This is a genomic window from Micromonospora fiedleri, assembly GCF_016774385.1.
In the GTDB taxonomy this organism is placed as follows: Bacteria; Actinomycetota; Actinomycetes; order Mycobacteriales; family Micromonosporaceae; genus Micromonospora; species Micromonospora gifhornensis.
Genome location: NZ_JAETXL010000011.1, coordinates 1 through 115,343, shown reverse-complemented (window position 1 = coordinate 115,343; position 115,343 = coordinate 1). Strand labels below are relative to the sequence as shown.

Sequence of the window (115,343 nt, the reverse complement as noted above, 5' to 3'; positions counted from 1 at the left end):
CGGGTACACCTTCTACGCCAAGGAGCGATAGGTGGACCTCGACGCCTTCCGTACGCTCGAACCGCTGTGCTGGCGGGCCCCGAGCGCCCACAACACCCAGCCGTGGCGGCTGCGGTACGAGCCCGCGGCGATCCGCGTCGGATGGGACGTCGCCCACACGCTGCCGGCGGCCGACCCCACCGGCCGCGACCTGCGCCTGTCCCTCGGCGCGTTCGTCGAGACCTGCCTGATCGTCGCGGCCGACGCCGACCTGCACCTGGAGTACGTCGCCGACCCCGACGACCGGTGGGTGGGTCGGCTGCGGCCCACCGCACACCGCTACTCGACCCCCTTCCGCGCCATCGACGTGTGGGAACGCCGTACCGACCGGGGTCGCTTCGCTGCCGGTCCGGGACCGGACGTGCTCGCGGCGGTGGACCGGGTCGCCCGGCGGGCCGGCGGCAGCGTACGGGTCGTGCCACACGCGGGCCGTCTCGGCGCCCTCCTGCGCACCGCCGACCGGCACCTGTACGCGGACCCGGCGATCACCGCCGAACTGCGCCGCTGGCTACGGCTCGACCCTGCTCACCCGAACTACCACACCGACGGGCTCACCGACCGCTGCCTCGCCCTGTCCCGACCCGCCGCGGTGGGGCTGCGCGCGGCGCTGGCCGCGTACCCGGTGCTGCGCCCGCTCGGCCTGCCCCGGCTGCTCGCCGCCGCAGACGACCCGCTCGCCCGGGGCGGCACCGTGCTGGCCCTGGTCGCCCCCGACCGCCTCGACCCGGCCGGGCAGGTCGAGTTCGGACGGGTGCTGATGCGATGCTGGTTGACGCTGCACGCGGCGGGGCTGGCAGCCCACCCGCTCAGCCAACTGATCGACGTCACCGCCACCCGTACGGCCCTCGGCGCGCTGCTGGACGTGGCACCCGACCGGCTGTTGCACGTCGTACGGGTGGGCCTACCCACCCGGCCGGCACCCCGCTCGGCCCGCCGGGTCGCCGGCGGCCCTTCCTGATCAGCCGGTCCCAGATCAGCTCCACGGCCTCGATCAGCGGGCGGCTTCCTGTCCGCGCAGCATCTCGCGGGCCTGCATGAGTGCGAAGCCGAGCAGGTTCAGTCCGCGCCAGCGTGCCGGGTCGCCGGCGTGCGGATGGTCGGCGGCCAGGCCGATGCCCCAGATTCGGTCGAGCGGGCTGGCCTCCACGAGGACCCGCTCACCGGTGCCGGTCAGGTACGTGCGCAACGCAGGATGCTGATCGAACTTCGCGACGGTGCCGGTCAGCACGATGTCGTAGCGGTGCTGCTCCCACACCTGCTGGTCGAAGCCGGTGACCTGCCGGCCCAGCGTCTTCGCCGCGTGCGGGTGCGCCGCCGTCAGGACCCGGGCGGCGATGGCGTCATCGTCGAAGAGGGTCGCCTTGCGCCACATCATGTAGTGCTCGGCGGTGGCGAAACGCAGCCCGTCGATGGTGAACGGCGCCGACCACCACTGACTCAGGCAGCCGGCCCCGACGCTGCCGTCGCGCTGCGGCTGGTGGCCCCAGAAGAACAGGAACTTCAACCGGGCACCCGAGCGCATCGCCGCGGTCAGGTCGGCGACGCTGCGTACTGACGTGACCATGTGAGCGAGTCTGCGGCAGCAGGCGTTGCGCCGCATCGCCATTATCGCGGCGATCGCTGCGCGCCCGCCCCGAGCTGGTCACCAAGACCTGGTGCCTCCGGGCACTGACACCTCAGCGCCCCTGGCAAGGTCACGCTCGATAGTGGATCGAGTGGTCACCTCGCGGTCCGATGCCACTCGATCCCTGATCGAGCGTGACCTTGCCCGTCGAGGGACGCTGCGCTCCCTACGTGGCGAGGCACGTGCATGCAGGGCGTACGCGGTGATCGAGGTTCGAGCCGTGTTCGCCGACATCACCCGGCGGGTCGCTGCCCTACGCGAACGAGGCGTCACGCCCAGCCTCGCCACGATCCTGGTCGGTGACGACGATGCCAGTGCCGGGTACATCCGGATCAAGCAGCGGCAGGCCCGCCAGCTGGGCTTCGACTCACCCCACCGGCACCTGCCCGCGTACGCCACCCAGCGCGATCTGCTCGACGTGATCGCCGATTTCAACGCCGACCCTGACGTGCACGCGGTCCTGCTTCAGTACTCGATCCCCGACCACCTCGACTACGACGCCGCCCTGCTGACCCTGCACCCGGACAAGGACGTCGACGGTCTGCACCCGCTGAACATGGGACGGCTGGCCCTCGGCCTGCCCGGCCCGCTGCCGTGCACCCCCGCCGGAATCGAGGCGTTGCTGGCCCACCATCAGATCCCCGTCGCCGGCCGCGAGGTGGTGATCCTCGGCCGCGGCGCGACGATCGGACGACCACTGGCGATCCTGCTGGCCCAGAAACGCCCGACCGCCAACGCCGCGGTCACCGTCGTCCACACCGGCGTCCCGGACTGGCCGCGCCACACCCGGCGCGCCGACATCCTCGTCGCCGCGGCCGGCGTCCCCGGCATCATCCAGCCCGAGCACGTCCGCCCGGGCGCGGTGCTGATCGGCGCCGGAGTCCGGTACGCCGGCCGCCGGCTCCTGCCCGACGTCGACGAGGCCTGCGCCACGGTCGCCTCCGCGATCACGCCGCGCGTCGGCGGAGTCGGGCCCACCACCGTCGCCATGCTGTTCCGCAACGCCGTCACCGCTGCCGAACACGCCACCACCTGACGCACACCACCGGCGGACGTTGGGGTGGGACTGACCCGCGTCGCAGACCCGTGAGCAGGTGTCGATCAGGAAGCTGCCCTGTCACGAATTGCGGCGAGCCATCCCGCCGTAGAGGTGCACGCGGTGGTCGACGTCGTGGTCCGGTTGCCGGTGTACGAAGTGTTCGGGAGTCACCTGGCCGTAGCTGACGTGCACCAGCCAATCCTCGTAGTACCAGCTCGGGCTGCAGGCGCAGCCGGTGAACCGGAAGTTCGCCCGGTAACGGCCGATCTGACCCGAGGTCAGCGTGAACAGGCGAGTGGAGGCGTACGGTCGCGGATAGGCCGCCGCGCCGGGCAGTCGGTCGACGGCGAGCGTCTGTCCGGTGCGGTCTAGCCAGAGGCCGATGTCGCGGGCCTGCTTGACGCCACCGTGCAGCACCTTCTCCCGGCGTTCGTAGTCGACCGCCTGGTCAGCCAGGACCTCGTGGACGACCACATCGCCGTCCGGCAGCGACCGGGGCAACGCCACGGCCCGGTCGAGGCCACGGCGCGCGTTCGCAGCCGCCGCGCCACGTGCATCAGCCGTCCACCGCACCCGAACCCGCTGAACAACGATCACACCTGAGCTTCGCCCAGCCCGCGCCCCACCCGCCAGCCGATATCCGGCGACCCGCTCGACCGCAGTGCCGCGACCCGCTCGACCGCAATGCCGCGGCCGGTTCGGGTGGCGAGCCCGAACGTGCGCGGGTCAGGTCAGCGCAGGTCGAGCCGCATGAGCACTCGGGGGAACCCGGCGAGTACGGAGGTGGTGTCGGCGGCCTTCACGAAGCCGGCCTGCTCGAAGACGGCGCGGGTGCCGACGTAGGCCATGGTCAGGTCCACCTTTTCGCCACGGTTGTCGACGGGGTAACCCTCGACCGTCGGCGCGCCGCGCTCGCGGGCGAAGGCGACCGCACCGGCCAGCAGGTGGTGCACGATGCCCTGCTTCCGGTGACCCGGCCGCACCCGGAAGCACCACACGCTCCACACGTCGAGGTCGTCGAGGTGCGGGATCCGTCTGTTGCGGGCGAAGCTCGTGTCGGCGCGCGGGTGCACCGCAGCCCAGCCGACGACCTCGTCGCCGTCGTAGGCGAGCACTCCGGGCGGGGGATCGGTCCCGACGAGTTCGCGTACCCGGTCGCCGCGCATCGTCCCGCGTAACTCCTGGTTCTCCTTCGCGCCGATGCGGTAGCTCAGGCACCAGCACACGTTCGCGTCCGGCCGTTTCGGGCCGACGAGAGTCGCGACATCCTCGAACACCGTCGCGGGGCGTACGTCGATCGCCATGACGTCTACCCTGCCACCGCCCACCGACAACGCACTCCCGATCCCGGCAGGACCATCGACCGCGATCCTGTGCTTCGTGAGGCGGAATCGGGCCCGCGACCGTCGTGGGGCCTTGGCGCAGGAGCGCCAGCAATCGGCCGCTGTCGGCGGAGCCGGAGCCGGGTACGGGTCGACAGGGCATTCGAGGCAGTCGCTAGTCTCCCCCGCGTGAGTGATGATCAATGCGACGTGTGGACGCTGCACCGGCGGGACGACGGTGGCTTGCTTGCTGATCTCGTGGTGACCGGTGGTGACTTCCCGTGGCTCAACGCTCATCTCCGCCCGACGGAAGGCTTCCTGGAGGTGCGGCCGCTCTTCGCCGAGGAGTTGCGGTTGCTCGACTGCATCGACCAGGAGGTTGAGTCATGGGAGCGCGCGTACGACGCGATTCGCAGTGCCGTGACGCTGCGGTACCCGAAGGGTCAGGAGGTGCCCGAGTTCCTGCTGCACATCGACGGCGACGAGGCCTGGTGGCGGTGGAGCGACGAACCGTTCGACAAGGAAGACTCCTAGTAGTGCTTTGTTAGGTTGGGACGAGTTGGCGGCAGAGGGGGCAGAACCCGAGCCAGGTCGCGAGTAGGTACTGCAGTTGCCGCAGGACGGCGTACAGGCTCAGGTCTGCCCCACTGCTTTTGGGCGCGCCAGCCGCAGTTGGGTGAGGAACAGTTGGGCGGCCGCGGCGAGGGTGACGTGGCGGTGCCAGCCGATCCAGGAGCGTCCTTCGAAGTGGTCGAGGCCGAGGGCGGTCTTGAGTTCGCGGTAGTCGTGCTCGACGCGCCAGCGGCTCTTGGCCAGGCGGACCAGTTCGGCAAGTGGTGTGTCGGCGGGCAGGTCGGACAGCCAGTAGTCGCTGGGTTCGTCCTGGCCGGGAGGCCACTGCACGAGCAGCCAGCATTCGGGCAGGACACCGTCGTCACCGCGGTGCGGTCCGCGTCGGACGGCCCGGCCGGCGGGGCGCACCCGCAGGGCGAAGAAGTGTCCGGACAGGTCACCGACGGGCCGGTCGGGGTCGCGGTCGGGTGCGGGTAGCCGGGCACGCCAGCGCACCAGACGCGCCGCGTCGGCGCCGTGGGCGAGGGCCAGGTCCTTCAGGCTGCGAGCAGGGTGGGGGTACTTCGGTGTGGGATGGGGGCCGACTCCGGCGTAAGGGACCTCGACGGGCTGGGCGTCACCGGGTTGAGCCGTGGTGCTCGACGTGGTCGCCACGATGTAGCTGATGCCGCGTTCGGTCAGGCCCTGACGGAACTCCGCGACCTGGCCGTAGCCGGCGTCCGCGGTCAACAGCGGCGGACGCAGCCCCCATACGGCCAACTCGTCGAGCATTTCCAGGGCCATCAGCCACTTCGGCCGGTACCGCTCGGCGTCGGGGACCTTCGATGCCGTGCGCCGCCGGCGGATCTGGTCGATCTGCTCGGCAGGCGGCACCTGCACACGCACATGTGGTTTCTTCGCCCCGGCCTGGTCGCGCGTGACCGGCTGCTGGCGCAGCCTGCGGGCGTGCGCGTTCGCGGGCTTGCCGTCCGGGCCGGGGACGCAGGTGTCGTCCCATGACTCCGGCACGAACAGCCGCCAGTTCAGCACCGCCGAGGCGGCGTCGGTCGCCGCGTGGACGCTGACGGCGATCTGGCAGTTGGCGACCTTGCCGAGCGTGCCGGAATACTGCCGGGCCACACACGCCGATGCCTTGCCGTCCTTGGGAAACCCGGTGTCGTCCACCACCCACACCTGCGGCGCCACCAGGTCGACCGCGGCCGCCGCCAGCCGCCGTCGTACACCGGCGACATCCCAGGTCGAGGAAGTCAGGAACTGCTGCAACTGCTGGTGATCGACCCCGAGTCGTCCGGCCATCGGCTGCATCGACTTACGCCGGCCGTCCAGCATCAGCCCACGCAGATACCGCAGACCGGTTGCTCGCTGGTCCGACCGCCGCAACCCCGCGAACACCCCTGCCGCGAAGTCCTCCAACTGCGCCCGCACCCGAGCGATTTCCCGCTCATCCACGCACGCACCCAAACACCAGCACGACGCTCATACAAGCGACACGCCACAACGACCTAACAAAGCACTACTAGGTCGTTTGACTCAATCCCGCCGGTGTGGCCGCCGACACGGTGCCGTCGAGGGGCGGGCATCCGCTGATCGTGCACGGTGACGACGACCAGATCGTGCCGATCGACATCTCGGCCCGGCAGGCGGCGAAGATCGTCAAGGACGTCACCCTCACGATCTACCCGGGTGGCCCGCACGGCATCACCGACACCCACAGGCAGCAGCTCAACAACGACCTGCTGGCCTTCGTCAACAGCTACCGATGAGCACCCGGAGCGGCTGACCCGCCGGCTGCTACCTGATCGCTGTGGTCACCGCGTCCGCCACTGGACGCGGCGACCACGGATCGCCTGTTCGTGGCGGCATTCGACACAGCACGCGGGGGACTGGTGTCACCGGGGTTGGCTAGCGGGCTCCGGCGCTGCGGCGATCTGCCGGGTCACGTGGCAGGCCACCTCGCGCAGGACGTCGATCTGGCTCGGGGTCAGACCGTCGATGACGTAGTGCCGCACGGCCGCGACGTGCCCCGGGGCCGCCGCGACCACAAGATCCCAGCCGGCATCGGTGAGCGTGGCCACGGTGTAGCGAGGGCTCTCCGGGTCGGGCGCGCGGCGCAGCAGCCCTCGTTGCTCCAGCCGTTTGACGACGTTCGACAGGCGCGACAGCGAGGAGCTGACGAAATTGGCCAGGTCACTGAGGCGCATGGTCCGGCCGGGTGTCATGGACAGGCCGCTGAGCACGAAATAGTCGAACAGCGTGAGGTGGCTGTCGCGCAGCAGTTGGGCGTCGAGGGCACTCGGCAGGTTGAACATCAGCTTGGCCAGCGCAAGCCAGGCGTCGCGCTCGTGGTCGGTCAACCACCGAGGTTCGTCAGACATGTCGCAAGAGTATGCCGCTCGGTTCGGCCATGAGTGAGGCATCTCTCATACTACTTCAAACTTGAAGCAGATGCTCTAGCCTCGGATTCAACCTTGAACCTACATGCCGAGGAGAGTAACCGTGACCCTGTTCAGGCTGGACGCCAGCATCCGTACGCACGGGTCCGCGAGTCGGGAGATCGCGGACATCGTCGAGCAGGAGTGGCTGGCCAACCGTCCCGGTGACACCGTCGAGCGCCGTCATATCGGCGTGGACACCCTGCCGTCGACCGCTTGGGCGGCGGCGCTGTCCGCCTCGATGACGCCGGCCGAGGAGCACACCCCCGAGCAGCAGGAGGCGGTCGCTCTCGCCGCGACGTTGGTGGACGAGTTGCTGGCCGCCGAGGCGTTGCTGTTCGCCGTGCCGCTCTACAACTACGGCGTCTCCCAGCACTTCAAGACGTACATCGACCTGGTGTTGACCGACCCTCGGGCCAATGGGCAGCCGTTCCTGGCGGGCAAGCCCGTCGTGCTCGCCACGGTGCGTGGTGGCGCGTACGGTGCCGGTACTCCCCGGGAGGGCTGGGACCACTCGACGGCGTACCTGCGCCGGATCCTCGCCGACTGCTGGGGTGCCGACCTCACCGTGATCGAACGGGAGTTCACCCTGGTCGGGGTCGCACCCGCGCTGGACGCCTTCGCCGACGTGGCCGCGGAGATGCATGCCGGGGCGTTGGAGTCGGCGCGGGAGGCCGGTCGCGCCCTCGGCGGCGCCCTGAGCGTCACGAACTAAAGGGGCGTCTCGAGAGCGGAACGCGCGAAGCGGCCGGGGCGGTGGAGGGCTGGGGTGCTACCTCAGCCGGGTGACCCAGGAGTGTCGGTGTTGAGCAGGGGAGCGAGCGTCTCCCAGTTGGCGCGGGTGGCGGCCGCCGCCCCCGCGACATCACCTGCTGCGCACAGGGCGATGATCCGATCGTGTTGTGCGACCGAGTCCCGGCCGCTGAGCGAGGAGAAGCGCAGTCGCTCCAGGCGACGCAGCACCGGGGTGAACTGTTCGAGCACGTCGCGCAGGGCCTGGTTGGCGCTGGCCGTCACCAGGACGCCGTGGAAGTCGTCGTCGGCGGCGGTTGCCGCCTCCACGTCGTTGCGTCGCAACGCGTCGGCGAACCGTGCGTTGGCCTCGCGCATGGCCTCGATCTCGGCGGTGGAGAGGTTCGGCAGGGCCTCTCGAACGGCCAGTTCGTGCATGGCCGCCGTGACCGACTGGGCGTTGCGGGCGGCACGGACGTCCAGTGGGCTGACCATCGTGTACCGGCCGGGTTTGGTCTGGACCAGACCTGCTTGCTCCAGGCGGGCCAGCGCCTCGCGGACCGGGGTACGGCTGACACCGAGCCACTCGACCAGGTCGCTGTCGTTCAGGCGTTCGCCGGGGGCCAGCGTGCCGCCGACGATGGCGTCGCGGATCGCCCGGTAGGCGTCATCCCGAAGGAGCGATCGGGGCGCGAGTCCGCGACCCTGTGGAACAGGCATGCAATATGTTGGGCACCGGCTGCTCCCACTGTCAACCGGGCCCACCGTGCCCCGCCTTGACTCGACGCGCAGGACGCCGGTGCTGCTCCGGCCCGGGCCTGCTGCCGGTGGTCACGCGCAACCTGCGGCCCGAGAATGCGGCGGCGGATCCGTCCGGTGCAATTGCCTCTCACGGAGGCCGGAAATCGGATCGGTGTGTGCATTTCGTGGCCGACCGATAATCAGCGTGCCGATGTCGGTCAGTGCGCCACGGAATCGTCGGAGTCGAAGACACTGCTGTAGGCGTTCAATGCGAGTTGGCCCCCCAGATGGGCATACAGAACGTTCGAGTCCGCCGGAATGTCGTGGCGGCGAACGAGGTCGATGAGACCGGCCATCGACTTGCCCTCGTACACCGGGTCGAGGATCACGCCCTCCAAACTCGCGGTCAGCCGGATGGCATCGACAGTGGACCGGACCGGAATGCCGTAACGGTCCCCGGCCCAGTCTTCCATCACGACGATCTCGTCGTCGTGGAGGTCACGCCCCAGCTCGATGAGCGCGGCGGTGTTGCGGGCGATCTTCTCGACCTGGCGACGGGTGTCGTCGATCTTCGCGGAGGCGTCGATGCCGATCACCCGTCGTGGTCGGTCCTGGCCGGCGAACCCGGCGATCATGCCTGCCTGGGTGCTGCCGGTGACGCTGCACACCACGATGGTGTCGAAGAAGACGCCGAGCTCGCGTTCCTGTTGCTCGACCTCGTAGGCCCAGTTGGCGAAGCCCAGCCCGCCCAGCGGGTGGTCGGACGCGCCGGCGGGGATCGCGTAGGGCACGCCACCGGCGGCCCGCACCTCGTCCATCGCCTGCTGCCAGCTCTCCTTGAAGCCGATGCCGAAGCCGTCCTTGGCCAGCCGCACGTCGGCGCCCATGATGCGCGAGAGCAGGATGTTGCCGACCTTGTCGTTGACCGGGTCCGGCCAGTCCACCCAGCTCTCCTGCACCAGTACGGCCCGCAGGCCGGCCCGGGCGGCGGCAGCGGCCACCTGCCGGGTGTGGTTGGACTGCACTCCACCGATGCTGACCAGGGTGTCGGCACCCTTGGCGAGAGCGTCGGCCAGCAGGTACTCCAGCTTGCGGGTCTTGTTGCCACCGAAGGCCAACCCGCTGTTGCAGTCCTCCCGCTTGGCCCAGACCCGGGCACCTGCGAGGTGATCGCTGAGCCGGTCCAGCGGGTGCACCGGGCTGGGGCCGAACAGCAGCGGAAAGCGCGGGAACGCGTCGAGGGTCATGGGGGACTCCTTCAGGGCCGCACGGTGGGGATGCCGGCGAGGAATGCAGAATATTGCACATCGGATTATCGGAGGTTGTCAAGGTGTGCTCGCGACGCGGAGCCGCCGAACGCTGCCCGACGGTGCGGGCCGGCCGTGCCGGCTGGTCACCGACCCGTCGCCGGGGGCGAGAACGGACCGATGACAAAAGTTCGACAACAGGGGTGAGGTGCTTGCCATATTGCCGATGTCCACAATGCGGGTAGCCTGCCGCGGTGCCTGAGATGTCGCCGCCGTTAATTACCGATCGGTATGTTTTCTCGGAGTTGCTCGGTCAGGGTGGGATGGGCCGAGTGTGGAAAGCCCGGGACGTGATGCTCGAACGCGACGTCGCCATCAAGGAAATCGTTTCGCCACCTGGCCTGACAGACCAGGCACGGCAGGAATTGCGGACCCGGTCGCTGCGTGAGGCGCGGGCGATCGCCCGGCTCGACCACGTCAACGCCGTCCGCGTGTTCGACGTGCTGATCGGCGACGGCGGAGACCCCTGGATCGTCATGGAGTACGTCCCGTCGCGGGCGTTCTCCGACCACCTCGCCGCCGACGGCCCGGTGTCACCGGCCCGAGCCGCGCAGATCGGGTTGGCGGTGCTGGGCGCACTGCGGGCCGCGCACCGGGTGGGCGTCGTGCACCGCGACGTCAAACCGGCAAACATCCTGATCGGCGTCGACGGTCGGGTCGTACTCACCGACTTCGGCCTGGCCACCGCGGTGGAGGACACCAGCCTGACCCGCACCGGCATCGTGCTCGGTTCGCCCGCGTACCTCTCACCGGAGCGGGTCAGGAGGGGTGCCGCCGGACCGGAAGGCGACCTGTGGTCGCTCGGCGCGACTCTGTTCGCTGCGGTCGAAGGGGAGGCACCGTACGCCCGGTCGTCCAGCCTGGAGAGCCTCACCGCACTGGCCACCGAACCACCGCCGGTGGCCCGGCGAGCGGGCGCGTTGGCGCCGGTCCTCGAAGGGCTGCTCCGCAAGGACCCGGCGGAACGGATGGACATCGACACGGCGGAGCGACTGCTGACCCAGGTCGCCCACACCGACCTGCCCCACCCGTCCGGCTCGTCTGCCCGGCCCGACCCGTCTGCCCTGGCCGGCCCATCCACCCAGGTCGGACCGTCCGTCGGGGACTCGTCGGCCGACCGTATGGTCCCCACGTTCGTGACCGTCGCACCGGCCGGCCCGGCCGAGCCGCAGGAAACCAGGGACGACCTCCCCACGGGCCAGGTGCTCCGCGCCGGGGTGCCTGACGGCCCGGACCCCAGGCCTGAGAAGGACTTGTCTGCCGCACCGGCCCCGTCGGCCGCACCCACCAGGTCGGTGCGGATGACGCGCGGTCGGTGGCTGGTCGGTGGGCTCGCCCTCCTGCTGGTGTCGCTCGGTGTGGGGGTCGGCGTGCCGCTGCTCGGCGATCGGGCGGGTGAGCGCGGCGACGACCTGCCGGAGGCGGCGGGCGGGCCGGAGCCGCCGCTGGCCGCGACCGGCGTCTCCGCTCCGAGTGCCCCGGCAGCCACGCCACTGGCCTGGTCCACGTATCGCGATGACAGCGGATTCCGGATGGTGGCGCCCAGAGGATGGCGCATCGTCCGCGACGACGGCCAGGTCGAGTTCCGCGAGCCGGACGAGGGCCGGTCGCTGGTCGTGCGTCGGTCGGACCCGCCACCGACCGACCCGGTCGCCGAGTTGACCGCGCAGGAGCGCGCGGCCGAGGGCCGGTACCCCGGCTACCGCCTGCTCAGGATCGGCGCGGTGCACTACCAGCACGGCGCGGCGGACTGGGAATGGCGGCACACCACCGACGGCCGTGCGACACAGGTGCGGCAGCGGCTGTTCGTCACCGGCGCGGGCAAGGCGTACACGTTCATCTGGTCGACGCCCGAGGAACTGTGGGCCGGCAGCGAGGCGGCATTCGCCCGGATCGTCGACGGTTTCCGGCCGACCGGTGACCCGCGGCCGGTCACCTCGTCACCGGCGACCCCGTCGGCGTCACCCTCGCCGACGCCGTCGGCGGCCTCGGCCAGCCCGCCCTCGACCGCGCCGACGGTGACGCCGAGCAGTGCCCGCCCCCGCACCTCCGGCGAGCGGATCGTCAGCGTGGCGAGCGGCCGGTGCCTGGACGTCGGGGATCCGGACTCGGCCGCCACCCTGCACGTGCGAATCATGGATTGCGCCGACTCCCGGGACCGGAGCCAGCGGTGGTCGGTCCGTACGGACGGCAGTATGCGGATGGGCTCCCGATGCCTGGACGTGGCCAACGCGTCGACTGCGGACGGCGCGGTCATCCAGCTCACCGCCTGCAACGGCGGCGCCGCCCAGCGGTTCACCCTCAACGGCGACCGGCAGCTGGTCAACGCGCTCAGTGGGAAATGCCTCGACGTGACCGACTGGGGGACCGAGAACGGCACCCCGGTCCAGCAGTGGACCTGCAACAACACCGCCAGCCACCAGAGGTGGTCGATCCGGTGAGGCTGATCCACTCAGGTGGATCAGTCATCGATGCCGACGGCTTCTCGGCCGGGCCGGCGCACCCGGTTCGCGTTGCGCGCCGGGTGCGCCGGTCGGTGGTCAGCCTGCGGTGGCCCGAGCCGCGATGTCGATGAGTTCCGCGACGGGACCGGGCTGGGAGACCGTCACGGCGTGGGAGGCCTCGACCTCGACGGCGGTGGAGCCGGCCCGCTGGGCCATGAAGCGCATCGACTCCGGCGGGATGGCCAGATCCTGAGTGGTGATCACGGCCCATGACGGGATGGTCTTCCAGGACGTCGCGGTGGCGGTGTCGGTCAGGGCGGTGTCCGCGACCGGCCGCTGGGTGGCGGCCATCTGTTCGGCGACGTCGGCAGCGACGTCGGCGGCGAACACCCCGTGGAACTTGTCCTGCTGGATGTAGAGATCCGTGCCCATGCTCCCGTCGGGCAGGGGGAACGGCACGGGTTGCAGCGCGGAGGAGAGCTCGCTGCCCGGGAACTTGGCGGCCAGATCCCCGCAGCTCTCGCCGACGTCGAGCGTGAAGCTGGCGACGTACACCAGGGCCTTCACGTTGGTGGCACCCTGCGCCGCCTCGGCCATCACCGCGCCGCCGTAGGAGTGCCCCGCGATCACGACCGGCCCGCCGACGCTGTCCACGACAGCGCGTGTGTAGGCGGCGTCCGGTCTGAGACCGCGCAGCGGATTGGCGATGGCGATCACCGGGTAGCCCCGACGCCGGAGGTCGGTGACCACGCCGTTCCAACTGGCGGACTCGGCGAACGCGCCGTGCACCAGAAGGACGGTGGGCAGGCCGCCGGTGGACTGCTGCGGGTTCGAGCTCACAAATACACTCCCCTGTCTGTCGGGCGGTGCAGGCCCGCCTGTCGGGTGCCGCGTCAGCAGGCACCTCTCGGACAACGTCCCAGCTCACGGTAATTTCGACGCGGCGATCTTCGAGCGCTTATCGGACAATTGCGATCTAGGCGGCACCGCATGATCGGCGCGCGTACCCGGGTGCCGGTCGACCGGTGCGGCCCCGGCGTTCGTGAACGCCGACCGGCCTCGTGGCGGCGCTCCGGTTGTTCCCCGGTCGCCCGGCGAAAGCGGGCTGAAACTTCCGACGCCGGCGGCCTGGAAGCCTGCTCACCGGGCGGCGGTCGGGCGAATTCCTGCTGCGCGCGGCGCCGGCCTGCGGCTACTGAACAGCGACAACGGGCGTACGCGACGAGCAGCTGCGGAGTCAAAGGTTTCGGAAGTATTTCCGGAAGTTGTTGACGGGTCGACCATTGCGTGCCAATACTGTGCGCATCGATGCAGTTCGATCGCCGATCATGGCGATTCCCCTGCCGGGTCGGCGCAGAAAGCGATCGGCACCCCACCACCGCGGTACGACGCCGACAGCCCGACGGTGCTCGTCGGACCACCGGGATCCCGCCGGCTCGTAGCGTTGCTGGCCCTCAGCCAGCCGTCATGAGGAGGAAGTATGCAGGAGGGGCTCGTCCCACTGAGACGTCGCGGGCGCGTACGCCTCAGGTCTCTCATCGGTGCTGCCTGTGCGGTGGCGCTGATCACGACCGGCACCACCGCGATCGTGGCCAGCCCTGCCCACGCCCAGACCGTGACCAGCAACCAGGAGGGGAACCACAACGGCTTCTTCTTCTCCTTCTGGAAGGACAGCGGCAACGTCTCCATGACCATGGGGAACGGCGGCCAGTACAGCACCCAGTGGAGCAACGTCAACAACTTCGTCGCCGGTAAGGGCTGGAACCCGGGCACGCGTCGCAGCGTGACCTACTCGGGCTCGTTCAACCCGAACGGCAACTCGTACCTGACGCTCTACGGCTGGACCCGCAACCCGCTGGTCGAGTACTACATCGTGGACAGCTGGGGCAGCTGGCGGCCGCCGGGCGCGAACTCGATGGGCCAGGTCAACACCGACGGTGGCACCTACGACATCTACCGCACGCAGCGGGTCAACCAGCCCTCGATCGACGGCACCGCGACCTTCTACCAGTACTGGAGCGTCCGGACGTCGAAGCGGGTCGGCGGCACGATCACCACGGCCAACCACTTCGACGCGTGGGCCAGCCGTGGCATGAACCTCGGCAACCACTACTACCAGATCATGGCGACCGAGGGTTACCAGAGCAGCGGCAGCTCCAACATCACGGTGCAGGAGGGAGGCGGCAACAACAACCCGCCGCCCACCACCCCGCCGCCCGGCAACAACGGCTGCACGGTCAGCGTGAACCGGGCCGATGAGTGGGGCGACCGCTTCAACACGACCTTCTCGGTCAGCGGCACCAACAACTGGGTGGTCACCATCCGCACCAACGGTGGCCAGAGCCTGCAGAACAGCTGGAACGCCTCGATCAGTGGCAACAGCGGCACGCTCACGGCCCGCCCGAACGGCAACGGCAACAACTTCGGCATCACGCTCTACAAGAACGGCAACAACACGACGCCCACCGCGACGTGCTCGACCGGCTGATCTGAACAGCAACGCTGGGGTGTCGGCAGTCGCCGGCACCCCAGCGCCGTGTCTGCCTCCGTGTCCACACTGCCACCGGATAACCCGTCGTGCCGCCGCCGGCCATCCACATAGGATGACAGGCTGTCAGGGTGATCTTACGGATGGCTACGCTTGTGAGACCGTCGACGCGGATGGCTGACGGCCTGCCTCGCGATCGCCGTCCTGGTCGGTTCGACAGCCTGGGGGCGCAGAGTGTCGACGCAGGTTTCCTTCGGGGTACTGGGCCCGCTCATCGCGAGCGTCAACGATCAGCCAGTCAATCTCGGTGGGCCACGTCAACGTAAGGTCCTCGCCTGTCTGATCGCCGCCCGCGGACGGATCGTCTCGGTGGAGCGACTGATGGCGCAGGTGTGGGACGACACCGAGCCGCCGACCCAGGCGACCCTCTTCGGGTACGTCGCCGGACTGCGCCGGGCCCTGGAACCCCGACGCGCGGCCCGTACCCCGTCTCAGCTGCTGGTGCGGGAGGGACCCGGCTACGCACTGCGAGCCCCCGCGGCCGCGGTGGACGCCGAACGGTTCACCGCCCTGGTGGTGCAGGGCGACCGGGCGGCCTCGGCCGCCGATGTCCGCACCGCCGCGACGGCTCTGGACGAGGCCCTGAGCCTGTGGCGCGGTGCGGCGTACGCGGATTTCGCCGACGCGGACTTCGCCGCTGCCGAGATCGCCCGGTTGGACGCCCTGCACGCCGCCGCCCGGGAACAGCGCCTGGCAGTCGCCCTGGCCAGCGGTGAGCACCAGTGGGTCCTCGGCGACCTGGAGGCCCTCGTGGCGGAACAGCCGCTGCGCGAGCGACGCTGGGAACTGCTCGCCCTCGCCCTCTACCGCAGCGGCCGGCAGGGCGACGCCCTCGCCGTGCTGCGCCGGGCCCGCGAACAGCTCATCGCCGAACTCGGGGTCGACCCCGGTCCGCAGCTGCGTCGGATGGAGGAGGCGGTGCTGCGCCAGGACGTCTCCCTCGAACTGCGCCGACCCCCTGCCGACCGGACGCCGGTTCCCGGATCGCCCGGGCGCAACATCCCGGCGGCACTGTCGTCCTTCGTGGGCCGTACCGGCGAACTCGCGGCACTGCGACACGCACTCACCGAACACCGGCTGGTGACCCTCACCGGCGCGGGCGGGGTCGGCAAGACCCGGCTGGTGCTGGAGCACTGTCGGGTCCGTACCGATGCGGATGGCCCGTGGCTGGTGGAACTGGCCGGCCTGCGCGACCCGACCCAGATCCCCCGAGCGGTGTCGGACGTGCTCGGCCTGCCCGGGGTCGCCACGGCGGGGCAACTCGCCCGACGGCTCGCCGACCGGGAGGCGCTGCTCGTCGTGGACAACGCCGAACACCTGATCCACGGGGTCGCCGAGCTGGCGCGGACCGTCCTCGGCGGCTGTCCGGGACTGCGCATGCTGGTCACCAGCCGGCAGCCACTGGGGGTGCCCGGCGAGGCGGTCCTGGAACTCGCGCCACTGCCTGTGACCGAGGCGGTCGAGCTGCTGTTCGACCGGATGAACACCGCCAACCTGACGATGGGCGTCAACGACCCGGATCCCGTACTGGCGACACAGATCTGCCGGGACCTGGACGGCCTGCCGCTGGCGATCGAACTGGTTGCCGCCCAGTGCCGGATCCTCTCCCTGCGGGAGATCGCCTTCCAGCTCGACGACCGGCTCGGGATGCTCACCACCGGTACCGGTGAGGACAAGGACCGGCACGCCACCGTCCACAACGCGATCGGCTGGAGCTACCAGCTGCTCACCGGCGCTGAACAGACACTGATGCGGCAGCTCTCCGTCTTCGACGGCGGGTTCGACCTGGACGCGGTCCGGCTGGTCGGGGCCGGACCCGACCTGCCGAAGCCGGTGCCGGCCCTGTTGGGTCTGGTCCGCAAGTCGCTGGTGGTCGTCGATCCCACGACCGTGCCGCGCCGCTACCGGATGCTGGAACTGATCCGCGAGTACGCGGCCGACCTGCTGACCGGCACGGAGCGGACGCAGACGCTCGCCCGGCACCGGCGGTGGCTGCTGGGGCTGGTGGAGATCGGGGAGCAGCGGCTGCCGACCGACGACGGGGCGCACTGGCTACGGCGGCTCAGCGCGGAACGCGACAACATCCGGGCTGCCCTGATCTCCGCCCTCGCCGCCGGTGAGAACCTGACCGCGGCACGGATCTGCGGGGCACTCGCCTGGTTCTGGTACCGCACCGGGCAGGCCGCCGAAGGCGAGCGTTGGGGTGGGCGGACCCTGGCCGCCCTCGACGCCCGCGGGCCTACGAGCGCCGGTCCGACCGGCCCGGACGACACCGGCCTGGACGACACCGGGCAGTCGGCCGAGTGGACCCTGGCCCGGGCACGGCTGCTGATGGCCGTCGGGGGCTGCACGTACCTGGACGGGGACCACGCCAGCAGCGTCACCGCGCTGGGGGAGGCCGCGGGGCTCTGTGTGCAGCTCGGCGCCCGGCACCCGCTCACCACCGCGATGATCTACCTGGCCTCGGTGACCGCGATCCGTGGCGACGTCGGCGGGGCGCTGTCGCTGGCCGACGAGGCGGTACGGCTGGCGGACCTGGTGGGGGAGCCGGGGGCACTGGCCGAGACGCTGACCGTACGCAGTCAGCTCAGCCGGGCCTGCGGAGACCTGGCCCGGGCTCGCGACGAACTCGCCCGCGCCAACGCCCTGGCCCGATCCTGCGGTCATCAGTGGGCGATCCTGTCGACCGGGTGGATGGACGGCAAGGTCAGCACCGACCTCGGCGAGCCGGACCGGGCCCTGCGCACGTTCGCCGATCTGGCCCGGGAGACCGACCCCGAGCAGGACCGCTCAAGCTGGCTCACGCTCGTGCATTCGATGGCCGGAGCACTCGGCCGCACCGGCCGGGCCGGCACCGGCGCGATCCTGCTCGGGGCGGTCGAGTCGCTGGGAAGGACCATCGGATACCACCCGGAGCAGTCGGACCCGCAGGACGCACGAGCCAACAGCGAGGCAGTCGCGGCCGCCCTCGAGCCGCACGTGTACCAGACCGGGCTGGCCCTCGGCCGGCAGCTGACCTGGTCCGACCTGGCCGAGCTGCTCGCCGACGAGGGCAGGTGGTCGACCGGCCTGAACTGAGCCGCGCCGTCGGTTCCCTCCAGATGACGGGCCCCGGGTAGCAGGGGAGGGCACATCCGACCACGATGTGCCCTCCCGTCGTACGTGTCGCTACAGGTTGGCGCAGTAACCGACGCTGAAGGTGCTGGCCCCCGGCTTCAGGGTGCGGTTCCAGTCCACACCCCTGATCCGGTAGCTACCGTCGGCCAGGCGCTCCCGCTTGAAGTTCCAGGCGTCGTAGATGTCGCCTTCGAGCTGCACCACGGCGGACCAGTCGACCGGCTTGTCGCTGGTGTTGGTCGCGGTGATGGTCGCGCAGTAGCCGCCACCGCTGTCGGAGTACCAGCGGGTGATCTGCTTCAGCGCCACCGTCACGTTGGACCCGGCCACCAACCGGCCGACCCCCCAGCGCGCGGTGCTCTGGTAGCCCGCGCCCTCCTGCTCGGCCCAGTTGCGGATGCTCGTCCGGGCCCCGTCGGAGGCGTCGTTGACCTGGAAGTCCAGGCCGTGGAAGGTGTCCAGGCCACCGTATTCGAGCAGGCTGATCGCCGCCTCGACGGTGTAGCCCGTCGGGGTGCGGACCGTCGCGCTCTCCAGCCGGCTCGCCTGGAACCCCTCGTCGCCGGTGCCGAACGACACCACGTTGTCGGCGTTGATCCGGATCTGCGTGTCGTCGTACCGGAAGCTGCCGTTCTTGAAGTTGCCGGCGTCGACGTAGATCTCGACCGAGTCCTGGATCCACGGGTCGGAACCGGAGACGTCCACCACCGGGTCGGTGACCTCGGCCAGCACGTAGAGCGTCTGACCCCGCCAGAGGGTACGGACCTGAGCGCTCGCGCCGTCGGTGCCGGAGACCTGCTTGGCCGTGGTCACCGTGGTCGCGTTCGCCCAGGCGGCGTCGACCGAGCCGTCGATCACCAGTGCCTCGGCGGCCTCCCGCACCTCCACGTACGACAGCTCCTCGACCAGGGTCAAGGTGCCCACCGCGCCCGCGGTGTTCCACCCGGAGGTGGTGTCACCGTCGCGCACCTGCACGTCCAGGGTGCGGGTGTCGCCCTCGGCCGCTGCGGTCAGCGGCAGGTGGGCGACCAGGTGGTACCCGCCGTCGCGGGCGGCCGCCACGGCCGGTACGTCACCGCTGCCGTCCCGGCCGACGTGGTAGGTCTCGCCGCCCAGCACGAAGCTGACCCGGTCGCTGCCGGAGACCGTGGTGTCGTCGACCGTGACATACGCGGTCAGGTGGTCCGGCGCCCAGCGCAGCTGGAACCCGGCGACGTCCTCGACGGAGTGCAGCGGCAGCTTGCGCCAGGTCAGGTCCGTGGGTGCGGCGGCGGTCAGCGCCACGTCACCGGCGAAGACGTTGGCGGTCCGCAGCCGGGCGGGCAGCTCACCGTCGACCGCCCCGTGGTAGGCGGGCTTGGCCCGCAGGTTGTCGTCGAACAGCAGCGGCCCGCCGTTGCCGGAACGCCAGGACCGCCCGTCGGTGAGCCCCCAGACCGTGACGGCCAGCAGATCATCGGCGTACGCCCGGAAGATCCGGAAGGCGTCCCGGTAGTAGTAGCCCTGGTCGATGAACTTCGCCTGGGTGGCCGGGGTGCCGGTGGTGACGTCGAGTTCGGTGACGGCCTGGGTGACCGGCAGATCCGCGAACGTCTCCAACGCGGTCTCCAGGGCGCTGACCGGCATGGCCAGCGAGACGTGGAACTGGTGACCCACCCCGTGCACCGGCACACCACGGGCGAGCAGGCGCTGCACCAGGGCCAGGTAACGGGCCTGCTTGCCGCTCTGCTCGGTGTTGTAGTCGTTGATGAACAGGGTGACCGGACGGTCGGCGCCCTCGGCGGCGTACACGTCGTTGAACGCCTCGTCGGCGTATTCGAAGGTCAGGTCGATGAAGCTCTCACCGAGGATCCGGTACCACTCGCTGCGACGCAGACCGTCGCTGTACTCGCCGCTGTCGCTGACCACCTCGTTGACCGCGTCGAAGGCGTACAGCGGGTTGGTGGGGGAGCCGAAGGGGCCGTACCGCTCGCTCATCGACTCGGCGACGTTGAAGATGTGCGTACGCAGCCGATCCCGCAGCACCTGCTGGTCGGCCGCCGAGGTGGTCAACGGCTGGCCGGCAGAGTCGGTGAAGAACCAGGCCGGGGTCTGGCTGTGCCACACCAGCACGTGCCCGTAGACACGCAGGTCGTTGTCGCGGGCGAAGTCCATCATGGTCAGCGCCTGCTCGTGCGGGCGGAAGTTGCCCGCCTCGTCGTACCAGGCCTCCGGCTTCATGTGGTTCTCGGCCGTGATCTGGTTGAAGTGCCGGGTCAGCAGCTGGGCGGGAGCACCGATCGTCTCCCGGCTGTCGATGGCCACGCCGACCGGGAAGTCGGTGGTCTCGTACAGCGGGGTGAGGTCCTCGATGACCGGCGGCTCGGGCACCTGGACGACGATGTCGTCGGCCAGGAAGTCGCTGGTGTTGCCGGTCACGTCCTCGCCCTGCCAGCGGGTCTCGAAGTAGAGGAAGGCGCTGTCCGCCGCCGGCATGGTGAACCGGGCGGTCACCTCCGTCCAGCCGGAGTTGGTGATCGTCTCGAACTGGGCGAGGGTGCTGAACGACTGACTGTCCCCGGTGGTGCTGGCCAGGCTGAGCCAGATCTGGTCGGCCGGCTGACCTGCGGCGAACCGCAGCCACGCGCTGAGCTCGTAGGTGACACCCGCGGTGAACAGGCCGGTCACGTCGCGGCCCAGGCCGGCGCCCTGGTTCACCCGGTCGGTGACCAGTACGGCGGAGGTGCCGCCGTGCGCGACGTCGGTGAGGGTGACCGTCGGGGCACCCGGACCGCCGTCGCGGGGTCCCCAACCGTCGAGGCCGTCCTCGAAGTCGGTGTCGATGACGATCGTGCCCGGCTCCGGCCCGCCCCCGCCGCCGTCCAGCGCGGTGATCAGGACGTCGTCGAGCAGGAACGGGGTGTTGCCTTCCGCCTCCACGTAGAGGGTGGCGGCGTCCAGGCCGGTGGGCAGGGTGTACTCGCCGCCGATGCGTACCCACTCGTCGGCGGTGGTGGTGACGTTGTCGCCGATCCAGGTGTAGGTGTTCTCGCCGCCACCGGCCGGGGTGGACTCGACGGTGAAGTGCACGCCGGCGCTGCCCTCGGTGCCGGTCGGAAGTTTCGCCCAGGCGGTGACCGTGTACCGGTTGCCGGGCCGCATCAGCGCGGTCGCGCTCGTGGCCGGTCCCTGCCAGTTGGCGGTACGGCCGGTGACCGAGAGGCTGCCGTCGCTGTCGTGACCCTCGTCGGCGATGGCGAGGGTCACGTCACCGCGTGGCCCCCAGGGGGCGTACGAGCCGGACTCGAAGTCGTTGCTGAGCACGACCTCGTCGGCCGCGGCCGGGGTGGGGGCGACGGTGATGGCCGCGACGAGCGCGGCCGAACAGAGTACGGCGAAAGCTCGTGATCGGCGTCGTGATCGTTGGGACGGATTCCACAGGCGCATCGACTGGTCCCTTACGCAAATTGGACAGTGGTGGGGGTGCCTGACGTCGGGTTTCCGGACAGATCCAAGCGCGTGCATGCTATGTCGACCCGATTGGCATAGCCAGAACTTCCGGAAGTTTTCGGAAAGATGCGTGGGGTCGGTGGCCTCGGCGGCTGCCGTCGCGCTCGGGCGGATGATTCGATCGACACGCGTGGCGACACAGCATGTGGTGTTGAGGTTCCTGGCCAGTTCCCATATATAGTGGTGCCCGCAGCTGGTTCGGCAGTCACTCCACGACGGCCGAGGCAAGAGGGAACCCGGTGGAATTCCGGGACTGCCCCGCAGCGGTGAGTGGGAACGACCGCCGTCAACGAAGCACTGGGCCCGCCAGGTCTGGGAAGCGACGGCCAGTAGGCACGAACACGCCCACGAGTCCGAAGACCTGCCAGCGCGCCGCACGCGTACGTGTGCGGCGGTCGAAGGCCGCGCGGGACGGCCGACGCCATCAGTTGGTCGTCGACGGCACCCAGTCCGTCCGGTGACCGGCGGCGTCCTCCCGCGTGCCCGTCGACCTTCACCGACCGGTACGAGGAGGGACCATGACGGTGACCCGGGAACAGGCGGGGCCGGAGCAACGCCGGCACGTGATGCAGGTGCGTAAACGCAACGGCGACACCGAGCCGGTGGACGTCAACAAGATCGTCAAGGCGGTGGAGCGCTGGGTCACCGACCTGGACGAGATCGACCCGCTGCGGGTGGCGACGAAGACGATCAGCGGCCTGTACGACGGCGCGACCACCGCGGAGCTGGACAAGCTGTCGATCCAGACGGCCGCCGAGCTGATCGGTGAGGAGCCGCAGTACTCCAGGCTCGCGGCGCGGCTGCTGGCCGCGTTCGTCGACAAGGAGGTACGCGGCCAGCAGGTGGCCAGCTTCAGCCAGTCCATCCGGTACGCCCACGGCCTGGGGCTGATCGGCGACGCCACCGCTGCGTTCGTGGCCCGCAACGCCCGCAAGCTGGACGACGCCGTCGACCCGGCGGGGGATCTGCGGTTCGAGTACTTCGGGCTGCGCACCGTCGCCGACCGATACCTGCTGCGGCATCCGCAGACCCGGCAGGTGGTGGAGACCCCGCAGTACTGGCTGCTGCGGGTCGCCTGCGGGCTGTCCCAGACGCCGGGCGAGGCGATCGGCTTCTACCGGCTGATGTCCAGCCTGGCCTATCTGCCGAGTTCGCCGACGCTGTTCAACTCCGGCACCCGACACACCCAGATGTCGTCGTGTTTCCTCGTCGACTCGCCGCGCGACGAACTCGACTCGATCTACGAGCGCTACCACCAGGTGGCGAAGCTGTCGAAGTTCTCCGGTGGGATCGGCATCTCCTGGACCCGGGTGCGGGGCCGGGGCGCGTTGATCCGGGGCACCAACGGCAGGTCGAACGGCATCGTGCCGTTCCTCAAGACCCTCGACGCCGGGGTGGCGGCGGTCAACCAGGGCGGCCGGCGCAAGGGCGCGGCCTGCGTCTACCTGGAACCCTGGCACCCGGACATCGAGGAGTTCCTGGAGCTGCGGGACAACACCGGGGAGGAGTCGAGGCGTACGCACAACCTGAACCTGGCCAACTGGATCCCGGACGAGTTCATGCGCCGGGTGGAGGCCGACGGCGACTGGTCGCTGATCGACCCCTCCGACGCGCCGGAGTTGCCCGACCTGTACGGCGAGGCGTTCGACGAGGCGTACCGGGCGGCGGAGAAGAAGGCGGTCCGTACCGTCAAGGCCCGCGACCTGTACGGGCGGATGATGCGCACCCTCGCGCAGACCGGCAACGGGTGGATGACGTTCAAGGACGCGGCCAACCGGCTGTCCAACCAGACCGGCGCGCCGGGCAACACCATCCACCTGTCGAACCTGTGCACCGAGATCCTGGAGGTCAACAGCGACACCGAGACGGCGGTGTGCAACCTCGGGTCGATCAACCTGGCCGCGCACGTCAGCGCGGACGGCATCGACTGGGAGAAGCTGCGCGCCACCGTCCGCACGGCGGTGCTCTTCCTCGATCGGGTCATCGACATCAACTACTACCCGGCCGAGCAGGCGGCGGCGTCGAACCCGCGCTGGCGACCGGTCGGGCTCGGGCTGATGGGCCTGCAGGACGCCTTCTTCACCCTGCGCATGCCGTTCGACTCCACCCCGGCCCGGGAGCTGTCCAGCCGGGTGCAGGAGGAGATCCTGCTGACCGCCCTGGAGACCTCAGCACAGCTCGCCCATCAGTTCGGCCCGCACCCGGCGTACGCGCAGACCCGGGCCGCGCGCGGTGAGCTGCACCCGGACCTGTGGGGCGCCGACCTCACCCAGGTCGAGCGGTGGGCGGCGCTGCGCGAGACGATCGCCGCGCACGGCCTGCGGAACTCGCTGCTGGTGGCCATCGCGCCGACGGCCACCATCGCCTCGATCGCCGGCTGCTACGAGTGCATCGAACCGCAGGTGTCCAACCTGTTCAAACGCGAGACGATGTCCGGCGAGTTCCTCCAGATCAACACCTACCTGGTACGCGAACTCAAGGCGCGCGGGCTGTGGACGGCATCGATCCGCGACCAGATCAAACGCGCCGAAGGGTCGGTGCAGGGCATCGCCGAGCTGCCCGACGAGGTACGGCAGCTGTTCCGCACCGCGTGGGAACTGCCGCAACGGGCGCTGATCGACCTGGCCGCCGCCCGGGCCCCGTTCATCGACCAGTCGCAGTCGCTGAACCTGTTCATCAGCGCGCCGACCATCGGCAAACTCTCCTCGATGTACCTCTACGCCTGGAAGTCCGGGCTGAAGACCACCTACTACCTGCGGTCGCGTCCGGCGACCCGGATCCAGCAGGCCACCGTCGCGGTCACCCCGACCGCCCCGGCGATCGTCGCCGTCGGCGACGACGAGGCGTTGGCCTGCTCCCTGGAGAACCCCGAGAGCTGCGAGGCCTGCCAGTGACCACCGTTTCCGAAACCCAGACCCGGCACCTGCTGCTCGACCCGGGCATGGACCTGACCCTGCGGCCAATGCGCTACCCGCAGTTCTTCGACCGCTTCAAGGACGCGATCAAGAACACCTGGACGGTGGAGGAGGTGGACCTGCACGCCGACCTCGCCGACCTGGCCAAGCTCTCCCCGGCCGAACAGCACCTGGTGTCCCGGCTCGTCGCGTTCTTCGCCACCGGCGACACCATCGTCGCCAACAACCTGGTGCTCAACCTCTACCAGCACGTCAACTCCCCGGAGGGCCGGCTGTACCTGTCCCGGCAGCTGTTCGAGGAGGCGGTGCACGTCCAGTTCTACCTGAACCTGCTCGACACCTACGTGCCCGACGAGAAGCAACGGTACGAGGCGTTCGCGGCGGTGGAGAACATCCCGTCGATCGCCCGCAAGGCCGAGTTCTGCTTCAAATGGATCGACTCCATCTTCGAGCTGCGCGAGCTGAAGACCCGCGCCGACCGCCGTGCCTTCCTGCTCAACCTGATCTGCTTCGCCGCCTGCATCGAAGGACTGTTCTTCTACGGCGCCTTCGCCTACGTGTACTTCCTGCGCTCCCGGGGTGTGTTGCACGGGCTGGCCTCCGGCACCAACTGGGTGTTCCGCGACGAGTCGATGCACATGGCCTTCGCCTTCGACGTGGTCGACACCGTACGCGCCGAGGAGCCCGACCTCTTCGACGCCGAAATGGAGCAGCAGGTGCGCGACATGCTCGCCGAAGCGGTCGACTGCGAGGTCCAGTTCGCCGCCGACCTGCTGGAGCAGGGCGTCTCCGGCATGCCGCTGGCCGACATGCGCCAGTACCTGCAACACGTGGCCGACCGCCGGCTGGCGATGCTCGGCATCGCACCGATGTACGGCTCGACGAACCCGTTCGCGTTCATGGAACTGCAGGACGTACAGGAGTTGTCCAACTTCTTCGAACGCCGTGTCTCGGCCTACCAGGTCGGTGTCACCGGCACGGTGGCCTTCGACGACGACTTCTGATCCCGGTCTCACCCGATCCGCCGTTTCGGCGGTATGGCGGTCACCTACCCACCCGGATACCGCCATACCGCCGAAACGGCTTCCACATCCCGCCAAACCGTCCTACCCGCGCCAGCCAGGCCCGCATGTCCGCAGGTTCGCATGTCCGCAGGCCCGCTTATGGGTTGTGGCCCCTTTGCTCTGCTTCAACCCACGCATCGGGTTCGGCAGCAAACCGGTGCGTGGGTTGAAGCAGAGCAAAGGAGGCCGGTGGAAGGGGGTGGAGGTGGAACCCCATTCACTCCGTCGGCGCTGTAGGGCGACTACGCGTCAGGCAATCAGGGCGCAGAATTCGTTGCCGTCGGGGTCGGCCATCGCCACTCGGCCGGCGTCGCCTCGGCCGGTCTCGCCTCGGCGGGTCGCGCGGTCAGCGTCCGAACCTCCCGAGCAACTCCGACCCGATCGGGTGGTGCAGCAGATGCAAGGGCGCGGCGTCGATGCCGGCCTCGGTGAGCGCCCGCGCGTACGCCGCCGCGGTTGCGTCGTCCACCAGGCCGTGCACCAGCGGCAGGTCCGCAGCGGTCGACCACAGGAGCGATTCCAACCGGCAGGAGGCGATCGTCCCGGGCAGCCCGAGCACGTTGCCGTCGACCGGCACCGGCGGCAGGTCGCCGGGTATGTCGCGTTCGGTCTCGCCGACGTGCAGAAGCCCACCGCCGACCACCAGGATGTCGTGGTCGCGGCGCATCCGGGTCAGGGCCTTTGCGGTGTCCAGGGCGGGCGGGAACGAGTCGTCCACCACGATGGTGCCGGGTGCCAGCCGGTCGACCTCGATCGGTGCGGCGGCCGCGCTCGTCGCCGCAATGATCACGTCCGCCGTGTAGCCGGCCGGGGCGATTCCCGGTGCCGACGGGCACACCTCGATGGTGCCGGCGAAGCCTTCCGCCCGCAGTCGCGCGGCGTGCTCGCCCAGTCGGGGCGCGGCGGCAGGAACGTCGCAGAGCACGAGTCGGGCGGGCGGCTGGTCGGCCCGGGAAAGCAACAGCCGCAGCGCGGAGAACCCGATCGAACCGAGACCGACCACGACGAGGTCGCGACCGGCAAGGCTGCGCCCGGTGGCGGCCAGCGCGGCCTGCACCGTGCGGACGACGGAGACGACGGTGACGGCATGGCCGGTGGTCACCGCCACCCCGCTGCGGGTACGGCGCAGCACCCCGAGGCCGTAGCCGGTGCGGGCGGGAATCATCCCGGCCAGCGACACGCAGCGGGCGCCGAGGCGGGCGGCCAGGTCCACCGCCTCGGCGGTCTCGTCGGCGAGGGCGTCCCCGGCGGCGGTCAGCTCGTCGGCGAACCGGGGCAGGCAGACGAAGCCGGAGACGCCCAGCGGCGTGGTCAGCTGCTCCAGCAGACGCGGACGGCCACCAGGAAAGAGCAGCTCGCGTAGCTGGTCCCGGGGCAGGCTGCCGGCGGGCAGCCCGGCGATCGCGGCGAGCTGGGCCGGCGGCGGCAGGTAGCCGACGATGGCCGCGGCCAGCCTGGGCGGTCGGCCGGGAATGGCCGTCGTCGCCGGCACGCTGGCGGCGTCACCAGTGACCACGGCAGGCGTGGCCGTCTGGTCCCGACGGGCCGGGTCGGTGTGCGCGGCGGCGGCGGTCAGGTCGGCGCGGAGCCAGTCGGCGAGCCGGCGCAGCTCGGCCGGGGTGACTGTGGCGGGACAGCCGCGCAGGGTGACCCGGAGCCCGTCCCCCTCGGGGCGCGCGGTCAGGAACAGGTCGGTCCCGAGGGGCGGTGGCGCCAGTTCGCTGTCGGCGTCCCAGTCGAGGCTGAGCCGATCGGCATCGCTCGGCACGGGAGGCGGCGTGTCGAGTACCGTTCGCGACGGCGCATCGACGACGTCGCGCGATGCCGCATCCGCTGCGGCGGCCGGTGGCGCGGTGCGGGCGGAGAAGTCCAGGAAGCTGAAGAAGAACTGCGCTCCGATGGGCGTGCCGCCCGGGCCGGTGGGCACGGCTGCCGCGATCGACGGCGGGTCGTCGTACCGGCGGGCAGTAGCGACCTCGGCCCCGACGTGGGCGAGCTGTTCGGCGAAGCCGGCCGAGCCCTCCAGCCGTAGCGGCAGCATCGCCGCGCACGGGCCGAAGATCCGGTGCAGGTCCGGCAGCGGATGATCCCGACCGGTCAGCGCCAGGCCGAAGACCAGATCGTCCTGTCCGGTGAACCGGGCCACCGCCCGGTGGTACGCGGTCAGCACCGGGGCGTACAGGGTGGTCGCCGCCGAGGCGGCCAGCCGGCGCAGCCCGGCGACCACGGTCCCGTCCAGGGTGAAGCCGCAGACCGGCTCGGACGTACCGCCCGGGTCGGGCGCGCTGCCGAGGGCGGGCAGCACCGGCGGCCGGTACGGGGTGCCGAAGCGTCCGCGCCACCAGCCGTGGGCGTCCGGGTCGGGTGGGCCGGCGGCCCGGTCGGCCAGCAGTTCGACATAGTCGCGGAAGTGGGTGCGCAGCGGAGGCAGTCCGTCGGGCTGGTCGGCCACCAGCCGGTGGTAAACCGTCAGCAGTTCCTGGCCGAGCAGGGCGGCGCTGTAGCCGTCACCGATCAGGTGGTGGCCGTGCACCAGCAGGATGTGGTCGTCGGGGGCGAGCCCCAGCAGTTGCAGTCGCAGCAGCGGCCAGGCCCACGGCTCGAAGCGACGGCGGCGCTCCTCGGCGACCAGGGTGCCAACCTCGGCGGGGCCGGCGACCGCCCGGTAGCCGACCGGCAGCCGTAGCGAGGCGGGAAGTTCCTGCTGTACCGGGGGACGGGCCCCGGTGGGAAAGACGGTACGCAGCATCGGGTGCCGGGCTACCAGCAGGTCGACGGCGCGTTGGAAGACGTCGCGACGTAGCCGGCCGCGCAGTCGTAGCCGGGCCAGCCAGGCGGTGCCGTCGCCCGGTGCGATGGCGTCGGCGAGCAGGAAACCGCGCTGGGTGGCCGTCACCGGGTAGGGCCCGCCCGGACCGGCGTCCACCGGGCCGGTGACCCGGTCCGTGGCTGCGGTGCTGCGGCCCGTGTCGTCGGTGGTCCGGCGCGTGGCGGTGGTGGCGTCGATCTCGGCGGCGAGGTCCCGCAGGGTTCGGTGCTGGTAGATGACGGTGGGGCTCGGCGTGGCCGGGAACTGTTCTTGGACGCGGGCGAAGACCTCCAGCACCAGGATGGAGTCGCCGCCGAGGGCGAAGAAGTCGTCGTCGGGCGCGATCGTCGGCAGGTCGAGCAGTTCACCCCAGATACGGGCCAGCCTCGCCTCGGTTGCGGTGTATCCGCCGGCAGCGGCGTCCGCACCGACGGGTGCCGCAAGCCGCTCCGGAGCGGCGGGTGTCGGGAGGTGCTTGGGGCCGGCGGCGGGTGCGAAGCCGCCGAGTGCACGCAGCCGGTCCCGGTCGACCTTCCCGGTGACGGTCAACGGAAGCGTGTCGAGCAGATGGATGCGCGCCGGAACCAGCGGCTCCGGCAGCCGGGCGGCAAGATGTTCGCGCAACTGGGCCACCGTGGGCCCGGTTCCCGGCGTGGGGGCGACAAAGGCGTGCAGCCGTGGGTGCGGCTCGGCCTGGTGCAGCACCGTCGCGGCGGTCACCGCCGGATGGGTACGCAGCACCGCCTCGATCTCGCCGGGCTCCAGCCGGTGCCCGTGGATCTTCACCTGGTCGTCGAGCCGGCCGAGGAACTCCAGGGTGCCGTCAGCGGTGGCGCGGACCTGGTCGCCGCTGCGGTAGTACCGTTCGCCGTCGAGCCGGGTGAAGGCGGCAACGGTCAACGCGGGCTCGTCGAGGTAGCCGGCGGTGACGCCGACGCCGCCGATCAGCAGCTCACCGGCTGTCCCGGGCGGGCAGGGGTCACCGTGCGGATCGACCACACGGATCCGGGCCCCGCCGACGGGTCGGCCGATCGGCAGCCGGCGTACCGTCTCATCGGGGCGGTCGTCGATCAGATGCCAGGTGGTGTTGATCGTCGCCTCGGTGGGGCCGTACAGGTTGGTGATCCGGCAGCCGTCGCCGAACAGGTCGAACCAGCGGCGTACCGGCACCGGCGACAACTCCTCCCCGCCGACGTGCACCCACCGCAGGGCCTTCAGATCCGGCCGTACGCCCTCACGGGCGGTGCGGTCCTCGGCGGCCCGCAGCAGCCGCTCCCAGAGGGTGGGCACCGAACTCCACACGGTGAGCCGGTCCCGTTCCAACCGGGACAGCAGCACCTGCGGGTCGCGCAGTTCCGCCCGGGCGAAGGTGACCACCGTGGCCCCGACCAGCAGCGGCGCGAGGATCTGCCGGACGGAGGCGTCGAAGCAGATCGACGAGGTCTGGGCCAGCCGGTCACCGGCGTGATAGCCGAACGTGTCGATGGCCCAGTCGAGGTAGTTCGTCATGGACCGGTGGGTGATCGGCACCCCCTTCGGCCGCCCCGTTGAACCCGACGTGAAGATCACGTACGCGGTGTCGTCCGGTCCGACCGTCGGAGCCCCGGCCACGTCCGCGCCTAGCCGGGTGGCCGGGCCGTCGAGCGGGACCGCCGAGCCGTCCAGCCGGGGCATCGGACCGTCGAGCTGGGTCATCGGGCCGTCGAGTTGGACCGCTGTGCCGTCGAGTCGGGCGGCCGGGGCCGCGCAGTCGTCGTCGTGCAGTACCACCCGAACGCGGGCGCGGCGTAGTTGGCCGTTGAGCCGGGCCGGGGGATGGGCGGCGTCCAGCGGCACCCAGGCGGCTGCCGCGCGCAGGATGCCGACCACCCCGATGATGGAATTCGGGCCGGGGGCGGTGAGCAGCCCGACATGCTCGCCGGGGCGTACGCCGTGGGCGAGCAGCAGCGCCGCCACCCGGTCGGCGGCCCGGTCCAGGTCCCGGTAGGTCACCGTACGTCGGCCGTCGGTGATCGCCGTCGCGTCCGGGGTGCGCCGGCAGACCGCCCGGATCCGGGCGCTGACATCCCCGGCGGCGGGCTCCGGTCGTACGCTGCGATCCTGGTCGCCGGCCCGCTGCCGCCCGGCGGCGAGGTCGACAAGTTCCTGGTGGTGCTCGGCGGCGAGCCGGGTCACCGTCTGCCGCCGGAACAACCGCAGCGGGAAGTTCCAGGACAGCCGCAGCGTCGCCCCGGATTCCCACCACAGCAGGCTGAGCCCGGTGGCGGCGGAACCGGAGCCGGCCGCCGTCGGGGTGACCGTCACCGGGCAGTCGGGATCGGTGTCGACCGGGAACCGGGCGTAGCTGAACCCGGCCGGGCTGGCGGTACGCGGGCCGCTGTCGGTTGCGGGGAGCAGCCGGGCAAGGTCCAGACTGGACACCGAGCCGTGTCGCTGTGCCTCGGTCCAGGATTGCCGGAGGTGGTCGGCCAGCCGGGCAACCGGCTCGGTCGGGTCCACCTCGACCAGCATGGGCAGGGTGTCGGCGAACGGACCGACGAGCCTTTCGATGCCGGGCATCCGGGCGTCCCGGCCGGCCCGCGCCACGTTGACCGGCACCCGACGCTGCCCGCTCCACCTCGCCAGGCACCGCAGATACCCGGCGAGCAGCAGGTGGAACAGGGAGACACCGGCGTCGGCGGCCCGCTCGCGCAGCCGCGCCACGAGCGCGGCGTCCAGTTCCTCGGCGTGGGTGACGCAGGGCGGGGCGGGCAGGCCCGCCGGGTCGCCGTCGTACGGCAGCCGCAGCGTCCACCCCGGATCGTCGAACCTCCGACGCCAGTAGGCCAGATCCGTCTCGTCTGGCGGGGCGAGGTCAGCGGCGAAGGAGGCGAAGCTGCCGGTGGCGGGCAGCACCGTCCGGGTGTGTCCCGTCACCAGTGCGCTGTAGTCCGCCCAGAGTTGTTCGCTGAGCAGGTTGAGGCTGAACCCGTCGGCGGCGGCGTGGTGCAGCACCAGGATCAGGTGCGCGCGGTCGGATCGTTCCTGGGCGAGTACCGCCCGCAGCGGCGGTTGCCGGGTCAGATCCACAGGCGTGTTGCAGAGCTGCTCCTCCAGCGCGGCCAGCTCGCCGTTCAGTGGCCGTACGTCCAGGCTGATGGCGGCGGCGGCCGGCGGCACGATCACCTGCCGGGGGGCGGTGACGTCGGCGAGGAAGCGCACCCGCAGCATCGGATGCCGGGCCACGAGGCCGGTCAGAGCCCGGTCGAGCAGCCGTACGTCGAGCGGCCCCGCGACCGTCTGCCGGACGAAGGCGTACCCGGCCACGCTCGGGTGCAGTCGTTCGTTGACGAACCAGGCCCGCTGCACCGCCGTGAGAGCGAACGGTTCCCCATCGGCGAGCGGACCGGTCGGTGACCCCTCGCCCGCCGCCGGTCGTGCCACCGTCGACGGGGGCGCGGCCAGGTGGCCCGAGGGCTGCCCTGGGGCGGTTTCCGCCAGCGCGCCGGCCTGGTGGGCCGCAGGCTGCCCCGGGACGGTTTCCGCCAGCGCGGCGGCCAGCGTGGCGATCGTGGTGTACTCGAAGAACAGGGTGACCGGCAGTTGCCGGCCGAGTTCGTCCCCCAGCCGTTTGACCAGGTCGACCGCGGCCAGCGAGTCCAGGCCGAGGGCGAGGAACGAGTCGTCGTCGGCGATCTGGTCACCCGGGCGGTGCAAGGGCTCCGCGAGCAGCCGGCGCAGCAGCCGCGCCAACTCCTCGACGTCCGAATTCTGATGACGTGCCGGCTTGATGGCCGAAACACCGCCGACCTTGGCGACCTCGACGGTTTCGGGGTCGACCGGCTGGTCGGCCCGACCGGCGTGTGCCTGCGCGCGGCCATCGACGTGTTGACCCCGTCGCGCGACGCCCGCCGGGGGCGCGGTCGACGGTTGCCGGTCCGCGACGATCAGGTGGGCGGCGTCGACGTCCCGGGCAGCCAGCAACGCGTCCAGCGCGACCCGCGCGGTCAGCGAGCCGGCGATGTCGTGGCGGGCACCGCCTCGGGCCGCCATCCCCGTGTCGCTGACGGCGGCGAGACCGACGGCCTGGAAGGGGCGACCGGTCACCCGCTGGGCGGCGGCGAAGGCGTCGAGGAAGGCGTTGGCCGCCGCGTAGTCGCCGATCGCGGCGGCCAGACCGGGCAGCACCGCGCTGACCGAGGAGAAACCGACAAGCGCCGCCCGGTCGTGACCGTGCCGCCGCAGTGACTCCGCCACCAGGTAGCTGCCGCGTACCTTGGGCGCCAGCACCGCCAGGATCTCGGGCATCGACTTCGCCGCCAGGGTGCCGACCCGGACCGTGCCGGCGGCATGCCAGACGGTCCCTACCGGGGGCAGCCCGGCGAACAGCGTGTCGACGTCGGCCGGCACGGTCACGTCGCACCGCCGGTACGTCGCGGTGGCGCCGGCCGCGGCCAACTCGTCGAGCAGGCCCGCCGGGGCCTGGGCCGACCGCCCGGCCAGCAGCAGGGTGGGTCGTCCCCGGCGAGCGAGGGTACGGGCCAACTCGGCGCCGAGCCCGCCACCACCGCCGAGGATCACGTGCACGTCATCGGAGTGCGCCGCACCCGACTGCGTAACCGGGACCGACACCGACACCAGGTGCCGTTCGAGTCGGCGTCCGGCCCGCCAGGCCAGCCCGGTCACCTGGTCGGCGGGGTGCGCCGTGGCCTCGGCCCGGTGCAGGTCGGACAACTCCCGGCACACCGACTCCACCCGGACCGTCGCGTCGTCCACACTGGACAGGTCGACCACCCGGGCACGCAGGCCCGGTCGCTCGTCGGCCAACGCCGCGCACAGCCCACCCAGCACCGCCTGCACCGGCCGGGGACGCTCGTCGTGCCCGGTGACCTGGACGTCCTCGGTGACCACGAGCAGCCGACCCAGCCGGGTGTCCGGCTCGTCGACCAGGGCACGCACCGTGCGCACCTGCGCGGCCACGGCGCGATCGAGGTCGGCCACGTCGGACAGGTCGACCGCGGCACCGGCCAGCAACACGGTCAGCTCCGGTGGCGTACCGTCGTCGACCTGCGGTGCGACCTGGACGGTGACGCCGCGGTCGCGCAGCGCCGTGGCGAGTCGGGCGGCCAGGTCACCGTCGGCACCCGGGCCGCGCAACCGCACCCGGCCCGGCAGGTCGCGGCCGACCCCGGCCCCCGGCTCGCCGGTGGTCGACGGCGTCTCCCGCCAGGTGACCCGGTGCAGGGGCAGCACCGGTGACGGCGGATGGGACCGTCGTTGGAACGGGTACGTCGGCACCGGCACCCGCCGTCGACCGGCGTGCAGCGCGGCCCGGTCCAGCGGGCCACCGAGGGCCCACAGCTGTCCCACCGCCGCCAGCAGAGCCCCGGTGGCCTGCGGCCCCTCCAGTACGGTCAACACCCGCGCCGGGTCGACCCCGACGTGCGGCGACACGGCGTGCAGCCGGCCCGAGACGCCCAGGTCGACGAAGGTGTCGTACCCGTCGGCGCACAGCTGCTTCAGCGCGACGCGCAGCTCCGGCTCGGTCGGTGGGGTGGCCGTGGCGGCGCGGCGGATCGCCTCCGCCGGGTCCAGTTCGCCCCGGGCGGCCGCTGCCGCCAGGTCGCCGACGCCGACGCCGAGCAGCCGGTCCGGCTGTACGCCCCAGGCGGTGAGCTGACCGACCAGGGCGAGCCCGACCGCCACCGCCACCTGCCGGGCGACCTGCGGATCGTCGGCGCCGTTCAGGCACCAGGTCAGCAGCGGTCGGCCCCGTACCGTCGGGGCGGTGACCTCGGTGAGTCGGTCGCGGAAGGCCGGCAGCCGGTCGTAGAGGTCACGTACCGCCGCCGGTGGCACCGTGGCGCCTTCGTTGGTGAGGACGAACACCGTGCGGGGTCGCCGGCTGACCGGCGCGATCTGCTCGCCCAGCGTGTCGGCGGCCCGGTCGAGCCGGACGGCCAGCTCGCCGTCGGCGACCACCGACAGCCGGTACGCGGCGTCGTCGCGGGCGGTGCCGGCGCTGGCACAGACGTCCGCCTCGGCCAGGTGCGGATGCGCCCGCAGGTGAGCGGCGAGGTCCCGAGCCGCCTGCCGAAGCGCCGGCACCGAGTGCGCGCTCAGGGTCGCCAGGCCGAGCTCCGGTCCGCCGGGCCCGCCGGGCGCGGCGGGCGGGGGTTCGCGCAGGATCGCGTGGGCGTTCGTCCCGCCGAAGCCGAACCCGTTCACCCCGGCGATCAGGGGACCTGGCGCGCTCCACCGCCGCCCCTGCGTGACCACGGCGAAGCCGGCTCCGGCGAGGTCACAGCGGTCGGCCGGGCGGGTGTGGTGCAGGGCGGGCGGCAGATACCGGTGTCGCAGGGCCAGCACCACCTTCACCAGGGCCGGCAGGCCGGCGGCGTTGAGCAGGTGACCGAGGTTCGTCTTCACCGAACCCAGTCCGCGCGGCACCCCGTCGACGGGCGGTGGGTACGCCGCCGCCAGCGACCGGACCTCGACCGGGTCACCGAGTTCGGTGCCGGTGCCGTGGGCCTCCACGTACGACACCTGCGCCGGGTCGATGCCCGCCTCCCGGTACGCCCGCGCGATCACCTCCCACTGCCGGTGCGGGTTCGGCGCGAGCATGCTCAACGCCCGCCCGTCGTTGCCGACGGCGGTCCCGGCGACCACGGCCAGCACCTCGTCCCCGTCGACCTGCGCGTCACCGAGTCGGCGCAGCACCAGCGCGGCCCCGCCCTCGCCGGGGACGAAACCGTCCGCGTCGGCGGCGAAGGCGCGGCACCGTCCGGTGGGGGAGAGCGCCTCGGCGGCGTCCAGCAGCCGGTACCCGGTCTCGGTGAGGTTGAGGTTCACCCCGCCGACCACCGCGACGTCGCACTCCCCGGCGGCCAGGCTGCGCGCCGCCAGGTGCAGCGCCACCAATGCCGACGAGCACGCCGTGTCCACCGCGAGCGCCGGCCCGGTGAGATCCAGCGTCTGCGCCAACCGGGCCGGTATCAGGTTGCGCAGGTTCCCGACCAGCGCCGTCGCCCCGCCGGCCGCCCCGTCCGCCGCCACCAGCTGCGGGTACGCGCTCTCCCCGACGGCCGCGAAGACGCCGATGCGGTGCCGGTGTCGGCGCGGCCCGGCGTACCCGGCGCGTTCCAGCGCCTCGTGGCCGATCTCGAGGAACAGCCTCGCGTGCGGATCGGTGAGCCGCGCCTCCTCGTCGGTGAGGCCGAAGAAGCCGGCGTCGAAGAGCATCGGATCGTCGAGGAAGGAACCCCACCGCGCGGTCCCGTCCGAGGGGGTCCACCGGTGCGCGGGCACCACGTCGACGCTGTCGACGCCGTCGACCAGCTGCTGCCAGAACTGCTCGGGGCTCTCCGCGCCGGGAAACCGGCAGGCCATCCCGATCACCGCGACCGGCACCGGACCCTGGGCCTGGGCCGGGACGCTGTCGGCGTCACCGGTGGGCCGGCGCAGTGGGGCGTCGGCCAGCCGGTCGGCGAGGCTGGCGACGGTGGGGCAGTCCCGCAGGTCCGCCGGGTTCAACGGGATACCGAGGGCGTCCTCCAGCCCGGCGAGCACCTCCATGGCCCTGAGCGACGACCCGCCAATGGCCAGGAACCGGTCGTGCGGGCCGATCGTGGCAGGTGAACGGCCCAGCACCCGGGCCCAGACGTCCCGGACGAGCGCCTCCAACTCCGCCCCGGACGGCCGCGCGGCGGACGGGGCGTCGTGCGGCACATCCGCGGCGGCCGGCGGGCACCAGCGCTGCTCGCGGTCGGCGAAGTCGCCGGCCAGGTACCGTTCGCGCATCCGGCGTCGGCGCAACTTCCCGCTGGTGGTCCGGGCGAACGCGCCGGGCGGCAACGGCAGCACCCGCACCTCGTCGTGACCGCACGCCTCGGCCACCCGGGCCCGCACCGCGGCGAGCACCGTACCGGCGTCGGCCGGTGGGCGGGCCCACGGCACGAACACCACGATCCGTTCCCCACCGGAATCCGGGTCGGTCGCGCCGACCACCACGCTCACCTCGCCGGGCAGGCCGGGGGTGGCCACCGCCACGGTCTCCAGGTCCGCGGCGTGGAAGGTGCGGCCGTTGACGAACACCACGTCCTTGGCCCGCCCGGTGACACAGAGCCGCCCGTCGCGCAGAAAACCCAGATCGCCGGTACGCAGCCAACCGTCGACGAAGGTGTCCCGGCTGGCCTGCGGATCACGATGGTAGCCCCGGGCCACGTTCGGTCCGCGTACCTCGATCTGGCCGATCCGCTGGTCGGCCAGCGGTCGACCGTGATCGTCGACGACGCGTACCGCGCAGTCGGCCACCGGATGGCCCAGGTCCATCAGTTCGACCGCGTGCGGGCCGGGCCGGGTCGGCACCGCCCGGCCCTGGCTCAACTCGGCGCGGTCCAGCACGTGTGGCACCGCCACCTCGCCCGGTGGGGGGAAGGTCACCGCGAGGGTCGCCTCGGCGAGCCCGTACACCGGTCGTAGCGCGGCGGGATCGAGCCCGGCGGGACGGGTGTGGGCCAGGAAGGACCGCCAGACCGCAGGCGAGATCGGTTCCGCCCCGACCACCACGCACCGCACCGCGCTCAGGTCGAGCCCGGCGAGGGTTTCCGCCGGCACCCTGCGCACCGCCAGGGCCAGCGCGAAGTTCGCCGCGGACAGCAGGGTGGCCCGGTGCCGGTGGGCGGTGGTGAACCAGAGGGCGGGGCGCTTGGCGAACGCCAGCGGGGGGATGCGTACCTGTTTGAGGCCGATGGCGAGCGGGGTGAGGTGGGTGCCGATCAGCCCCATGTCGTGGAAGTACGGCATCCAGCTGACCAGCACGTCGTCCGGGCGTGCCGCGCTGGCCGACCGGGCCTGGTCGAGGTTGGCCAGCACGTTGTCGTGGGTCAGCTCCACGCCCCGGGGCGCGCCGGTGCTGCCGGAGGAGAACTGCAGGAAGGCGAGGTCACCACCGGCGACGGTGGGCAGCTGCGCCGGTGCGGTGCCGGTCCGCAGGTCGGCCAGCCGCAGCACCGGCTCGGGCAGCCCGTCCGTCAATGCGGCGGTGGCGTCGTCGGTCACCAGCACGGCGTCGGGCAGCACCCCCCGCACGGCGCGTACCCGCTTCGGTTCGGGTGGCAGCGGCACCGGCACCAGTCCGGCGGCGAGCGCACCCCAGAACATCGGCTGGAAGTCGTCGCCGGCGTCGGCGAGCAGGAGGGCGGGCGTGCCGGGCGCGATCCCGGCGGCCCGGTAGCCGCCGGCCACCCGCAGCGACTCGTCCCGCAGCTGCCGGAAGCTGACCGTACGCTCCGTGCCGTCCTCCCGAACGTGCACGATGACCTGTTGCGGTGCCCGGTCGGCGGCGTCGAGGAGTACGCCCAGCAGGCCGTGGTGGGCGCCGGGCCCGCTCGCAGTCGACACAGCAGGATGGTAGGTGGCCGGGATCTTGGGACCGGCACCGGCGTTGCCGACCGTCGCCGCATGGACGGCGGCTGCGCTGCCCTGCGGTCAGCGAACGCCGGGAACGGTGGCCGCGAGAACCGCCGGTGGCCGCCCGTCCGCCGAGGGCTGCGGGTCGTCGGTCTCGACGGCAGAACGTACGACCGGACGAGACACCATCTCGCTGGTCGGGATCGACTCGTCGCAGGACGGGCAGTGCACCACCAGTTCGACCGGGTGTTCGCAGCGGGCGTGCACCAGGGCCCGGTTGGGCGGGGGCTGGTCGGTGGGGCAGTTCTTCTCCCCCCACCGCATCAACGCGGCCAGTACGGGCGCCAGTTCACGGCCGCGTTCGGTGAGGCGGTACTCGTGACGTACCGGCCGCTCGCGGTAGGGGACACGTTCGAGAACACCGGCCTCGACCAGTGTGGTGAGTCGTTGGGCGAGCACGTTGCGGGCTATGCCGAGACTGTCGAGCAGGGACTCGAAGCGGCAGTCACCCACCATCGCGTTGCGGACGATGAGCAGCGTCCACCGCTCACCGACGACCTCCAGAGCCCGTGCGATGGAGCAGTCCTGACCGTACCTGCGGAGAGCCATCAGGCCATCGTAGAGGCGATCGGCTCGCTCCGGTCGGGTGGAAATCTCACCCCTACGTTCCCTGGCTGGGCACCGGCGTACGCTGCTGGCCCATCAGCAGCAACGCCGCGACCAGACCGATCGCGGCGAGTCCGGCGGTCACCGTGAACGCCATCGGCAGGGCGGCGCCCATCGGCACCGGCAGCTCGGCCTGGTTCGCGACGAGCACGGCCGACACGGCGGCCAGCCCGAGCGCCCCGCCCAGGCTGAACGAGGCATCGCTGAGGCCCGAGGCTGCCGCGGAATCGGCATCGGAGGCGCCGAGGGTCACGGCGATCTGCGCGGCGACGAAGGCGGCGCCGGCGCCGGCGCCGACCACGGGCAGCACACTGAGGAAGTCGACGGTGTCCAACGGGCCGTTCACCATGGCCAGCGCCAACAGGCCGGCACCGGCCACGGACATGCCCGTCAACGCGACCAGCCGCAGCCCGTGTCGCACCACCACCACCTGACCGACGTACGAGCCGACGACCGAGGACAGGGTCAGGGCGACCATCAACGCGCCGAACCTGGTGGCGGAGAGCCCCAACGCTCCCTGTCCGTACAGAGTGACCAGGAGCAGCACCGCGTCGATGAGCGTGCCGGCGGCGAACAGCACCACCAGACCGCCCAACCGGGTGCGGGATCGCAGGAGTCCGGGGCGTACCAGGCGGCGGCCGGTCCGTGCCTCGATGACCAGGAAGAGCAGCAGCAGCACCGCCGCCGCGGCCAACCGCAGGAGCGCCGGGCCGGTCGAGCTGCCGGGAGCGAACGCGGCGACGACCGTCCAGCCGATCAGGGTCAGGGCACCGACCAGGCTGACCCCGCCCGCCACCTCCAGCGGATGCCCGGATCCGCCGCAGCGGTCGGGCGGCAGGATCGGTGCCAGCAGCGCGGCGACGATCCCCACCGGCACGTTGACGAGGAACACCCACCGCCACCCGACGGTGTCGGTGAGCAACCCGCCGAGCAGGAGTCCGGCGGTGCCACCGAAGGCGCCGATCAGCGTCCAGAGGCCGAGCGCGCGGACCCGGGCCGGACCGGGACCGAGAGCGATGGCGAGCAGCGGCAGCGCGGTTGTCGCGATCAGCGCCGCACCGATGCCCTGCAGGACGCGGGCGCCGATGAGCACCTCACCGGCCCAGGCCACCGCCGACAGCATCGAGGCGGCGGTCATCAGCGCCAGGCCGATGGTGAACAGCCGGCGTCGGCCGAAGAGTTCGGCCAGCCGGCTGCTGAGCAGCAGGACGCCGCCGAAACTGATCAGGAAGGCGGACATGAGCCACTGCACGGTCGCCGTGGAGAGGTCCAGTGTCCGTTGGATGCTCGGGATCGCGGCGTAGACGATGGTGCTGTCCGCTGCCACCACCAGGAACGACGCGCCGAGCGCGCCGATCGCCAGCCATTGCCGTGCGCCGAGACGGGCTGTCGACGCTCCGCTGAAGTTTTCCACCATCCAGCCCCTTGGTTCCCCCGTGTCGCGGACGCTTGTTGCCTCCGGCGCGTGTCGGGACGTGCCGTCGACAGTTAACGACCGCGGTGGCCACGGATAAGACGGACCCGGGTGCGAACCGGGTTGTGTCTCGGTGGCCCGGGCGCCGCGCGTGTCGGGACCACCCTCAGCCACGTCGGTCCGGTTTTGAAACTTACGTGGGTCAATGAAGATAGCAGCAGTGCGTCCGCAGCACGAGCCTGTGTTTCCGGAGTTCCCCGAGCTGTGTCACGCCTGTCGATCAGTCAGGTCTCGCGGTGGGCGGCACGGTGCGCACCGGCTGCTGTTCGGGGCGATCTGGACGCCGTTCATGCGGCGGGTCGGCGCTATTCCTTCGCCTGGGACGGTCGCGACTTCTCCGTACGTGTCATGTGCGGCGGGACCGAGCACCCGTCGGCGCTCTCCCGTGGTGGGCGGCCGGCATCGACCGGCCCACCGGGTGGATCCGGCGGGCCGGGCGGGTGTGATGTCGCGAGTGACCGCGCCGGTCCTGTTGCCGGCGGGTGGGGTCGACACCGGACCGGTGGCGGATCTGGTCCGTGTGTCGGAGAGCGTCTCCGCGCCCCGGTGTACGCCGCGACGGTGCGGTGCCGACGGGGACGGGTGCGGAAGTCGACAGTGAGAGGTGACGGTGGTGGTGGACCGGTGGGGGTGCTCCCGAAGCGCGGGCTCAGGGCAGGGGAAGGGCGAGCAGGATCGGTGGGTCGAGCGGGGTCATTCGGCGCAGGTGCAGATCGGCCTCCATGGCACCGGGCCGACGGCTGATGGTCATCGGCCCGTGGACGCCGATCAGAGCGTCGTCGTCGCTCCAGTTGGCCTGCCAGTAGTCCTGGCGGCCCCGCAGGCGGGAACAGGCCAGCACGTACCACTGCCCGGGTGGTGGACTGTCCAACCGGTACGGTCCGGGCTTCTCCAGCACGGTGCACCGCACCGGACGTCCGAGCGGGACCGGGTCGCGGAAGAGCCCGATGAAGGTCAGCCGGTCCTCGGACTCTTCGGACTCGGGTGCGTGGACCATGCCCTGGATCGCCGGGATCGGCGGTTGGGCGACGGCCCGGTTGTCGACGGGGACCTGCGGTGTCACCCCGCGCAACCTGCGGTAGGTGCTCGGCGAGACCCCCACACTGCTGCTGAAGCGGGAGCTGAAGGTGCCCACGCTCGCGTAGCCGACCTCGTGGGTGATCTCGGTGATGCTCATGGAGGTGGACAGCAGCAACTGTTTGGCACGGTGCAGCCGCATGACCATCAGGAAGCGGCCGGGGGAGATGCCGGTGGTGCGCTGGAAGATTCGGGTGAAGTGGAACTTGCTGAACATGGCTGTTCGGGCCATGCCGTCCACGGTGTGTTGCTCCGCTAGGTCCTCCCGGATGGCTTCGATTACCCGACCGACGGCTCGCTGGATACTGTCTTCCATCGCATCCCCCAATCCGATGGCTGCGCTTGTGGCGACGTTTTGTGTGGCTGTGGCGTGGCGACGTCAGATGTCGGCGTGTGGCGATACGCCGTTCCGCGCGGGCTGGTTCTGTTAACCCAGCTTTTATTTGCGAGGAAAAACACTGACTGTTGACGGAGGGAAGTTACGCGGTGACGCAGGGTTATGCTATCCGGGCTCAGCGTCGTAATCAACAGCGAATCATGCAGGTCAATTCAAGTTTTACGCCGACACTGGTCAGGCCGGGAAAAACGGACGCTTGCCTCGTATGTGGCGACAGCAGCAATTGGTGCTGCGGTCCCACGGAATGATCAACCAGTTTGTCGGAAGCCCACCCGGCGGAACGTTGGTAAATGGGACGATCCACCGTTCCGACGGGCGGGCGGAACTGTGCGAGACAGATATCCGACGTCCTTTCACGTGGTATGTGCTTGACCTGACCGGGTCAGGCCTGATCGGTCTGGGAGAACTGCCCCGGCCGCCGGCCGGGCCCGGCCGGCCCGCGGTACGCCTGGGCGATGTCGAGCCAGTGCTCGGCGTCGCTGCCGACGGCCCGGACCGCCAGGTCGTCCCGGTGCCGCCGGCGCGTGACGAGCAGGCAGAAGTCTTCGGCCGGGCCGGTGATCCGCTGGTCGGCGTCGGCTGGCCCGAACGCCCAGAGCGCGCCGGACGGGGCGGTGATCTCGAAGCGGAACTGGACGTCGGGCGCCGTCAGTCCCCGGGCCAGATAGCCGAAGTCCCAGGTCCGGACGGCGAACCCGACCAGGTGACCGAGTCGGTCGGTGTAGGTCGGGCGTACCCCGAGCGCGTCCAGGACGTCCCGGCCGTGCGCGAAGACCTCCATCATGCCGGCCGCGGCGAGCACCGGCGCCGGCAGCGGTCGGACCAGCCACGGCACCATCTGGCCGGGCGGGACCGCGGCGAGCGCCTTCTCCGCGGTGGCTCGTTCGGACCGCCACCGGGACAGCAGGACCGCCGGTGGTTCGACGACGAAGTCGGCCATGGCGGCCGCCACGTTGGCGTCGAAGTCGTCGCTGAGCCGGGAGGTCATCTGCTGGAAGGCGGCCGGTTGCGCGGCGGCGAGTCCGGCGAGTCGGAAGGTGGCGGCCAGGTGGGCGATCTGGTGTCGGACCGCCCAGCCATGTGCCGGGGTGCCGGTCTCCCACTGCTCGTCGCTCAGCTTGGCCACGACGGCGTCGAGAGCCTCACTCTCCGCGGTGAGATCGGCGATCACGTCCGGTGCCTGTGTCACGTCGATACCCTCTTCCTGAAATGGTTGGTCGGCGGCGGCGTTCCGCCGGGGCCCGGCGAATTGCGGTTCTTACCGATTGGTAGGCATCATTGCCTCTGGGTGGATATAGTAAATTTCGGTGGAAGTGTCTGCGCGTGGAGAAAATTCTCTGACGTGCGACGACGCGTCCTGGGTGTGATCACGTCGAATAGACTTTCCGAGTGTGCCCCAGTCGGCGACCGTATTCCTTCTTTGTTCGTGCTTTCAGCCGGTTGGCCCGCAGCGTCAATTGCGTTCGGGCGGCCGTCGTCCCGCCGGCCAGCCAGGGAGCGCCTTCCGTGATCGTTCTGTCACTCAGAGCAACTATGAAGTAGGCGCAGGTCAACCCGTACCCATAGCCTCGGTTCGTCTGGAGACACCGGACGAGGACCCGGACCCGATCGCGTCCGTCTTCCCTGGGGAGAGCTCATGGCAGGCCTGTGGCGTACCCTCCGCGCGCAGCTGATGACGCCGGACATTGCCGAAACGACGATGAGCCGACGTGGATTCCACGTCAAGGACGAGCCGGCCCGCCAGCGGCTGGAATCCGTCGGTGCCAGCTTCCTCACCGGTTTCCGGGCCGCGGTCGAGGCCCGCGAGGATTCGGACATCGGTCGACTCGACCTGATCGAGCGGCAGTTCCGTGGTTTCGCCTACGAAGGGGCCGCCATGGGCTACGCCGTGCTGGACGGGGTGGCCGGTGGCAGTCGCACCACCCGCTTCCTGACCGGCGCCGGCGCGCCCCACATCTACATGGCCTACGTGGGGATCGGCTGGGCGTTCGCCAAGGTCCCCCGCTGGCGCTGGCGGGCGCTGGCCGCGCCGGACCCGCTGCTGCGCTGGCTGGTCCTCGACGGCCTGGGCTTCTACCGGGCCTACTTCGAGACCGACCGGTACGTCCGCCAGCAGACGGTCGCTCCGGTGGCGTGGCCGCCGGACCTGCCGGGCGACTACCCCCGGCGCGCGCTCGACCAGGGCATCGGCCGGGCCAGCTGGTTCGTCGCCGGAGCCGATCCCGACGTCGCCGCGGACATCATCGCTCGCTTCGACGCCGACCGGCACGCCGATCTGTGGAGCGGCATGGGCCTGGCGGCCACCTACGCCGGTGGCGCCGACCCCGACGACCTGAAGAAGCTCGCCGTGCACGCCGGCCGGTACCGTCCGCAGCTCGCCCAGGGCGCCACCTTCGGCGCGCAGGCACGACTGCGGGCCGGACTGGTCACCGAGCACACGCCCCTGGCCACCGAGGTGTTCTGCGGGTGCAGCCCGGAGGAGGCGGCGGCGGTCACCGAGCGGGCCCGCGAGGACCTTCCGCCCGACGGCGCCGAACCGGCCTACGAGGTGTGGCGTCAGCGGATCCAGGCGCAGTTCGCCTGAGCCGGCGACGCTACCGCAGAGAGTGGACACGGTGCAGCGCATGGCGACAACAGCGGACGGGATGACCCAGCCCTTGACGTTCGCCGCGCGCTTCACCCGCGCGGTGCTCGTCCACGACCCCGGTCGGCTGCTGGTCACCACGACCACGCTGCGCCCCGGCGAGACGCCCGGCCTCGACGAGCCGGGAGACCCCACCGCTCCGCTGCTGCCGGCCGCGCACGTGCTGGAGGCGCTGGCGCAGGGGTGGGCCGCGCTCACCGGCCACCGGGGTCCGCCGGTGTTCGAGGCGGTCGAGTTCGGTGCGCCGCTCGTCGTCGGCGAGGACGTCGTCAGGCTGCGACTGACCGCCGCGGCCGAGCCGGTGGCCAACGCCGTCGTGGTCACGTTGCGCGGTGAGCACCGAGGCCGTCAGGTGACCTACGCCCACGCCCGGCTGCGGCACCCGGGTGCCGGGCGGGCGGCCGTTCCCGCGTCCGCCGTACCGTCGGCCGCCGGGCCGCCGGTGCCGACCGCGCTGCCGGTGCCGCCGGTGCGGGTCGGTGGCCTGGCGCCGTACCGGCCGCCCCGCGCCTTCTTCATCGAGGCGGGAGCCTCGGGCCGCCGGCTGCGCTACCGCGAGATCACCGCGTCGGGCTGCGTGCTGGAGCTGACGGCGGGCGATGCGGTGGGATCGCTCGCCGCCGTCGCCGGCCCGTTGGTGCTCGGCGACCCCGGTGTGCGGGACGCCTTCCTGCGCGCCCTGCACCCCTGGGCGCCGGACACGGTGCTGCAACCGCTGGGCGTCGACCGGATCTGGCTGGCCGGGGTCGGCCCCTACGAACAGGTGACACTGCGCGCGACCCGCCGGGTCGAGGACGACGACGTGCACCGGTTCGACCTGGAGACGCTGGCCGGCGGGCGGATCGTGGAACGGTGGACCGGGCTGCGGCTGCGACCGCTGCCGGTACGCCGGGCCACCGGTCCGTGGCCGGCGCAGGTGCTCGGGCCGTACCTGCGCCGCAGGCTCGCCGCCCTGACCGCCCACGACGTGGCCGCGGTGCTGGAGCCGGGCCTGCGCCGGGGGTGGCGGCGGCAGCACACCGCGCTGGCCGTGTCCCGGCTGCTCGGTGACGGTACGACGGTGCGCTACCGCCGCGACGGTCGCCCCGAGGTCGGCGGCGGGTGGTGGATCTCGGCCGCGCACGGCGCCGGCCACACCCTCGCGGTGGCGGCCCGTACGCCGGTGGGCTGCGACCTGGAAACCGTCGTCGAGCGTGAGCCCGTCGAGTGGCGTCAACTGCTCGGCGCGCACCACGCCCTGGCCGAGCTGATCGTGGCCGAGACCGGCGAGTCGCCGCACCGGGCGGGCACCCGGGTCTGGTCGGCACTGGAGTCGCTGCACAAGGTCGGCGTCACCGCATTCACCCCACTGACCTACGACCGGGACACCAAGGACGGCTGGCTGCTGTTCAGTGCCGGCGGCTGGCGGGTGGCCACCTGTGCCACCGGGCTGCGCGGCGGGCCGGACGAGCTGGTGGTGGCGGTGGCCGCCCGCCACCAGCCGACCGCCGGCTGACCCGGCGGGGATTCCCGGCTGTCACGGATGGTCACCTGACATCGGCCGCCGGGACCGGCGGGCGCATTTGTGCGCCGTGCCATTCCCATCGGCCGAAGGTCCTAAATGGATACGGACAGCATGACGCGAGATGCCGACCCGCCGCTGGCCGTACACCATTGGTGTACGCCAGGCTGGATGAATGTAGCGGAGGGCGTCAGGCGCCTTCAGTTGTGACTTGAATTGCCCTCGGTAGCCGATTCGGGCCCTGCGTTTCCTGTCAGTTCGAGTTGAGCGTCAGAGGTGATGCCCGTGCCCCCGGCAATCGAAACCAACCAGGGACGAACAATGGTGCTGGAGGCGTACGCCGATACGATTCTGCCCGGCGAGAAGCGGTGGCCGGGCGATCGCGCCGTGGCCGGCGTCTCGTCCGACGGCGGCGCGGTCGCCGCCGGAGCGTTGCTGGCGCTGCGCTCTCCCGAGGGTGGCCTGGCTCCGGCGCTGGACGCGCTGGCCGACGGGCTCGACGAGCACGCCGAGGAGTACGCCGCCGAGACCGGCATCGAGCTGGACCCGGAGGTACCGGCGTTCGTCTCGCTCGACTTCCCCGACCGGATCCGGCTGGTGCAGCGCCTGACCGACCCCACACACCCGGAACGGGAAGCGTGGATCAGTCTCGCCATGTTCAGCGTCATCGCCTTCGACGCCGCCGCGCACTCGCACACCGTGGAGGCGCTCGACGCCGGCCACGTCGGCCTGAAGATCCTCGGCTTCCGCCAGCCCGACTCCGACGGGCTGTGGCGGTTCGACACCTACAGCTACGGCCGGCAACTGGCCCAGCCACACCCCGACACCACGGCCTCCGGGAGCCCTGCATGACGAGTTCCGAGAGCACTGACGTCCTTGTGATCGGTAGCGGCTTCGGCGGCGCGATCACCGCGTACCACCTCGCCGCGGGCGGCGCGCGCGTGGTCGTGCTCGAACGCGGACCGTGGCTGTCCGGCGAGGAGTTCGAGCACGACTTCAAGTTCGGCTCGTCGTCGACGCGGGTCTTCGACTTCGTCATCGGCGACGGAATGAGTGTGCTCAGCGGCAACTGCGTGGGCGGCGGCAGCGCCGTCTACTTCGCCGCGATGCCCCGCGCGCCCCGCTTCGTCTTCGACCGCCAGGGCCGCTTCGGGCACCGGATGTGGCCGTCCGCCATCTCCCGCGACGCGCTCGACCCCTGGTACGACCGGGTCGCCGAGGCGCTGCCGGTCTCCCAGTCGAGCTGGGACACGGTGCCGTACTCCGGTGGGCTGTTCGGCGCCGCCTGCGATCACGCCGGGCGGACGGCCAACCCGGTGCCGGTGGCGCTGGACCAGGCCAAGTGCACCAACTGCAACTGGATGATGGCCGGTTGCCGGTTCGACGCCAAACGCTCCCTGCTGCTCAACTACCTGCCGGCCGCACTGGCACACGGCGCGCAGATCCGGCCGCTGCACGAGGTGCAGTACCTCAGCCGTACCGACGACGGTGGCTACCGGGTGCACTACACCGTCCTGGACGACGTCGACTACCGCGTCGAGGTGGGCAGCGGCACGATCGACGCGAAGATCGTCATCATCGCGGCCGGTGCCGGCGCCACGCCGGTGATCCTCCAGCGCTCCGAGCCGACCCTCGGCGCCATGCCGCACGCCGTCGGCCGGTACTTCTCCGGCAACGGCGAGCGACTCAACACCGCCATCTTCGACGAGGAGCGCATCCGCGACGTGCTCGGCCTCAGCCGGCCGGACGGGGTGCCGTACGAGGCGTACCAGATCGGCAAGGGCCCCTGCGTGGCCAACTGGGACCGGCTGGACGGCTCCCTGCCCGAGTACGAGCGGTTCTCCCTGGAGCAGCTGTACTTCCCGCCGGGCTTCGGCACCATCCTGGCCCAGGTGCCCGACGCCGTCGGGCCGACCTGGTTCGGCGCGGAGAAGAAGGAACTGCTGCGCACCTGGCAGTCCTGGCTGACCGTCTTCACAATGAGCGAGGACGACAACGAGGGAGAGTTCGGCGCCGTGCCGCCCAGCGGCAACGCCGTACGGCTGTCCCAGCAGATGCTGGCCCGTGGCTCGCTGCGCTACGAGCCGACCGAGAACACGCTGCGCGGTTGGGCGCTGTCCGACGCGGAGGTGCGCGACATCCTCGAACGCGACGGGCTGTCCCGGGTGATGCCGTGGACCAACGACGTGGTGGGGGCCTACACGGTGCATCCGCTGGCCTCCTGCCGCATCGGCGACAACCCGGCCACCTCGGCCCTGGACGACCGCCACGAACTGCGCAACCACCCGGGCATCTTCGTCACCGACGGCTCCGCCGTACCGGCCGGCCTGACCGTGAACCCGGCGATGACCATCGCCGCGCTGGCCGAGCGGGCGGTACCGGGCATCGTCGCGGCGGCGCGGGCCCGAGGAGTGGATGTCCAGTACGGCGCTCCCGCCCCCGACGGGGCCACGAGCAGCCGCGACGCGGTGCTGCCGTTGGCGCGCAGCGCACTGCGACGGTGAGTGGTCTCTACGCCAGGGTGGCCCGGCGTCCCTCCCGGGGACACGTACGCCGGGTCACCCCGGTGCCCATCGAGCGAGCCGACGGCCTCACCGCCGTCGTGTACGGCCAGGTGGAGCGGGACTTCGGCATGCTCGCCCCGCCGGTGAGCCTGCACTCGCCCGCACCACCGGTGCTGGCCGCGTGCTGGATCGTGCTGCGCGAGACGCTCGTCGCCGCCGGCCGGGTGGACCGGGCCACCCGGGAGGCGGTGGCCGCCGCCGTCTCCACGGTCAACTCCTGCCCGTACTGCGTGGAGGTGCACTCGGCCACCATGGCGGGGCTGCTGCGCTCCGCCGCCGACCCGGCCGGTGACGACCAGCGGCGCCGGGTGGCCGAGTGGGCCCGCGCGGGCACCGACCGCACCCAGGCCCGCGTCCTCGTGTCGCCGGTCCCCGCCGTCGAGGCGGTCGAACTGCTCGGCGTGGCGTTGGTCTTCCACTACCTCAACCGGATGGTGAACGTCTTCCTCGAACCGTCGCCGCTGCCGGCCGCCCTGCCGTCGGCGCTGCGCGGCGGTGTCCGCCGGGTCTTCGGCCAGCTGATGGCCCGCGGCGCCCGCGGCGACCGGCCGCCCGGCACCGCCCGGGACCTGCTGCCGGCCGCCCCACTGGCCCCGGATCTGGCCTGGAGCAGCGCTCACCCCACGCTGGCCGACGCGCTCGCCCGGGGCGGCGCGGCCATCGACGCCGCCGGGCAGCGGGCGGTGCCCACGTCGGTACGCGACCTGGTCACCGCCCGGCTTGACGACTGGGACGGCCGGCCGACGGGGATCAGCCGCGCCTGGGTCGGCGAGGCGGTGCGTGATCTGCCCACCGTCGACCGACCGGCGGCACGGCTGGCGCTGCTCACCGCCTTCGCCTCCTACCAGGTCGACGACCAGGTGGTGGCCGACGTCCGCGCCGCCGGGGCCGACGACCGGGCGCTCATCGAGCTGACCGCATGGGCCAGCATGGCCGCCGCCCGCCGGGCGGCCGGCTGGGTCCGGGTCGACCCGGACGCCCCCGCATCCTCGTGACCGCCGCAGGGTTGGCGGCCATGCTGTCCGGTACGACTCCGTCGAGGGAGGAACGCGATGTCCACCGTTCTGGGCTCGTTGCGCAGGCTGGCGCTGGCACCGGCGCTGAGTGAGGTCGGCTTCGCACGCCGGGGTTTCCCGGGGCCGTCGTCACCGGCCACGGCCCGGCTGGAGGCGATTCCACGGGCCGTGGTCTGCGGCTTCGAGTGGGGGATCGACTGCCGCGGCCTTGAGGAGGTGCAGCAGCGGGTCGAGTTGGTCGACGAGGGCATGCGGGGCTTCGCGTACGAGGGCGTCACGATGGCCTTCACCGTGCTCGACGCGATGGGCGGCGGGCGGCGGCGACGTACCCGTGAGCTGCTGCTCGGCCCGGGTGCGCCGCACCTGTTCCTGGCCTACATCGGCATCGGCTTCGCGATGGCCCGGCTGCCGCGACCGTTGTGGCGCAAGGTGGTGCCGGAGTTGGACCCCGGTCCCTTCCACCCGACGATGACCTGGCTGGCGGTGGACGGGTACGGCTTCGACCTGGCCTACTTCGACGTCGCCAAGTGGGTCGACGAGCAGCGCCGGCCGGCGCCGTACGACTGGCAGGGGCACCGGGACTACTTCGGTCGCGCGGTGGACCAGGGCATCGGGCGGGCCCTGTGGTTCATCCACGGTGCCCGCGTGCTCGATGTCGACGCCGCCGTCCGGCGGTTCGCCCCGGAACGTCACGCCGACCTGTTCAGCGGTGTCGGGCTGGCCGCCACCTTCGCCGGTGGGTGCGGTGAAGCGGACCTGGCCACGCTGCGCCGAGAGGCCGGCGAGCACGCCCCCGAGCTGGCGCTGGGCAGCGTGTTCGCGCTGCGCGCGCGGGTGCACGCGGGTTTCGTGCCGCCGCACTCGGCGGTGGCGGCGGCAGCGCTGTCCGGGCTGTCCGTGCCGGCCGCCGTCGCCCTGGCCGACGACACCGCACCGGCGCCCGACGCCGGCGGATCCGTGCCGCCGTACGAGCGGTGGCGGGCCAACATCCGTCGGCAATTCGAGCAGACGGCGGCCGCCGCAGCCGAGTGATGCCCGACATTTCCACGTCCTTCCACGTCCTTCCCAGTCCTTTTTGGGGACTCAGTTCCGCAGATTGGGAAGCATATCTTTATGTGTCATCAGTTCGATGAGCAGCAATGCTTGGCATTTTTCGAGTAGCCCGGGTTTCTGGCCTCCTGTGAGGATCTGCTGACACGCCCTACGAATGGCGGGGCGGCACGAAGAGGGTCCGGACCAGCATCTCGGTCCGGGTCCCGCGTGCCGCCCGTCAATCGGAGAGGGCGCAAGCCACCGGCTATTGCGAGTGGCCGAGCGGCCCGCGGTCCGACCGGCCGGGGCCGGTAGTTCACCGCGACGCGCGGTGGGGTCGCCACCGACGAATCCGTCACCAACGGGAGGTCTTGAGTTCATGTCAATGACGATTGGCTTGCTGCGCCGGCAGTTGGCCGGAATCATCGGCCTCGCACTCGTGGTCGGGATGTTCTTCGCCGTCCGGCTCCCCAGCGCCTCGGCGGCGGAGCGCACGGAGTTGGCGTCCCGGTACGCGTTCGAGCCCATGGGCATCGCCCTGCCCGCCAGCAAGCATCAGCAGACCGTACGCAAGGTCAACCAGACGTACACCCACATCGACGCCTGGATCTCCTCGGTGGGCGCCGGCATCGCGATGAACGACCTGGACGGTGACGGTCTCGCCAACGACCTGTGCATCACCGATCCGCGCACCGACCAGACGATCGTCACCCCGACTCCGGGTCTCAACGAGCAGCGGTACCAGCCGTTCGCGCTGGACGCCGCGCCGTTGCCGATCAGCCGGATCACCGCACCGATGGGTTGCGCGCCGGGTGACTTCAACGAGGACGGCCGGATGGACCTGCTGGTCTACTACTGGGCCCGTACGCCGATCCTGTTCCTCAACAACGGCAAGGAACTCAGCCTCGGCACCGCCGCCTACCGCCCCGTCGAGCTGGTGCCCGGCGTCGGTGTCGGCGAGTACAACGGCCCGCTGTGGAACACCAACGCGGTGGCCATCGACGACTTCGACGGTGACGGCCACGTCGACATCTACGTCGGTAACTACTTCCCGCACAGCCCGGTCCTCGACGACACGGTCAAGGGCGGCGTGGAGATGAACGACTCGATGTCCTACGGCCTCAACGGCGGCGAGGACTACGTCTTCCGGTTCACCGAGGGCACCGGGGGCGCCGAGCCCACCGCCGCGTTCCAGCGGGTGGACAACGTGATCCCGCACAGCGCCTCCAAGGGCTGGGCGCTGGCCGCGGCCGCCGTCGACATCGACGGTGACCTGCTGCCCGAGCTGTACCTGGCCCACGACTTCGGCCCCGACCGGCTGCTCTACAACCGGTCCACCCCGGGCAACATCGAGTTCGCTGTGGTCGAGGGGGTCCGCACGCCGACCATCCCGAAGTCGAAGGTGCTGGGCAATGACTCGTTCAAGGGGATGGGCGCCGACTTCGGTGACATCGACGGTGACGGCCTGTTCGACCTGTTCGTCAGCAACATCACCACCCCGTTCGGCATCCAGGAGAGCAACTACACCTTCATGAACACCGCCGCCGACCCGAGCGAGGTCAAGACGGCGTTCAGCAGCGGCAAGGCGCCCTTCCGGGACCGTAGCGCCGACCTCGGCCTGGCCTGGTCGGGCTGGGGCTGGGACGTCAAGATGGGCGACTTCGACAACGGCGGCCGGCTCGCCATCGCCCAGGCCACCGGCTTCGTCCGCGGTGAGGTCAACCGCTGGCCCCAGTTGCAGGAACTGGCCACCACCAACGACACGCTGGTACGCCACACGAGCTGGTGGCCGAACGTGCGTCCCGGTGACGACATCGGCGGCAGTCAGCGTCTGCACTTCTTCGTCCGCGGCGAGGACGGCCGGTACGTCAACATCGCCCCCGAGCTCGGCCTGGACATCCCGCTGCCGACCCGAGGCATCGCCACCGGCGACGCCGACGGCGACGGCCGGCTCGACCTGGCGGTGGCCCGGCAGTGGGCCGAGCCGATCTTCTACCGCAACGCCAGCCCGGACGCCGGCGCCTTCCTCGGCCTGCGGCTGACCCACGAGACCGCCGACCCGGCCGCCACCGGCTCGCCGGCGGTGGGCGCCCAGGTCATGGTCACCACCCCCGACGGCCGAAAGTTCGTCTCCCGGGTCGACGGCGGCGGCGGGCACTCCGGCAAGCGCAGCAACGAGGTGCACATCGGTCTCGGCGCCGACGTCACCGGTTCGGTACAGGTCACGCTCTGCTGGCGCGACCGCACCGGACAGATCCGTAAGCAGGACCTTCAGCTGACCCCGGGCTGGCACGACGTGCAGCTCGGCTCGCAGGCCAACGAGAGGTAACGGAGATGGCCGACACCAAGACCAGCCCCGTCCGGCACGACGCGAAGACGACGACGGCGCTGCGCCGCTTCGCGATCTCGATCACGATCTTCAACATCGTCGGTTACGTCTACCTCGGTTTCGAACAGCCCTGGCTGTGGCCGTTCATCGCGCTCGCCACCGGCTACACGGTGGAGATCGTGCTGGAGGTGATCGGCGCCCGGGCCGAGGGTCGCGCGCCGCGCTTCCTCGGCGGCGGAAAGCGCGGATTCGTCGAGTTCCTCTTCCCGGCGCACATCACCTCGCTGGCCGTCAACATGCTGACCTACGTCAACGACCGGGTCTGGGTGATGATGTTCGGGGTCACCGTGGCGATCGCCGCGAAGTGGATCCTGCGAGCCCCCGTCCGGGGTCGACTGCGGCACTACATGAACCCGTCGAACTTCGGCATCGCGATGATCCTGATTCTCTTCCCGTGGGCCAGCATCGCGCCGCCGTACCACTTCACCGAGCACACCCCGGCGCTGGGTGACTGGCTGGTTCCGGCGATCATCCTCACCGCCGGCACGATGCTCAACGCCAAGCTCACCGGTCGGATGTGGCTGATCATGGGCTGGCTGTCCGCCTTCGTGCTCCAGGCGGTGATCCGTGGCCTGGTCCTGGACGTCTCCATCCTGGGGGCGCTGGGCATGATGACCAGCGTGGCGTTCGTGCTGTTCACGAACTACATGATCACCGACCCGGGAACCAGCCCGTCCAGCCCGGCGTCCCAGATCGCCTTCGGCGCCGGCGTGGCCAGCCTCTACGGGCTCATCACGGGTATGGGCATCGCGTACGGGCTCTTCTTCGCCACCGCGGCGGTCTGCCTCATCCGCGGCATGTTCCTCTGGGCGCTGCACATCTCCAACAAGGCTCGCGAAAAGCGGGAGGCTGCCGCCGCCGCGGCGGCGCCCACCGACGGGGTGCCGGTCCCCGTGACCGCCACCACCGACGCCCTCGCCGCGGGCCCCAACTCCCACAAGGAAGCGGTGCCGGCATGAGCAGGATCGCCGTCGTCGGCCTGGCATGCCGATATCCGGATGCCGCCTCTCCCGGTGAACTGTGGGAGAACGTGATCACGGGCCGGCGGGCCTTCCGCCGGCTGCCGGACGAACGGATGCGGCTGGCCGACTACTGGGATGCCGACCGCAGCGTCCCGGACCGGTTCTACGCCCGCAACGCCGCGGTCATCGAGGGGTACGAGTTCGACAGGCAGAAGTACCGGATCGCCGGCAGCACGTACCGTTCCACCGACCTGACCCACTGGCTGGCCCTGGACACCGCCGCCCGGGCGCTCGGTGACGCCGGTTTCCCGATGGGCGCCGAACTGCCCCGCGAGCGCACCGGCGTGGTGGTCGGCAACACCCTGACCGGGGAGTTCTCCCGGGCGAACGTGATGCGGCTGCGCTGGCCGTACGTCCGGCGGACGGTCGGTGCCGCCCTGCGCGAGCAGGGCTGGGACGACGACCAGCTCGCCGACTTCCTCGGCACCCTGGAACAGCGCTACAAGGCGCCGTTCCCGGCCATCGACGAGGACACCCTGGCCGGTGGCCTGTCCAACACCATCGCCGGGCGGATCTGCAACTACTTCGACCTCAAGGGTGGCGGCTACACCGTCGACGGCGCCTGCTCGTCATCGCTGCTGTCGGTACTCACCGCCTGCCGCAGCCTGGTGGAAGGCGAACTGGACGTCGCGGTCGCGGGCGGGGTCGACCTGTCGATCGACCCGTTCGAGATCATCGGCTTCGCCAAGACCGGTGCGCTGGCGCGCGGCGAGATGAAGGTCTACGACCAGGGCTCCAACGGATTCTGGCCCGGCGAGGGCTGCGGCATGGTCGTCCTCATGCGCCACGAGGACGCGGTGGCACAGGGCCGGCGGATCTACGCCTCCATCGCCGGATGGGGCATGTCCTCCGACGGCAAGGGTGGCATCACCCGGCCGGAGGAGGACGGCTACCGGCTGGCGCTGACCCGGGCGTACGCCCGCGCCGGGTTCGGCATCGAGACCGTGCCGATGTTCGAGGGACACGGCACCGGCACCGAGGTCGGTGACGCGACGGAGCTGCGGGCGCTGACCGAGGCGCGCCGGGCCGCCGGCGCGTCCGGCACCCCGGCCGCGATCAGCTCGATCAAGGCCATGATCGGGCACACCAAGGCGGCGGCCGGGGTCGCCGGCCTGCTCAAGGCGGTCCTCGCGGTGCACCACCAGATGCTGCCGCCGACGGTCGCCTGCGAGGAGCCGCACGAGGTGCTCACCTCGAACGAGGCGAAGCTGCGGGTGCTGCCCACCGCCGAGCCGTGGCCGGCCGACGCGCCGCTGCGCGCCGGGATCACCGCGATGGGCTTCGGCGGCATCAACACCCACCTGGTGGTGTCCGGTGAGGAGACGCCGCGTCGCTCGCCGGACGCCCGGACCCGCACCATCGCCGCCCGCGCCCAGAACGTCGAACTGCTGGTCCTGGACGCGGACACCCCGGCCGAACTGGCCGAGCGGGTCCAGGCCCTGGCCGGACAGGTGATCCGCCTCTCCTACGCCCAACTCGGCGACCTGGCCGCCAGCATCTACACCGAACTCGGCGACCGGCCGTACCGGGCCGCGGTGGTGGCCCGCTCGCCGGAGGACGCCGAGCGGCAACTGCTGCGGGTGCACGCGGCGCTGCAGGCCGGCGAGAGCAGACTGTACGCCGCCGACGGGCGGGCCTTCCTCGGCCACGTCCGCGGCGCCGCCCGGGTCGGGTTCCTCTTCCCCGGCCAGGGCACCGGCCGGGGTCGACCGGCCGAGGCGCTGCGCCGCCGGTTCACCCAGGCCGACCGGATCGTCACCGAGGCGGCGCTGCCCACCGGTGACGTGGTGGCCACCGAGGTTGCCCAGCCGCGCATCGTCACCGGTTCGGTCGCCGGGCTCAGCGTGCTGAGCGCGCTCGGCATCGAGGCCGACGTGGCCGTCGGGCACAGCCTCGGCGAGCTCACCGCGCTGCACTGGGCCGGGGCGATGGACCTGTCCTCGGTGCTGCGGATGGCCGCCGCCCGGGGGCGCACCATGGCCGAGCACGGCCGTCCCGGCGGCACCATGGCCGGTATCCCGGCCGACCCGGAGACCGCACGCCGCCTGCTCAGCGGGGAGCCGGTGGTCATCGGCGGCTACAACAGTCAGCGGCAGACGGTGATCTCCGGTCCGATCGACGCCGTCGAGCGGGTGCTGGAACGAGCCGAGGTGGCCGGGATCCCCGGCAAGCGCCTGCGGGTCTCGCACGCCTTCCACTCGCCGCTGGTCGCCGAGGCAGCCGAGGCGTTCGGCGGCTACCTCGCCGAGGAGCGGTTCCAGCCGTTGCAGCGCCAGGTGGTCTCCACCGTGACCGGCACCGTCCTGCCGGCCGATGTCGACCTGTCGGTGCTGCTGCGGGACCAGATCACCGAGCCGGTGCTGTTCGCGCAGGCCATCGCGATGGCCGCCAAGGAGGTGGACCTGTTCGTCGAGGTCGGACCGGGGCGGATCCTGTCGGATCTGGGCCGTACCGACACCTCGGTGCCGACGGTGGCGCTCGACACCGACGACGAGACGCTGGCCAGCGTGCTGCGCGTCGCCGCCGCGGCGTACGTGGTCGGGGCGGCGCGGGTGCATCCGCAGCTCTTCGACGGCCGGCTGGTCCGGCCGGTCAAGGACGTCGACGAGTTCAGCTTCTTCGCCAGCCCGTGCGAGACCGACTCCGACGTGGTGCTGCCCGACTCGCCGCAGCCGGTCGCCGCACCGGCCTCGGTGAACGGTGCCGCACCCACCGGGGAACCGGCCTCGCTGGTGCTGCGTCAACTCGTCGCCGCCCGGGCGGAACTGCCGCTGGACATGGTCGGTGAGGACAGCCGGCTCCTCGACGACCTGCACCTGAGCTCGATCACGGTCAGCCAGGTGGTGAACCAGGCTGCGCAGCAGCTCGGCGTACCGCCGTCGCGGCTGCCCACCAACGTGGCCACGGCGACCGTACGGGAGGTCGCAGAGGCGATGGAGGCGCTGATCGGCACCGGTTTGGCCGAGGACCTGACGCAGCCCGCGTCGGTGCCGGGCGTGGACACCTTCATCCGGGCGTTCGCGGTCGACCTGGTCGAGGCGCCCACACCGGTGCCGGGCCCGGCCGAGACGAACGCCGGGTGGCAACTGTTCGGTGGCCACACCGACCCGCGCGCGGAGCAGGCCCGGCAGGCGCTGGCCGGCGGCGGAGTCGGCGGCGGAGTCCTGGTCTGGCTGCCGGCCGACTGCACCCCGGAGCAGCTCGAACCGGCGTTGCAGGGGGCGCGGGCGGCGCTGACCGCCGGAGCGGGTGACCGCTTCGTGCTGGTGCAGCACGGCTTGGGCGCCAGCGGCCTGGCCCGGACCCTGCGGCTGGAGGACCCCCGGATCCGGACCACGGTGGTGCACCTGCCGGCCACCCTGGACGTCGCCGACCGGGTGCTGGCCGAGGTCGCCGCGACCGACACCTATCACGAGGTCCACTACGACGTGACCGGGGCGCGTCGGCAGCAGGTCCTGCGGGCCCTGCCCATCGACGCCGGTCGGGTCGAACAGCCGCTCGGCGCCGGTGACGTGCTGCTGGTCACCGGCGGCGGCAAGGGCATCACGGCGGAGTGCGCGCTCGCCCTGGCCGCCGACGCCGGTGCCAAACTCGCCGTGCTGGGTCGTTCCGACCTGGCCGCCGACGAGGAACTGGCGGCCAACCTGGAACGCTTCGCCGCCGCCGGTGTGCAGGCGCGCTACCTGCGTGCCGACGTCACCGACCCGGTGGCGGTGCGGGCCGCGGTCGACGAGGTCGAGCGTCTGCTCGGCCCGGTGACCGGGGTGCTGCACGGCGCCGGGCGCAACGAACCGGCGGCGTTGACCTCGCTCGACATGGACGCCGTGCACGGCGCGCTGGCACCCAAGGTCGGCGGCCTCGCCGCGGTCCTGGACGCCGTCGACGCCGACCGGCTGAAGCTGCTGGTCACCTTCGGCAGCATCATCGGCCGGGCCGGGCTGCGGGGCGAGGCGCACTACGCCACGGCCAACGACCGGCTGGCCGAACAGACCCGTCGCTTCGGCGCGGCCCACCCGACCTGCCGCTCGATCTGCCTGGAGTGGTCGGTCTGGTCCGGTGTGGGCATGGGGGAGAAGCTGTCGGTCGTCGAGTCGTTGGCCCGCGACGGCATCACCCCGATCACCCCCGAGCAGGGGGTGGCGGTGCTCCGCCGGCTGGTCACCGACCCGGACACCCCGGCGGTGGTGGTGATCAGCGGACGGGCCGACAGCCTGGACACGCTGCGCTTCGAGGAACCGGAACTGCCGTTGCTGCGCTTCGTGGACCGGCCGCAGGTGCGCTACCACGGCGTGGAGCTGGTCACCGACATCGAACTCACCGCCGGCAGCGACCTGTACCTGCCCGACCATCTGCTCGACGGGAACCTGCTCTTCCCCGCGGTCATGGGCATGGAGGCGATGGCCCAGGCGGCCATGACGGTGACGGGTCGCAGCGAGGTGCCGGTCATCGAACAGGCCCGCTTCGCCCGGCCGATCGTGGTGCCGCCGCACGGCAGCACCACCATCCGGGTCGCGGCCCTGGTGACCGCCGACGACACGGTACGGGCGGTGATCCGTACCGCGGACACCGGATTCGCCGCGGACCACTTCGAGGCCAGGTTGCGCTTCGTCGAGGGTCCGGTGCCGGACGGTCCGCCGGAGCAGGTCGCCGACGACCTGCCGACGGTGCCGCTGGACCCGGCCCGGGACCTGTACGGCGACACCCTGTTCCAGGGAGCGCGCTTCCAACGGTTGCGCGCCTTCCACCGGGCGGCGGCCCGCGACGTCGACGCCGACGTGGCCACCGTGCCGGAGACCGACTGGTTCAGCGCCTACCTGCCGGACACGCTGGTGCTCGGTGACCCGGGGGTGCGCGACGCGCTGATGCACGGCAACCAGGTCTGCGTACCGGACGCCACGCTGCTGCCGGTGGCGATCGCACGGCTGTACCCGGCCGGGTCCCGGATGGGCACCGGTGAGCCGTTGCGCTACTGCGCCACCGAGCGGGAGCGCGACGGAGACACCTACGTCTACGACATCGCGTTGCGCACCGGCACCGGCGAGGTCGTCGAGCGGTGGGAGGGCCTGCAACTGCGGGCGGTACGTAAGAAGGACGGCCGGGGCCCCTGGGTGGCGCCGCTGCTCGGCTCCTACCTGGAGCGGACCCTGGGCGACCTGATCGGCACCGCGATCGCGGTGGCGGTGGAGCCGAACGCCGGCGACCAGCCGGAGTTGGCGGTCGGTCGGGCCCTCGGGCACGCCGCCGAACTGCGGTACACCCCCGACGGGCAGCCGGAGCAGGTGGACGGGCGGTACGTGGCGGTCTCCCACGGCGCGGAGCTCAGCCTCGCCGTGGCAGCCCGTACCCCGGTCGGCTGCGACGTACGGCAGGTCTCGCCGCGACCGGTCGACGGCGGCGCCCCGGTCCTGGGCCGGTACGAGGTGCTCGTCGACCAGGTGGTCACCGGCTTCGGTGTCGACCGGGACACCGCCGCGACCCAGGTGGAGGCGGCGCTGGACTGCCTGCGGCAGGTCGACCTGCCGGAGCATCTCTCGGTGACGCTGACCCCGATCCAGCGCGACGGGTGGCTGGTCTTCGCGGCGGGCGCGACGCGGGTGGCGACCTTCGCCACCACCGTCGGCTCGGCGGCCACGCCTGTCGTGTTCACCGTCCGCACCGACGGAGGGCTGTGAGGTGGAGGACTACTACGAGTATCGGCACACGGTCGGTTTCGAGGAGACCAACCTGGTCGGCAACGTCTACTACGTCAACTACCTGCGTTGGCAGGGCCGTTGCCGGGAGATGTTCCTGCACGACAAGGCGAACGACGTCCTCGACGACCTGCGCAGCGATCTGAAGCTGTTCACGTTGAAGGTCGACTGCGAGTTCTTCGCGGAAATCACCGCCTTCGACCAGTTGGCCATTCGGATGCGGCTGGTCGAACTCGCCCAGACCCAGATCGAATTCAGCTTCGACTATGTTCGGATGCATCCCGAGGGCGAGGTGCTGGTCGCCCGCGGCCGGCAACGGGTGGCCTGCATGCGGGGGCCGAACAACCGCACCAGCCCGTCCCGGGTGCCGGAGGCGCTGGCCCGGGCGCTTGCGCCCTACCGGGTGCGGGCGCGGGCGGCATAGCGATCCCACGGGAGGTACACGTGAACGTCCAGCCAGAGCCCACCGCCGAGCCGTGCGATCCGGTCCAGTTGCGCCGTGCGTTCGGCACGTTCGCCACGGGCGTGACCGTGGTGACCGTGGGCGGGGAATGTCCACACGGGATGACCGCGAACTCGTTCACGTCGGTCTCCCTGGATCCGCCCCTCGTGCTCATCTGCGTCGATCAACAGGCGATCATGCATCGCAGCCTGATCGAGTGCGGCCAGTTCGGGGTCTCCGTCCTGGCCGCACACCAGGAGCCGGTGGCCCGGCACTTCGCCGACCGCCGACGCCCGTTGGGCGCCGCTCAGTTCGACGCGGTCGACTGGGTGCCGGGCCGGCTCACCGGCGCCCCGCTGATCGTCGGGGCGCTGGCGCACTTCGAGTGCGAGCTGTGGCGGTCCTACGAGGGTGGGGACCACACCATCTTCGTGGGTAACCTGCTCGCGGTCCGTCGGGAGCCCGAGGCCGACGGGGTGCTGTTCGTACGTGGCCGGTTCCGGCAGCTCGACCGGGACGGCATCGACGTGGCTGACGGTGTGCCGGCGTGGCAGGCCGCTGTCCGAGGCGGGGTGACGGGATGACGATCGCAGGAACGCGGCGGGTCACGGCGGGACCGACCGGAGCGGCGATGCTGCGTACGCTCTGGCAGCTCGCCCAGGACCGGCTGGGCATGATGCGCACCGCGGCCAGCTACGGCGACGTGGTCCGGCTCGGGCCGAGCTTCAAACGGCTCTACTTCTTCAACCACCCCGACCACGCCAAGTACGTGCTGGCCGACAACAGCCAGAACTACCACAAGGGCGTCGGACTGGCCCAGGCCCGGCGGGCCCTCGGCGACGGCCTGCTCACCAGCGAGGGTGAGCTGTGGCGCAAGCAGCGGCGGGTGATCCAGCCGGCGTTCCAGGCCAAGCGGATCGCCGCCCAGGCCGGCGTGGTCGTCGAGGAGGCCGCCGGGCTGGTGCAACGGCTGCGGGCGCACCGCGACGGCGCGCCCGTCGACATCGTCAAGGAGATGACCGGGCTCACGCTCGGTGTGCTCGGTCGTACGCTGCTCGACAGCGACCTCAGCGAGCACCGTTCGGTGGGCCACTCCTTCGAGGTCATGCAGGACCAGGCCATGTTCGAGATGGTCACCATGGGTTCCGTGCCGACCTGGCTGCCGTTGCCGCACCAGCTGCGGTTCCGGCGGGCCCGGCGGGACCTGCAACGGGTGGTCGACGCGTTGGTGACGGAGCGGCGGGCGCGGGGCGAGGAGGGCGACGACGCCCTGTCCCGGCTGATTGTCTCGACCCGGCAGGAGGCCGATCCTCGGGTGGGTCGGCTGCGGATGCGCGACGAACTTGTCACCCTGCTGCTGGCCGGTCACGAGACCACGGCCAGCACGCTGGGCTGGACGTTCCACCTGCTCGACCGGCATCCGGAGGTGCTGGAGCGGGTCCGCGCCGAGGCGGTGGAGGTGCTCGGCGACCGGCAGCCGGTGTACGAGGACCTGGCCCGGCTGCGGTTCACCGCACAGGTGATCAACGAGGCGATGCGGCTGTACCCGCCGGTGTGGATGCTCTCCCGGATCGCCCAGCAGCCCGACGTGATCGGCGGCTACCACGTGCCGGGCGGCTCGGACGTGCTGATCTGCCCGTACACCCTGCACCGGCACCCGGAGTTCTGGGACGACCCGGACCGGTTCGACCCGGACCGGTTCGACCCCGCCCGCCCGAACGACCGGCCCCGCTACGCGTACGTGCCGTTCGGCGCCGGACCACGGTTCTGCGTGGGTAACCACCTGGGACTGATGGAGGCCACCTTCGTCACCGCCATGGTGGTACGGGAACTGCGGCTGACCGGCGACCCGGCGTACCAGGTGGTGCCCGAACCGATGCTCTCCCTGCGGATCAAGGGTGGCCTGCCGATGCGGGTCACGGTGGTCTCCTGACCGATGGCGCGATGAACGGACGGCGTGCCGCCGACGACGGCGGCACGCCGGAACAAGCCTGAAGACGCGCACCGTCGCGACGCATGTCGCTGCGAACCGGCAGCGAACGCACGCGGCGGCATTGCGGCGTGTTCAGGGCCGGAAAGGCAGCCGGAAATGCCATTTCCGGCACCGTTCGGTCGGCTGAATTGCTCGACGGATAATCGTCGGAACCGGTATTCGGGATCGCAATCACTGAGAAGACCGCCGCAATTCCACATGCCACGATTCGTCCGTGGCAACGAGCGGAGAAACGACGCTGACCGGCGACGTCGAGGTGGCAGTCGAGCCGGGCCCGACCTCCTGGGTGCAGGACGGTGTGTGGCTGCTGGAGCAACTCGCCCCGTACCGGGGTGTGCACCGGCTGGTCCGCACCTGGCACCTGCACGGGACGATCGACGTACCGGCGCTGCGGTCGGCCTGGCGCACACTGCTGGATCGGCACGAGGTGCTGCGGACCCGGCTGGTCGAGGTGGACGGCGTCCCGCAGCCGGTGGCCTCCGCCGACAGCAGCGGCGCGTTCGTCCACGTCGACCTCGGGCACCTGGCCGACGCGGAACGCGAACGCGCCGTCGACCGGGTCTGCACGGCGGCCGCCGCCGTCCCGGAGCGGGCCACCGACACGCCGCTGGCCCGGTTGACGCTGGTGCGTACCGGCCCCGCCACGCACCGGCTGGTGCTGGCGCTGCACCGGGCGGTGGCCGACGACCGGTCGATCTCGATAATCGTGGACGAGCTGTCCATCTGCTACGCCGCGCAGGTACGCCCCGGCCCGGTCACCCCCGCGTCGCTGGCCCCGGTGCTGCGCTACGCCGAGTACGCCCGCTGGCAGCGTGACCTGGTGGACGGCCCGGTCGGCCGCCGGCTGCTGGACTGGTGGACCGCGCAGCTCACCCCGCTGCCGCCACCGGTGCCATTGCCCGTCGACCACGACGGCGCCACCCGCCCGGCCGGGCCCGCCGGCCTGGTCCCGTTCGACTGGGGCACCGCCCTCGCCGACCAGCTGGCCACCTACTGCCGGACCCGGTCGGCCAACCCGGCGGCGGTGCTGCTGGCCGCGGTGCAGGCGGTCCTGCACCGGTACGGCGACGACGACCGGGTGACCGTCGCGATGCCGGTACCGGTGCCACCGCCCGGGTTTCCCGCGCTCGTCGGCCCCTGCGACAACCTGCTGGTCCTCACCACCGATCTCGGCGGCGGCCCCACCTTCAGCGAGGCGGTGGACCGGTCCGCGGCCGTGCTGCGGGCCGCCACCAGACACCGGGAGCTGCCGTTCGCCCGGCTGGTCCGGGAACTACCCGTCGAGCGTGACCCGAGGCGGGTGCCGTTCTGCGACGTCCTGCTGGCCCTTCCGGGCCCGGAGGCGGACCTGCGGCTGGCCGGTGCCGGTGTCGTGCCGACGGCGGTGACCGACCTCGGCCCCACCGTCGCGGATCTGGCGATCACCGTCCGCAGCACCTGGCCCAGGGTCGCCGGCACGCTCAGCCACCGCGCGGACCGGTTCGCCTCCGCCACCGCCGCCGGCCTGCTCGGGCAGGTGCGCACGCTGCTGTCGGCCGCGCTCGACGCACCGCACACGCCGGTGCATCGGCTGTCCCTGGACGGCCCGACCCTTGTCGGCTCGACCGACGGCCCGCGCGCCGAAACGCTGCCCGTGCACGAGATCGTCCGTCGGCGTGCCGGACAAACCCCGGAGGCCGTCGCCGTGGCCAGCCGGGACGGCCGGTGGACGTACGGCGAACTGGAGCGCCGCACCGCGGCGGTGGCCACGTACCTGCGCGGGCTGGCCGTCGAGGGCGCGCCGGTGGCGGTACGGATGACGGCCGGGCCGTGGCAGCTCGCCGCGTCGCTGGGCGTCCTGCGCGCCGGTGGTCACCTGGTCTGGTTCGGCACGGGCGACGGCGGTCAGCGCGGCCGGGCGATCCTGTCGCAGCTGCGTCCGGTCTGTCTGCTCCGCACGGGGGAGGACCCGGACGACGACCTGGCCCGCTGGTTCCGCGACGAACTCGACGGCCGGCTGGTCGACGTGACCTGCCTGCCCCGCCCGTCGACAACGGCGCCGACGCCGACCCACGACCTTACCCGTACGGCCTACGTGGCGTACGCCTCGGACTGCGCCGGGCGACCGGCGGGCATCGCCCACGACCACGCGGCGCTCGCCCAGTTCGTCACCTGGATGGCCGACGCCCTGGAGCTGACGCCCGGTGCCCGGGTGGCACAGTGGCTCGCCCCGGAGCACCCCCCGAGCCTGTGCGAGACGGTCGCCACGCTGGTCGGCGGCGGCACCCTGCATCCCGTGCCGGTCCGCATCCGGGCGCACCCCGAGAAGCTGGTCGACTGGTTGGTCCGGGAGCGCATCACCTTCCTGCAGACGGTGCCGAGCCTCGCCCGGGAGCTGCTGGGCGTCCTCGCGGCCCGGGAGCCCGCCGACCGGCCCACCAGCCTGCGTCGGCTGGTGCTGACCGGCGAAACGCTGTCGGACGAGGTGGTGAACGGCTTCCGGCGGGTGCTGCCGGCGACCCGGCTGGCGACCCTCTACGGCCCCGCCGAGACCATCGCGGCCACCTGGCACGAGATCACCGGCCCGGTGCCGGCGAGCGTGCCGATCGGCCGCCCGATTCCCGGACGGCAGGTGCTGGTCCTCGACGAGGCGGACCAGCCCTGCCCGACGGGCCTTACCGGCGAGATCGTGGTGCGCAGCCGCTACATCTGCGACGGCTACCTCGACGACGGTGGCCGGCGGTTGGCGGCCTTCCGGGCCCCCGACGGGGAAGCGGACGACGACAGCGACCTGCGCTGGTACCGCACCGGTGACCTCGGGCGCTGGCGCTGGGACGGGCTGCTGGAGTTGCGTGGCCGCCGCGACCCGGTCGAGGCGTTGCCTGGACCGGCGACCGGCAAGGGGGAGCGTCGCCGCGCGCCCGCACCGAGATCGGCAGCGGCGCGACGGCCCGTGGACAGCCCGGTGGGACAGGGACTGGCCGAGATCTGGTCGGCGCTGCTGGGCACCGGTCCGTTCGCGGCCGACACCTCGTTCTTCGACGCCGGCGGGCACTCGATGCTCGTCCCCCAGCTCGTCCGGCGGATCCAGCGCCGCTTCGGGGTCACGGTCCCGCTGCGCGAGTGCTTCACCCACCACACCCTGGCCGGCATGACCACCCTGGTCGAGGCGGCGGAGGGCCGGGCAGACCTCGGAGCCGTCGCAGACACGGCACAGTAGCCGCGCCGACGGCCGGGGCGGCCAGCACCAGGGCACGCTGGCGACGGATCGCCGAAGGAGGGTGCGCCGGTGGAGGTGACGCCGTCGCCGGGTCAGGCGGCGTCGGCGGCCAGCCCGGCCTGTCGCCGGCTGATGCGGCCGGTGCGGTACAACCACGCGACGGTGTCCCGGATCGTCTCGGTAACCGGGCGGGTCGGCGCGGGCACCTCCGGGCCGGTACGCAGGTCGCAGTGACAGGTGTAGACCGCGCCGTACTCGACGGGGACGTGCCAGGGCCAGATCCGCTGGAACGCGGACGCGGCGGCCCCCACCGGCAGCACCGCCGCCGACGGCAGGTAGGCGACCGGCAACCGGCGGCCGGTGACCTCGCGGACGGCCGCGACGAACTCACGGGTGGACAAGGCCCGTCCCGGTGCCAGCAGGCGTCGCGGACCCGGCCCGGGTCGCAGCGCCGCGACGTGCAGGTCGGCCACCTCGCGGACGTCACCCACCGGAAACCCGCCGCCCGGCCAGATGGGCAGCTGCCCGCGCAACAGCGCCCGCAACCGGGCCACCTGATCACCGACGTACGGGTCGTGTGGGCCCAGCGTGGCCATCGGGTAGGTGATGACCACAGGTGATCCCGCTGCCTGGTGCCGCCGGGCGACCTCCTCGGCAGCCGCCTTGGTGGCCATGTACCGCTCCCGTGGGCGGCCCACCGGCAGATCCGTGGCGAGCGGAGCCCCTCCGGTCGGTGCCAGGGCCACCACCGAGGACACATGCACGATCGTCTCGACGTCGGCCGCGCGGGCCGCGTCGAGCACCACCTCGGTGCCCCCGACGTTGACCTGCCACATCTGCGCGTGACGGCGGGTGTCGAACGAGTAGACCCCGGCGGCGTGCAGAACCGCGGCGCAGCCGTCCACCGCCCGGCCGACCGACCGCGCGTCGGTCACGTCACCGGCGACGGTCGCCACGTCCGCGGTGGACACTCCGAGTGGTTCGAGGGCAGGCCCGACCGTGTCGGGGTCACGAACCAACAGTCGCACCTCGTGCCCGGCCCGCAGCAACGCCGCGACCGTGTGCGAGCCGATGAAACCGGTGCCGCCGGTGACCAGTACACGCACGTTCGTTCCTGCCCTTCACTCGAAAGATGGGACACCTTGGACGGCACCGGTCAGCGGGACCTTCGACCGGGCGCCGAAGGACGTGCACAGTCAGCGCGCGTCGCGCGGGCTGTTCTGGTACGCGGTCAACTGCCAGCCATCCGGGGTACGAACCAGCAGCCAGGAGGCGCGGATGGCCCGCTCGGCGGCCACCTCCGTCTCACCCGGGGCGAGCACGCCGCCCTCGGTGAGCAGCAGCGCCACGTCGGGACCGATGAAGCGGATGTCGAAGGGCTGCCCGGTGACGCGGGTCCCCTTGTAGGGGCCGGCGAAGCCCTGCGCCATGAAGTCGCGGATGTCGTCGCGGCCCTTGCGGGTCACGCCGGGCAGGATCATGGTGCCGTCCGGCGTGAAGAGACCGGCGAAGGTGTCGGCGTCGTTCGCCGCCCACGCCTGCACGACCCGCTCGGGCAGGGCCGCGACAGCGGCCCGGTCGTCGGCGGACACCTGCGGTCCGAGGCTGTTGGTGGTCACGGGTGACTCCTTCCGTCAGAGGCGCGTCAGGCCTCAGATGGTGCGGGTGTCCGGGGCGAGGATTGCGGCATTCCAGACGTCGGTGGCTGGCACTGCGCACTCCTCGATGTCGGCTGGTCGGCGACTCCACGCCGTGGGCACCCTGCTGCGTGTTGAGGGCGATCCCGCCGGAAGCGGGTGCCGGACGGCGCAGCCCGTCACCTGTGAGAATCACAGTGGCGCAACGGCCGTCGCATCTCTCCGAGTGCGTCACTGGACGGTGCTCCGCCGCACGTCAGCGCAATGATGACCGCCCGGATCGGCGCGTACGGTCGCCGTCGTCGGTCGCCGTTCGCCCGATTCGCAGGCCGGGCCACAAATAGGCGAGCGATCGACGGTGGTCGACCTGTTCGCGCCGGGCGGAGGCCCTCGCAGGCACCACTTTCGTCGTGCTCACGGCCGTGGGACAGCCGGTGCGCACACCCGAGGATGCGCGGGGTGGGAGCCGGCCCTACGGCCACCGAGACGTCAATGCACACGGAACCGGCCCGGTCGGTGATCAGCACCGACCGGGCCGGTCGAGTGGTTCAGCGGCCGGCGGGCTCGTCGGGTGGCCCGTCGAGGTGACCGGAGGCGGCCGAGACGGTCGGCGCGCGGGCCGGCGGTCGTCGGTGACGGGCGGGCCGGCGCAGCAGCAGCGCGAGGACGACGACCAGCACCAGGCCGTCGATGACCAGGAGCGTGGCGCCCAACGGGTCGATGCCGTGGGCGTGGTCGGCGTCGTCCAGGATCGGGTCGGGGACGTCCACGATGCCCTGGGGCGGTGCGCCGGTGCCGACGCTGAAGCGCAGGATGCCGGTGGCGTCCTGACCGTTGGAGAAGGTGATGTGGTAGGCGATGCTGTAGTCGCCCGGGTCGGTGAGCCGTACCGGTTGGCGCAGCCCGGTCTTCCCGTCGGCGCGTACCCGGCCGTCGTTGACCGCGTTGCCGGCGTTGTCGCGCACGGTGACGTGGGACAGCGCCGAGTCGGCGCCGGTCGACAACCGGAGGACGACCGCGTCCGGCGCGGAGGCCAGCGCGGCACCGTCGCCCGGGTCCACCGAGAGGACCCGGGCGGGGCTGCCGTCGGACTGCCGGACGACCGCGGCGACGGTGAGGGCGACCCCCACGGAGGCGAGGGCGGTGACGATGGCCAGCGTGCGGCGCCCGGCTGACATGATGGCCGGTCAGCTGCCGGAGTTGGTGGCGGCGAGCCGTTGACGGCCCTCCAGGGTGCAGTTGCATCGTTGCAACTGCAACTCCTGCTCGTTGGGGCGCAGGTGCAGGTACATCGCGACAATCATCGGCAGGAACACGATGGAGTTGTAGAACAGGTGCAGTTCGACCCGGGGGATCAGGAGCTGCGCGAAGCTCGTCGGCACCGACGTGCCGGGCAGCAGGAAGCCGGCCTGCACCTGCAACAGCAGGAACAGGTGCTCGATGTGGTGCCAGAACTGGATCGCCAGGGCGATCGTCCACCAGGTGCGGGCCCGCCCGACGAAACCGGGACGCAGGGCGAACAGACCGATGAGCATGACGATCGCGTACCCGTAGTGCAGCCACTCGGAACTGACCAGCCACGGGAACGGCATGCCCAGGACGCCGCGCGCCTGTGGCCGGGCCCAACCCAGCACCCAGATCTGGTACGCCTGAACCAGGTGCTCGGCCCAGTGGGCGAGCACGATGACCATGTACAGCCCCAGAACCGCACGGTGATGCGCTTCGTTGATCGCGCCGATCACTCCACGCCGAGCGGCATGCTCCTTGGCCACTGTCATGTGGACTCCATCCAGAGAGCTGGGTAATTTGACGATTACGTTAGGTGGACGCGTACGCGATTCGCTTACTCGTAATTGCGCATTTATCGATCTTTGCCGGTTGGTCGACATCGATCTTCGCCAACCAGGGCCGGGTGCGGTTGAACCGAGGGCCGTCGTGCGCCGTCATGCGGGCGTGCGCCGGTCGCACACACCCCGCGGACCTGGTGGGTCCGCCTGTTCAGCCAGCGGAGGGCGGCATGACGGTGAGTACGGGCTTGTTCCCGGGCGGCAAGGCACGACTGGGCGGGAGGATCGCCCTCCTGACCATCCTGACGCTCGCCCTCGGCCTGGTCGTGGTCATGTCGAGCAGATCCGACGCGGTCGTCGGGGAACGGGTCACGTTCGTCAACTCCACCGGCGAGACGTTGTGGATCGGTGCGGGGGAGAGCGCCGACGGCTCGCGACCGATCACCGGCCTGCCCGTCCTGCGCCCCGGAGAGTCGGCGACCATCGTCATCCCGGACGACGGTCGGCCGGGCCACTGGCGTGGCCGGTTCTTCGCCCGGCAGCGGTGCAGCGGAGAACCCGGCAGCACCTTCCGCTGCCTGGTGGGTGACTGCGGCGTCCACCCGGACCGCTGCGAGCGAGGCGCGGAACCGGTCAGCCTGGCCGAGTTCAACTTCGACCAGCACAACTCCGGGGCACCCTGGTACAACGTCAGCTACGTCGACGCGCTCTCGTTGACGATCACGATCGAGACGCCCGGCGGCCCGCCCGCCCCGGTGGCGGGAACCTGCGTCAGGTGGGACTGCTCCGGTGGGCAGTTGCTCGCGGCCTGCCCCGAGGCGCATGCGGTGATCGACCCCCAGCGCGGCGACCGGATCAACTGCGTCAACCCGGAGCGGGACTCCGAGAGCGCCTACACCGCCGCGCTGCGCCCCTTCGGTCCGCGCGCCTACCTGTGGTCGACCCACGACCGGGTGCCGGGCAACGAGACCGTGCTCAGCTGCCCCGGATGCGCGGACTTCGTGGTCACCTTCCGCGGCGGCGGGACTCCCGTACGCCGGACCGTCGAGCAGCCCGCCGGTTCGCCCGCCTCGACCTTCGCGCTGCGCGGCTACCAGGGCAAATGCGTCGACGTGCCCGGCGGCATCTCCGCCGACGGTGCCGGACTGCAGCTCTGGAGGTGCAACGACAGCCCGGCCCAACGGTTCTCGCACGGCCCCAACGGATCCCTGATGGCGCTCGACAAGTGCATGGACGTCGCCTGGGCGTCGCGCGACAACGGCGCCAAGGTGCAACTGGCGCACTGCAATGGCGGTCCGGCGCAGGTCTGGGTCGTCGAGGCCGGGATGCTGCGTAATCCCCACTCGGGCAGGTGCGTCGACGTACGCGGCGGCAACACCGCCGACGGCGCTGCCCTCCAGACCTGGGAATGTGCCCCCGGTCGGGCCAACCAGACCTGGCGGCCGGTGGGCCGCTGAGCCCGACCGGATTCCACCGGTGCGATGATCCTGCCCGTCCCCGGCGGAGATCCCGCCGACGGGACTGGTGGGACCGGTCCACTGTGCAGCGTCGCTGACCAGACGGGTACGCACGGTCCGCCCCCCGGTGGGCCACGGCGTGCGAGGAGACGGAGAGACAGGAATGCAGTCAGCTGGTCGGGGCCGGGCGTCGAGGTCGGCCCCGCAGACGCCGGCGAGGTCGCACCTGGCGTGCGGTCGACAGGCGAATCACTGGTGGGCCTTGTCGGTGCTGCTGGCGGTCCTGCTCGTCCCGGTCGCCGCGCAGGCGCCGGCCACCGCCGCCGTGCCCGAGGAAACCGGCAAGTACTACGTCGTCGGGCCGCCGGTCGACGGCCAGCGGGACTACCTGTACAGCATCGCGCTGCGGACCCTCGGCAACGGCAACCGCTTCCGGGAGATCATCGAGCTCAACCGGGGCCGGGAACAGCCCGACGGAGCGACGTTCACCGACGGCGTCGAACTCGCGCCCGGCTGGATCCTCGTACTGCCCAAGGACGCGGACGGACCAGGGGTACGCACCGGCCGCCTGCCCGCGATCCGCCCGCCGGCCCCGCGATCGACGCCGAGCCCGTCGACACCGTCGCCGCGTGCCGGCTCGCCCTCACCAACCCTCCCGCCACCCTCACCGTCCCTTCCGCCACCCTCACCGGGCGGTGCCGCCCCGCCGCCGGCCACGGCAGCTCCGGCCGGCGATCCGACCGCCCCGGCCGACACCACCCCGTGGATCCAGGCCGCGCCGTCGAAACTGGCCGATGCCGCCCCCGATCTGGTACGCGTCGGGGCCGGAGCGCTCGCCCTGGTGCTCGCCGTCGTCGCGATCCTGGTGCTGCCCCGACGGGCGTACCGGATGCGATCGGTGACCCTCGACGACGGCCCGTGGCCGCCGCAACGCCACCACACCCCCACCCCAGCCGAACTCGCGGCCAATTCGGACACCCCGCCGGCGCCCCCGCCTGCCCCACCCGCGTCCCCGCCCGATCCTCCCGTGTCCTCGCCTGCCCCACGCGCGTCCTCGCCCAACCCCCCGCCGTCCCCGCCTGATGCCCCGGCGGGCTCGGCAGCGGCGGCACGGCCATCGCCGACCGTGGCAGTGCCGATGACTCCGTCGCCGGCACCCGGTCGGTCGACGCCTGCCGGGCCGCCGCCGTCGGCTCGGCCCGATCCCGCCAAGCCCGCCGCTTTGCCTGATCCCGGGCCGGGTCCCGCGTCGTCGACGCCCCCGGCGGACTGGCCCCCGATCGCTGCCCCGCGGTCAACGGCATCGGCTGCCCCGCCGGCAGCCGTCCCCGAAACCCCACCAGGCACCCCAACGACCGCGTTGCCGACGACCACGTCCGCCGCCCCGGTGGCGACGGAGCGGACGACGACGGGGGACGAGGGTGGGTCGGCCCGACCGGCGCTGCCGGGCGAGGGCGAGGTGCCGTACGTCCGCACCAACCTCGCCACCGCCCTCGGCCCGATCCTGGTACGCCTGGTCGGCGTGACGACCGGTCCGACCACCGCCGCCTACGCCTGGCTCGCCGACGATGAGCAGGCGTCCGCCGCGACGGTGCCGCTGGTGCTGGGCCGCCGGGGCCCGTGGCGCCTGCAGATCGACCTGCGCCGGGCACCGGACGTCTTCACCCTGGTCGGTGTCATGGACGACTGCCGCCGGCTGGCCGCGACCTATGCCCGGCAGTTGCGCGAGGCCGGGGTCGGCGTCGCCGTCGTCGGTGACGCGCTCGGTGCCGAACCTCCTGACGGTTGCCGCCGGCTGGCCACCTGGGCTGCGGCGGACGACCTCGGGCCCGAGCCGTACGTCGTGATCGGCGCCGGGATGCCGACGGACGGCGGCGCGGGCCTGCCCGGCCTAGCCGCCGGTTCCCGGGGCCGCTGCATCCCGCTGGTGATCGGTGCCGTGCCGTACGGCCGGTGGTCCGCTCAGCTCGGCGGCTGAAGCCGGGACAGGACGCTCGGCAGCGGACCCTGCTCCAGGCGGGGCACCCGCTGCCAGGCACCTGCCTCGGCCCGGTACGCGCGGCGTACCCGCACCCGGGGGTAGGAGCGGCTGGCCAGGATCAACTCCACCTGCGCGGCGCGGAGCGCCTCGGCCCGGCTACGGACCCGGCTCAGCGGGGCGAGCAGGTCGGCGGTCGCCGTCACGTCGATCGTGCGTCCCCTCGGTACCCGCAGTTCCACCATCAGCCGCCCTGCCGTGACCGGCGGCTGGCGACGGTACAACCGCAGCCAGTGACGCGGCAGGCGGACGCGGTCGGCGGGCAGCAGCGCGTAGGCCCGACGGGTGCCGAAGGCCGGCCAGCGTCGTACCTCGTGGGGCAGGCCGGCGGTCAACCGGGCCGGGGAGCCGCACCGGATCCAGAGCGGCTCCGGCGCGCACTCCCCGGTCGAGGTCAGCTCGCCGGCCGGGTCCACCGTGAAGGTGTCCACCGCGACGACCCGGTCCAGCCGCGCCGCCGGCAGCAGGTACGCCTCCCGCAGCCCACGCAGGTGTTGCAGGCGTGCGGGCAGCCGGGCGCGAAGCGCGGACATCGGAATCGCCCCGCCCGGATCCACCCGTACCCGCAGCAGTTGGCGGCCCTCGGGCACCGACCGTGGGTCGAGGAAGGCGAGCAGGAAGAGTTCGGCACCGGGCAGTCCCTCGCCGACCGTCTGAGCGTCGACCGGCGAGGCGACGAACGCCTCGAACCGCTCGGCGTTGACCTGCTGCCCCGGGGACAGCCACCGCAGACCGTACCCGGGCGCGCGACGATCCTCACCGGTCAGCGCGGGACGAGCCAGCGGAGTCGCCGGAACACCCGCCCCCGCCGACTCCACCGCGGCCAGCATCCGCTGCACCGGCTCGTCGGCCTGCGCCGACACCTGCTTCGTCGGCTCGTCAGGCAGCGCCGCTGCCTGGTCCACGGATTCGTCGGCCTTCGTCGGCTCGGCGGCCTGCGGGATCCGGTCGGTCGGTTGGGTGGCCGTGGTGTCCGGTGACGGCTCGACTGGTGGGGGAGCAGGGGACCCGACGGCCGGCGACGGGTCGGTCTGCTCCGTCTCGATGTCAGGTGGGGACGTCAGCGTGAGGCTGAGCCGGGCCGACGCCGGCACGAGCAGACCGGTCGGGGTGGTCCGCAGTGCCGGTGGACCGGCGGCGAACGGCGGCCGGTACGCGTGCCACTCGGCGGGCCGCCCCGCGTGGTCGAGTGCCCGTAGATCGTGGCGGCCGTCGACGAGTTCCGCGCTACCACCCGGCGGCGGGGTCCAGACCGTGGCGCCGGTGGTCTCGGCCAGCTCCCGGGCATGGGTGCCGAGGCTGTGCTGTTCCTCGGGATCGGACGGCCAGGTCAGCCAGAGTCGCAGATCGCTGCCGTACAGCGGCAGGTCGCCGAGGAGGGCGGCGAGCTGGTCGCCGCGGTAGACCCGCTGCGTACCGCCGTAGTCGCCGACCAGGAAGCCGCCGGCCCGCGCGGTGACCGCGACGGTCACCAGCCCGCCCACGGTCGTGCCGAGCCGGTGCGCGGTGGCCCGCCGGGCGACAAAGTCGGCCCGGGTGGCGAGGACGGCACCGCCGTGCAGGGGCAGACTCACCACCCCCTTACGTGGACGGACCAGACCACGTTCGACGGTGAACCAGCCGGGCAGCGGCGTGGCCAGATCCGGCGGCTGGATCACCAGCCAGTCCCGGGCCCGGCGGGCCTCGCGGTCGACCGGCACCGCGTGCAGCGGCCCGCCGCGCCCACCGTGCTGCCGGATCTCCGCACCCTCGGGGCTGACCAGCACGTCATGGGCGAGCAGCCCGGCCACCTCGCTGAACAGTTCGGCGTGCCGGGCACCGTCGTCGGTGAGGATCCGTACGTCGTCCGCGGCCTCGCCGGAGCGCAGCACCAACTCGGTGATGGCCCGCGCGGTCAGCGGCCGGTCGGGTTTCGTCGGCAGCACCAACCCACCGCGTGCACCGGAGGTCAGCCAGAGATCGAACAGGCCGGGAATCCGCCGGTGGCGGCGGGGGTCGAAGCGGTGTGCAACCACCGGCTGGTCATCGTCCGCGTCGATCGTCATGGTCGTGGCGTACATCTGCTTTCACCAACGTCCGCAGGTTTACAGCGTGCGGGTGACGGCCGGCGAACCACCACATCATCTGGTCTCGTGGCCCTTGCGTCATCATGACGATGGTCACTGGCCGCTGGTTCAGCCGAGTTCGAGCGTTTTTTCCTCGATCGTATTGAACGGATACGGTCCAGATCCGCTGTAGAGCGTGTCGGCCGGGCTTTCGGCCGGGCTACTGAAGGAGGAACATCAGTGCTGGCGAAGCGCCCCAACGTAGGACGCCTGCTCGCGGGCATGGTGGTCGTCTGCTGCATGGTCGTGGCGATGGCCGGCACGGCGACAGCCCGGAAGGCGCCACTGGACCCGCAGGCGTACGTCAAGTACTACGTCGTCACGTCGGCGTACCAGGGTCAGCCGGAGAACCTCACCGAGATCGCGACCCGGTTTCTCGGCAGCGGTGAACGCTCCGCGGAGATCTACAACCTCAACGCCGGCCGGGTGCAACCCGACGGGGCGAGCCTGACCGACCCGGCCCGACTCAACCGAGGCTGGTACCTGGTGCTGCCCTGGGACGCCGTCGGCGAGGGGGTCAAGTACGGGCAGATTCCGTCCGAACCGAACAAGCCCACCACCAGCCCTCGGCCCAGCGGCACCGCGAAACCCGGCACCGCCCCGACGTCCGCCACCAGCCCGCCGCCGGCCACCAGCCCGTCACCGTCGCGCAGCCCCGGCCAGAGCCCGTCACCGTCGGGTACGGGCAGCGCCGCGGGCTGCACCGCGGTCGCCGGCTCCAGCAGCCGCTCCGACTGGGCCCAACTGCGGTTGGCCATCGACGGCGCGTGGGACCTCAGCCGGGGCAACGGCGTCATGGTGGCCGTCCTCGACTCGGGTGTGGACGGCCGCATCGAGCAGCTCAGCGGCCGGGTCACGGTCGGCGCGGACGTCACCGTCGGCAACGGGCGCGGGGACACCGACTGTCTGGGCACGGGCACCGCGATGGCGAGCATCATCGCGGCGAACACCGGCATCCAGCAGACGCCCGTCGGTCTCGCCCCGGACGCCACCGTCCTACCGGTCCGGATGGTCGGCAAATCAGGCACCGCCCGGCCCACGGACGCGGCGAACGCCATCGAGGTGGCGGTGAGCGCGGGCGCCTCGGTGGTCGCCCTCGGCTCGCATGTGGATCTGTCCGCCCCAGCGGTCGCCGCCTCGCTGACCACCGCGCTCAACCACGACGTGGTCGTGGTGGCGGGCGCACCGACCAAGCCCGTGACGCTGCCGACGGCCAGCGAGCCCAAGGCCACCGGCGCGCTGCTGCTGGTCGGTGGGGTCGGCGCGGACAACAAGCTGGTCGAGGAGTACCAGCCGGACGCGGTGGAGGTGGTCGCGCCCGGCGCGGACGTGCTCGGCATCGGACCGGGCAAGGCCGGCACGTTGAGCTACAGCGGCACCCGCTTCGCGGTCGCCTTCGTGGCCGGCCAGGCGGCGCTGGTGCGGGCCGCCTACCCGGAGTTGAACGCGACCCAGATCGAGGAGCGCATCCGGAACACCGCCGACGCCGTGGGTGACCAGACCCCGGACGGCAGGTACGGCGCCGGGATGATCAACCCGGCGGTGTCGCTCGCCCGCACCTTGGAGGGCGAGCAGCCCACCGGAGCCGGGTCGAGCGGCGGCAGCGGCGGTGGCGGCGGGATGGCCACCCTCGTCCTGATCGGGGTGGCGTTGCTCGGTGGCGGTGCCTTCCTGGCGTTGGGCCTGCACCGGCGGCGCGCCTACAGCTGATCGGCCGGGTGGCGACGAATCGGGGTACGGACCGCGGTCCGTACCCCGATGTCGTGTTCTCAGCGGTTCGCGGTCAGCGCAGCTTCCAGGTCTGCTCGGCGTTGCCGACGTAGATCCACAGCTCCAGCGGCTTGTCCTTGGCGCCCATCTCGACGTCGACGGACTTGCCGTTGAGGGTGCTGATGATGCCGCCCTTGTCATTGATTCGCCAGGACTGCGCCGGGTTGCCGCTGCAGATCGCCACCTGGATGGCAGTGCCGTCGATGGAGTCGCCCCAGGCGATGTCCATGCACAGCCCGCGGGACCGGATGGTGCCGTCGTCGCGGACCACCCACCACTGCGACGGATCCTCCTGGCAACTGCGCAACACCAGTCGGGTGCCGTCGCCGGTGGTGCCGGAGCTGACGCAGAGCCCGGTCCGCGGATGGAAGATTTGCTTGGCCCCGGAGGGACGCTGGGGCTTGGGTGCCGTCGTCTTCGGCGCGGCGGTCGTCGGCTTCGCCTCGTCGGGCTCGGACGGTGCCGTGTTCCGCGACGTCGGGGGTGCCGACGACGGCTTGGCCGACGAACTCGCCTGCGGCTCACTGGGCTCCGGGTCCGGGGCCTGCGAGGAGGGCGGTGCGGTGCTGGGATCGCCCGACGGCGCGGGCCGGGCCAGCCGGGTGTCCAGCACGTACAGGTCGGTGAGCGCCTTCACCGCGCGCAGGAAGGTCTCGGTCGGCTGGTCGACACTGCCACCGCTCTGGCGTACGGCGGTGGGACCGTTGCGGTAGGCGGCCAGCGCCAGCAGGTATGGGTCACCGTCGAGCTTGGACAATTCGTCGATCAGCGCGCACATCGTGGCGCCCACCGCCGGGATCGCCGTCTCCGGGTCCCAGGCGGAGCCGCGGCTCGGACCGTAGCTGCGCCACACCTCGGGCAGGAACTGGGCGATGCCGCGCTGCCCGGCCGGACCCAACCGGTGGGGGTCGAAGCCGGAGAGCGCCATCACCTGGGCGGCCACCATCGCCGGGGTGATCTGCTCGCACACCGTCCCGGCGGTGACCACCAACGGGACGTACGGGGCGGGCACCCCCTTGGTGTCGCTGGCCGGCGGGGCCGTCGAGGCGGGCACCCCGGGCCCACCGAACTGCTTGAGCTGGCCGTAGTACCCGGCATAACCGCTGACCAGGTCGACGTACTCGACGGCGTCGGCGGGCACGCCGTTGGCCCGGGTGACGGCGGGCAGCCCGGCGTGGAAGGCGGCGACCGCCACCCGCCACTGGTCACCGGTGATGCCGGCCAGGCGGAGCTGACCACTGAAGTCGCACATCTGATGGGCCAGCGCCAGCACGTTGGCGGAGATGTCGGAGCGGCGGGCGTCCGGCCACGGCTTCCAGGTCTTCCAGTCCTCGTCGTCCAGACCGGCGATGCCCCTGCCGCCGGAGGCGGTGTCCCGCGCGCGGTTGTCCAGCCCCGACTCGGCCATCAACTGCCCGGCGATCCGCGCCGGGGTGAGCATCGGGCAGGAGCGGGCCGCGGCGACGATGGCGTTGAACTGTCGGTCGGTGACCTTCGCGCCGATCACGGTGTCATCGCGGGCAGAGGCGACCCCCCAGTTGATGGTGGCGACGACGGCGGAGAGAACCGCCAGCGCGGCCAGCAGCGCCGCGAGCAACTTGCGCGGCATCCGGCCGAGACTGAACGTCTTACGTACGAGGTCGGTGGTCACGGGCCATCCCTTTCGGCGTGGCGACACCTGTCGTGACGGATTTCCATCGTCTGGCGTTCACCGCCGACGGGGATTCTCTCAATCGGTGTCGGTCGGGACTGAACCGGCGGTCCCCTTTATCCGTCAACGAGGCAGCGGCACCTGATCGACCCGTACCGTCCGGAATGGAGTATCACCATGCTGAGCTGGATCGATTCGCCGGTCATCGCGGCCGTCGATGTCGTCGCCGTCGGGCGGTCGACCTCGACGGCGTCACCCCGAGTCCGTACGACTATGCTCGCTGTCAGGGCCGCGAGGGCGCGCATCGTCCCCCTGGCCGGCAGGATGCCATCCGTCCGTCAGGGAGGCGGTTTGTGTCGACGGTGCCCAACGAGTCGATCGGACCGTCTTCATCGGACAGCGCCACCGTCGAGACACCCGCCACCGAGACCCTGCTTGGGCAGATCGTCGAGGAGTACCGTCGACCCCTGCACCGGTTCCTCACCCGCCTGCTGCTCGGGCAGCAGGAACTCGCCGAGGACCTCGTGCAGGAGACGTTTCTGCGGGCCTGGCGCAACGCCGACCGGCTCGCCGCCGACCCGTCGAAGATCGCCCCGTGGCTCTACACGGTGGCCCGGCACGTCGCGATCGACGCGATGCGCGCTCGGCAGGCCCGACCACCCGAGGTCAGTCTGCCGGACCTGAACCGGGTCCCCACCACCGACGACGAGATGGACCGGGTGGTGAACGTGCACGCGGTGCGGCTCGCCCTCGGCAAGATCAGCCCGGAGCACCGGGCGGTGCTGATCGAGATGTACTACCGAGGTGCCTCGGTGGCCGAGGCGGCGATGCGCCTGGGGATACCCGAAGGTACGGTAAAATCCAGAGCCTATTACGCGGTACGCGCACTGCACGCCGCCATCGGCTCGACCGAGTCGTCCTGATCCCGAGGTCGCCCGGGCCCAGACAGACACACCGCGTGGTGCCGACCCGTTGAGGAGAGGGCTGGATGCGCGTAGGCGGGGATCACTCCGTGGCCGATCAGGAGAGGCTTGCCCTCTACCTGATGGGCACCTTGGACGACGCCGAGCGCGAGTCGTTCGAGGCACACCTCGCCGACTGCTGGCACTGCCTCGACGAAGCGGCCGAGATCGGCCCCTCGATCAGTGGCCTAGCCGGCCTGGCCGATGTGGACTGGTCGCTGCCGACCGACGACGCACCGTCCGACTTCTCCGCCGAGGCGGGTCCGGCGCCGTCCGGGTCCGGCCCGACGGCGTCGACGGGCGCGCCCGAGCCCACCGTTTCCGCGCAGGTGCCGTCCCCCGGCGTCGCTGAGCTCCCGCAGACCGATGATCCCGGCAACACCGGCCCGACCGACGCCACTGCCGGCCCGTCCGAGGTGCCGATGCCACGGCAGCGCGGTGGCGCGGCGAGTCCTGCGCCGGTCCGTCCGTCCGGCAGCCGCCCGACCGGTCGGCGTACCTCCGGCACGCGTCCGGCGACGACGGCCGGCTCGTGGTACCGACGGCGTGGGCTCTGGGCCGCGGCGGCGGCGGTGGTCCTGGCGCTGGCCGGCGGGGTGGTGGCGATCAACCAATGGACCACCCGGGCCGACCCGGTGCTGACCGGCACGGGGGAGGCTCCGGGCTACGGGGCCAGCCTCTCGGTGGTGATCACCGCCGGCGACCAGGGCAGCTCCACCATCCGGATCACCGCCACCGGTCTGCGGCAGGGCACCCGGTACCGGCTGTTCGCGGTGACCCGCGACGGTGCCACCCACGTCGTTCGGGACTGGACCGCCACGTCCGGGCCGCAGGAGGTGGCCGGCGAGACGTCCCTGCCGGTCGACGAGTTGTCCTTCATCACCGTCGGGCTCACCGACGGCTCGGCGATCGTGACCGCCCCGATCGCCGGCAGCCCGGCCTCGCCCCGCTGACCACCGGGCCGCACGTACCCACGCCCGGGTTTTCTCACGTCGCGGGTGAACCGATCGGTGCCCCTGGCCGTCCTGCTGGCGTCGACAAACGTCACGCACGTGAGGAGCCATCGTGTCCGATCCCGCTTACGAGTTCAGCGACCTGAGTGATCCACGCGGTCGCCGCGGCTCGGCACCGCAGGGGGCCTTCGCCGATCCATCGCGACCCCGGTTCTCCCGGTCCGCCACCACGCCGCTGGCGCCGATGCAGCGCCAGCCGCTCGAACCGATCCACGAGACCGAGCAGATGTACGAGGGCGAGCAGCTGTACGACTCGCCGCCCTCGCCGACCGGGTCGATGGGGTCGACCGGCTCGTCGAGTTCGATCTCCCTGGCGGAGGTCGGCGCGGAAGTGGTCGCCGTCGCCGACAACGGGTCGATGCTGGCCAGGTTCGGTCAGCAGACGTTCTACTGGATGCAGACGGTGGGCGCGGTCACCAGTCTCGTCGGTGCCGGCATACGGGGCGCCTCGTCGGCTACCGAGAGCGCCGGAGATTACGTGCAGGGCGTCGGCGGACTGATGACCGCCATCGGTACGGCGTACACCAGCTACGAGACCGCCCGCGACGCGATGCGGCAGGGACAGGTCGACCCGGAGACCGGGCTGGCGGCCCAGCAGATCCACCGGCTCAAGACCGCGACCAGCAAGCCTGCGGTGGAGATCGCGGCGGATCTGGTCAGCTTCACCGGCGGCACCGTCACCGCCGTCGCGTCGCTGGTGCAGGGGCGGCCGGACATCGCCTTCGCCGGGACCCTGGTCAACGCCACCGCTGCGGCGATCAAGGGTTTCAACGAGCGCCGCGGTGAACCCGACGTGGGTGGCGCCGAGTTCCTGATCGCGAACCGACAGAAGATCATGGCATTGGAGAACTGGACGAGGCTCCCCGCCAAGGTGCAGAGACCGCTTACCGAGTACTTCTCGAAGGTGGACGAGAAGGCCGACCGCAAGCGTGCCGCCGCGATGCAGTCGCATGCCGGTGCCGGCCGGCCTACGACGGGTCGGTCCAGCTCGGTCAGCCTGCCGTCCGGCAGCGGCTACCGCTACCAGCAGGACCCGCAGGCGGGGCTCACCGAGCTGACCCGCCGCAACAGCCAGGGCGGTCAGGGACGACGCGGCAGCAGAGGCTGACGTACTGTGCGGCCGCGACACCGTACGCCCGGTGTCGTGGTCGCGGGCAGCAGCGGTTCCCGGGTGCCGGTGCACCGGCACCCGGGGCCGGTTCGCGTGCGCCGACCTGTGGCACGGGTACTCAGCGGGACCGCGCCTGATACCGCCGCCCGGATCCGCCGAGCACCGGCGGGGCAACCGGCCGGCTCCTCGCACTGACGCCGCGCACGCTGGTCAGCCGTGCCGCCGTGGTGTTGCCCGGACCGGATTCAGCGGCCAGCGCCAGCCGTCGCCAACGGGCGTGGTCGGCGGCCGTCCAGTTGCGTTCCTGCGATTCGGTCGGGGCGGCCGGATGATCGGCCGGGGTGGCCCGATGGTCGAGATGCTCCTTGGCCGCCAGACCGCGGGCCTGGTTGACGCGACCCCAGGCGCGGTCACGCTCGCTGCTGAGCGCGTCCGCCTGCCGCAGCTGCGGCTGGTCCACCCAGCTGTCGTCGGTGTGGACATGACGGACGCTGGTCAGTGCCGCGGCTTGCGCGACCACCTCGGACGATGGCGCCGGACCCGACCGCGTCGGGCGTCGTGAGCTCAGACCGCGGGCGGCCTCCTGGTGGCGGGACGGCGGTGTGACCATGTGTCTCCCTCCCGGTTGTGGATGCACCGTCCTCTACGGGCGCGACGCCGCCGGGTTCGCCGAATGAGGCGACTTTCCGAATCGGTCCGGGCCCGCCGCGCCGCATCGACCCGCGCCTCGGCGCTGGTGGTGACGCCCCGAGCGGACCGAGGAAAAAACTCCGAACTCGTTCTGAACCGACCGACCGCTCGCACCGTTAAGCGGCCGTCACCGGTGCCTCAGCGGCATCCGGTAGGTGCCGAAGGCGAGCAGGAAGGGAGGCGGGGCAGATGGGCAACGGGTCCATGACGGTACGGCGACCAGCGGTGTCGGCCGGGGGAGCGGGGCGGACGCGACCGCTGACCGTGCCGGCGTACGACGATGGCCCGGCCTGGCGGCGGGACAGCCTCTCCGAGGAGGGCATCGGGTGGATCGGCGCGCACGGTGGTGCGGGCGCGACCACGCTGAGCCGGCTGCTGGGCGGTACCGACATCGGCTGCCGGTGGCCGGACCCGGCCCTCGCCGAACCCGCCCGGGTCATGGTGGTCGGCCGCACCGACCTGGAGGGGCTGCGGGCGGTCTCCCGCGCGCTGCACGCCCTGCGCGACGGCCGGCATCCGGCGGGGATGCGACTGATGGGCGTGGTGTTGATCGCCGATGCGCCCGTACGCCTGCCGGCGCCGTTGCTCGGCCGGATCCGGCTGCTGCGGTCGATCGCGCCGGTGCACCGGCTGCCGTGGATTCCGGCCCTGCGGGTGGGCGAGGAACCGAAGCGGCTGCCGAGGCAACTGGATCGGCTGGCCACGGTGCTGGCCACCGGTGCCGAGGCGCGGAGGCGGTCGTGAGCCGGATCGCCCGCACCGCACTCGTCGTCGTCGGTGCCGTGCTGGGGCTGAGCCTGCTGGCGCCCTCGTCTGCCGCGGCGGCGGACGAGTACACGCTCCAGGTCCACACCAGCGGTGCCGCCTTCCTCTACACCCTCTGCCTGAAGACCGACACCACCATGAAGAAACCGCGCGGCAGTGACCGGGTCTGCACGGGCAAGCGGGGCTCGACCCACGGGACCTTCGACATGAGCGCCCCGTACGCGCCGGGCGACAGCGTGAAGATGGACATCGAGATGCACACCGGGCTGGCCGGTGAGTCGGTGACCAAGGACAACGTCGACATCACCGGCGCCCGCAGCTGCACGCTCTCGGGTGCCGTGCACGCCGGGAAGTTCCAGTGCGACAGCCCGATCAACACGATCAACTTCGAGCCGCCGGAGATCACGGCGTACACGGTGGACACGAACCCGAACAAGTCCGTGGCGAACCTGCTCAACCTGATGGCGTGGCTGGTCAGCGCCGCCGCGGTGGCCGGCCTGCTGATCACCGGCGCGACTCTGGCCGCGCAGCTGCGTCGCGGGGCCATGGAGGAGCGGACCGAGTACACGAGAAGCATCGCCTTCGTCTTCACGGCATGTCTGATCGCGACCACCGCCGGGCCGTTCGTCAGGTGGCTCGCCCTCACTGATTGACCCCTCGGCGAAGCACCGCCGAGCCCGCTCGACAACACATCCGAACTCAAGGAGCCGCAGTGTCCCTCTCCGACGTCTACTACAGCAGCCTGGCACGGGTCACCACCCTGCTCGCGGCACCCGACCCGGCCGGCGGCGGCGGTACGGTCCCGCAGCCCTCGATCAACGGAACGCTGCCGGACGGTCTGTCCCAGAAGGTCCAGCAGGTGCTGAGCCTGATCGCCTGGGGCGGCACGGCGGCCGGTGTGGTGGGGATCCTGATCACCGGCGCGGTGATGGCCATCTCGCACAAGCGCGGCGAGAGCTCGGAGCACATGAGCCGGCTCGGCATGGTGCTGGGCGGCTGCATCCTGGTCGCCACCGCCGGCCCGATCGTCAGCTGGGTGTTCGGCACCGGATCGTCCGGCACCTAGACCGACCGACCACACAGCGAGCACGCGGCCATCGCCAACCGGGAGAGGTGCCATGAGACTCAGATACACGTCCGACGACGACGCGGATCAGGAGAAGCCGTTCTGGCAGCACCGCCGCTGGCAGATGTCGGCCGGGTTCCTCGCCCTCGCGCTCTGCACCGGCACGGTCGCCGCGATCGGCGGCGGCCGGGACGCCAGCCCCAGCGTCGCGGCCACCCCGGGACCGGTGATCGGCAGTCTCGGCCCGGACGGCAGCAGGCCGCAGGGCTGCCGTACCGACGACTCCGCACAGCGCATCCCGACCACGGCACCCGACGACATCTCGTGGCGGCCGCTCAACGGGGCGCGGGTGCCGCGTTCGGCCTCGGCTGGTCCCCGCAAGACCACCGGCCCGCTGCTGTGGTGTTTCGCGCACACCCCGATGGGGGCGGTGATGGCGGTGCACACCATCTCCCGTCAGATGAGCGGGCCCGACTGGCGTACGGTCAGCCACCAGCAACTCGTCCCGGGCCTGGGGCGGGACTACTTCGACGCGATGCGGGCGTCGATGGACGAGACCGGGCCGGTGCAGACCGTCAACACGCTCGCCGGGTTCCTGGTGCTGCGGTACTCGCCGAGTACGGCCACCGTCCGGGTGCTGATCCGGCAGGCCAACGTCCTGTACGCCTCCGTCGACTACACGGTGGACTGGAACGGTGTCGACTGGCAGCTGCGGCCCCTGAACTCGGGCGGCCTGCACACCCGCGCCGCCCCCGTCGTCTCGCTCGTCGGGTTCGTGCTCTGGGACGAGGTGTGACGTGGAGTGCGCCACCGGTGACGCCGTCTACATCGGCACGATCGGGCAGGTCGTCGGCTTCTTCGAGCGGGGCATCGACGGCATCCTCAGCGACATCGCCGCCGCCATCATGGGCGCCGCCGTCGAACTCTTCGCCAACCTGGGCGACATTCCCACGCTCGGCGATCAGCAGCTCAACGAGAGCATCCACATGCAGACCGACTGGCTGGTCGTCACGATCGCGGTCGCCTCACTGCTCGCGGCGGCCTTCCGGGTGGCGCTGGAACGCAAGGGGCAGCCGCTGACCGTGGCGCTGTTGGGCCTGGTCCGGATGGTGCTCACCGTGGGTGCCGCGTGGACGGTGGCCAACTGGCTGGCCAGCGAGGCGGACGCCTACTCGCACCACCTCTACGAGGAGGGCATCAAGGCCCAGCTCAAGCTGATCGCCAACTGCGGCACCGACGGGCTCACCGCCTTCCTGCTGATCATCGTCGGCCTGTTGCTGCTGATCGCCGGCTGCGTCCACGTCATCCTGATGTACATCCGGCTCGGCGTGATGGTGCTGCTCACGGGCACGTTGCCGCTGGCCGCGGCGGCCTCGATGTCCGAGTGGGGCGGCGGCTGGTGGCGCAAGCACATCGCCTGGATGGTGGCCTGGCTGGCCTTCAAACCGGTGGTCGGGCTGATCATGTATTCGGGTGCGGCGATGATCGGCGCCACCGGAGACAACGCCAAGCACTACAAACTCGCCGGTGCCGCCGTGCTGTTGATGGCCGCCGTCGCACTGCCCGCGCTGATGCGGCTGGTCGTGCCGGCGATGGCGACGCTCGGCTCGCGAGACAGCAGCGGTACGGGGATGGCCGCCGCCGGAGCCGCGGCGGGTGCCGTCGCGACCGGCGCCAAGAAGATCGCCGGAGCCGGCGGCCAGGCCGCCTCCGCCATCTCGGGCAAACCCAGGCCGCCGAGCGGCAACAGCGCCCCGACGGGCAGCGGCTCGCGCGGCTCGTCCGCAGGCGGCGCTTCCGGTGGCGCTTCCGGTGGCGGCGCTTCCGGTGGTGGCTCCTCCGGCGGTGGTGCCTCCGGTGCCGGAGGTGGCGGTGGCGGTGCCTCGGGTGGTTCCGGTGACGGCGACTCGGGTGGCTCCGGGAGCCGGTTGGCCGCCGCCGGGACGGCGGCGCGACGCGTCGCCGGTGGCGCCATCGGCGTCGCCGCCTGGACGGTGGGCCAGGGCGCCAGCGCCGTGCAGAAGACCGCTAGTGGGGCGCGCAGCACCCACAAACACGCCAGCGACATCGCCAGCGGTGCCCTCGGGGACCGGGACTGACCGAAGCCGCAACGAGGAGAAGGACCATCGTGAGTACGACCGCGGAATCCATGAAGACACCGACGTACGGCAACTGGCGTCGCCCCCGCAAGGCCGGGCTGGGCTCGCTGGGCCTGGTCGGCACCGTCGGCCTGTTCGGCGGGCTGGTGATGGTCCTGATCTCCTCCATGGTCTCCCTGAACACCGCACTGGTGGTCGGGCTCCCGTTCGCGCTGATGCTGGCGCCGCTGGCGATCCGTACCGCCGACGGCCGCAACGTCTACAACATGGCCGCCGTCCGGATCGGTTGGCTGCGCCGCAAGTCGCTGGGGCGGCACCTGTACGCCTCCGGACCGCTGTCGGCGCGCCCGGGTGGCCGCTTCCGCCCGCCGGGACTGCTGAGCCGGGTGACCATGCTGGAGGGGCGCGACCCGTACGACCGCCCGTTCGGGGTGCTCTACCACCGCCACCGCAACCAGTACACGGTCGTACTCGCCTGTGAGCCCGACGGTGGGTCGCTCGTCGACCCCGACCAGGTCGACACCTGGGTGGCGTTGTGGGGCGAGTGGCTGTCCCGGCTGGCGCACGAGCCCGGGCTGCGCGGCGCGGCGGTGGTCGTGGAGACCGCCCCGGATCCCGGTACCCGGCTGGCCACCGAGGTGCTGGGTCGCATCTCACCGGACGCGCCGCCCGCCGCGCGGGCCGTCATGGAGGAGGTGGTGGCCAGCTACCCGGCCGCGTCGTCGGAGATGAACACCTTCCTCACCCTCACCTACTCGGCGCCCGGTGGCGCCCGACGGGACCACGACACGATGGTGGCCGATCTGGCGCTGCGCCTACCGGGTGTGCTGGGCGGGCTGGTCGCGGCCGGCGGCGGCTCGGCGGAACCGCTGTCCGCCGAGCGGATCGCCGAGGTCGTCCGGGTCGCGTACGACCCGGCCGTCGCCGCCGAGGTGCTCGACGTACGCGCCCAGTACGGCCACACCGGCCTGGAGTGGGCCGACGCCGGGCCGGCGGCGACCGTCGAGACGGTCAGCCACTACCAGCACGATTCCGGGGTCTCCCGCAGTTGGCTGCTGACCCTGGCCCCGCGCGGCACGGTGCGCTCCGGCGTGCTGCGCAGCCTGCTGGACCCCGCGCTGGGCATCCGCCGCAAACGGGTCGCCCTGGTCTACCGGCCGATCGACCCGGCGACCTCGGCGAAGATCGTCGAGTCGGACCGCCGGTCCGCCCAGTTCATGGCCAACTCGACCCGTGGCCTGGTCCGGGCCCGGGCGATCTCCGAGATCGAGGCCGCCGAGCAGACCGCGGCGGAGGAGGCCTCCGGGGCGGGCCTGGTCGAGTTCTCGATGCTGGTGACGCTCACCGTCGACTCGGTCGCCGAGATCCGCGACGCGGAGGTGACCATGCGCAACCTGCTCGGTGCCACCCGGATCGCGATGCGTCCGGCCGACCGGATGCAGGCCGCCGCGTTCTCCTGCGCCCTGCCGGTCGGCATCCTGCCCTGGGAGCAGACGATGGTCCCGCACGAGTTGAAGGAGGCGCTGTGAGCTCCGGCGCCCTGTTCCGCCTCGGTGCGGGCTGGCCACGCGGCGCGTCCGGGGCCCGTACCGCGATGTCCGATCTGGTGGTGCCGGCGGCCGAGGACCAGGACCGGGAACCCGACGAGGGTGGCAGGGTGTCGGCGCGGTCGCTGCGCCGGCAGCGGCGGCGGCAGGCGCAGCAGGACGCCGCCGAGCAGCGCTACCTGCGACGCCTTGCCCGGGCCAACCGGGAGGACAGCGTCCCGCACCGCGGCTCGTACGCCCTCGGTGGTGGTCGGGTGGCGGCGGTGGACCCGCCCACCATGTGGCGGGCCACCACCGTGCAGGCCTGCGGGCTCTGGCCGTTCGCCTCCGGTTCCGGTGCCCCGATGACCGGGATCCCGCTCGGGCAGCACATCCACACCGGGGCCACGGTCTGCGGTGACCCGCTCAACTGGTTCACCCGGGCCCGGTACATCTCCAATCCGTCGCTGTTCATGCTCGGCATGCCCGGCCTCGGCAAGTCGACACTGATCAACCGGATGCTGATCGGGCTGAGCGCCCAGGGCGTGGTGCCGCTGGTGCTCGGTGACCTCAAACCCGACTACGCCGACACCGTCCGCGCCCTCGGTGGGCAGGTCATTTCCATCGCCCGAGGGGTCGGTGGACTGAACATCCTGGACCCGGGCGCGATGGGCGCGGCCGCGGCGAAGATCGGGGGACAGGCGGGTAACGCCCTGGCGGCCGAAACCCACGGTCGGGTCCTCAACATGGTCGCGGCACTGCTCACCATCGTCCGGGGCGGCCCGATCAGCGACCACGAGCAGTCGGTGCTCTCCGCCTGCCTGCGGCACCTGCGCGAACGTACCCCCGAGGGGCGGACGTTCCGGCTGCCGCAACTGCTCGCGGTGCTGGAGGAGGGGCCGCCCCGGGTCCGGCAGGTCACCCTCGACCGGGGCCAGGAGTCCCGCTACCGCGACGCCGTCGATCCCCTGCACCGCTCGTTGCTCGGCATCCTCGACGGCCCGCTCGGCGACACCTTCGCCGCGGAGACCTCCACCCGCATCGACCCGGACGCCACCGCCGTCTGCATCGACATCTCCCGCATCGGCGAGGCCGACGGGCAGTTGACCGCCGCCGCGATGCTCGCCGCCTGGTCCGACGGGCTGGGCACGGTGGCCGCCTCACACGCCCTGGCCGACGCGGGGCTGGCCCCCCGCCGCTGGTTCTTCACCGTGCTCGACGAGCTGTGGCGTCCGTTGCGGGCCGCCTCCGGCATCGTCGACCGCATCGACGCGCTGACCCGGCTCAACCGGTCGCTCGGCCTCGCCGACGCGAAGATCACCCACACCCTCAAGGACGCCGAGGCGCTCGGCAGCGAGGCCGACAAGGCCAAGGCCCGGGGCTTCGTCGAACGGGCCGGCATGGTGGCCTGCGCCGGCCTGCCCCGGGCCGAGATGGAGGAACTGGGCCGGGTGGTGGGGCTGTCCCGACGCGAGATCGACCTGGTGTCGTCCTGGTCCTCGCCGCCGGGCTGGGCGCAGGACGGCGGCAACGAGGAGCCGCCCGGCCGGGGCCGGTTCCTGATCAAGGTCGGTGGTCGTCCGGGCATCCCGATCCGGGTCGCGATCACCGACACCGAACGCCACCTGCACGACACGAACACCCGCTGGATCGCCAACGGCGAGGCCGACCGACTCCTGGCCGAACGGGCCGCCGCGGTCCGCGCGGTGACCGGTGGCGACCTGATCGCCGACGCACCGGACGGCTGGCGGCACGACGGACCGGGGCGACGATGAGCCGGCAGGACGGAATCGGCGGCGACTGGCTGCCGTGGCTGATTCCCGGCTTCGCGCTGGTCAACCTGGTGGTCTTCGGGCCGCTGTGGCTCGGCGGCACCCTCGCCGCCCTGCTCACCGGGCACGGCTGGCAGCCGCCGCCGTTCACCCTTCAGGTGTACGTCCGCCTGGTCAGCGGCGCCACCGGGGAGGTCTGGCCCGGCGTACCGTCGTATCTGGTCTACGGCGGGGCCGTCGCGCTGGTCCTGGCCGGCGCGGCCCCGCTGGCGCTGCTCGTGCGGGGATTCGTCCGTCGCCGCCGTGAACCCCGCAGCCTGGCCCGCCCCCGCGAGCTCAGCGCCATGACGGGCAAGGGGCTGGAGGCTCGCGCCCGCGACCTGCGTCCCGGCCTCAAGGACGTCGCCCGGCTGCACCCCGACGACACCGGCAACCTGCTCGGTGACCTCATGCCCGCCGGCCCGGAGCTGCGGTCCTCCTACGAGGACGTCGAACTCGACCTGATGGCGCCCCGGGCCGGCAAGTCCACCGGCATCGCCATCCCGCGGGTGCTGCGGGCACCCGGGCCGGTGCTGCTGACGTCGAACAAGTCCGACGTGTTCACCGTCACCCGGCAGGAGCGGACCAGGGTCGGTCGGGTGTGGACCTTCGACCCGCAGGGCATCGCGTACACCGAGCGCGACATGTGGTGGGACATGCTCAGCGGCTGCGACACCATCGAGGGCGCGCGCCGGCTGGCCGGACACTTCGTCAGCTCCGTCAACGACGACTCGTCGAAGAAGGACTTCTGGATCGCCGCGGCGCAGAACACGCTGACCGCGCTCTTCCTCGCCGCGTCCCGCAGCGGCGCGACGGTCAACGACCTGCTGGCCTGGCTCGCCGACCCGGCCGACCGTACCCCGGTCGACCTGCTGCGCGACGTCGGCATGACCGCCATGGCCGACCAGTTGCAGGGCACCGTACGCGGCGCCGTCGAGACCCGCGACGGCATCTACGAGACCGCCCGGCAGTGCGTGGCCTGCCTGCTCGACCCGGAGATCCTGGCCTGGGTCAGCCCCGATCCGTACCGTCCGCAGTTCATCCCGGAGCAGCACGTCCTCGGCCGGGACACCCTCTACCTGCTCTCCAAGGACGGCGGCGGCTCGGCGGCCGGGGTGATCGCCGGGCTGGCCGACTCCGTCATCCGGGCCGGGGTGGTCGCCGCCGAACGGATGGGCGGACGACTGGACCCGCCGATGACCGCCATCCTCGACGAGGCGGCGAACGTGTGCCGCATCTCCGACCTGCCCGACCTCTACAGCCACCTCGGCTCGCGCGGGATCAGCGTGGTGACCCTGCTGCAGAGCTACCGGCAGGGGGTACGGGTCTGGGGCGAGGCGGGCATGGACGCGCTGTGGAGCGCCGCCACCGTCAAGCTGCTCGGCGCCGGGCTCGACGACGCCGACTTCGTGGACAAGGTGGCCCGCCTGGTCGGCCAGCACGACGTGCGTACCCCCAGCTACTCCCGGTCCAAGGACGGCTCGTCGCGGTCGGTGTCCTACCGGCAGGAGCAGGTGCTGCCGGCGGACAAGATCCGCGCCCTGCCCAAGGGCACCGCCCTGCTGCTGGCCACCGGCGTACGCCCGGCGTTGATCCGGCTGCGTCCCTGGTTCCGGGAGCCCAACGCGGGACCGATCGCCGCGGCGGCCAAGGCCGAGGTGCAGGCCATCACCGACCGTGCCGCGGCGAGCTGGAGTCGCCGCGAGTCCCGCCAGGTCGGCTGAGCGCCATGGCGTTGCGCAAGGCCCAGGCGGCCCGGCAGGCCGGCAGCTCGATCTTCAAACTCGACGCCTCGCAGCTGCTCTGGCTGGTCGTCTCGGTGGTCGGCCTGTTCCCGCTGATCGTCCTGGCGCTGCTGGCCCTGATCGTCCTGCTTGTCATCTTCGCCATGGCCGGCGGCTCGCAGCTGACCTCGGCCTCGTCGGATCCGGCGGACACCGGCGGTCAGACGTCCCGCCTCAACGCGCTGATCGAACTGTCCGGCGGTGACGGCCGCGGCACCTTCGACCCGACGAAGGTGCCGGATGAGGACCTGGTCGCACCGATTCGGGCCGCCGCCAAGGAGTGCGACCTGCTCACCCCGGTGATCCTCGCGGCGCAGATCGACTACGCCTCCGGCTTCGACGCGGACAAGGAGGGCCCGCAGGGCCGCAAGGGACTGTCCCAGCTGCCCCCCGAGGTGTTCGACGAGTTCGGCGAGGACGACGACGACAGCGGTGAGGCCTCCGTGCTCGACGCCGAGGACTCGATCCACGCGCACGCCCGGTACTTCTGCCACCTGGCCGAACGGACCGAGCAGTTGCGTACGGACAAGAAGGTGGTCGGCGACCACCTCAGCCTGACCCTGATGGCCTGGGACATCGGTCTGGAAACCGTCGAGGCCCAGGGCGGTATGCCGGTGCTGGCCCTGGGCGCGTACCCGTTCCAGGTGCGCGGGCTCTTCGCGAAGTACACCACCACCGGCGACGAGGAACCCGACTCGGACACCGCCACCGACTCTCCGGAGCCGGACCAGGAACCGGAGCCCGACGACGACGCCACCACACCGCCCGGACCGGACGGCACCGACACCGACGCGACGGCGGTGCTCAGCGAGGCGCAGTTCACCGCGATGTTCCCCAACCGGAACTCCTTCTACACCTACGCCGGGCTGACCGACGCGATGGCGAAGTTCCCCGCCTTCGCCGGCACCGGCGACGAGCAGACCCGCAAGCGGGAGCTGGCCGCCTTCCTGGCCAACATCAACCACGAGTCCGGTGGCCTGGTGCACGTGGAGGAGATCAACCAGGCCGCCTGGGGCAACTACTGCGACACTGGCCAGCCCTACGGCTGCCCGGCCGGGCAGACCGCGTACCACGGGCGCGGGCCGATCCAGCTGAGCTGGAACACCAACTACAAGGCCGCCGGTGACGCGCTCGGCCTGGACCTGCTCAACCAGCCGGACCTGGTACGCGACGACCCGTCGGTCGCCTGGCAGACCGCGCTGTGGTTCTGGATGACCCAGACCGGCGCGGGCCGGATGACCGCGCACTCCGCGATCACCGGCGGCGGCGGGTTCGGCGAGACCATCCGCACCATCAACGGCGCCCTGGAGTGCGGTGGCGGCAATTCCGCCCAGGTGCAGGCCCGCGTGGAGGCGTACCAGCGGTTCGCCGCCGACCTCGGCGTCGACCCCGGTGACGAGAGCACCCTGCGGTGCTAGGACGACAGGGAGGACAGTCATGACCCAGGTGGGTCCGGGCGTCGAGGAGACCGACGAGGAAGGCAAGCCCTTCTTCATCCTCTACCTCGACGCCGCGGAGTACGAGGAGGAGCTGCGCCGGCTGTCGTACTGGGTGGAGAACCTGCTGCTGCCGGTCTACGGCGGGGAGGTCAGCTCCTCGTCGCCCTGGTGTCCCCGCTGGTGGGAACACCCGGAGGCGATCGCCTACCTGCACGGGCTCTGGCTCGCCTGGCAGGAACGCACCGGTCCGCAGGCGAGCGGCTCCGACCCGGCCACCTGGCATCAGAGCCACCTCTGGCCGACAATGGACGCCCTGCGCAGCCCCAACGGCCCGTTCGCCGGCTGCAAACCCGGGTCACACCGTCCGAAGGAGCGGCCGCAGGTCGACAGCGACGCCCCGCACTCCTGGTGAACCGGTCACCGGGCCGCGGACGTCGTACGGGCACCGCCCGGCCGCGTACCCCCGGACCGGTTTCCACCGTGACCAGGAACACGTTACGTGTCGGTCTGCTGACCGTTAATCCACGCGAGTTTCGTCGCTGGTGCGGGTTAATCTGCGCTGCGGGTTAGCGCCCAACGGTCATGCCCGCCATCGCCGGCTGGTGCCGCCAGCGACGCCCAACGGGCACTTTCGATTCAGGAGACCTCGTGACACAGCAATCGGTCGCGGCGTCGCAGCCTGTCCCGACCTCGGACAAGCTCGACGCTGCGGTTCTCAAGGTGGCGGGCGTCGTCGTGCTCGGCGCGATCATGTCGATCCTCGACGTGACGGTGGTCAGCGTCGCTCTGCCGACCTTCCAGAGCGAGTTCGACGCCTCGTACGCCCGCGTCGCCTGGACGATGACCGGCTACACCCTCGCGCTGGCCACGGTGATCCCGCTCAGCGGGTGGGCCGCCGACCGGTTCGGCACGAAACGCCTCTACATGATGGCTCTGGCGCTGTTCACCATCGGCTCCGGGCTCTGCGCCACCGCCGACACCATCGGCGAGTTGATCGCGTACCGGGTGGTGCAGGGCCTCGGCGGCGGAATGCTCATGCCGCTCGGCATGACGATCATGACCCGGGCGGCCGGGCCGCACCGGATCGGCCGGTTGATGGCCGTGCTCGGCATCCCGATGCTGCTCGGCCCGATCGGCGGCCCGATCCTCGGCGGCTGGCTGATCGACGTGGCGAGCTGGCACTGGATCTTCCTGATCAACCTGCCGATCGGCCTGGTGGCGCTGGTGTACGCGCAGAAGGCCCTGCCGAAGGACAACCCCGAGCCCTCGGAGTCGTTCGACTTCCTCGGCATGCTGATGCTCTCGCCGGGACTCGCCCTGTTCCTCTACGGCGTCTCGACGCTGCCCGAGACCGGCACCTTCGCCGACACCGGGGTGTGGCTGCCCATGCTGATCGGTGCGGCCCTGGTGGTGGCGTTCGTCATCTACTCGTTCCGGCCCCGGCACCCGCTGCTGGACCTGCGGCTGTTCCGCAACCGTCGACTGACCGTGGCGGCGGTGACGATGTTCGTGTTCATCATCGCCTTCATGGGCGCCGGGCTGCTGTTCCCGAGCTACTTCCTCCAGGTCCGGGGTGAGTCGACCCTGGCCGCCGGTCTGCTGATCGCGCCACAGGGCATCGGCGCGATGCTGACCATGCCGATCGCCGGCATGCTCGCCGACAAGGTGCCGGTCGGCCGGACGGTGCCGTTCGCGCTGTTGCTGATCATCGCCGGGTTCGCCACCTTCACCCAGATCGACGCGGACACCTCGTACGTGCTGATCTGCGGCTCGCTGTTCGTGATGGGCCTGGGCATGGGCGGCACCATGATGCCGATCATGACGTCGGCGCTGCGGACGTTGACCGGGCACGAGGTGGCCCGCGGCTCCACCCTGGTGAACATCCTCCAGCAGATCGGCGGATCCATCGGCGCCGCGGTGATGTCGGTGATCCTCACCAACGAGTTGAACAACTCCCGTCCGATCCCGGGCGTGACCGACCCGAACGGCAACCCGGTCACCGAGACCGGCCTGGCCATCGCGTCGCAGCAGCAACCGGAGCTGCTCCAGCAGTTCCCGGTCGAGCCGTCGCTGATCGAGCGCGGGCTGGACTTCGCCGCGAACGCCTTCGCCACCACCTTCTGGGTGGCGTTCGCGCTCGTCGTGTTGACGCTCATCCCGGCGGCGTTCCTGCCCCGGCGGCGCGAGCGGTCCCACCTGCTCGACGACCAGCCCGGCGACCAGCCGAAGGCACCTGTCGTCATCCACTGATCACCTGCTGCGACGGGGCCGCCGGAACACTCCGGCGGCCCCGTCGGCGTTCGCCATAGGACCGGCGCCGGCCCGCTGTCAACCCCTCCCGGCACCCGCGAAACTCAAGATTCGGTCAAGCAGGCAGGAGGTGGGCCGGCGAGGGCGGTCGCCGCCGATACGTTGCTTCCCACACTTGCACAAGCAGAAGGAGGCGAGAATGCGGCGCACTCGACAACGCATCGCTCTTCTCGTAGTACCCGTTCTGGTGGGAAGCGTCCTGCTGGCGGGCCAGCCGGCGGTCGCGGAGTCCGCGCCGGCGCCGGCGCCGGCGGCCGACGCCGAGCGCTCCCACCTGGAGCACGCGGACCACACCGACGTGGTGCGCGTCCACCTGACCGGCTCCGACATGCTGGACGAGGTGGCGGCCGCCGGCTTCGACCTGGAACACGGCCTGACGCGGGTGCCGGACGGCATCGAGGCCGAGGTGGTGGTGACGCCCGAGCAGCTCGCCGAACTTGAGGCGATGGGCGTCCGGGTCCTGGCCGAGGGTGAGGGTTTCACCTGGAGCGATGAGGCTGACGGCGGCTTCGCCGCCGCCGGCGCGCGGGTCGCCGCGCGGTCCGCTGTGGCGGCCGCGTCGACCGACAGCACCGCGGCGACGAGCACGTCGACCTCCAGCCACCAGGCGGCCGTACGCATCGCCCGCGCCGACTGGTTCACCACCAAGGGCCAGGGCTTCCTCTACGTCGAGGCCCGCACCACCGAGGGCGCGCAGACGAACCCGATCGTCGGCATGCAGCTGGAGAACGACTCCGGCAAGGGCACCGAGTTCGCCTTCGCCCGGACGATGAGCCGTTTCATCGACTCCGGTCAGTACATGTTCCACCGGAACCTGTTCAAGCTGGACACCCGTCCGAGCCAGATCCGGGTCACCAGCTCCACCGGTGGCGTCGCGGTCGGCCCGGTGTCCGACTGGTTGGAAGACGGCGAGCCGCCGCTGACCGACAAGCCGGGCTACAAGTGGAACCTGGTCGACGGCTACAAGCACCCGCAGCAGCTGCACGACCGGATGGAGGAGATCGCTCGGGAGAACCCGAAGATCGCCGAGATCGTCTACCTGCCGTACAAGACGAACGGCTACCAGCGCAAGGCGCAGGCCACCATCGGTGGCACCGGCCAGTCCGCGGTCGTCGTCAGCTCCGCGGCCTGGGGCCACGAGGGCGGCAACGACATCACCGTCGAGTTCGTCGACCGGCCCGGCGCCAACCTGCCGCTGGCCGTCGAGGTCACCGGCAAGGCCGTGCGGGTCCTGCTCGCCAAGGACTCCTCCGGTGCGCTGGCCAGCACCGCCGCGCAGGTCGCGACGGCGCTCAAGACCCAGTCCAACGGGCTGATCGACCGGGCGCACCCGTACCGCACGAACACCGGCACCGGCATCGTGCAGCCGACGGCGCCGGTGGCGCTGAGCGACTTCCTCGACGAGAAGCGTGTCGGTGCGCCCGAGGGTGACGTGCCGCGCGGCCCGAACACGGTCCGCGTGCTGCGGATCGGCAAGCACCGTGACGGCAAGAAGCCCGGCGTGCTGATCCAGGCGCAGGACCACGCCCGCGAGTGGGTGCCGGCGACGACGACCCTGGAGACCGCGGAGCGGCTCGTCGCCAACTACAAGACCGACAAGGAGACCAAGAAGATCGTCGACAACACCGACATCTTCCTGATCCCGAGCAACAACCCCGACGGGGCGAACTACAGCTTCTACAACTTCGCCTCGCAGCGGCGCAACATGACCAACCACTGCCCGGACGCGGACGCCGACCCGGCTCGCCGTAACTCGTGGGGCGTCGACCTGAACCGTAACTACCGGGTGGGTTCCGCCCAGGACGGTTACTCGGGCGGTTCGTTCGTCTGCACCAGCAACACGTACCAGGGTCCGGAGAAGCTGTCGGAGCCGGAGGCGAAGAACATCGTCTGGCTCGCCGAGACGTACTCGAACATCAAGTTCTTCATGTCGGTGCACTCCAACGGTGGCCAGCTGTTCTGGCAGCCGGGCGCCTACAAGGCCGACGGTCGGGTCACCACTCCTCGTCCGCCGCTGGGTGACGAGATGTTCTACTGGCAGGCCGCCTCCCGCATCCTGTCCCAGGTGAAGGCGTACCGGGAGACCGTGGTCACGCCCGAGAACGTGGGTGGCTCCTCCGACGTGCTCTACTCGTCCGCCGGCAACGTCCGCGAGGACCTGTACCACACCTACGGGATCTTCTCCTTCGGCTGGGAGGTCGGTGGCTCGGTCTACAACCCGGCGACCGGCAACTGGCAGGGCGGCTCGTTCCAGCCGCCGTGGGAGGGCAACCCCGAGCTGGTCAGCGGGCACGCCGAGACCATGGAGTACGCCAACGGCATCATGGAGATGTTCCGGATCGCGGCGGAGTGGGGCAAGGACAAGAAGGCTCCCACCTCCACGCTGGTGCCGGGTGCCGGCCGGTTCTCCGGCCCGGTCGACGTGCGGTTCGAGGTCAGCGAGCCGGCGACCATCTACTACACCATCGACGGCAGCCGCCCGACCCTCGACTCGCCCCGTTACAAGGCGACCGAGTTCCGGGAGCCGGGCGAGGTGTTCCACGTGACCGAGACGACGACCTTCCACTGGTTCTCGGTCGACGCGGCGGGCAACATCGAGAAGAACTACGACCCGTCGAAGGCCGACAAGCGCAACAACTTCAACAAGGCCACGATCACCATCGGTGACGCGGACCCGGGCAAGCCCGAGAAGCCCAAGAAGCCCAAGAAGGACAAGAAGGACAAGCCCAAGAAGGACAAGAAGGGCAAGAAGTAGTCCTCTGAAGTACCTCGGTGCCCCGTCGGTGCGAGTTTTCGCATCGGCGGGGCACTGCTCGTCGGCGAGAAAAAATGTCTTCGTCGGCTGTCGAATCCCGCCGGGCCCGTTCGACGTTCTGGTGAAGGCACCACAGATCGCCGATGAAGGAGACCCGCGCCATGCGTACGTTGATCGTCACCGAGTTCATGTCCCTCGACGGCGTGATCGACTCGCCGGGCGGTGGCAGCCACCCGCACGCCGGTTGGACGTTCAAGGACGTGCCGATGGACGAGGCCGTGTGGGAGATCAAGGCCCGCGAGGAGCAGGAGGCGGGCGCGTTGCTGATCGGTCGGGTCAGCTACGACGAGTTCGCGCCGGTATGGCCGACCATGGAGGAGTTCGCCGAGTACAACGCGATGCCGAAGTACGTGGTGTCGACCACGCTCACCGACCCGCAGTGGCACAACACCACCGTGTTGCGGTCGCTCGACGAGGTCGCCGCGCTCAAGCAGGGCGACGGCGGCACGATCCTGGTGCACGGCAGCGCCACCCTCGCCCAGGGGCTCGCCGCCGCCGGCCTGGTCGACCGGTACCACCTGCTCATCTTCCCGCTGCTGCTCGGCGGTGGCCGGCGGCTGTTCGCCCCGGACGGGGCCGACAAGCAGCAGTTGACGCTTGTCGAGCACGCCACGTACGGCAACGGTGTGCAGTTGGCGGTCTACGACGTCAACCACTGATCCGGTCTCCTCGGCGCACCCCCGGACACGGGGGCCGGGGGCGCGCCGACGCGGTCAGTAGCCGTACCGGCTCTTGAGGTGGCGCCACCAGTCCCGGAACATCCAGGCGTCGAACTCGGTGATCGAGCTGGCGCTGCCGGCCCGCATCAGGAACCCTCCGACGCCCGAGGGCGTCCAGTCGTAGAAGTCGTCGAGGCCGAACGTGTGCCCGATCTCGTGCAGCAGGATGTGCATGTTCTCGGCGTTGAGGTTCGACATGAAGTACTCGCGACCCATCCGCTGGCCCCAGTCGCCACCGGCGCCACCGCCGAACCCGTCGGTCAACCACAGTGACTGGTCGTAGTGCCGGGCCGCCCCACCCGGGCAGTTGGGGTACTGGCCGCCTTGGTTGAAGAACCGGCCGCACTCGGGGGCGCACTGCGGCGCGTTCTCCCGGATGTTGTTGACGTAGACGTCCACAGAGTTGTCGTTCCATTGCAACTGGTTGCGGTCGCGTACCGCCCAGCCGACGACCCGGATCGGCACGTCCCGGTACGGCCAGGCGTTGTGGCCGACCATCACGTCCATCCACTTCTTGTACTGGCGGGCGAGGGTGGCGTGGATCTGGTCCCGTTGGGTCGCCGTGACGGGGGCGGAGGAGTCCCAGCGGACGCAGAAGTTGAGGTAGCCGCGGTTGGCCATCACCTGGTCCCAGCCGTAGTTGCGGAAGCCGTACAGGTTGCCGTTGTTGTAGGTCTGCTCCACGTGCTGCCACACCTGGTTCAGCGGCGACACCAGGTGGGCCGGCGGGTTCCAGCCGCTGGTCGGCGGCGGGTTCGTCGGTGGCGGCGTCGTCGGCGCGGGGGTGGTGGGTGCGGGGGTGGTGGGTGCGGGGGTGGTCGGCGTGGGTGTGCCCGGCGCGCTGGTGCAGGTCACCCCGTTGAGGGCGTACGAGGCCGGTGCCGGGTTGCTGTCGCTGAAGTAGCCGTTGAAGCCGAAGGCGGCGCCCGCGCCGGTGGCCAGGACGCCGTTGTAGCTGACGTTTGTGGCGCTGACCTGGGTGCCGGTCTGGGTGACGGTGGCGTTCCACGCCTGGACGACGCGCTGCCCAGCGGGGTACGCCCAGGTCAGCTTCCATCCGTTGACCGGGTCACCGAGGTTGGTGATGGTGACGTCGGCACCGAAGCCGCCGGACCATTGACTGGTCACCCGGTAGTCGACCCGGCAGGCCACGGCAACGGCGGCCTGCGCTGCGGTGACCACGATCGCGCCCCCGCCGATGGTGGCCAGCGTGGCGACCATCGCCACCATGATCCGCGCGCCCGTTCTGAACGATCTCATGAGGCTCCTCCACTCGTCAGTCCCCTCGGTGATCGCCGACACCCGAACACCAAGAGGTGATATAGATTGGCTTCTATACAAACTAAGGTGGCGCGGCGTGACGCAACAGTCGCCTCAACCTCCGTTTCGCGGGCACCGCCGTAATTCCCGGCGCCTCTTGCCGAAAACCCTTTCGTCCGCAAAGCTGCCCACCCTCCACCCCACCGGCCCTCACTCCGCCCTTGTCCGCCCCTCACCCCGCCCTCACCCCACCCCTCGCTCACCCCTGCCCCGCGCCTCGTCCGCGACTCGCGCGCCCCGCCCGCGCCGATCTTGCACTTTTGGTCGGGACTTAACGGACCAAAAGCCGTATACCGGCGACCGAAGGTGCAAGATCGCGGGGGTAGGCGCGGGTGCGAGGGCGGGGCAGGCGAGAGGGCAGGGCGAGGTGGGGCGGGGCGGAGTGGGGTGGTGGGGGAGGGTTGGGTGGGGTGGGTGTGGACGGTCGGGGGCGAAAGGGGGAGAGGGCTGCCTCAGCTTTCTGTGCGAATCTCCTGACGGGCATTGCCGAAATCGCTTTCGGCGTTCATTGTCAGAGGTCAGGTGACGTCGGTGGTGGAGGGGGCCACCGCTTCCTTCGCCGCGCGTCGCGCGGGCACCTCCTGACGAGGAGAGCAGGGTGATCGAGAACAGCGGCCGTGCCCGGCCGGACAGGGAGCGACCAGCCCCGTCCGCCCTCGCACGCGGCAACGAAGCCGAACGGCCGGTCAGAGCTTCGGGCCGTTCGATCATGCGGGACGTCGCGGAACTGGCGGGCGTGTCGGCCCAGACGGTCTCCCGCGTCATCAACGGGCATCCGTACGTCGCCGACCACACCCGACAGCGCGTCCTGGACGCGATGCGCCGGCTCGACTACCGGTTGAATCCGGCCGCCCGCGCCCTGGTCACCCGACGCTCCGGCACGCTCGGGATCGTCGGCTACGAGAGCCCGCTCTACGGGCCCACCTCCATGCTGTACGCCATCGAGGGCGCGGCTCGGGCCGCGGGCTACTTCGTCAGCGTCGCCAGCCTGCGGCACCTGGATCGTCGATCGGTGTTCGACGCGGTCGACTGGCTCCGCCGCCAGTCGGTCGAAGGGATCATCGCCATCGCACCCAAGCCTGCCATGGCCGACGCCCTGGCCGAGGCGTCGTCCGGGCTGCCGGCGGTGACCGTGGGTGGCGGCTGCACCGAGGCCGTGTCGAGTGCGCAGATCGACAACGTCGAAGGTGCCAGGCTCGCCACCCGACACCTGCTCGACCTGGGCCACACCACCGTTCACCACCTCGCCGGACCGCAGGACTGGCCGGAGGCGCGGGAACGGGTCGCCGGCTGGCATGCCGCGCTGCGGGCCGCCGGGGCGCCGACGCCCGCCGTGGTGCCCGGTGACTGGAGCGCCGGTACCGGCTACGAGCAGGGCGAGCGGCTCGCCCGCGACCGCAGCGTCACGGCCATCTTCTGCGCCAGCGACCAGCTCGCCCTCGGTGTGCTTCGGGCGCTGCACGAGGCCGGTCGGCGGGTACCGGGTGAGGTCAGCGTGGTCGGTTTCGACGGCACCGCCGACGGTGCCCACTTCCTGCCGCCGCTGACCTCGGTCCGGCAGGATTTTGCCGAGCTGGGTCGGCGCAGTCTGCGACTGTTGCTGGCGCAACTCGACCGGCCCGCGTCGGGCTCGCGGCCCCGCCGTGACGTACTGGTGCCGGAGCTGGTCATCCGCCGCAGCGCGACGGCACCCTGCGACGACGACCACGCAACCGCGGACCTGACCCTGTCCGGCCCATCACGCGGCACCTGACGCGCGCGGGTGCCCTCGACTTGCCGGGCGGCGGCCCGGACATGGTCGGGCGTGCCTGTCGCGCGGCACCTGACGCCTGACGCGCGGGTGCCCTCGAACCGTCACACGGCCTCCGAGCGATGGGTGCCGGCGGTGCGGCACCGCGCTACCAGGGTCAGTGGCGGGTGAGGGCCGGTCCGGTGGACTCGCGGACGACCAGGCGGCCCTGCTGCCGGATCACCCCACCGGTGGCGTTGCCGTCCAGTGCCGCGATGAGGTGCTGGACCGCGGTCGCGCCGAGTTGTTCGAGGTTGAGGTCCACGGTGGTCAGTGGTGGACGGCACTCCTCGGCGAAGAGTTCCCAGTTGTCGTAGCCGACGATCGCCACGTCGTCCGGGATCTGGCGGCCGAGGTCGCGCAGCGTGTCCGCGACGCCGGCGGCCACCTGGTCGTTGCCGCAGAAGATCGCGTCCACGTCCGGTCGGGCGGCCAGCAGCAGACGTGCCGCGTGCCGACCCCACCGCTGGGACCATTCTCCGAACAGCGGGTCGCCGGCCGGTACGAGACCGGCCTCGGTGAGGACCGTGCGCAGCCCGGCGGCCCGGTCGCGGGCGGCGCGGTAACTGTCCGGGCCGGTGATGTGCCCGATCCGGCGCCGCCCGTGCGAGACCAGGTGTTCGGCAGCGAGCCGGGCCCCGCCCTCGTCGTCGGCGACGATCGACAGGTCGTTCGGGTCGGTGGACTGGGCGTACGCGTAGACCACCGGCACCGGGATGTGCTGGGTCAGCGACGGGCTCACCTCGTTGCTGTCACCGACCACGATGAATCCGTCGACCTGGCGGGCCAGCAGGGTGCGGATGTAGTGCTGGCGGCGGATGGCGTCGCCGCGCGCGTCGCAGAGCAGCACGGACATCTGCCCGTTGCCGAGGGCGTTCTCGGCCCCGAGCAGGATGGACATGGCGAATCTGCCGCCCAGTTCGTCGGTGAGCAGCCCCACCGTACGGGTGCGACCGGAGATCAGCCCGGAGGCGAGCACGTTCGGTTGGAAGGACAGCTCGGCGGCGGCGCGCAGGACCCGTTCCCGGGTGGCCGAGGCGACCTCGGGGCGACCGTTGATGGCCTTGGACGCGGTGGCCATCGAGACACCAGCGTGGCGCGCCACATCACTCAGCGTCACTGACTGCGATCGTCGTCGGCCCACTCGAAAGCCTTTCGCAACAATTTCAGAAACCCGGCAGCCGTTGGCTAGCCTCATGATTCCGGCCAGCGTAGTGCGAAGACTGACACAAGCGGAAGTCCGGGGTGGGCCGAAAATCGGCCTCGGTTTTACCCGTACGACATCTTGCCGAAACCGTTTTCGTGAAGCACCCTATCGGCGGAACGTGATGGGTGCCACCTCGCCATGGCGGTGACTTCGGCGGTGGTGCGCGCAGAACCGCGTCGCGGGTCGGCTCGACCTGTCCGACGCCCGACCGTGATGTCACCGCCTCGCCCCATCCACCTGACGCGGCAACTCGACACTGCACACCTCGGCTGGCGGAGACCGCTCGGCGGTTTCGCGCCCGGTTGATGAACCCTAGGAGAGGACCATGAGCACATCCCTGGGCAGGCGGACTGCCCTACGATCGCTGGCGGGAGTCCTGGCCGCGACGCTCACCCTTGGCGTCGCGGCGTGTGGCAGCGACGAGCCGAGCGGCCCGAGCGCGGCCGACGCCGGTCCCACCGGCGTCGACGACGGCAGTGAACTGACACTGTGGACCCGTGCGCCGCTGGAGAAGCAGGCGAAGCTGCTTGTCGACGCGTACAACGCCAGCCACCAGAACCAGGTCAAGCTCACCGTCGTACCCAATGACGACTACGTCGCCAAGGTCGGTGCGGCAGCCGGCTCCGATGGTCTGCCGGACCTCTTCGCCGCCGACATCGTCTACGTGCCGAACTGGGTCGAGCAGGGCCTCTTCCAGGACCTCAGCTCGAACATCAACGGCCTGGACTTCAAGGACTCCATCAACAAGGGACACCTGTCGGCCGGCACCCGCGAGGGCAAGGAACACGTCCTGCCCTTCGTGCTGGACCTGTCGATGCTGTTCTGGAACAAGCAGCTGTTCACCGAGGCCGGACTCGACCCGGAGAAGGCCCCGGCGTCGCTTGAGGAGTACGCCGCCGCGGCCAAGGCGATCCAGGCGATGGGCAAGGACGGCGTCTACGGTACGGCGGCCGGGCTGAACTGCGGCGGCTGCCTGCTGTTCACCTGGTTCCCGTCGATCTGGGCCGGCGGCGGTCAGGTGCTCAGTGAGGACGGTACGGAGTCCAAACTCGCCGACGAGACCGCGCAGCAGGTCTACCGCATCTGGCATGACCTGTGGCGCTCGGGCGCGGTGCTGCCCGCCTCGGCCGGCGAGACCGGTCCCACCTGGACCGCGCCCTTCACCGAGGGCAAGGTCGGCCTGATGCTGTACCCGGCGACGCTGCTCTCCTCGACCCCGTTCGACGCCGGGGTCGCCGGCATCCCCGGCCCCAACGGCGGCGCCTCCACCTTCGTCGGCGGCGACGGCATCGGCATCTCGAAGGACTCGAAGAAGGCCGCCCAGGCCTGGAACTTCCTCAGCTGGATGATGTCCGAGCAGGCCCAGGTCGAGGTGCTGGCCAAGAACAAGGACGTGGTCTCCCGCGCCGACCTGGCCAACAACAAGTACGCCGCCGAGGACCCGCGCCTGGTCACCATCAACGAGGTCGCCGGCAAGGGCGGCACCCCGGTCGCGCTGAACTTCCAGCAGGCGTTCAACGCGCCGAACAGCCCGTGGCTGACCCTGGTGCGCAACCAGGTCCTCAACGGCAGCGGTGACCTGAAGAAGGACAACGACGAGATCACCGCCGTCCTCAAGCAGTAGGTGAGCCCCGCAGGCGTGCGCCGTCCGACGACCGGTGTCAGGTCGGCACACGCCTGCGGGCGACCCGAACGCCTCGACGATCCCGCCACCGAACGAACGAGAGGTTTCCATGAGCGTCACCGCACCGTCTCGCCCGCCGGGTGCGGCGACCCGGCGTCGCACCCGGCCGCGCGGCCGCCAGGCCCTGCTCGGCTGGCTCTACGCGACCCCGACGGCGGTCTTCGTGGCGCTGTTGTTCGCCGTGCCGCTGCTGCTGGTCATCCGGATGTCGCTGTCGAAATGGTCGCTGCTGCGCGGAGACCAGGGGATCAACGCCCCCGACAACTTCGTCAAGGCGGTCGACCACCGCTTCTTCACCGAGTCGGTGGTGTTCACCCTCAAGTACACCGCGCTCGCGACCGTCCTGCTGCTGGCGCTCGGCCTGGGACTGGCCCTGCTCGTGCAGGAGTCGAGCCGCTGGAACAACCTGCTCCGCGCGTCGTTCCTGATCCCCAGCGCCCTCGGGCTGGCCTCGGCGTCGCTGCTGTTCTATGTGCTCTACTCGCCGTACGCGAGCCCGCTGGCGCCGGTGATGGACCGGTTCGGTCTCACCTTCCTCGGCTCGCCGACCGCGGCGCTGATCTCCACCACGTTCCTGATCGTCTGGCGCTACGCCGGGTTCTACATGGTGCTCATGCTCGTCGGCCTGCAGGGCATCCCGGCCGACGTGTACGAGGCCGCCCGCACCGACGGCGCCAGCCGCTGGCAGACCTTCCGGAAGGTCACCCTGCCGCTGCTGCGCCCCACGCTGGCGTTGACGACAGTGCTCTGCGTGACCGGCTCCCTGCTCGCCTTCGAGCAGTTCTACATCCTGACCAAGGGCGGCCCGGACAACAGCACGATCACCGTGGTCCAACTGATCTACATGGTGGCGTTCCAAGGCCAGAACGACCTGGGGGTGGCGGCGGCCATCTCCGTCATCGTGCTGCTGGCCCTGATCCTGATCAACGCGTTGCAGATGCGCGCCTTCCGGTCCGAGGAGAGCTGACGCCGATGACCGTCGCATCCACCACCGAATCGGCCGTCACCGACGGACCCGCGCCGCCGACACCGTCGCGGCACGAGGGTCGGAAGAAGGCCGAGGGCATGACCATCGCCGGCATCGCCCTGCGTACGCCGTACTGGGTGTTCACCGGGGCGGTCGCGCTGATCTTCCTGGCGCCGCTGGTCTGGACGGCCGTCGCCTCGGTGTCCCCGCAGCCCGGCACGAACCAGGTGGACGGCTGGGGGTTCGGCAACTACCGCACGCTCGCCGCCTACCAGGCCGGCATCTGGCGCTACCTCGCCAACTCGGCGTTCGTCTCGCTGCTCACGGTCACCCTGACGCTGCTGATCTCCTTCCTCGGCGGTTACGCCTTCGCGCGGTTCCGCTTCCCCGGGAAGAACCTGCTCTTCCTGATCACGCTCGCCATCCTGATGGTCCCGTACGCAACCCTGCTGATCCCGCTCTACGTGCTGCTCAACCAGGTGGGGCTGCAGAACTCCCTGGTCGGCGTGGCGCTCGTGCTCACGATGTTCCAGCTGCCGTTCTCCACCTTCCTGATGCGCATCTCCTTCGAAGCGGTGCCACGCGAACTCGACGAGGCCGCGATGGTCGACGGTTGCTCGTCGTTCGGCGCGCTGTGGCGGGTGCTGCTGCCCGCCGTCAAGCCGGGCCTGATCACCGTCGGGCTGTTCGGGTTCCTCGCCGCGTGGAACGACTTCATGGCCCCACTCATCCTGATCAACGACTCCGAGCGGATGACCCTCCCGCTCGCGGTGTCGAATCTGCGTGGCCAGGTCCAGGGTGTCGTCGACTACGGGGCGACCGAGGCGGGCGTCGTCGTGCTCGCCCTTCCGTGCATCGTCCTGTTCCTCCTGCTCCAACGACACTACGTGCGCGGCTTCATGTCCGGCGCGCTGAAAGGATGACCATGAGCGGCAACGCGCATTCGGCCGCACCCGTTCTGCCGGCCCAGGGCCGCCTGCGGCCCCTCGATCTGCGGGACGTGGAGATCACCGGCGGATTCTGGGGTGAGCGTCAGTCGATCAACGGTGCGGCCACACTCCGGCACATCGAGCACTGGCTCGAGCGCGAGGGCTGGATCCGCAACTTCGACCTGACCGCGAACGGGGGCGACCCCGGTGAGCGCCGGGGACGCGAGTTCTCCGACTCCGAGGTCTACAAGTTCCTGGAGGCCATGGCCTGGGAGATCGGCCGGACCGACGACGCGGAACTGGAGTCGCGGTTCCGTGCGATCGTGCGGCGGGTCGGCGCGGCCCAGCAGCCCGACGGCTACCTGAACACCAGGTTCGGTCGGCCGGGGCAGGCACCGCGCTGGTCCGACCTGGAATGGGGGCACGAGCTCTACTGCGTCGGACATCTGCTGCAGGCCGCGGTCGCCCGGATCCGGACCCGCCCGGACACCGACGACGGGCTGCTCGACATCGCCTGCCGGGCCGCCGACAACGTGTGCCAGACCTTCGGACCGGACGGCATCGACAGCGTCTGCGGGCACGCGGAGATCGAGACCGCGCTCGTGGAGTTCGCGCGCGCCACCGGCCAGGAGCGTTATCTGACCCAGGCCGCCCTCTTCGTCGACCGGCGCGGTCACGGCCGGCTCGCCGACGTGGAGTTCGGCCGGGAGTACTTCCAGGACGACCAGCCGGTCCGGCAGGCGACGGTGCTGCGTGGCCACGCGGTACGGGCGAACTATCTGGCCGCCGGTGCGGTCGACGTCGCCGTCGAGTTGAAGGACGCCGGCCTGCTGGACGCGGTGCGCGGCCAGTGGCGCAACACGGTGTCGCGGCGCACCTACGTCACCGGTGGGCAGGGCTCCCGGCACCAGGACGAGGCGTTCGGCGGGGACTGGATGCTGCCCCCCGACCGCGCCTACTCGGAGACCTGCGCGGGCATCGGCTCGGTGATGCTGGCCTGGCGACTGCTGCTCGCCGACGGCGACCCCCGGTACGCCGACCTGATCGAGCGGACGCTGTTCAACGTGGTGTCGACCTCCCCGGCGGCCGACGGGCAGAGCTTCTTCTACACCAACACCCTGCACCGTCGGGAACTCGGCATCACGCCCGACACCGACCGGCCCAGCCTGCGGGCGGCGGCGTCACTGCGGGCGCCCTGGTTCGAGGTGTCCTGCTGCCCGACCAACGTGGCCCGCACCCTGGCCAGCCTGTCGGCGTACGTCGCGACCTGCGACGACGACGGGCTGCAACTGCACCAGTACCTGACCGGCACGGTCGAGCAGCACCTCGCCGACGGGCGCAGCCGACGGGTACGCATCACGACGCAATACCCGTACGACGGGGAGATCCGGGTACGGGTCGACAGCGACGACGAGCACCCCTGGTCGCTGTCGTTGCGGGTGCCCGGGTGGGCCGACCAGGGGGCGAGCGTGACCCTCGACGGGGTGACCCGGCCGGTGGCTGCGGGCGTGTTCACCGAGCATCGGGCGTGGCGGCGCGGCGACGAGCTGGTGCTGCGGCTGCCGATGGCGCCCCGGTTCGTGCATCCGGACAGCCGCATCGACGCGGTGCGCGGCTGTGTCGCGGTGGAACGCGGCCCACTCGTGTACGCCCTGGAGTCGGTGGACGTGCCGGGCGTGGCCAGCGTCGACGACCTCCGCGTCGACGCCGGTCGACCGCCGCGCCTGCTCGACGGTCAGGTCCTCGTGCGGTGCCGCCAGGTGCGCGGGCAGGAACACGACTGGCCCTACCGGGCCGACGCCGTCGAGTCGGCGCCGGTGCCGGTCGACGAGTTCGACGACGTGCCACTGGTGCCGTACCACGCCTGGGCCAATCGCGGTCCCTCCACCATGCGGGTCTGGCTTCCCACCGACACCGCCCTGCCGGAACCGGCGCCGGGGCAGCCGTGATGTTAGCGCTCACAGCGGTCGATGACCGATGACGACACAGCCGTTCGAATCACCGCCACAGGTGCGACCGGGCGCCTCACCCGCCCCCGCGCCGAGAACAAGGAGGAAGGAAATGATCCGTAGACGCGTGCGAAGGGCGCCCCTCTGGGCAGCCCTTGCCGCGCTCGTGGTGACAGGGTCGGTCGCCGTACCGTCCCCTGCCCACGCGGCGAGCCCGATCCTGCCCGGCAACGAGGGCGACGTCGGGGTTTACACCAACGGACAGAGCCACGTCATGGACATCGGTGACCCGGTGTACAGCAACGTCGGCGACGTCGCCAACCAGCTGCGCCCCGGGGTGCCGTTCACCGCGGGCAGCATGCACCAGTCGATCTTCGACAAGGACCTCGCCGACGGCGGCACCGACTACTACCTCGACCGCATTCTCGGCGTGCAGGGCGCCCTCGGGTCAGCGGTGCTGATGACCCGAGGCCGTTCGCTGTACATGCGGGGCGCGAGCAACAACAACTTCACCGTCATGGGCTTCGCCGGCAGCGCGTTCGTCGGCGGCCCGAACAACCTCGGCAACCTCTACACCGTCACGGTGCCCGGGCAGACCGTCAGCGAGGTCAACGCCCACCGGTTCAACGCCCCCAGCCACGCCAGGAGCCGCTACACCATCGGGTCCACCGGGGTCACCGCGAACCTGACCAAGTTCATCACCTACGACAACGTGGCGGTCACCGCCATCGAGTTCAGCAACTCCGGCGACGAGGCGGCCACCTTCACCGTCCGCGCCGCGTCACCGCTGGCCACCCAGGCGGCCGGCGAGGACGCGCTGACCGGCACCCGCACCATCACCAGCGGCTCCAACAACGGCCTGGTCGACACGGCGTGGGACACCATCCGCATGGACCTGACCGGTGCCGGCTTCACCCGCAGCGGCAGCAACCTGGACCGGGAGATCACCGTCCCGGCCGGTGGCTCGACGTCGCTGTCGGTCGTCGGCGCGGTCTCCTCGGTCACCCTGCCGGAGACGGTGCAGAGCTACCAGGAGTACGCCGAACTGTCCCCGGCGCAGGCCGTGCGCACCGGCATCACCGAGTTCAACCGCCGCTGGGCGCAGGACGTCCCGTACATCGACGTGCCCGACCCGGCGTTGGAGAAGGCCATCGTCTACCGCTGGTGGGGTGAGCGGTACAACTCGCTCGACGCCAACGCCTCCGGTCACGTCTACCAGTACCCGACGACGATCGAGGGGGTGAACCTCTACCAGAACGCCGTCGCGCTGACCCAGCCGATGCACCTGCAGGACACCAAGTGGCTGCGTACGCCGTACCTGCCGTACGGGCAGATCCTCAACATCGGTGAGCTGTCCGGCTCGTCGGCCTTCCTGGACAGCCCGGGGCACACCAGCTGGAACAACCACTACTCGCAGTACCTCGGCACCGCCGGGCTCGAGGCGTACAACGTGCACGGTGGTGGCAAGGACATCGCCCGCAAGTTCGCCGGGTACTTCGAGGGCGACGGCGTCGGCCAGCTCGAACACTACGACGGCAACAACGACAAGCTGATCGCGTACGACACCAACTACATGCCGGGCAACGACGCCGACGCCATCACCTTCGGCTTCCCGAAGTCCAACGCCGGCGCTCCCGGCGCGCGGACCATCGAGCGGCCCGAGTCGGCGTACGTCTGGGGTGCCTTCGACGCGGCCCGGCAGCTCTACCAGCTCGCCGACGCCGACCAGGCCAAGGTCGACGAGATGGCGACGAACGCCGACCAGATCCGCGACGCGATCCTCAACCGGCTCTGGAGCCCGGACATGCGGATGTTCCTGGCCGGCACGTCGCACGGCGCCACCAGCGCGGCCAGCGCCAACGGGCGGGCCAACCCACTGCCCGCGTCGGCCCGCAACCTGATCCCGGCCAAGGAGTCGAACCTCTACGACGTCTACGCCGAGAACCTGATCCCCAAGGACCAGTGGCAGACCTACGTCGACGGTTTCCGCTTCCTGACCTACGGCGACAACTTCCCGATCTTCCCGTTCTACACCGCGAACCAGTACGACCGCGCCGCCTACGGCATCGGCGGCTCGAACAACTTCTCCAACATCAACTTCACCGTGCAGTACCGCGGTGTCCGCTCCGCCCTGCGGCACTACGACCCGGAGCAGAAGTACATCACCCCGGCGTACGCCAAGCGGCTGCTGGACTGGATGGCCTGGAGCATCTACCCGAACGCGGACATGCGGATCGCGAACCAGGCGGAGTACTACTCCAACTGGAACCCGAACACCCGCACCTACAACCGCAACAACCAGAACCACATCATGCTCGGCAACATGAACTACATCTTCATCGAGGACATGGCGGGCATCCAGCCACGTTCCGATGACAAGATCGAGCTCTGGCCGATCGAGTTCGGGTACGACCACTTCATGGTCAACAACCTGCGCTACCACGGGCAGGACGTGACGATCGTCTGGGACCCGGACGGCAGCGAGTACGGCCTCGGCGCGGGTTACAGCCTCTTCCTCAACGGGGAGAAGAAGGTCAGCACCGACAAGCTCGGCAAGCTCACCTACGACCCGAACACCAACCAGGTCCAGGCCGCCGACGGCCTCACCGTCACCTTCACCGCTACCGAAGGGACCGACTTCCCGGCCGCGGTGGACACCCCGATCGCCGACGAGCGGGTCGTCGGCTACCTCAAGACCGCCGGCATCGACCTCACCGAGGACGCGCCGAACCTGGCGCAGGGCGCGCAGCTCAGCTCGTCGTACACCCAGCAGGGGGTGCGGCCGACGCCGTGGCGGCAGTTCCACACGCCCGGCTGGAGCAGCACCTCGATGAACTACACCCCCGGCGCGATCTCGGTGACCGAGCGCCCGGTGTCGCTGGCGGCCGTCACCGACGGGGTCACCGCCAACGAGCCCTACTGGGGCAACTACGGCACCACCGAGCGCAACGGCTACGTCGAGTTGGACCTGGGTGCGGCGAAGTCCTTCGACAACGTGAAGGTCTTCTTCGTCAGCGACCGGCAGGCCGCCGGCTACCGGGAACCCGCCCGCTGGTGGATCCAGGTGCCCGACGGTGACAGCGGCTGGCGTGAGGTGCCGAACCAGTTCAAGAACCCGACCGTACCGTCGGCGAAGTTCAACGAGGCGCTGTTCGACACCGTCACCTCGGACAAGGTCCGCATCGCCTTCACCAACAACCCGACCTTCTTCACCGCCATCTCCGAGATCCAGGTCTTCGACTCCGGTCGGGACGTGCCCGAGGTCACCAACCAGGCGCCGGTCGTCACCGCCGCCCGGGACAACTCGACCGACGGCAACCTGTCCACCCGGCTGGTCGCCACCGCCACCGACGACGGCATCCCGTACGACAGCGACCTGACCTTCGGCTGGGAGACCGTCTCCGCCCCGGAGGGTGCCGGCGTCATCTTCGCCGACGCGCAGGCGCTGTCCACCCGGGTCACCGGCACGATCGCCGGCGACTACGTGTTCCGGTTCGTCGCCGACGACGGCGAGAAGCGCTCGACGGCCACCGTCGCGGTGACCCTCACCGAGCGGGAGGTCAGCGCGGAGTTCGGTGCCTCGGCGACGATCAGCACCAGCGGCACCGCCTCGTGGGAGAACCACTCCCGGGTCAACGACCCCGCCAACCCGGCCAACTCGAACCCGGGCACCGGCCAGGGCTGGGGCAACTGGGGTCAGCCGGCCAACGGCACCAGCCTGGAACGCCAGGCCTGGATCCAGTACCGCTGGGACGCCCCGGTGCGCCTGTCCTCGACGGACATCTACTGGTACGACGACAACGGCGGCACCCGCCGCCCGACCGCCGGCACGTACGCCATCGAGTGGTCGACGAACGGCAGCACCTGGACGCCGGTCACCCTCACCGGTGACTCGACGTACGCCGGTGGGCTGGCCACCAACCGCTACAACCACTTCGATTTCGCCCCGATCACCGCCAGCCACCTGCGTATCCGCATCTGGGGTCTGCAGGGCAGCGGGGCCGGCACCGGCGTCCTGCGCTGGCGGGCCAACGGCGAGACGGTCGACTCGGTGCGCTCGCCGGTGCTCATCCGCACCGGTGTGGGGCAGGTGCCGACCCTGCCGGCCACGCTCGACGCGGTCTACGCCAGCGGCGCCCGCGGCACGGTGGCGTTCAACTGGCAGGAGATCACGCCCGAGCAGGTGGCGGAGCCGAACGTGGACCCGTTCGTGGTCTACGGCACCAACGACGCGTACGGCCTGATCGCCGAGGCCCGCATCTACGTGCGACCGGAGATGTCCACCGGCGGTATCTCGATCCAGGGTGCCGAGACCTTCGAGCAGGCCGTCGAGGTGGGCGAGCTGCCCTGGTTGCCGGAGAAGGTGTCGGTCTCCTACAACGACGGTTCCCGGGACAACCAGGCCATCGGGGTCGAGTGGAACTTCGACGAGAACATCGTCAACGTCCCCGGCCGGTACACCATCATCGGTGACCTGATCCTGCCGCCGTACGTCAGCCAGGCCGGGGCCACCCGGACCACGCTGACCCTCACCGTGGGCAACCCGCCCGAGACGCCGACGTGGGACGTCGAGGTGCAGGCCAGCACCCGCTGCACCGGTCGCAACGTCTACGTCACGGTCAACGCCCGCAACGCCGAGGACGTGCCGCTCACCATCGAGCTGGTCACGCCGTACGGGTCGCGGACGGTCGCCGACGTGGCGTCCGGCAAGTCCGCCTTCCAGGCGTTCAACACCCGCGCCACGTCGGTGCAGGCGGCGACGGCGACGGTGAAGGCCACCGGAATCGTCGACGGCGAGCCGGTCACCGTGCAGTTCGAGGCACCGTTCGGCGCGCTCACCTGCGGCTGACCTCCCCCTGGTGGCGGCGCCGGCGCATCGGCGCCGCCACCACCCACTCGTCCCAGTGAGGAGAGATGGACACCGTGAACACCACCGTGGGACGCTCCGTCGCCCCACCCTCGCGCCACCGTCCACGTCGGGCGGTCGCCGTGGCGGCGGTCGTCGGGCTCGTCGCCGCCGGCCTGACCGGCATCGCCGGCCCGGCGCAGGCCGCCGAACCCGAGTCGTACACCTTCACCAACACCGTCAACCCGATCCTCGGTGACGGCAGCTACTACTCCGCCGACCCGGCGCCCCTGGTGGTGCCGGCCGGCGCCCCCGGCAACGACCACGACCAGCTCTACATCTACACCGGCCACGACCAGGCCGGACCGGCCACCAATGACTTCATCATGAACGAGTGGGGGGCGTTGCGGACCACCGACGTGGAGGCGGGCCAGTGGACCCACTTCCCGTCGTTGATGCGCCCGGAGACCACGTTCGCCTGGGCGACCCCCGGCCGCGCGTACGCCGGTCAGGTGGTCCGGGGCGTGGACGGCCGCTACTACTGGTACGTCCCGATCCACGAGCGGGACAGCCCGGTGTCGGACAAGTTCGCCATCGGCGTGGCCGTCTCGTCGAGCCCGACCGGCCCGTGGACCGACCACGCGGGCGGACCGATCGTCTCGCAGCGGGTGCCGACCCCCAACACCATCCACAACATCGACCCGACGATCCTGGTCGACGGCGAAGGCCCCGACCAGCGGGTCTACCTGTGGTGGGGTTCGTTCAGCCAGCTGCGGATGCTCGAACTCGGCCAGGACATGAAGACGCCGATCGGTGCGGTGCGTACCGTCACCGGGTTGACCGGCTTCTTCGAGGGCGCCTGGGCGTTCAAGCGCAACGGCACCTACTACCTGGCGTACGCCGGCAACAACGCCGGCCCGACCTCGCAGTGCACCCCGGCGAACTACCACGCCTGCCTGGCGTACGCGACGGCGTCGTCCCCGCAGGGGCCGTGGACCTACCGGGGGACCTTCCTGCGGCCGGTCTCCTCGACCACCAGCCACCCGGGCGTGGTGGAGTTCGACGGGCAGTGGTACCTCGCGTACCACACCGCCGACGCGGTGGACGGTGGTCACTTCCGCCGGTCGGTGGCGATCGACCCGCTGGAGTGGGACGACACGCAGACCCCGCCCCGGATCAAGATGGTCACCCCGACCCCGGCCAAGGGCCGTGACCTCACTCCCCGGCCGAACATCGCCCAGGATGCGCGGGTCACCGTCTCCAACGAGCCGGTACCCACCCAGTACTGGGTGAAGGCGCTCAACGACGAGATCGTCCGACGTAACCCGTTGCCGCCGGACATGTGGGGCACCTGGACCGGCAACAACCCGCCGCAGCAGTGGGTGCAGTACACCTGGGACCAGCCGATGCGGATCACCGGTTCGCAGATCGAGTTCTGGAACGACCAGCCGCAGGGCACCGGGGTCGGGGTGGCCGCACCCGCCCGCTGGCGCATCCAGTACTGGAACCTCGACATCGGGCAGTGGGCCGACGTGCCGAACCCCAGCGGCTACCCGACCGGCTCCCAGGGCTTCCAGAACACCACCTTCGACCCGGTGACCACCACGCAGGTCCGGGCGGTCTTCGACGCCTCGACCAACGGCAGCACCTACTCGGCGGTGGCGGTCGAGGAGTGGAAGGTCCTCGCCGCGCAGCCGGAGACGGTCAACGCGCCGGCGATGACGGTGGAGGTGGGGGAGACCGACCTGCCCGACACCCTGCCGGTCTCCTTCGGCGCCGAGACGCTGCGCGTGCCGGTCTACTGGGACGAGGTCACGCCGGACGACGTGGCGACGCCCCGGACCTTCACCATCTCCGGCACCGTGCTCGGCTACGCCGCCGGGCGGGTCTCCGCGCAGCTCACCGTGATCTCCCCGGACGACACCGAAGGCGACGAGACCGCGCCGACGGTGACGCTCACGCCCAGTGGCAGCGCCGGCAGTGCCGGCTGGTTCCGCTCGTCGGTGCGGGTGCGGGTCGCCGGTGTCGACGACCGGGGCGGCCGGTTGCGCATCTCCTCGCGGGTCGACGACGGCGAGCCGGCCGTCGTGAACGGCGTGCGGCACGTCGACGTCACCGTCACCGGCGACGGCGAGCACACCGTCACGGCGACCGCGACCGACCGCGCCGGCAACGTCTCGACACCGGCCAGTCTCGCCGTACGCATCGACGCCGTCGCGCCGGTCAGCACGGCCACCGTGCACAGCACCACCCGGGCGGTCACGGTGACCGCGACCGACGCGACCTCCGGGGTGGCCCGGATCGAGTACGCCATCGGCACCGGCGGATGGCAGACCTACACCGGCCCGGTCGCCGCACCGGACGCCAACCGGCACACCCTGTCGTTCCGCGCGCTCGACGTGGCCGGGAACCTGGAGACCGCCAAGACGGTGGCCATCCCGGCGGACCTGTCCGGCCCGCTGACCGGCAACATCGCGCCGATCGCCACCCCGGCCGCCTCCTACACGGCGAGCTGGAACAGCCTCACCGCGCTCAACGACGACGCCGACCCGACGAACCCGGGCCAGGCCCAGATCTGGGGCACCTGGTCCGGCACCCGGCCGGCCACCCAGTGGGTGCAGTACACCTGGTCGCGTCCGGTACGGATCACCGGCACCGAGCTGAAGTTCTGGCGCGACTCCAACCAGGGCTCCGGCGACGGGGTCGCCCAACCCGACGGCTGGGTGCTCCAGTACTGGGACGAGACCGGCTCGTCCTGGCGCGACGTGACCGGGGCCGCCGACTACGGCACCAGCACCACCGCCTTCAACACCGTCTCCTTCGACCCGGTCACCACCTCGCGGGTGCGGGCCACGATCCGGGCCAACGGCAACGGCACCACCTACTCGGCGGTGGCGATCACCGAGTGGCGGGTCTTCGCCGACGACCCGGGTGTCGTACCGGAGCTGCCGGTGACGGTGACCGCGCAGCCGCGATGCGTGGCCGGGCGGGCGTACCTGGCGGTGCAGGTCCGCAACGACCACGACGCGCCGGTCGACGTCACCGTGCAGACCGCGTACGGCGAACGTGTCTTCGCCGCCGTGGCGCCCGGTGGCAACGCCTACCAGCAGTTCACCACCCGTACCGCCTCCATGCCGGCCGGTACGGCGACCGTCCGCGTCAGCGGCTCGGTCGACGGCAAGGACGTGACGACTGTCGTCACCGCGCAACACTCCGGCGTCGACTGCGCCGCCGATCCGCGACAAGCCCAGTAATCACAGACGAAGAACGGAGCAATACGAATGAACACATGGAGTCGTAAGCGGCTGCTGGCCGCCGGTGCGTCCGGTGCGCTGCTGGCCGGTGTGGTGGCGGTGGGTTCGCCTGCTTTCGCTGAGCCGGGTGACGATGCCGGGGTGGAGGTGAC

General features: G+C 71.3%; 72 protein-coding genes, 4 pseudogenes and 1 riboswitch (1 of these 77 running past the window's edge). Of the genes and pseudogenes, 50 read left to right on the top strand and 26 right to left on the bottom strand.

Translation table 11 applies throughout. The features are described from left to right. Together JMF97_RS26420 and JMF97_RS26415 are read left to right on the top strand one after the other, a co-directional pair. On the top strand, nt 1–31 hold the final stretch of the coding sequence (locus JMF97_RS26420; RefSeq protein WP_203223980.1) for a GNAT family N-acetyltransferase. Its footprint begins 1,049 nt before the window's first position; 31 of the gene's 1,080 nt are visible here — the last part of the coding sequence; its start codon lies off the left edge, out of view; it ends in the stop codon at nt 29–31. After that, complete coding sequence (locus tag JMF97_RS26415; protein ID WP_203223979.1) at nt 32–997, top strand: nitroreductase family protein; 966 nt, start codon at nt 32–34, stop codon at nt 995–997. A 33-nt stretch (nt 998–1,030) separates the two neighbouring features. Here JMF97_RS26415 and ybiA read toward each other — a convergent pair whose 3' ends face one another. Next, the gene (ybiA, locus tag JMF97_RS26410; protein WP_203223978.1) at nt 1,031–1,603 is read right to left on the bottom strand and encodes a riboflavin biosynthesis intermediates N-glycosidase; all 573 of its coding nucleotides are present in this window, start codon (nt 1,601–1,603) and stop codon (nt 1,031–1,033) included. A gap of 262 nt (nt 1,604–1,865) precedes the next feature. Between ybiA and JMF97_RS26405 the strand changes: the two genes are divergently transcribed. After that, a complete protein-coding gene (locus tag JMF97_RS26405) occupies nt 1,866–2,699 on the top strand; it encodes a bifunctional 5,10-methylenetetrahydrofolate dehydrogenase/5,10-methenyltetrahydrofolate cyclohydrolase (protein WP_203223977.1) in 834 nt (277 codons plus the stop codon). 81 nt (nt 2,700–2,780) lie between these two features. On the opposite strand, the gene JMF97_RS26400 is transcribed toward JMF97_RS26405, so the two are convergent. Further along, nucleotides 2,781–3,299, bottom strand: a complete 519-nt coding sequence (locus JMF97_RS26400; protein ID WP_307817113.1) for a hypothetical protein — start codon at nt 3,297–3,299, stop codon at nt 2,781–2,783. 134 nt (nt 3,300–3,433) lie between these two features. Next, the gene (locus tag JMF97_RS26395) at nt 3,434–4,006 is read right to left on the bottom strand and encodes a GNAT family N-acetyltransferase (RefSeq protein ID WP_203223976.1); all 573 of its coding nucleotides are present in this window, start codon (nt 4,004–4,006) and stop codon (nt 3,434–3,436) included. 207 nt (nt 4,007–4,213) lie between these two features. Between JMF97_RS26395 and JMF97_RS26390 the strand changes: the two genes are divergently transcribed. Continuing rightward, the gene (locus tag JMF97_RS26390; protein ID WP_307817112.1) at nt 4,214–4,558 is read left to right on the top strand and encodes a hypothetical protein; all 345 of its coding nucleotides are present in this window, start codon (nt 4,214–4,216) and stop codon (nt 4,556–4,558) included. Nucleotides 4,559–4,657: 99 nt separating this feature from the next. On the opposite strand, the gene JMF97_RS26385 is transcribed toward JMF97_RS26390, so the two are convergent. Further along, entirely contained in the window at nt 4,658–6,046 is a 1,389-nt protein-coding gene (locus JMF97_RS26385; RefSeq protein WP_203220259.1) for an IS701 family transposase, read from the bottom strand. Nucleotides 6,047–6,180: 134 nt separating this feature from the next. On the opposite strand from JMF97_RS26385, the pseudogene JMF97_RS26380 reads away from it, so the two are divergent. Next, nucleotides 6,181–6,360: pseudogene (locus JMF97_RS26380) on the top strand (alpha/beta hydrolase); the annotation flags it as partial. 126 nt (nt 6,361–6,486) lie between these two features. Here JMF97_RS26380 and JMF97_RS26375 read toward each other — a convergent pair. Then, on the bottom strand, nt 6,487–6,972 hold the full coding sequence (locus tag JMF97_RS26375; RefSeq protein ID WP_238360188.1) for a MarR family winged helix-turn-helix transcriptional regulator: 486 nt from the start codon (nt 6,970–6,972) through the stop codon (nt 6,487–6,489). A 121-nt stretch (nt 6,973–7,093) separates the two neighbouring features. Between JMF97_RS26375 and JMF97_RS26370 the strand changes: the two genes are divergently transcribed. Continuing rightward, on the top strand, nt 7,094–7,744 hold the full coding sequence (locus JMF97_RS26370; RefSeq protein WP_203223975.1) for an FMN-dependent NADH-azoreductase: 651 nt from the start codon (nt 7,094–7,096) through the stop codon (nt 7,742–7,744). A 62-nt stretch (nt 7,745–7,806) separates the two neighbouring features. On the opposite strand, the gene JMF97_RS26365 is transcribed toward JMF97_RS26370, so the two are convergent. Together JMF97_RS26365 and JMF97_RS26360 are read right to left on the bottom strand one after the other, a co-directional pair. After that, nucleotides 7,807–8,481, bottom strand: a complete 675-nt coding sequence (locus JMF97_RS26365) for a GntR family transcriptional regulator (RefSeq protein WP_203223974.1) — start codon at nt 8,479–8,481, stop codon at nt 7,807–7,809. 239 nt (nt 8,482–8,720) lie between these two features. Next, nucleotides 8,721–9,749, bottom strand: coding sequence for a 1-aminocyclopropane-1-carboxylate deaminase (locus JMF97_RS26360; RefSeq protein ID WP_203223973.1), 1,029 nt, complete (start codon nt 9,747–9,749; stop codon nt 8,721–8,723). A gap of 263 nt (nt 9,750–10,012) precedes the next feature. Here JMF97_RS26360 and JMF97_RS26355 point away from each other — a divergent pair, with 263 nt between their 5' ends. Next, nucleotides 10,013–12,250: a protein kinase domain-containing protein gene (locus JMF97_RS26355; RefSeq protein WP_273543945.1), complete on the top strand. Its 2,238-nt coding sequence runs from the start codon at nt 10,013–10,015 to the stop codon at nt 12,248–12,250. Between the two features lie 99 nt (nt 12,251–12,349). On the opposite strand, the gene JMF97_RS26350 is transcribed toward JMF97_RS26355, so the two are convergent. Beyond that, entirely contained in the window at nt 12,350–13,093 is a 744-nt protein-coding gene (locus JMF97_RS26350; protein ID WP_307817111.1) for an alpha/beta fold hydrolase, read from the bottom strand. A gap of 640 nt (nt 13,094–13,733) precedes the next feature. Here JMF97_RS26350 and JMF97_RS26345 point away from each other — a divergent pair. Continuing rightward, the gene (locus tag JMF97_RS26345; protein ID WP_203223971.1) at nt 13,734–14,741 is read left to right on the top strand and encodes a glycoside hydrolase family 11 protein; all 1,008 of its coding nucleotides are present in this window, start codon (nt 13,734–13,736) and stop codon (nt 14,739–14,741) included. Between the two features lie 234 nt (nt 14,742–14,975). Continuing rightward, complete coding sequence (locus tag JMF97_RS26340; RefSeq protein ID WP_203223970.1) at nt 14,976–17,879, top strand: AfsR/SARP family transcriptional regulator; 2,904 nt, start codon at nt 14,976–14,978, stop codon at nt 17,877–17,879. Nucleotides 17,880–17,969: 90 nt separating this feature from the next. Here JMF97_RS26340 and JMF97_RS26335 read toward each other — a convergent pair whose 3' ends face one another. Next, the gene (locus tag JMF97_RS26335) at nt 17,970–21,344 is read right to left on the bottom strand and encodes an endo-1,4-beta-xylanase (protein WP_203223969.1); all 3,375 of its coding nucleotides are present in this window, start codon (nt 21,342–21,344) and stop codon (nt 17,970–17,972) included. 240 nt (nt 21,345–21,584) lie between these two features. Next, nucleotides 21,585–21,790: riboswitch (cobalamin riboswitch) on the top strand. A 135-nt stretch (nt 21,791–21,925) separates the two neighbouring features. Between JMF97_RS26335 and JMF97_RS26330 the strand changes: the two genes are divergently transcribed. Both JMF97_RS26330 and JMF97_RS26325 read left to right on the top strand, forming a co-directional pair. Beyond that, entirely contained in the window at nt 21,926–24,301 is a 2,376-nt protein-coding gene (locus JMF97_RS26330; protein WP_203223968.1) for a ribonucleoside-diphosphate reductase subunit alpha, read from the top strand. 47 nt (nt 24,302–24,348) lie between these two features. Beyond that, nucleotides 24,349–25,326 carry a ribonucleotide-diphosphate reductase subunit beta gene (locus JMF97_RS26325; RefSeq protein WP_238360203.1) on the top strand — a complete coding sequence of 326 codons (978 nt, stop codon included), beginning with the start codon at nt 24,349–24,351 and terminating at the stop codon, nt 25,324–25,326. A 406-nt stretch (nt 25,327–25,732) separates the two neighbouring features. On the opposite strand, the pseudogene JMF97_RS32405 reads toward JMF97_RS26325, so the two are convergent. From JMF97_RS32405 to JMF97_RS26300, 7 genes and pseudogenes are all read right to left on the bottom strand, one after another. After that, nucleotides 25,733–28,936, bottom strand: a pseudogene (locus JMF97_RS32405) (condensation domain-containing protein); the annotation flags it as partial. A gap of 21 nt (nt 28,937–28,957) precedes the next feature. Then, a pseudogene (locus JMF97_RS32400) lies at nt 28,958–30,181 on the bottom strand (amino acid adenylation domain-containing protein); the annotation flags it as partial. 402 nt (nt 30,182–30,583) lie between these two features. Continuing rightward, nucleotides 30,584–37,576 (bottom strand): annotated as a pseudogene (locus JMF97_RS32395) (SDR family NAD(P)-dependent oxidoreductase); the annotation flags it as partial. An 87-nt stretch (nt 37,577–37,663) separates the two neighbouring features. Further along, complete coding sequence (locus JMF97_RS26315) at nt 37,664–38,194, bottom strand: winged helix-turn-helix transcriptional regulator (RefSeq protein WP_203223965.1); 531 nt, start codon at nt 38,192–38,194, stop codon at nt 37,664–37,666. 52 nt (nt 38,195–38,246) lie between these two features. Then, nucleotides 38,247–39,668: an MFS transporter gene (locus JMF97_RS26310; protein WP_203223964.1), complete on the bottom strand. Its 1,422-nt coding sequence runs from the start codon at nt 39,666–39,668 to the stop codon at nt 38,247–38,249. A gap of 706 nt (nt 39,669–40,374) precedes the next feature. Next, nucleotides 40,375–41,118, bottom strand: a complete 744-nt coding sequence (locus JMF97_RS26305; protein ID WP_043720630.1) for a helix-turn-helix domain-containing protein — start codon at nt 41,116–41,118, stop codon at nt 40,375–40,377. A 463-nt stretch (nt 41,119–41,581) separates the two neighbouring features. Further along, nucleotides 41,582–42,388 (bottom strand): TIGR03084 family metal-binding protein, encoded by an 807-nt coding sequence (locus JMF97_RS26300; RefSeq protein ID WP_203223963.1) that lies wholly within the window; start codon nt 42,386–42,388, stop codon nt 41,582–41,584. Nucleotides 42,389–42,835: 447 nt separating this feature from the next. Here JMF97_RS26300 and JMF97_RS26295 point away from each other — a divergent pair, with 447 nt between their 5' ends. The 12 genes from JMF97_RS26295 to JMF97_RS26240 all read left to right on the top strand — a co-directional run bounded on the left by JMF97_RS26295 (nt 42,836) and on the right by JMF97_RS26240 (nt 61,432). Continuing rightward, nucleotides 42,836–43,783 carry a DUF1702 family protein gene (locus tag JMF97_RS26295; protein ID WP_203223962.1) on the top strand — a complete coding sequence of 316 codons (948 nt, stop codon included), beginning with the start codon at nt 42,836–42,838 and terminating at the stop codon, nt 43,781–43,783. Between the two features lie 40 nt (nt 43,784–43,823). After that, nucleotides 43,824–45,338, top strand: coding sequence for a polyketide synthase dehydratase domain-containing protein (locus JMF97_RS26290; RefSeq protein WP_203223961.1), 1,515 nt, complete (start codon nt 43,824–43,826; stop codon nt 45,336–45,338). Between the two features lie 327 nt (nt 45,339–45,665). Further along, the gene (locus JMF97_RS26285; protein WP_203224039.1) at nt 45,666–46,196 is read left to right on the top strand and encodes a DUF5987 family protein; all 531 of its coding nucleotides are present in this window, start codon (nt 45,666–45,668) and stop codon (nt 46,194–46,196) included. After that, nucleotides 46,193–47,848 (top strand): FAD-dependent oxidoreductase, encoded by a 1,656-nt coding sequence (locus JMF97_RS26280; protein WP_203223960.1) that lies wholly within the window; start codon nt 46,193–46,195, stop codon nt 47,846–47,848. Before JMF97_RS26285 ends, JMF97_RS26280 begins: the two co-directional genes overlap by 4 nt. Beyond that, nucleotides 47,845–48,903, top strand: coding sequence for a carboxymuconolactone decarboxylase family protein (locus JMF97_RS26275; protein ID WP_203223959.1), 1,059 nt, complete (start codon nt 47,845–47,847; stop codon nt 48,901–48,903). The genes JMF97_RS26280 and JMF97_RS26275 overlap by 4 nt, the downstream gene beginning before the upstream one ends. Nucleotides 48,904–48,960: 57 nt before the next feature. After that, complete coding sequence (locus JMF97_RS26270) at nt 48,961–49,956, top strand: DUF1702 family protein (protein ID WP_203223958.1); 996 nt, start codon at nt 48,961–48,963, stop codon at nt 49,954–49,956. Between the two features lie 379 nt (nt 49,957–50,335). Continuing rightward, a complete protein-coding gene (locus JMF97_RS26265; protein WP_203223957.1) occupies nt 50,336–52,285 on the top strand; it encodes a CRTAC1 family protein in 1,950 nt (649 codons plus the stop codon). 5 nt (nt 52,286–52,290) lie between these two features. Beyond that, nucleotides 52,291–53,304 (top strand): RnfABCDGE type electron transport complex subunit D, encoded by a 1,014-nt coding sequence (locus JMF97_RS26260; RefSeq protein ID WP_203223956.1) that lies wholly within the window; start codon nt 52,291–52,293, stop codon nt 53,302–53,304. Next, nucleotides 53,301–59,039 (top strand): type I polyketide synthase, encoded by a 5,739-nt coding sequence (locus JMF97_RS26255; protein ID WP_203223955.1) that lies wholly within the window; start codon nt 53,301–53,303, stop codon nt 59,037–59,039. Before JMF97_RS26260 ends, JMF97_RS26255 begins: the two co-directional genes overlap by 4 nt. 1 nt (nt 59,040) lies before the next feature. Next, nucleotides 59,041–59,481 (top strand): acyl-CoA thioesterase, encoded by a 441-nt coding sequence (locus JMF97_RS26250; RefSeq protein WP_013733448.1) that lies wholly within the window; start codon nt 59,041–59,043, stop codon nt 59,479–59,481. A 20-nt stretch (nt 59,482–59,501) separates the two neighbouring features. After that, the gene (locus tag JMF97_RS26245) at nt 59,502–60,083 is read left to right on the top strand and encodes a flavin reductase family protein (RefSeq protein ID WP_203223954.1); all 582 of its coding nucleotides are present in this window, start codon (nt 59,502–59,504) and stop codon (nt 60,081–60,083) included. Beyond that, nucleotides 60,080–61,432 (top strand): cytochrome P450, encoded by a 1,353-nt coding sequence (locus JMF97_RS26240; protein WP_203223953.1) that lies wholly within the window; start codon nt 60,080–60,082, stop codon nt 61,430–61,432. The genes JMF97_RS26245 and JMF97_RS26240 overlap by 4 nt, the downstream gene beginning before the upstream one ends. Here JMF97_RS26240 and JMF97_RS26235 read toward each other — a convergent pair. Then, the gene (locus tag JMF97_RS26235) at nt 61,416–61,667 is read right to left on the bottom strand and encodes a hypothetical protein (protein WP_203223952.1); all 252 of its coding nucleotides are present in this window, start codon (nt 61,665–61,667) and stop codon (nt 61,416–61,418) included. The genes JMF97_RS26240 and JMF97_RS26235 overlap by 17 nt on opposite strands. 39 nt (nt 61,668–61,706) lie before the next feature. Here JMF97_RS26235 and JMF97_RS26230 point away from each other — a divergent pair, with 39 nt between their 5' ends. Then, a complete protein-coding gene (locus JMF97_RS26230) occupies nt 61,707–64,691 on the top strand; it encodes an AMP-binding protein (RefSeq protein ID WP_203223951.1) in 2,985 nt (994 codons plus the stop codon). Between the two features lie 92 nt (nt 64,692–64,783). Here the strand turns inward: JMF97_RS26230 and JMF97_RS26225 are convergent, their stop codons facing one another. The 4 genes from JMF97_RS26225 to JMF97_RS26210 all read right to left on the bottom strand — a co-directional run bounded on the left by JMF97_RS26225 (nt 64,784) and on the right by JMF97_RS26210 (nt 68,106). Then, a complete protein-coding gene (locus tag JMF97_RS26225; RefSeq protein WP_203223950.1) occupies nt 64,784–65,797 on the bottom strand; it encodes an SDR family NAD(P)-dependent oxidoreductase in 1,014 nt (337 codons plus the stop codon). A 90-nt stretch (nt 65,798–65,887) separates the two neighbouring features. Beyond that, a complete protein-coding gene (locus JMF97_RS26220; RefSeq protein ID WP_203223949.1) occupies nt 65,888–66,310 on the bottom strand; it encodes an SgcJ/EcaC family oxidoreductase in 423 nt (140 codons plus the stop codon). Between the two features lie 566 nt (nt 66,311–66,876). Next, nucleotides 66,877–67,506, bottom strand: coding sequence for a copper resistance CopC family protein (locus JMF97_RS26215; RefSeq protein ID WP_203223948.1), 630 nt, complete (start codon nt 67,504–67,506; stop codon nt 66,877–66,879). 9 nt (nt 67,507–67,515) lie between these two features. Continuing rightward, complete coding sequence (locus JMF97_RS26210; RefSeq protein WP_203223947.1) at nt 67,516–68,106, bottom strand: hypothetical protein; 591 nt, start codon at nt 68,104–68,106, stop codon at nt 67,516–67,518. Between the two features lie 239 nt (nt 68,107–68,345). Between JMF97_RS26210 and JMF97_RS26205 the strand changes: the two genes are divergently transcribed. Beyond that, nucleotides 68,346–69,572, top strand: coding sequence for a ricin-type beta-trefoil lectin domain protein (locus JMF97_RS26205; RefSeq protein WP_203223946.1), 1,227 nt, complete (start codon nt 68,346–68,348; stop codon nt 69,570–69,572). A 268-nt stretch (nt 69,573–69,840) separates the two neighbouring features. Beyond that, nucleotides 69,841–71,550: a hypothetical protein gene (locus JMF97_RS26200; RefSeq protein WP_203223945.1), complete on the top strand. Its 1,710-nt coding sequence runs from the start codon at nt 69,841–69,843 to the stop codon at nt 71,548–71,550. On the opposite strand, the gene JMF97_RS26195 is transcribed toward JMF97_RS26200, so the two are convergent. Further along, nucleotides 71,535–73,655: a hypothetical protein gene (locus tag JMF97_RS26195; protein ID WP_238360187.1), complete on the bottom strand. Its 2,121-nt coding sequence runs from the start codon at nt 73,653–73,655 to the stop codon at nt 71,535–71,537. The two genes, JMF97_RS26200 and JMF97_RS26195, sit on opposite strands and share 16 nt — an antisense overlap. A 240-nt stretch (nt 73,656–73,895) precedes the next feature. Between JMF97_RS26195 and JMF97_RS26190 the strand changes: the two genes are divergently transcribed. Next, complete coding sequence (locus JMF97_RS26190) at nt 73,896–75,425, top strand: S8 family serine peptidase (RefSeq protein WP_203223943.1); 1,530 nt, start codon at nt 73,896–73,898, stop codon at nt 75,423–75,425. Nucleotides 75,426–75,498: 73 nt separating this feature from the next. On the opposite strand, the gene JMF97_RS26185 is transcribed toward JMF97_RS26190, so the two are convergent. Then, complete coding sequence (locus JMF97_RS26185) at nt 75,499–77,136, bottom strand: ricin-type beta-trefoil lectin domain protein (RefSeq protein ID WP_203223942.1); 1,638 nt, start codon at nt 77,134–77,136, stop codon at nt 75,499–75,501. Between the two features lie 353 nt (nt 77,137–77,489). Between JMF97_RS26185 and JMF97_RS26180 the strand changes: the two genes are divergently transcribed. From JMF97_RS26180 to JMF97_RS26170, 3 genes are all read left to right on the top strand, one after another. Next, nucleotides 77,490–78,059: a sigma-70 family RNA polymerase sigma factor gene (locus JMF97_RS26180; protein ID WP_013733462.1), complete on the top strand. Its 570-nt coding sequence runs from the start codon at nt 77,490–77,492 to the stop codon at nt 78,057–78,059. A gap of 89 nt (nt 78,060–78,148) precedes the next feature. After that, nucleotides 78,149–79,051 carry a zf-HC2 domain-containing protein gene (locus JMF97_RS26175; RefSeq protein WP_203223941.1) on the top strand — a complete coding sequence of 301 codons (903 nt, stop codon included), beginning with the start codon at nt 78,149–78,151 and terminating at the stop codon, nt 79,049–79,051. A 112-nt stretch (nt 79,052–79,163) separates the two neighbouring features. Beyond that, nucleotides 79,164–80,219 (top strand): hypothetical protein, encoded by a 1,056-nt coding sequence (locus JMF97_RS26170; RefSeq protein WP_203223940.1) that lies wholly within the window; start codon nt 79,164–79,166, stop codon nt 80,217–80,219. 121 nt (nt 80,220–80,340) lie between these two features. Here the strand turns inward: JMF97_RS26170 and JMF97_RS26165 are convergent, their stop codons facing one another. Beyond that, the gene (locus JMF97_RS26165; protein WP_203223939.1) at nt 80,341–80,742 is read right to left on the bottom strand and encodes a hypothetical protein; all 402 of its coding nucleotides are present in this window, start codon (nt 80,740–80,742) and stop codon (nt 80,341–80,343) included. A 359-nt stretch (nt 80,743–81,101) separates the two neighbouring features. Here JMF97_RS26165 and JMF97_RS26160 point away from each other — a divergent pair, with 359 nt between their 5' ends. The 13 genes from JMF97_RS26160 (at nt 81,102) to JMF97_RS26100 (ending at nt 97,186) form a co-directional block, all read left to right on the top strand. Then, the gene (locus JMF97_RS26160; RefSeq protein ID WP_203223938.1) at nt 81,102–81,656 is read left to right on the top strand and encodes a protein kinase family protein; all 555 of its coding nucleotides are present in this window, start codon (nt 81,102–81,104) and stop codon (nt 81,654–81,656) included. Continuing rightward, a complete protein-coding gene (locus JMF97_RS26155) occupies nt 81,653–82,330 on the top strand; it encodes a hypothetical protein (RefSeq protein WP_203223937.1) in 678 nt (225 codons plus the stop codon). Before JMF97_RS26160 ends, JMF97_RS26155 begins: the two co-directional genes overlap by 4 nt. 59 nt (nt 82,331–82,389) lie before the next feature. After that, nucleotides 82,390–82,743 (top strand): hypothetical protein, encoded by a 354-nt coding sequence (locus JMF97_RS26150; protein WP_203223936.1) that lies wholly within the window; start codon nt 82,390–82,392, stop codon nt 82,741–82,743. 52 nt (nt 82,744–82,795) lie between these two features. Beyond that, the gene (locus tag JMF97_RS26145) at nt 82,796–83,539 is read left to right on the top strand and encodes a DUF8175 domain-containg protein (protein WP_126711968.1); all 744 of its coding nucleotides are present in this window, start codon (nt 82,796–82,798) and stop codon (nt 83,537–83,539) included. Between the two features lies 1 nt (nt 83,540). Further along, a complete protein-coding gene (locus JMF97_RS26140; protein WP_203223935.1) occupies nt 83,541–84,842 on the top strand; it encodes a hypothetical protein in 1,302 nt (433 codons plus the stop codon). 29 nt (nt 84,843–84,871) lie between these two features. Continuing rightward, nucleotides 84,872–86,371 (top strand): SCO6880 family protein, encoded by a 1,500-nt coding sequence (locus JMF97_RS26135; RefSeq protein WP_203223934.1) that lies wholly within the window; start codon nt 84,872–84,874, stop codon nt 86,369–86,371. After that, nucleotides 86,368–88,143, top strand: coding sequence for a putative type IV secretion/conjugal transfer ATPase (locus tag JMF97_RS26130; protein ID WP_203223933.1), 1,776 nt, complete (start codon nt 86,368–86,370; stop codon nt 88,141–88,143). The genes JMF97_RS26135 and JMF97_RS26130 overlap by 4 nt, the downstream gene beginning before the upstream one ends. Beyond that, the gene (locus tag JMF97_RS26125) at nt 88,140–89,903 is read left to right on the top strand and encodes a type IV secretory system conjugative DNA transfer family protein (protein WP_203223932.1); all 1,764 of its coding nucleotides are present in this window, start codon (nt 88,140–88,142) and stop codon (nt 89,901–89,903) included. Before JMF97_RS26130 ends, JMF97_RS26125 begins: the two co-directional genes overlap by 4 nt. 5 nt (nt 89,904–89,908) lie before the next feature. Further along, complete coding sequence (locus JMF97_RS26120) at nt 89,909–91,381, top strand: glycoside hydrolase family 19 protein (protein ID WP_203223931.1); 1,473 nt, start codon at nt 89,909–89,911, stop codon at nt 91,379–91,381. Between the two features lie 19 nt (nt 91,382–91,400). Continuing rightward, nucleotides 91,401–91,814, top strand: coding sequence for a DUF4913 domain-containing protein (locus JMF97_RS26115; RefSeq protein ID WP_203223930.1), 414 nt, complete (start codon nt 91,401–91,403; stop codon nt 91,812–91,814). Between the two features lie 236 nt (nt 91,815–92,050). Then, the gene (locus JMF97_RS26110; RefSeq protein WP_203223929.1) at nt 92,051–93,652 is read left to right on the top strand and encodes a DHA2 family efflux MFS transporter permease subunit; all 1,602 of its coding nucleotides are present in this window, start codon (nt 92,051–92,053) and stop codon (nt 93,650–93,652) included. A 199-nt stretch (nt 93,653–93,851) separates the two neighbouring features. After that, complete coding sequence (locus tag JMF97_RS26105) at nt 93,852–96,467, top strand: M14 family zinc carboxypeptidase (RefSeq protein ID WP_203223928.1); 2,616 nt, start codon at nt 93,852–93,854, stop codon at nt 96,465–96,467. A 161-nt stretch (nt 96,468–96,628) separates the two neighbouring features. Then, nucleotides 96,629–97,186: a dihydrofolate reductase family protein gene (locus JMF97_RS26100; protein ID WP_013733478.1), complete on the top strand. Its 558-nt coding sequence runs from the start codon at nt 96,629–96,631 to the stop codon at nt 97,184–97,186. A gap of 54 nt (nt 97,187–97,240) precedes the next feature. On the opposite strand, the gene JMF97_RS26095 is transcribed toward JMF97_RS26100, so the two are convergent. Further along, the gene (locus JMF97_RS26095; protein ID WP_203223927.1) at nt 97,241–98,506 is read right to left on the bottom strand and encodes a cellulose-binding domain-containing protein; all 1,266 of its coding nucleotides are present in this window, start codon (nt 98,504–98,506) and stop codon (nt 97,241–97,243) included. A 769-nt stretch (nt 98,507–99,275) separates the two neighbouring features. Here JMF97_RS26095 and JMF97_RS26090 point away from each other — a divergent pair. Continuing rightward, entirely contained in the window at nt 99,276–100,319 is a 1,044-nt protein-coding gene (locus tag JMF97_RS26090; protein ID WP_203223926.1) for a LacI family DNA-binding transcriptional regulator, read from the top strand. 154 nt (nt 100,320–100,473) lie between these two features. Here the strand turns inward: JMF97_RS26090 and JMF97_RS26085 are convergent, their stop codons facing one another. Then, on the bottom strand, nt 100,474–101,499 hold the full coding sequence (locus JMF97_RS26085; protein ID WP_203223925.1) for a LacI family DNA-binding transcriptional regulator: 1,026 nt from the start codon (nt 101,497–101,499) through the stop codon (nt 100,474–100,476). Nucleotides 101,500–101,887: 388 nt separating this feature from the next. Here JMF97_RS26085 and JMF97_RS26080 point away from each other — a divergent pair, with 388 nt between their 5' ends. The 6 genes from JMF97_RS26080 (at nt 101,888) to JMF97_RS26055 (ending at nt 115,191) form a co-directional block, all read left to right on the top strand. Beyond that, nucleotides 101,888–103,186, top strand: coding sequence for an ABC transporter substrate-binding protein (locus tag JMF97_RS26080; protein ID WP_203223924.1), 1,299 nt, complete (start codon nt 101,888–101,890; stop codon nt 103,184–103,186). A 109-nt stretch (nt 103,187–103,295) separates the two neighbouring features. Then, a complete protein-coding gene (locus JMF97_RS26075; RefSeq protein ID WP_203223923.1) occupies nt 103,296–104,213 on the top strand; it encodes a carbohydrate ABC transporter permease in 918 nt (305 codons plus the stop codon). Between the two features lie 5 nt (nt 104,214–104,218). Next, nucleotides 104,219–105,136 carry a carbohydrate ABC transporter permease gene (locus JMF97_RS26070; RefSeq protein WP_203223922.1) on the top strand — a complete coding sequence of 306 codons (918 nt, stop codon included), beginning with the start codon at nt 104,219–104,221 and terminating at the stop codon, nt 105,134–105,136. 2 nt (nt 105,137–105,138) lie between these two features. Next, on the top strand, nt 105,139–107,091 hold the full coding sequence (locus JMF97_RS26065) for a glycoside hydrolase family 127 protein (protein ID WP_203223921.1): 1,953 nt from the start codon (nt 105,139–105,141) through the stop codon (nt 107,089–107,091). A 112-nt stretch (nt 107,092–107,203) separates the two neighbouring features. Continuing rightward, nucleotides 107,204–111,940 carry a discoidin domain-containing protein gene (locus JMF97_RS26060; protein WP_238360184.1) on the top strand — a complete coding sequence of 1,579 codons (4,737 nt, stop codon included), beginning with the start codon at nt 107,204–107,206 and terminating at the stop codon, nt 111,938–111,940. A gap of 65 nt (nt 111,941–112,005) precedes the next feature. Next, entirely contained in the window at nt 112,006–115,191 is a 3,186-nt protein-coding gene (locus JMF97_RS26055) for an OmpL47-type beta-barrel domain-containing protein (RefSeq protein WP_203223920.1), read from the top strand. The last annotated feature ends 152 nt before the right edge of the window (nt 115,192–115,343 follow it).

Excerpts from the sequence above, each read along its gene's own strand:
- ybiA (WP_203223978.1), bottom strand. The coding sequence starts at position 1,603 with ATGGTCACGTCAGTACGCAGCGTCGCCGACCTGACCGCGGCGATGCGC.
- JMF97_RS26395 (WP_203223976.1), bottom strand. The coding sequence starts at position 4,006 with ATGGCGATCGACGTACGCCCCGCGACGGTGTTCGAGGATGTCGCGACT.
- JMF97_RS26095 (WP_203223927.1), bottom strand. The coding sequence starts at position 98,506 with ATGAGATCGTTCAGAACGGGCGCGCGGATCATGGTGGCGATGGTCGCC.
- JMF97_RS26160 (WP_203223938.1), top strand. The coding sequence starts at position 81,102 with ATGGGCAACGGGTCCATGACGGTACGGCGACCAGCGGTGTCGGCCGGG.
- JMF97_RS26210 (WP_203223947.1), bottom strand. The coding sequence starts at position 68,106 with ATGACAGTGGCCAAGGAGCATGCCGCTCGGCGTGGAGTGATCGGCGCG.
- JMF97_RS26120 (WP_203223931.1), top strand. The coding sequence starts at position 89,909 with ATGGCGTTGCGCAAGGCCCAGGCGGCCCGGCAGGCCGGCAGCTCGATC.
- JMF97_RS26265 (WP_203223957.1), top strand. The coding sequence starts at position 50,336 with ATGTCAATGACGATTGGCTTGCTGCGCCGGCAGTTGGCCGGAATCATC.
- JMF97_RS26105 (WP_203223928.1), top strand. The coding sequence starts at position 93,852 with ATGCGGCGCACTCGACAACGCATCGCTCTTCTCGTAGTACCCGTTCTG.
- JMF97_RS26145 (WP_126711968.1), top strand. The coding sequence starts at position 82,796 with ATGAGACTCAGATACACGTCCGACGACGACGCGGATCAGGAGAAGCCG.
- JMF97_RS26365 (WP_203223974.1), bottom strand. The coding sequence starts at position 8,481 with ATGCCTGTTCCACAGGGTCGCGGACTCGCGCCCCGATCGCTCCTTCGG.
- JMF97_RS26355 (WP_273543945.1), top strand. The coding sequence starts at position 10,013 with ATGTCGCCGCCGTTAATTACCGATCGGTATGTTTTCTCGGAGTTGCTC.
- JMF97_RS26295 (WP_203223962.1), top strand. The coding sequence starts at position 42,836 with ATGGCAGGCCTGTGGCGTACCCTCCGCGCGCAGCTGATGACGCCGGAC.
- JMF97_RS26070 (WP_203223922.1), top strand. The coding sequence starts at position 104,219 with ATGACCGTCGCATCCACCACCGAATCGGCCGTCACCGACGGACCCGCG.
- JMF97_RS26215 (WP_203223948.1), bottom strand. The coding sequence starts at position 67,506 with ATGTCAGCCGGGCGCCGCACGCTGGCCATCGTCACCGCCCTCGCCTCC.
- JMF97_RS26285 (WP_203224039.1), top strand. The coding sequence starts at position 45,666 with ATGGTGCTGGAGGCGTACGCCGATACGATTCTGCCCGGCGAGAAGCGG.
- JMF97_RS26305 (WP_043720630.1), bottom strand. The coding sequence starts at position 41,118 with ATGGAAGACAGTATCCAGCGAGCCGTCGGTCGGGTAATCGAAGCCATC.
- JMF97_RS26195 (WP_238360187.1), bottom strand. The coding sequence starts at position 73,655 with ATGACGATCGACGCGGACGATGACCAGCCGGTGGTTGCACACCGCTTC.
- JMF97_RS26100 (WP_013733478.1), top strand. The coding sequence starts at position 96,629 with ATGCGTACGTTGATCGTCACCGAGTTCATGTCCCTCGACGGCGTGATC.
- JMF97_RS26090 (WP_203223926.1), top strand. The coding sequence starts at position 99,276 with ATGCGGGACGTCGCGGAACTGGCGGGCGTGTCGGCCCAGACGGTCTCC.
- JMF97_RS26290 (WP_203223961.1), top strand. The coding sequence starts at position 43,824 with ATGGCGACAACAGCGGACGGGATGACCCAGCCCTTGACGTTCGCCGCG.
- JMF97_RS26255 (WP_203223955.1), top strand. The coding sequence starts at position 53,301 with ATGAGCAGGATCGCCGTCGTCGGCCTGGCATGCCGATATCCGGATGCC.
- JMF97_RS26360 (WP_203223973.1), bottom strand. The coding sequence starts at position 9,749 with ATGACCCTCGACGCGTTCCCGCGCTTTCCGCTGCTGTTCGGCCCCAGC.
- JMF97_RS26260 (WP_203223956.1), top strand. The coding sequence starts at position 52,291 with ATGGCCGACACCAAGACCAGCCCCGTCCGGCACGACGCGAAGACGACG.
- JMF97_RS26270 (WP_203223958.1), top strand. The coding sequence starts at position 48,961 with ATGTCCACCGTTCTGGGCTCGTTGCGCAGGCTGGCGCTGGCACCGGCG.
- JMF97_RS26060 (WP_238360184.1), top strand. The coding sequence starts at position 107,204 with ATGATCCGTAGACGCGTGCGAAGGGCGCCCCTCTGGGCAGCCCTTGCC.
- JMF97_RS26240 (WP_203223953.1), top strand. The coding sequence starts at position 60,080 with ATGACGATCGCAGGAACGCGGCGGGTCACGGCGGGACCGACCGGAGCG.
- JMF97_RS26205 (WP_203223946.1), top strand. The coding sequence starts at position 68,346 with ATGACGGTGAGTACGGGCTTGTTCCCGGGCGGCAAGGCACGACTGGGC.
- JMF97_RS26335 (WP_203223969.1), bottom strand. The coding sequence starts at position 21,344 with ATGCGCCTGTGGAATCCGTCCCAACGATCACGACGCCGATCACGAGCT.
- JMF97_RS26330 (WP_203223968.1), top strand. The coding sequence starts at position 21,926 with ATGACGGTGACCCGGGAACAGGCGGGGCCGGAGCAACGCCGGCACGTG.
- JMF97_RS26055 (WP_203223920.1), top strand. The coding sequence starts at position 112,006 with ATGGACACCGTGAACACCACCGTGGGACGCTCCGTCGCCCCACCCTCG.
- JMF97_RS26080 (WP_203223924.1), top strand. The coding sequence starts at position 101,888 with ATGAGCACATCCCTGGGCAGGCGGACTGCCCTACGATCGCTGGCGGGA.
- JMF97_RS26375 (WP_238360188.1), bottom strand. The coding sequence starts at position 6,972 with ATGTCTGACGAACCTCGGTGGTTGACCGACCACGAGCGCGACGCCTGG.
- JMF97_RS26310 (WP_203223964.1), bottom strand. The coding sequence starts at position 39,668 with ATGGTGGAAAACTTCAGCGGAGCGTCGACAGCCCGTCTCGGCGCACGG.
- JMF97_RS26115 (WP_203223930.1), top strand. The coding sequence starts at position 91,401 with ATGACCCAGGTGGGTCCGGGCGTCGAGGAGACCGACGAGGAAGGCAAG.
- JMF97_RS26125 (WP_203223932.1), top strand. The coding sequence starts at position 88,140 with ATGAGCCGGCAGGACGGAATCGGCGGCGACTGGCTGCCGTGGCTGATT.
- JMF97_RS26325 (WP_238360203.1), top strand. The coding sequence starts at position 24,349 with ATGGACCTGACCCTGCGGCCAATGCGCTACCCGCAGTTCTTCGACCGC.
- JMF97_RS26075 (WP_203223923.1), top strand. The coding sequence starts at position 103,296 with ATGAGCGTCACCGCACCGTCTCGCCCGCCGGGTGCGGCGACCCGGCGT.
- JMF97_RS26315 (WP_203223965.1), bottom strand. The coding sequence starts at position 38,194 with ATGGCTCTCCGCAGGTACGGTCAGGACTGCTCCATCGCACGGGCTCTG.
- JMF97_RS26280 (WP_203223960.1), top strand. The coding sequence starts at position 46,193 with ATGACGAGTTCCGAGAGCACTGACGTCCTTGTGATCGGTAGCGGCTTC.
- JMF97_RS26345 (WP_203223971.1), top strand. The coding sequence starts at position 13,734 with ATGCAGGAGGGGCTCGTCCCACTGAGACGTCGCGGGCGCGTACGCCTC.
- JMF97_RS26065 (WP_203223921.1), top strand. The coding sequence starts at position 105,139 with ATGAGCGGCAACGCGCATTCGGCCGCACCCGTTCTGCCGGCCCAGGGC.